Here is a 115,343-nt window from a genome sequence, read left to right as displayed (position 1 = left end):
AGCGCTTCGACCGCCACCTGGGTGAAGTGGTGGACCTGCTGGAAAGCCGCGGCGAACTGGACAACACCCTCATCATCGTGACCAGCGACAACGGCATGCCCTTCCCCCGGGCCAAGGCCAACCTCTACGATGCCGGTACGCGAATGCCCTTCGTGGCCCACTGGCCCGACCGCATTCCGGCGGGGACGGTGCGCCACTCCTACGTCAACCTCGCCTCCCTGGCCGCCACCTTCCTGGCCGCCGCGGGCGTGGAGGTCCCGGCCGCCATGACGCTCCCCAGCATCCTGCCGGAACTGTCGGACGCCACCGCCCCCGGGGCGGACCACGTCTTCCTAGAGCGGGAGCGCCACGCCCAGGTTCGGGCCGACTCCGGCAGCTACGCCGTGCGGGGCATCCGCAACGATTCCTTCCTCTACCTGCGCAACTTCTTTCCCGAGCGCTGGCCGGCCGGCGACCCCGAAGCCGTGCGGAGCGTGGGGGCCTACGGCGACGTGGACAACTCCATTACCAAGATGCTCATCCTGGCCAGCGACCGCTCCGCCCCCCGTGAGGGCACGCCCGACTACTACGGCCTCGCCTTCGGCAAACGCCCGGCCACCGAACTCTACGACCTGCGGGTGGACCCCCACCAGATCCACAACGTGGCCGAGGCGCCGGCATACGCCGGGATCAGGGAAACGCTGGACAAAAAGCTCTCCGACTGGATGCGGGAAACGGGCGATCCCCGCCACGCCGAACCCCGGACCCCACGGTGGGATACGGTGCGCTTTACGCCCTCCTACGGAAAGAATACCTACGACCGCGACGAATACATCGGCGGCTACCGCTACGCCCGCAGCCGCAACCACACCCAGTTCGACCTGCTGCCCTGCACGGAGTAGGGGCGGCCGGCTCAACAAAATCGCCGTTGGCACCTTCTTTCACATGAAGGAACCTTCATGTAAATACCGACCAATGACCATCGAGCAAATCTACACCGGCTGCCTGGCCCAGGGCGCCTACTACATCGCCAGTAATGGGGAAGCCGCTATCGTGGATCCGCTGCGCAGTCCCGCTCCCTACCTCCAGAAGGCGCAAGAAGCCGGCGACACGATCAAGTACATCTTCGAGACCCACTTCCACGCCGACTTCGTCAGCGGCCACATCGACCTGGCGAAGGAAACCGGCGCCAAGATCGTCTACGGCCCCGGGGCCAAGACCGACTACGAGAAGTACGAGGCCACCGACGGCGAAGAGTTCAAGCTCGGTGAGCTGACCATCCGCGCCCTCCATACCCCCGGCCACACCCTGGAAAGCACCACCTACCTGCTGCTCGACAAAACCGGAAAGCCCCACGCCATCTTCAGCGGCGACACCCTGTTCATCGGCGACGTGGGCCGCCCCGACCTGGCCCAAAAGAAGGGCGCCCTGACCACCGAAGACCTGGCCGGACTGCTGTACGACAGCCTCCGCCGGAAGATCATGGTCCTGCCCGACGACGTAATCGTCTACCCCGCCCACGGCGCCGGATCGGCCTGCGGCAAGAAGATGAGCCGGGAAACCACCGATACCCTCGGCAACCAGAAGGCTACCAACTATGCCCTGCGCGAAGACATGACGCGGGAGGAGTTCGTCAAGGAAGTAACCGAAGGGCTGGCCGCCCCGCCCGCCTACTTCAGCGAAAACGTGCGGCTGAACAAGGCCGGCTACGATTCCTTCGACGAGGTCATGAACCGCGGCGCGGTGGCCCTCTCCCCCGAGCAATTTGAGGAGGTGGCTAACCAGGAGATGGCCCTCATCCTCGACGTGCGCTCCAAGGAGGAGTTCGTCAAGGGCTTCATCCCCAACAGCATCTTCGTGGGCCTCGACGGCAGCTTCGCGCCCTGGGTCGGTGAGCTGGTGCCCGACCTGCAGCAGCCCATCCTGGTCGTCACCGACCCGGGACGGGAAGCCGAAACCGTGGAACGCCTCAGCCGGGTGGGGTACGACAACACCCTGGGCTACCTCGACGGCGGCATCCGGGCCTGGAAATCCTACGGGGGGGAGATCGACACCATCGAGACCATCTCCGCCGATGAGTTCGTCCCCGGGGATGCGGAGGCCATCCTCGACGTCCGCAAGGAAAGCGAGTACGCCGGCGGCCACCTGCGGGAGGCGCGCAACCTGCCCCTTTCGAAGCTCACTACCCATACCAATCAACTGGATCAGCAGCAGTGCTACCACCTTCACTGCGGCAGCGGCTACCGGTCCACCATCGCCAGCAGCATCCTGAAGGCGCGCGGCTTTGACCGGCTGGTGAACGTACAGGACAAGGTGGCCGACATCCTCTCCCGGGAGTCCGTCGACGCCTAGCGGGCATGTGGTTCCCCCGCCCGCCCGACTACGGAAGTCCCGACGTACGCCGGGACCTCGTAGCCGGCCTCACCGTAACCGTGGTACTGATTCCCCAGGCCATGGCCTACGGCCTGCTGGCCGGGGTGGACCCCGTATACGGCCTCTACGCCGCCCTGCTGCCCCTGCTGGTCTACACCCTGCTGGCCAGCTCGCCCCACGTGGCGGTCGGCCCCACGGCCCTGGCCAGTCTGCTCACCCTGAGCGGACTCACCCACCTGGCTACGCCCAACACCCCGGAATTCCTGCTACTGGCGGTGGCCCTGGCGGCGCTCACCGGACTGCTGCAGTTGCTCTTCGGACTGCTGCGCCTCGGGGGAATGGTGAGCCTGCTGAGCCGGCCGGTACTGTCGGGCTTCGTGTCGGCCGCCGCCCTGCTCATCGTAGCCTCCCAGGTGAAGTCATTCCTGGGGCTGGACATGCCCCGCACCACCTACCTCCACGATACCGCCATTCAGTTGGTGGCCCACCTCGACAGCCTCCACTGGCCTACGGCCCTGCTGGGCACCCTTACCCTGCTGGCCCTGGCGGCGGGCAAGCGGTGGTGGCCGCGGTTGCCCGTCATGCTCATCTGGGTGGTGGCGGCTACGGGGCTGGTCTACCTGCTGCGGCTCGACCAGACCGGCATCGCGGTGGTGGGGGAGGTACCGGCCGGTTTGCCGGCCTTCTCGACGCCGGCCCTCGACTGGTCGGTGGTGGGTGAGCTGCTGCCGGTAGCGGCGGTGCTGGCCCTGATCAGCTTCATCGAGACCCTCTCCATCGGTCAGGCCCTGGGGGCGCGCCACGGTTACTACCACGTGCGGCCCAACCGGGAGCTGGTGGCCCTGGGGCTTTCCAAGATTGCCGGCAGCTTCTTTTCGGCCATCCCTACTTCGGCCAGCTTCGGTCGCTCGGCGGTGCTGGAGGAGAGCGGGGGGCGCAGTCCGCTGGCCGGCCTGGTCAGCCTGGTCCTGCTGGCCATCGTGTTGCTGTTCCTCACCCCCCTGTTCTACTACCTGCCGGTGGCGGTGCTGGCGGCCATCATCATCTTTTCGGTGGGCAAGCTCCTTGACCTGGAGGAGATGCAGCGCCTCTACCGCCTGGCGCCCCGGGAGCTGGCGGTGCTGCTGGTGACCTTCCTGTTCACCCTCTTCGCCGGCCTGCAGTACGGCATCGCCGGGGGGGTGGTGCTTTCGCTCACCTTCGTCTTCCTGCGGGCGGCCCGGCCCCACCTGGCGGAGCTCGGCCGCATCCCGGGTACCAATGCCTTCCGCAACGTGAACCGCTTCGCCGCGGCGGAGGTGGACCCGGAGCTGCTCATCGTCCGCTTCGATGCGGAGCTTTACTTCGGCAACGCGGAGTACTTCGGCGACCGCATCCTGGACATGGCCGAGGAGAAAGGGGAGCCGCTGCGGGCCGTCATCCTCGACGGCCACACCATCAACGACCTGGACACTACGGGGCTCCACGCCCTGGAGCAGCTGTACGAGGGCCTCCAGAGCCGGGGGATCGACCTCTACCTCACCGGCATGATCGGGCCCGTCCGCGATTTCCTCTACCGCTCGGGGCTCATGGAGCGCATGGGGGTGGGGGCCTACTTCCTCTCCATCCAGGACGCCATCCGACATTTCAAGGGGCAGGGCGACCCCCGCGACTGGGACCGGCCGGCGGTGCAGCACGACTAGGCCGGGGCGGATACAACTATATTCAGCCCAATGCGTTATCTTTGCCAAACAAGGCCGTAAAAACGTCAACAGAGGGAACCGCGAGGTTCCCTCTTTTTTGTGCCTACTACCTGCTTTCGGGCGGGTACGCGGGTGCCGGGCCGGGGGTGAAAGCCCGCCCACAAGCTCTAACCATGGAAGAAACGATAACCAACCTGCTGGAAACCTACTTCACCACCGAAGCGGAATTTCAGGATTGCTTCGTGGTCGACGTCAACCATTCCAACAAGAAGCTGGAAGTGTTCGTCGACAGCGACTCGGGCATGACTTTTGCCAAATGTCAGCGCATAAGTCGCTATCTTGAAAGTTACCTGGACGAAGCCAAGCCCCTGGGCGAGGAATATGTCCTGGACGTGAGCAGCCCCGGCGTCGACCGCCCCCTGAAGTTCTACCGCCAGTACCTGAAGAACGTCGGTCGCACCCTCGAGGTGACCACCACCGAGGGCGAAACCTACACCGGGGTCCTGAAAGCGGCCACGCCTACCGAAGTCACCCTGGAAGCCAAGCAGCGCGTCCAGGATGGCAAACGCAAGAAAACCGTCGTTGAGGACATCAACATCGCCTCCGACGCCATTAAAAAATCCATTGTCAAAATCTCCTTCTAGCCATGATGAACCTGGTTGACACCTTCAAGGAATTCAGCTCCGGAAAGAGCATCGACAGTCCCACCATGGTGCGGGTACTGGAAGATGTGTTCCGCACCCTGATCAAGAAAAAATTCACCACCGACGAGAACTTCGACATCATCGTCAACGCCAACAAGGGCGACCTGGAACTCTGGCGCGTGCGCATGATCGTCCCCGACGGTGAGGTGACCGACGAGCTCTCCCAGATCTCCTTCTCCGAAGCCATCGCCATCGACGAGGACTACGAGGTAGGCGAAGAGTGCTACGAACAGCTCTTCCTGGAAGACTTCGGCCGCCGCAGCATCATGGCCGCCCGCCAGACCCTCATCAGCCGGATCATGGACCTGGAGAAGGATGAGATCTACCGCAGCTACACCGAGCGGGTGGGCGAACTGGTCCTCTGCGAGGTACAGCAGATCCTCAAGCGTGAGGTGCTCGTCATCGACGACGCCAACGGCCGCGAACTCGTGATGCCCCGCAACGAAACCATCCGCGGCGACTACTTCCGCAAGGGTGATATGGTCCGCGGCGTCATCAAGGAGGTGGAAATGCGCAACAACAACCCGGTCGTGATCGTGAGCCGCACCGACGAGCGCTTCCTGGCCAAACTGATGGAACAGGAAGTCCCCGAAATCGAGGACGGCCTCATCACCATCAAGGGCATCGTGCGCATCCCCGGCGAGCGGGCCAAGGTGAGCGTGGAGAGCTACGACGACCGCATCGACCCCGTCGGCGCCTGCGTCGGCATGAAGGGATCCCGCATCCACGGCATCGTCCGGGAGCTCAACCAGGAGAACATCGACGTGATCCCCTACACCAGCAACACCAACCTCTACATCCAGCGGTCGCTCACCCCGGCCCGGGTCTCCAACATCGATCTCGACATGGAGAACCGCCGCGCCAAGGTATACCTGGAACCCGACCAGGTCAGCCTGGCCATCGGCAAGGGCGGTACCAACATCAAGTTGGCCAGCCGCCTGGTCGACTTTGAAATCGACGTCTACCGCAACAACGAAGTGGAAATCGACGACGTCGACCTCGAAGAGTTCAGCGACGAGATCGAAAGCTGGGTCATCGACGCCCTCAAGGGCATCGGCCTGGACACCGCCCGCTCGGTACTCGAGATGAGCCCCGAGGACCTCGTGCGCCGCACCGACCTCGAAGAGGAAACCATCATGAACGTACTGCGGGTACTGGCCGCGGAATTCGACGACGTACGCTACGTCGAGGAATAGTCCGCCCCCGGCAACCGCCACCGAAAGCCCGCTTCGCCCTCCCGCGAAGCGGGCTTTTTACTTGGGTTCGGCCCGCAATTTGTCGGCCAGCCAACTTTCACTTTTTTCAGAAAGTTTTTTAGAACATTGATGTAGGTACAGCAGTTTTCAAGGCATATACCAGCTGCTGCAGCCCGACCGCGTCGGGGCACCGGGCCAGGATGTGAAGATGAGTCACACGAAGGCCACTCAAGCGCCTTCCGTATATAAGCTAAACTCAGAATCCCTTCAACAAAACTGGCCTTTTGCCACCCCCTGCCATGTCCCAGCCCGAGTTTTTCGTTCAATTCAACCAGCAGACGACCGTGCTTCACTCCTTCGCGTACAACCTCACGAAGAATTCGGAGGACGCCAAGGACCTCTACCAGGAAACCGCCTTCCGGGCCATTACGAACCGCGACAAGTTCCGGCAGGGCACGAACCTGAAGGCCTGGCTCTTCACCATCATGAAGAACATCTTCATCAACAACTACCGGAAGAAGGTGAAGGCCAACACCATCATGGACCACACCGACAACCAGTACTACCTGAACTCCGGGGCCCACTCCATCGAGAATTCGGCCGAGAGTGACATCCTGATCAAGGAACTTACGGAGATGATCGACGAGCTGGATTCTTCCACCCGCATCCCCTTCCTGATGCACTACCAGGGCTTCAAGTACCAGGAGATCGCCGACCAGCTGGGCCTGCCCCTGGGCACGGTGAAGAGTCGAATTTTCTTTGCCCGCAAGGACCTGAAGGCGCAGATCGCCCGGCAGTACGGCAAGCTGCGGGAGAAGTAGTCCCCGCACCCCCACCATTCAACTTTCCGGCCGCCCGACCCTTTCTGCTTCCATGGAGCAAGTGGACTGGACCTACTTCCGTCGTGGCCTCACCGACTGGTACCGACCCGACCGGCGGCCGATGCCGTGGAAGGGCGACCGCAGCCCCTACCGGATCTGGCTGAGTGAGATCATCCTGCAACAGACCCGCGTGGCCCAGGGGCTGCCCTACTTCGAGCGCTTCGTAGCGGCTTACCCAACCGTGGGCGACCTGGCCGCCGCGCCGGACGCCGAGGTGATGAAACTGTGGGAAGGCCTGGGCTACTACTCCCGCGCCCGCAACCTGCTTAAGGCGGCCCGGGTGGTGGCTAACGAACACCACGGCCGCTTCCCCGACACCTACGACGGATTATTGGCGCTTCCCGGCGTGGGCCCCTACACCGCGGCCGCCATAGCCTCCTTCGCCTTCGACCGCCCCGTGGCCGTGCTGGACGGTAACGTCTTCCGCATCCTCGCCCGCTACGCCGGCGACGCCACCCCCATCGATACCGGCCCCGGCCGGAAACACTTTCAGCAATTGGTGGATGCGGCGCTGGGCACGGCCCCGGCCGCGGCCTTCAACCAGGCCATCATGGACTTTGGCGCCCTGGTATGCACCCCCCGGGCGGCGGATTGCCCCCGCTGCCCCCTGGCCGACCACTGTCGGGCCCGGGCGGAGGGCTGGGTGTACGAGCTGCCCGTCAAGGGCAAGAAAGCGGAAAGGCGCGACCGCTACTTCCACTACCTGGTGGTGACCGACGCCGCCGGCCGCTTCCTGATCCACCGCCGGGAAGACCGGGACATCTGGCGGCAACTCTATCAGTTTCCCCTGCTGGAAGCCGGAACCCTGGACCTGCGCCCCGCCGCCCTGATGCAACGCGACGACTGGCCGGACTGGCTGCCCGCTGAGGAACTGGAATTCACCGGCCGCAGCGCCCCCTACGCCCACCAGCTGACCCACCAGCGCATAGGTACGGTATTCCACACGGCCCACTGGCCAGAGATGCGCGACGTGCCCCCCGCCTACCTGCGGATCGACCGCTGGGAACTGGAGCGCTACGCCCTGCCCCGGGTGATCACCCGCTACCTGGAAACCGACCGGCTGACGCTGGACCTATAGGCCAACATTTTGTTGAAAAAGCCGAAATAGGCGGGGGATTCCCGGTGGGGCGGTGTAGCTTTGGCCCAAACTAGCCAAAGTATGATCAACCGAGTAACTCTCGTCGGCCGTTTGGGTGCCGACCCCGAAATCCGTACCCTGAGCAGCGGCGCCATGGTAGCCAAATTCAGCATGGCCACCAGCGAAAGCTACAAGGACCGGTCCGGGGAATGGCAGGAAGAAACCCAGTGGCACGACGTGGTGGTGTGGCGCAACCTGGCCGAGCGGGCGCAGCAGTACCTGACCAAGGGCAGCCTGGTGTACTTGGACGGCAAGCTCACCCACCGCAAGTGGCAGGACAAGGAGGGCAACCCCCGCAAGACCACCGAGGTAGTCGGCGCCTTCTTCCGCATCCTCGACAGCAAGCGCGACGGCAACGACAGCGGGGATACCAGCTCCTCCGCCCCCGCGGCCGGCGGCGGAATGGAATCCGAGGAAGACCTCCCGTTCTGATTCAGGCCACGGGGTCCGCGCCACCACTTATCTTTGTAGCCGACCAACCCCGACTATTGGACCCCACCGATCCGATTTCACTTCTCTTGCCCTCCGTCCTGCTCATGAGCAACGGCCTCGAACTCGTACTGGGTTTCGCGGCGATCGGGGGTTTGCTGCTCCTTTCCGGCCTGGTGTCGGGGTCGGAGGTAGCCTTCTTCTCCCTTACCCCGAACGACTACGAGGAGATGGAGCAGGAGAACAACCCGGTGCGCGGCATCCTTTATGAGCTGCGCGAGAAGCCCCGCCTGCTGTTGGCCACCATCCTGATCGCGAACAACTTCATCAACATCGCGATCGTGCTGGTCTCGGAGATAATGCTCAGCAAGATCTTCCCCGACGCCCTGTTCGCCAACTGGGCGCGGACGGTCCACGAGAGCGTGAACTTCATGCGGCAGTTTTCGGAAGCGGAGCTGAGCAACGCCATCGGCTTTCTCATCACCGTGATCGGCGTCACATTCCTGCTGGTGCTCTTCGGTGAGGTCGCCCCGAAGGTGTACGCCAGCTACAACAAGGTGAAGCTGGCCACCCGGATGGCTGGCCCCATCAACTTCCTCATGCGGGTGCTCCACCCCATTGCCTCCAGCCTGGTGCAGGGGGCCTCTTTCATCGAGCGCCGCCTGGAGAACCACACCCTCGACGCGGCGGCCGCCAGCCAGGAGGACATCGACGAGGCCATCGACCTGACGGTGAACGCCGACGACGGGGGCGACGAGAATCAGCGGCAGGACGTCGACATCCTGAAGCGCATCGTAAAGTTCAATAACGTGACCGTCCGCCAGATCATGCGGGCCCGGGGCGACGTGGTGGCCGTGGAAAGCAAGATCGACTACCAGCAGCTCATCGCCGTGGTGCGGGAGTCGAGCTACAGCCGCATCCCGGTATTCGAGGAGGACTTCGACAAGATCAAGGGGATCCTTTACGTGAAGGACCTGCTCGGCCACCGCCACGAACCGCCCGACTTCGACTGGATCCACCTGGTGAAGGAGGACGTGCTGTTCGTACCGGAAAACAAGAAGATCAGCGACCTGCTGAAGGAGTTCCAGACCGAAAAGACCCACATGGCCATCGTCGTCGACGAATACGGCGGCACGGAAGGGATCGTCACCCTGGAAGACGTGCTCGAAGAGGTCATCGGCGACATCCAGGACGAGTTTGACGAGGAAGAAGAGATCGTGTACCAGCGCATCGACGAGCTGAACTTCGTATTCGAAGGAAAGACGATGCTCAACGACGTGTACCGCATCCTGAAGATCCCCGCCGCGAGCTTCGAGCCCGTAAAGGGGGAAGCGGAGAGCCTCGGCGGCCTGGTCCTGGAGATACTCGGCCGCATCCCCGAAGCCGGGGAGGAGATCGCCTTCGACGGCTACCGCTTCCAGGCCATGTCGGTGAACACCCGCCGCATCGAGGAGGTCCTCATCACCCTGCCCGAACCCCCGGAGAGCGATACGCCCTCCGCCCACTAAGCCCCGCCCCATGTACGGAAAAGAACAACAGCGGCAACTCTATGCCCGCTCGAAAGAATACCTCGACGGCCAGGAGCTCCCGCTGCCCGCCGCCGAGCAGCTGCCCGAGCTGCGCGAACTGCTGCGCTACCACGAGTGGCGCTACTACGTGGAGGACGACCCGGTGCTGAGCGACTACGAATACGACCAGCTCTACAAGCGGCTGGAAGCCCTGGAGGCCGAGCACCCCGAACTGGTCACCGCCGACAGCCCCACCCAGCGGGTGGGCAGCGACCTGACGGGCAACTTCGCCAGCGTACCCCACCTGGTGCCCATGCTGAGCCTCGGAAACAGCTACAACGCCGACGACCTGCGGGAATTCGACCGCCAGGTGAAGCGGATGCTCAATATGGACGAGGACAGCGACCTGGCCTACGCCGTGGAGCCGAAGTACGACGGGGGCACCATCGCCCTGGTCTACGAAAACGATCGCCTGGTGCGCGCCGCCACCCGCGGCAATGGCGTCTACGGGGAGGAGATCACCCACAACGCCCGCGTCATCCGCTCCGTGCCGCTCACCGCCGCCTTCAGCCGCTTCGGCCTGCACCGGGTGGAGGTGCGCGGGGAGGTCATCATCCGCAAGGACCGCTTCGAGGAGCTCAACGCCCGCCGCGCCGCCGCCGGGCTGCCCCTCTTCGCCAACCCCCGCAACACCGCTACGGGCGGACTGCGGATGAAATCACCCGGCGAAGCCGCCGAGCGGCAGCTGGAAGCCTTCATTTACAGCTTCGGCTACGGCACCGACGCCGAGGGCAACGACGCCGTCCAGGCCCTGGGCACCCACACCCACGCCCTGGACATCCTGACGGAGCTGGGCTTCAAGGTGCCCGCCGCCGGCGACGAGCGCACCCGCACGTCGGAGATCGGCGCCGCGGCCGACTTCTGCCGCGCTTGGGAGGAACGCCGTGCCGCCTACCCCTACGAGATCGACGGCATGGTGGTGAAGGTGGACGACCTGGCCCTGCAGGAGCGCGCCGGCTACACCAGCCACCACCCCCGATGGGCCATCGCCTACAAGTTCGCCGCCCGCCAGGCCACCACCACACTGCTCAACGTGGAGTACCAGGTAGGCAAGATCGGCACCATCACCCCCGTGGCCAAGACCGAGCCCGTGGCCCTGGCCGGCGTGATGATCAGCAGCGTGAGCCTCCACAACGAGGACTTCATCCGCGAAAAGGACCTCCGCCTCGGCGACCAGGTGCTGCTGGAGCGGGCCGGCGACGTCATCCCCTACATCGTCAAGCCCCTGGAGGAGCTCCGCGACGGCAGCGAGACCCCCATCGTCTGGCCGGTCACCTGTCCCATCAACACCACCGAAGAGGAGGTCCCCCTGGTCCGGGAAGCCGGCGAGGCCGCCTGGCGCTGCCCCGTCTGCGTCTGCGGGGCCCAGAACCTCCAGCGAATCATCTTCCACGTATCGAAGGTGGCCATGGACATCGACGGCATGGGCCGTCGCTACGTGGAGCAGTTCTACGAGCTGGGCTGGCTGCGGACCATCGTGGACGTATACCGCCTGCCCTACGACGAGATCGCCCGGCTGGAAGGCTTCGGGGAACGCTCGGCGGATAACCTGCGGCAAAGCGTGGAAGCCGCCAAGCAGAACCCACTCTGGCGGCTGCTGCACGGACTCAGCATCCACCACCTCGGCAAGAAGGCCAGCCAGCTGCTGGCGCAGCACGTCGACCACGTGCTGGACCTCGCCGGCTGGTCGGAAGAGCAGTTCCTCCACATCAAGGACATCGGCCCCACCGTGGCCAAGAACGTGGCCGCCTACTTCGCCAACCCCATCCACCTGGAGCAACTGCGCGAGCTGGAGGAACTGGGCGTCAACGTCCGCCCCACCGAGGCCGACCGCCCCGCCGCCCAGGTGACCGAGGGCCCCTTCGTGGGCAAGTCCATGCTCTTCACCGGCAGCCTCCAGCAGCTGAGCCGCAAGGAGGCCCAGGAGCGGGCCAAGGCCGCCGGCGCCCGCATCGTATCGGCCGTCAGCGGCAAGCTCGACGTGCTGGTGGTGGGCGAGAAGCCCGGCTCCAAGCTCAAGAAGGCCGAAGCCCTGGGCACGGTACGCATCCTCACCGAGGCGGAATTCCTGGCCCTGGCCGGGGGGTAGGCGAACCGCCGCCGGGGGGCCGGGGTTAAACCAAAGAAAGCCATGGCCCAAACCTCCTTCCAAGACCTCATCAACGGCGACGTACCCGTACTGATCGATTTCCACGCCACCTGGTGCGGGCCCTGCCACGCCTACTCGCCCATCCTGAAGCAACTCAAGGAAGACCTCGGCGACAAGATGCGCCTGGTCAAGATCGACGTGGACCGCAACCCCGACATCACCCAGAAGCTGGGCGTCCAGGCCATGCCCACCACCATGATCTTCCACCGCGGGGAGCTCAAATTCCGGGCCGCCGGCGTGCAGAGCCCCCAAACCCTGAAGGACGAGCTGGCGAAATTGAATTGATGTTGTTCGCCGGGGATTGCATAAATTGCGCGCTTCCCCATGAACGCATCCCTCAGCCCTTACGCCATTCTCGGCATCGTCGCCGTCTATTTCGCGGTGCTTGTGCTGGTATCCTTTCTCACCAGCCGCAAGGACAGCAATAACTCCGATTTCTTCCTCGCCGGCCGGAAATCGCCCTGGCCCCTGGTGGCCATCGGCATGGTGGGCTCCAGCCTTTCCGGGGTCACCTTCATCAGCATCCCCGGGGCCGTAGGCGCCGGTGGGGTCAACCAGGCCTTCAGCTATATGCAGGTGGTGATGGGCTATCTGCTCGGCTACCTCGTCATCGCCCTGGTGCTGCTGCCCCTCTATTACCGCATGGGGCTCACGAGCATCTACGAGTACCTGCGCAACCGCATCGGCTGGTACGGCTACAAGATCGGGGCCTTCTACTTCCTGCTATCGCGGACCATTGGTTCGGCCTTCCGCCTCTTCCTGGTGGCGGTGGTGCTGCAGCAGTTCGTGGCCGAACCCATCGGCATTCCCTTCGCCTTCACGGTGGCCTCGGCCATCCTGCTCATCTGGCTGTACACCTTCCGCGGGGGCATCAAGACCATCATCGTCACCGATACCCTGCAGACGGTCTGCATGCTGTTGGCGGCCGGCATCACGGTCTTTTACGTGGGCAATGCCCTGGAGACCGACTTCCCCGGCATGGTGCGGCTCATCCAGCAGAGCGACTACAGCCAGTGGTTCTACTTCGAGGGGGGCTGGAGCGACCCCAACAACTTCTTCAAGCAGTTCCTCAGCGGTGCCCTCATCACCATCGTCATGACCGGCCTCGACCAGGACATGATGCAGAAGAACCTGAGCATGCCCAACTTCCGGGACGCCCAGAAGAACATGCTCGCCTTCAGCATCGTCCTCGTCTTCGCCAACCTCCTCTTCCTGAGCCTGGGCGCCCTGCTCTACATCTACGCCTCTACCGTGGGGCTGACCATTCCCGGCAGTTCCGACCTGCTGTACCCCACCATTGCCCTGGTGAACCTGCCCCCCGTAGTGGGCATCCTGTTCGTGCTGGGCATCGTGGCGGCGGCCTACTCCAGTGCCGACAGCGCCCTGACGGCCCTCACCACCTCCTTCTGCGTGGACTTCCTGGGCATGGAGGAAGGAGGCGGCGGCGGCGCGCAGGAGCCGGGGTCCCTGGCGGAGCCGGTCCGCGACGACAGCCAGGACAAGCGCAAGCGACTGCTGGTCCACTCCGGCTTCTCCGCCCTGCTGTTCCTGGTCATCATGGGCTTCGAGATCATCAACAACACCGCCGTCATCAACAGCCTGTTCAAGGCGGCGGGCTACACCTACGGCCCCCTGCTGGGGCTTTTCGCCTTCGGATTGCTGACCGACTACCGCGTACGGGAGACCATCCGCGTGCGCTCGGTGCGCATTCCGGCCCTGCTGATCGTCTGCCTGCTCTCGCCCATCATCTCCATGCTGGTCGACTACTACTCGGCCGAGCTGCTGGGCGGTTTCCAGTTCGGCTTCCTCATCCTGGCCTTCAATGGGCTGCTCACCTTCATCGGACTGGTGGCGCTGAGCGAGTTCGGAGCCCCGACCGAGGACGAATTCGTGGGCGATCACCTGGCGTAATTCCCCGGCACCCGCGCCCGGCGAGCCATCAACCCCTTCTTTAGCCACCGGCAATCCCGCCGCAATGTGGGTTGTGGGGCGGCAGCGCCCTGCTTACCTTGTGGCCCCTAATCAGTTTACCCCCTTCAACCATGAGTCAACTTCGCGCCGCCATTACGGGAGTACAGGGATACGTCCCCGACTACGTACTCACCAACGATGAACTGGCCACCATCGTCGATACCAGCGACGAGTGGATCACCTCCCGCACCGGCATCAAGGAACGGCGCATCCTCAAGGGAGAAGAAAAGGGTACCTCGGTCATGGTCACCGAAGCCCTCAAGGGGTTGCTGGAGAAGACCAACACCCACCCGGATGAGGTGGAGGTGGTGATCTGCGCCACCGTTACCGGCGACAGCATCTTCCCCGACACGGCCAACGTGGCGGCCTACAAGGCCGGCATCCGCAAGGCCTTCGGCTTCGACGTCAACGCCGCCTGCAGCGGTTTCCTCTACGCCCTTACCGTGGGCGCCAAGTTCATCGAGGCCGGTCAGCACAAGAAGGTCATCGTGGTGGGGGCCGACAAGATGTCGAGCATCATCGACTACACGGACCGCACCACCTGCGTAATCTTCGGCGACGGCTGCGGCGCGGTCATGCTGGAACCCGCCGACGACGGCACCGGCTTCATCGACTACCGCCACTACGGCGACGGCAGCGGGGAGGAATACCTCTACCTCGTAGCCGGCGGTTCGCGCCGCCCGGCCACCGTGGACACCGTCATGTCGCGGGAGCATTTCGTGCGCCAGAACGGCCGCCCCGTCTTCAAGGCGGCGGTCACGGGCATGTCGGACGTGGTCACCGAGGTTATGGAGCGCAACGGCCTCACCACCGACACCGTCGACTGGCTGGTGCCCCACCAGGCCAACATCCGCATCATCCAGACGGTGAGCAAGATGGTCGACTTCCCCCTCGACAAAGTCATGGTGAACATCCACCGCTACGGCAACACCACGGCCGGCACCCTGCCGCTCTGCCTCTGGGACTACGAGCCCCAGCTCAAACGCGGCGACAACCTCATCCTCACCGCCTTCGGCGGCGGATTCACCTGGGGCGCCCTCTACCTCAAGTGGGCCTACGACGGCAGCCCCCGCTCCTGACCTTAACCTTTCCCTGCCCCCCGATTGCGGCCGGTGCGCTGAACAAGCGACCCGCCGATCAGATTAGGTAGAGGGGTAGCCGCACATTGCGCGTGCCCCGACGTTTTTTTAAACACCGTAAGTAGCACGGGGCAGTATATGAACAGGGAAGAACTAAAGCGAAGCGGACTGCTGGATCAGTATGTACTCGGGCTGTTGGGTCCGGAGCGCAACGCCGAGGTAGAGCAAATGATCGCCGAGGATCCCTTCCTCGCCCAGGAAGTGGATCGCCTGCGCACCGACCTTGACGCCTACGCGGACGCCCGGGACATCACCTCCCCCTCCGACGGGCGCACGCCGCGCACGGCCCAGGAGTTCCTCGATCTCGACCACGAGATGATCACCTCCATGATGGAGCACAACCACACCCTCAACATCTGGCGCTACGTGCTCGTGGGCATCTGCCTGCTGCTGGTGGGCGTGAGCGGCTACCTCTTCCGCCTGAAGGAAGAGCTGCGCTCCGACCTGGTGAAGGAACGCTCCCTCCACGCCCAGGACGAGGCCAGCTACCGGATGGACCTGGAGAACAACCGCGCGGCCCTGGCCGCCTACGTGAGCAACTGGGATAGCCTGGAGACCGTCACCCACCCCCTGGATACCGGCAGCGTACAGCTGCACCTGCTGCCCTGGGCGGAGGTGGTGCTGGTGGACTTGGCGGGTATGGCGCCCCCCGCGGCGGGCCACGCCTACTACGTTTTTCCGGCCGTGGGCCGGCGCGTAAAGAACAGCCCGGAAGTGATCAATGCTGACAATGTCGCTAATTTGCACGCGGTAGAAATGACGGACAAATTTGATCACATCAGAATTTACCTCTGGGAAACGGGGCGGAAAACCGAACCAAAACCCGGAGAATCGCCGATTGCGATTATTCCGTTACATTAAAATAAAGTTCACGCGATATCGGTTTGGAATTCGGGGTGCAATTGTGTTTATTGCGCCGATTATTGAGGGGGTAGCCGTCCTGCCCCCGGATACATTGTTTGTCCACTCGAATGTTCAACCTTCAAATGTCGCGTTAAATGACAATTTTGTACGTCCTCATGGCCGCCTGTGCGCTTGGCGGTGGATTAAGTCTTACTTCTGCTCTTCTCGACGGTTCGCGTCACTTCTAGACAACCAACACAGCTTCCAGCACCCGGCGCCATCCGCAACGGAGGGTGGCGCGCCGGGGTACGGTAGAAAACAACACGGTTGCCCGCACTGCAGGCAGCCGTTTTATTTTTTCCCGGGGTTACCTTTAGGACCATTGCCTTCCGTACAACAACCTTCGTGCAGCCCCTTATCCCCCCCTTTATTCAACAAAAGCTAGTCGCCGGCGACCTCCACGGGGAACTGGAGGCCTTTACCCTCAACATCGACCTTTCGGGCTTCACCCCCCTCACCGAATCGCTGATGGAGCAGGGGCTCAGCGGGGCCGAGCAGCTGTCGGTGGTACTCAACGACGTATTCCAGCCGCTGGTCTCCCTGGCGTATTCCGCGGGGGGGTTCATTCCCTACTTCGCCGGCGACGCCTTCACGGCCATCTTTCCGCTGCCGCTGGACGGCCGTCACGCCATGCACCTGCTGCGGACGGCCGAGCGCGCCCGGCAGCTGTTCCGCAACCGCGGCAAGGAGTTCGGCAACCACTACACCTTCGGCATTAAGGCGGGCATTGCCGCCGGTACGGTCAGCTACGGCATCGTGGGGAAGGGGCTGCGGGCCTTCTACTTCCGGGGGCCGGCCATCGACGGGGCCTCCAATTGCCAGAGCCTGGCCGGCGACCAGGAGATCGTAGTGAACAGCTACGTGCAGTCGCTCATCGAGGGGCGGCTGGTGTACTGCGAAGAGATCGACGCCGAGGCCTTCCGGGTACTCGGCGACGTGCCCCTGACCACCGACGTGGAGGTGGCCCCCCTTCAGCTGCCCGAGGTGGAAACCGAGATCGCCACCGCCTTTCTGCCGCCGGAGGTAGTGCGCTACGACCAGGCGGGGGAATTCCGCACGGTGGTATCCTGTTTCCTGTCCTTCGACGCCATCCGCACCCACGAGGACCTCGACCGCTTCGCCACCGTGGTCCTCGACCAAGTAAGGGACTTCGGCGGCTACTTCAAGGAAGTCGACTACGGCGACAAGGGGGCCCTGATGGTCATCTTCTTCGGGGCACCAGTATCCTACGAGAACAACGTGGCCCGGGCGGTGGAATTCGCCCTCACCGTACAGCGGGAGCTGGAGCTGCTCAGCAACCAGGACGACCTGCCCTTCCGTTTCCGCATGGGCATGACGGTGGGCACCGCGTTTACCGGCATCGTGGGGGGGCAGGAGCGCGCCCAGTACGCCTGCGTGGGCAACCGCGTCAACCTGGCCGCCCGCATCATGTCCGCCGCCGAATGGCAGGCCGTGCTGGTCGACGAGGAGATCGCCACCACCCCCCAGTTCCGCTTCCTGCCCCGGGGCGACATCCGCTACAAGGGGGTGCAGGAGCCCGTGCCCACCTACTCCCTGGAGGGCCGCCGCCAGTCGCTGGGCAAGCCCGACTACGGCGGGGAACCCATCGGCCGCGACGAGGAGGTAGCCCGGCTGCTGCAATTCGCCACCCCCCTGCTGGAGGGCAAGCCCGGGGGCATCGCCTACGTCTTCGGCGAGGCCGGCATCGGCAAGAGCCGCCTGACCCACGAGCTGCGCCACCAGCTCAACCAGCGCCGCCCCTTCAACTGGCTGCTGGGCAGCTGCGACCAGATCCTGCGCAAGCCCTTCAACCCCTTTACCTTCCTGCTGCAGCGGATGTTCCGCCAGAGCATGGACCTGAACGCCGAGCAGAACCTGCGCCGCTTCGAGGCCCGCATCGGCTGGATGCAGATCAACCTCCAGCAACGCAAGGACCCGCGGGCCGAAGTCCTGGTAGCGGAGCTGCAGCGCACCGAATCGCTGCTGGCCGCCCAGCTGGGACTGACGCTGCCCGACTCCCTCTACACCCGCCTGGACGCCCAGGGGCGGTACCAGAACACCATCGACGCCATCGTCAACCTCATCATCGCGGAGTGCCTCATCCAGCCCACGGTGCTGGAGCTGGAAGACACCCACTGGATCGACCAGGAAAGCCTGGTGGTGGTGCGGGAGCTGCTGCGGCGGGTGGGCGACCTGCCCCTGCTGGTGGTGGCCACCGCCCGCCCCGACGACGACGGGCAGTACCCCCGCCTGCTGAAGGAGGGCTTCAAGGGAGCCTCCGAACTGCCCACCCTGGAAATTGAGCTCGGTGCCCTCTCGCCGGAGTCCGTCCGCCGCTTCGCCGAAACCACCCTGGGCGGGCCCGTCTCCCAGGACACCCTGGAAACCCTGCTGCGGGCCACCAACAGCAACCCCTTCTACCTGGAGCAGATCCTGGAATACTTCCGCGAAAGCGAGCTGCTGGAGCAGCAGGAGGACGGCCTGCTCCACCTCAGCGACGAAAGCATCAAGCTGTCGACCAGCATCACCTCCATCCTGACGGCCCGCATCGACCGGCTCTCGGACATGGTGCGGGAGATCGTCAAGGCCGCCGCGGTGATCGGCCGGGAATTTGACCTCCCCGTCCTCAGCGAGGTGATGCGGGCCGACGAGGGCTTCGAGGATTCGGACAACCTGATGCAGGACCTGCGCGAACAGATCCGCGTGGCCGAGCGCGGACAAATCTGGAGCGCCATGAACGAGCTGCGCTACATCTTCAAGCACAGCCTGCTGCGGGAGGCGGTCTACGGCATGCAGCTGACCACCCGGGTGCAGCAGCTGCACCGGCAGATCGCCGCGGCCATCGAGAAGATCTACGCCGACAGCCTGGAAGAGCGGTACGTGGACCTGGCCTTCCACTACGGGCAGAGCGGCGACACCGAGAAGACCATCGAGTACCTGAACAAGGCGGCCAGCTACGCCCGGGCCAACTACCAGAACCAGCAGGCCCTGGAGCTCTACGACCGCCTGATCAAGAAGATGAACCAGCAGGCCGACCAGGAGGTGACGGTCCACATCTTCCTCAGCCAGGGCAGCGTGTATGAGATCGTGGGCCGCTGGGAAGACGCCCGCCGTGCCTACGAGGAGGCCCGCCGCCTGGCCAAGTCGAGCCGCGACGTCATCCTCCTCGGACGGGCCAACAACAGCCTGGGCCACCTGCACCTGCTGAAGGGCGACTACGAACTGGCCATGGAATACCTGAAGGTCGCCGCTGGCCTCTTCGAATCCGTCGACGACATCTTCGGCATCGCGAAGGCCTACAGCAACATGGGCAACCTCTTCTTCCGCACCAACCACTACGACCGGGCCCTGACCTACTTCCAGCGGTCGCTGGAGAGCGGACTGAGCCAGGCGGGCACCACCACCTCGGCCAGCACCATCAGCCATCTGGGCCTCACCTACATGAACCTGGGGCAGTACGAGGAAGCCATCCGGGTGATCAAGGAGCAGATCCCCCTGCACGAGGAGAGCCGCGACAGCATGGGCCTGGCCACCCTCCACACCAACCTCGGAATCGTCTACTTCGACAGCGGGGATTACCAGCGTTCGCTGGAGCACCACCACCGCGGACTGGCCCTGGCCCGCGAACTCGGCAACCGCCGGCTGCAGGCCATCGGGCTCGGCAGCCTGGGCAGCATCAACGAACGGCAGGGCAACTACGAAACCGCCCTGGAACTCTTCGAGCAGGACCTCAAGATCTGCTACGAACTTGGCGACCGCCAGGGCATCGCCGTCACCGAGGCCCTCATCGGCGACCTCTACAGCGTGATGGGCCACTTCACCAAGGCCATCAATCACCTGGACCGTAGCCTGGCCATCAGCAGCGACCTGGGCTACCGCAAGGGGGTGGCTAAGGCCGTGAATACCCTGGGCGACATCTACTACCTCCAGGGCGACTACGACCTCTCGCTCAAATACTACAACCAGGCCATTGAGATCGCCCGCGCCACCAACAACCGCCTGGTGCTGGGGGCCAGCCTCTACGAAAAGGGGCAGGTACTGCTGGCCGACGGCAAGCTGGAAGAACTGCGGGAAGTAGAACAGGAAGCCCTGGAAGTTGCCGAGGACCTCGGCAACCCCGACGTGCTCTACGGCGCCCGCCTGCTGCACGCCCGCTGCCTGGTGGCCTACGACCCCGCCAACCTGCCGGAAGCCCGGCAGATCCTCGATGAACTGCTAACCCGCGAGGTACTCACCACCGAACAGCAGGCCGAGGTTAACCTGGTCGCCTATCAGCTGAGCGGCAAACGCGACGCGGCGGCCCGCGAGGCGGCCCTTAAACTTTACCGCCAGCTGCACGCCGAAACCCCGAAGTTCGTCTACACCTTTCACCTCCAGGAGCTGGAGGCGGCGGAGCAGGACTAGTTGCCGCCGCCCAGGATGAGGGGCAGGCCCCCGTTGCCCGTACCACCTACCACGACCACCTTGCTGTTGGGCGACTTGGCGAGTTCCAGGGTGGCTTCGATGCCCTTGTCCTGGAGGATGTTGTCCGAGAGGCTCGCGGCCAGGATGCGGTTGGCGTCCGCCTTGGCCTGGGCCTCGATGAGGCGGCGCTCGGCTTCCTGCTTCTCGCGGGTCAGGATGTACTCGTACTTGAGGGAGCCCTGCTCGGCCTCCAGCTTTTCCTCGATGGCCATGCGCACCTTGTCGGGCAGCTCAATGTCGCGGATCAGGATGGCGCGCAGGTCGATGTAGTTCCGGGCGAGGGTATTGGTCAGCTCCTCGGTGATGAGGGTCTGCACCTCGTCGCGCTTGGTGGAGTAGAGCTCCTCGGGGGTGAACTTGCCGATCACCTGGCGGACACTGGAGCGCACCTCGGGCCGGATGAGCCGCTCCATATACTCGGGACCAAAGGTCTCGTGGAGGGAAGGAACGTCACCGTAATTGGGCCGGATACGGGCCGTGACGTCAACGCTGATGTTGAGGCCGTTGCTGGACAGCACCTCCATTTCCTCCTCCAGCTGGGCTTCCCGTACCTCGTAGACGTACATCGTGTTCCAGGGAGCTACCATGTGGAAACCGGGGGCAAAGACGATTTCCTTCTCCAATCCACTGAAGCGGCGGAACAGTACGCCCCGCTCGCCCGACTCGATGGTCACGAAGGTGGCGCTGCTCACCATGATGAGCACGATGAAGAGGAAGAAGCCTAGGATGCCCCAGGTCATTAGTTTTTTCTGATCCATGATGATTCTATTTTCCGCTTGATTGGGAAAGATGCCCCGCAATACAACGTCCTCCCTCCCCAATTAGATGAAACGGGGCTGTTGATCGATCAGAGGCTGGTCAGGCAGTCTCTACCGCTGGGCATTGGCCACGAAGTACATGGCCGCACCGAAGAAGATGATGTTCGGCATCCACATGCCGAGGAAGACGGGCAGGTCGGTGCCCGAGCTGATGGTGGAGGCGAAGCGGCTGAGGAAGACGAACAGGGCCCCCATGAACATGCCTAAGGCCAGCTGGATGCCCATGCCGCCCCTCACCTTGCGGCCGGCCACCGACAGGCCGATCAGGGTAAGGATGAAGATAGTGAAGGGCTCGGCCGTACGGCGGGCCAGCTCCACCTCGTACTTGCGGATGTTGCCGGCGCCCCGCTCCCGCTGCTTGCGCAGGTGCTCCAGCAGCTCGGGGGTGGTGAGGGCCGACTGCTGTTCGCGGTAGTCGACGAAGTCCTCGGGGCGGAGGTTCAGCACCGTGTCCAGGGTTTCCCGGTTGCTGGTCACGAGGGTTTCCTCCAGCCCGTCGAAGGTGCGGATTTCGTAGTTGTCGAGCCGCCACCGGCCGGGGTCGCCGTCGACGAACTTGGCCGAGCGGGCCTTGGTGAGGCTCACCAGTTCATTGTCCACGATGTGCTCGATGCGGAAATTGCGGGCCGCGCTGTCGCGCTTGCTAAAGTGGGTCATGTAGACCTTGGTATCCGGGGCGACGAAGAAGTGGACGTTGCTGGTCTTGCCCTCATCGCGGTTGCGGCTGAAGTACACCCGGTCGATCTCGGCCCGGTGGCTGTTGGCCAGGGGGATGAGGTAGTGGATGCCGGCCAGGTAGAGGACGGCCAGGAAGCCCGCCGAGATCAGGTAGGGCCGCATGAGCCGCCAGAAGCTGACGCCCGCGTTGAGGATGCTGATGATCTCCGAGTTGTCGGCCATCCGCCCGGTGAAGAAGATCACCGCGATCAGGGTGAGCATGGGCCAGAGGAAGCCCAGGATGAAAAGCAGGAAGGTGGGGAAGTACTCAAATGCAATTACCGAGGCCGGGATGTCCGTCTCGATGAAGCGTTCCACCTTCTCACTGAAATCAATGATCAGGCTGACCATCGAGAAGATGAGCACCGTAAAGAAGAAGGTGCGCAAGAACTTGCCGATGATGTACCAATCCAGTTTCTTCAACATAGCGGGGGCGCCGGGGCGGGCGGGAAAGTCCGGTTAGGCCAGCAGTCGTTTTACCGTCGCGGCGACTTGCTTGCCGTCGGCACGACCGGCCACGCGGGCGTTGGCCACGCCCATCACCTTGCCCATATCTCGCATGGAGGAGGCGCCGGTCTCGGCGATCACTTCCTTAACGATGGCCTCCAGCTTTTCGTCTGACAGCTGCTCGGGAAGGTAGCGGCTGATCACCTCGATCTCCTCCCGCTCGGGCTGGGCCAGGTCTTCGCGGCCCTGCTTCTCGTAGATCTCCAGGCTTTCCTGCCGGCTCTTGACGAGCTTCTGGAGCAGGGCGATCTCACCGGCCTCGTCGAGGGTGTCGCCGCTGCCGTCGGTCTGCTGCAGCAGGATGGCGTTCTTGATGGCCCGGATCCCGCGCAGGGCGGCCTGGTCCTTGGCACGCATGGCGGCTTTCAGGTCGGGAGTGATGCGTTCTTGTAGACTCATGGGTGAAGGAGTGAATTGGTGAAGGAGTAAATTGGTAAAGGAGTGAACTGCCTTGACAGTTTTCCCTCGCTTCGCTCGGGGGTCAGGGGGATTACTTGTGGCGTTGGCGGAGTACGTCGCGGACCTCCTCGAGGGTGTAGCCCTTGGCGGCCAGCAGCACGAGGTAGTGGTACATCAGGTCGGCGGCCTCGCCGAGGAAGAGTTCCTTGTTGTCGTCCTTGGCTTCGATGACGAGCTCCACGGCTTCCTCCCCTACCTTCTGGGCCACCTTGTTGATGCCGCGCTGGAGGAGGGAGGTGGTGTAGCTGCTTTCGCTGGGGTGGTCGCGGCGGTCCTGGATGGTGCGTTCGAGGTGGTCAAGAAATTCCCCTTCGTTGGGCTGGTCCCAGCAGGTATCGGCGCCGGTGTGGCAGGTGGGGCCGGCGGGCCGGGCCTGGATGAGGAGGGAATCGCGGTCGCAGTCGGCGTCGACGCGCACCAGGGTGAGTACGTTGCCGGAGCTTTCCCCCTTCGTCCAGAGGCGCTGCTTGCTGCGGCTGAAGAAGGTGACCTGCCCCGTTTCCAGGGTTTTGGCCAGGGCCTCGGCGTTCATGTAGCCCTGCATCAGGACTACCCGGGTGGCGCTGTCCTGGACGATGGCGGGCAGCAGGCCGCCGTCCTTGGAGAAGTCAAGTTCCCGGAGGTTGGATGGGGTTACTTGCATTGGCTTTATATTGAGATAAACGAACCCGAGATTATGCTAGAAAACAGTACACCACTCGACCGGGAATACGGCCGCGGACCGGAATTATTACCCCAGGGCGCCGCAAACCTACGGAAAGCTGGCAAGTGGGGCCGCTTTCTGGGTGTCCTCAGTATGGCAGGGATCGGCTTTTTTCTGGTGGTGATGGTCTTGTTCGGCGGCACCTTCATGGCCGTTTCCGGACTGGGCGCGGCTACGGGTGGCGGCGGCTTCATGACGGGGGTGCTGGTCATCTACGCCCTGGTCTTCCTCTTTCTGTTCTACCTGTCGTACCTCCTCTACCAGTTCGGGTCGGAGGCGGTGGCCGCGGTGGACAACGGCAGCCCCCAGTCGGTGACCGACGCCTTCGGGGCCCTGGCGCGACTGTTCAAGCTGTACGGCATCCTGGCGATCTTCTACCTGGGCTCCACGGTTCTGGCCTTCCTGTCGATGCTGTTCACCGGCGCGAGCGCCTTCCTCTAATTCACGGGCCGCACCGCTACCCCTTCGGCGGCGAGGTACTGCTTCAGGTCAGCGATCTCCACCTCCCCGAAGTGGAAGATGCTGGCGGCCAGTCCGGCGTCGGCCTTGCCGGCCTTGAACACGTCGGCGAAGTGCTCCTTGTTGCCCGCCCCGCCGCTGGCGATGATGGGGATGCTCAGGCGGTCGCTCATCTCGGCCAGGGCCGCGTTGGCGAAGCCGGCCTTGGTGCCGTCGTGGTCCATGCTGGTGAAGAGGATCTCACCGGCGCCCCGCTCCTGGGCTTCGTGAACCCAGTCGAAGAGTTTGTGCTCCGTTTTGATGCGGCCGCCATTGAGGTGGACGTACCAGTCGCCGTCGACCAGCTTGGCATCAACCGCCAGCACTACGAACTGCTTGCCGAAGGCGTAGGCCAATTCATCAATGAGTTCCGGCCGGCGCACGGCGGCGGAGTTGATGCTCACCTTGTCGGCCCCGGCGTCGAGCAGCACGTCCACGTCGGCCAGGGCCTTGATGCCACCGCCGATGGTGAAGGGGATGTTGAGGTGGCGGGCGATGTCGCGGGCCAGGTCGGCCAGGGTCTTGCGGCGCTCGTGGGTGGCGGTGATGTCCAGGAACACCAGCTCGTCGGCCCCGGCCTGGCTGTACTTGGCGCCGAGCTCCACGGGGTCGCCGGCGTCGCGCAGGTTCACGAAATTGACGCCCTTGACGGTGCGGCCGTCCTTGATGTCGAGGCAGGGGATGATGCGTTTGGCGAGCAAAGCGGAGGGGTTTAGGAGCAGGGAACGCCCCGCGGGGGGGAAGGGTTGTTCGCCAGGGGGGCGCGGCCGCGGGTTCCGTATCTTTCCGTCGATCCAATACGACACCCGATGCGCCTGACCGTACTTCTGCTCCTGATCACGACCGCCCTCTACGCCCAGTCGGCCCCCGACCCTACACGCTTCGCCGCCGAGATCGAGGCCTTCGCCACGGCCGACGCCGTGCAGCCCGTGGCCCCGGGGGTCATCCTCTTCGTGGGCAGCTCCTCGGTACGCATGTGGCACAGCCTGCAGGAGGACCTGGAGGGGCACCGGGTGCTCAACCGCGGCTTCGGCGGCAGCCAGTTTACCGACCTCATCCACTACGCCGACCGGCTGATCTATCCTTACAAGCCCCGGGCGGTGTTCGTCTACGAGGGCGACAACGACATCGCCGCCGGCGATTCGGCGCGGGACGTGCTCCGCTCCGCCAAAAAACTGCGGAAGATGATCGCCAAAAACCTGAGCAAGGACACCCCGGTGGTCTTCATCTCCCCCAAGCCGAGCGTGGCCCGCTGGGAACTCCACCGGGAGTACGAAAAGGCCAACGACCTGCTGGAAGCCTACGCCGCAAAGCAGAAACACACCTACTTCGTCGATGTCTGGACGCCCGCCCTCCTGCCCGACGGCACCGTACGCAAGGACATCTTCCTGGCCGACAACCTCCACATGACCCCGGCCGGCTACGACATCTGGGAAGCCGCCATCGAGCCGGTGGTGGAGCTGCTGGATCGGTAGGGGTGCTTTGGTGGGGGGTGCTTTGAGGTCGTTTGGCTGCGCCGGGTGGCGCTGCGAGGTGCTGGAGGGTGTTTTTTTCGAAGGGACGCTCAGAGGTCGTGCGGCTGCGCCGGGCGACGCTCCGAGGTCCTGGAGGGTGCTTTTGGTGCTTTAAGGAACTTGTGGTGGAAGCAGCGGCTGGCTCCAGCTGCTGGCGCCGGGCCATAGGCCCGACGGCCCGGCTGCTCCGTGTGCCTCGGTGGTTTGGGGGACGCTCAGAGGTCGTTCGGCTGCGTCGGGCGACGCTCTGAGGTCCTGGAGGGTGCTTTGGGGACATTGTGGAGGGAAGCACCAGCCGGCTCAAGATGAATGCGCCGGGCCACAGGCCCGACGGCCCGGCTCCCGCGCTACCTAGTGGTTTGTCGGGGGAAACCCCGCATCTACCCACCGCCCCGCCAACCAAATTGGCCGCGGGCAGTTTGGTAGCAAAAACGAACGCCGCCGCTTTTGGAATACCTGACCGCTTTACTACTGGGCCTGGCCTCCCCCCTCGGGGCGGTGATGCTGCCGGGCATGCTCAATATGTCGGTGGCCACCTGCAGCCTGGAGGCGGGCCGCTGGGCGGGGGTGCGTTTCGCGGCGGGCATTACCACGGTATTCACGGTGCAGGCGGCCATTGCCCTCATCGGGGCAAATTACCTGCGGCAGAACCCCGACATCATCGAGCTGCTGAGCTGGTGGGCCATCCCCGTGCTGGCCTTCCTGGCCGCCTATTTTTTCTTCAAGTGGTACCGGGAGCAGCACAGCGAAAAAAGCATCGAGGAGCAGCGGGAAGAGAGCCATGTGGACAGCCCCTACGCCGAGGGGGTCAGCGTCGCCCTGGTCAATTTCCTGGCTATTCCCTACTACTTCGCGATCGGCAGCTGGCTGATGGCCGACGACTACCTCGATCCCGCCATCTGGTCCAAGACGGCCTTCGTCGTGGGCGCGGGCGCGGGTGCCATGGCCATGCTGACGGCCTACGCCTGGGGCGCGCGGTGGGTGGACGCCCACGCCCACTACGTGACCCGCCACTTCCACCTCATCGTGGGATCAATATTCGTGCTGCTGGCGGGCGTGCAGGCCTTCCGGATGCTGGGCGATTAGCCGGCACCCGCGTCCCCGCCTACTTGACCCCGCGGCCGGTAGCGGCCCAGTAAATGCCGCCGTAGAGGTGCTGGAGGAAGAAGTCGTCCTGGTAGGTGTCGTCCATGTGGCCCAGGGCGGTGTAGAAGGCGCGGCCGCCGTCGTACTCGTGGTACCAAGCCAGGGGGTGGAAGTCACCCATGCCTTCGCTGGCGTTCTCTCCCCACTTCACCTTGGCGTCGTAGGTCGACTCATCCACCGTTAGGATGTAGTTGAGGCCCTCCACGGTGGCGTCCTGGAAGGTGTACCACTCGTCGGTCCACAGCATGCGCTCGGGCCAGCGCTCGAGGCCGGGGAAGTCGCGGTCGACGACCTCCAGCATGGCGGTCTGGTTGCGGGGATGGATCTTGAACATGTGGCCCACCAGGCGGGTGTACCAGGGCCATTCGTACTCGGTGTCGGAGGCCGCGTGGATGCCCACGTAGCCCTTTCCCGACTGGATGAAGCGCTCGAAGGCGGCCTGCTCCTCGTCGGTGAAGATATCACCCGTAGTGCTCAGGAAGATCACCACGTCGTAGTTCTCCAGTACCCGGTCGCTCAGCGGGATGGCCTGCTGCTGGCGGTCGAGCTGGAACTCGTGCCGCCGCGCCAGGGCCTGGAGGGCGGGAATGCCGGCGGTGATGGAGGGGTGGTGCCAGCCGGCAGTTTCGGTGACCAGCAGGGCCTTGAATTGCTGGGCCTCCAGGGCAGCGGTGGCCAGCAGCAGGAAGCAGAGCGCCAGCAGGGGCGCGGAGAAGGATCGACGTTGCATTCTGCCAAGGTAAGCCACCCGCCGCAAAAAAGAAGCGGGAGCGCAATCCATTGTTTGCGCTCCCGCCTGGGGTTTGGGGTGTGGGGCAGGACTAGTTGTAGCCGGGGTTCTGCACCAGGGCACCTTCACTGAGATCGATCTCCGTCTGGGGGATGGGGAAGAGCTCATTTTTGTTCTGGGTGAAGCTGGGCCGCAGGGGCTTCATCACCTCGAAGGAGCGGTTGGTGCGCACCAGGTCGAACCAGCGGTGCTGCTCCAGGGCCAGTTCCACGCGGCGCTCGCGCCAGATGGCCTGGCGGAGTTGGGCCTGGTCGGTAGTGGTCACGTCGGGCAATACGCTCGAGGAGGTGCCGCGGGCGCGGGCGCGCACCATGTTGAGGTAGGTCAGGGCTTCCTCCGGCCGGCCGATCTCGTTGAGGGCTTCGGCGGCGATGAGCAGCACGTCGGCGTAGCGCAGCACCCGGATGTTGCCGGGTCCGTTGCCGTTGCCGCCGGGGTGGTCGCTCACGTAGGCCTTCTGGTTGAAGCGCTCGCCCACGATGTTGGGGTCGCCCTCCACGATGCCGGAGCCGTCGGGCAGCACCTCCCCTACGTAGAGGATGGTGGCGTCGCGGCGGGGGTCGCCGGGCTCGAAGGCGGCGATGAGGTCGTCGCTGGGCCGGTTGAAGCCCCAGCCGAGATTGGGTACCCCGCGTACGCCCTGCACTTCGTTGTACTGGGTACCGCCGCCGCCGATCTCGAAGGCGGCCGCCTGTACTTCAAAGACGCTTTCGCTGCTGTTCTCCCCCTCCAGGGTGAAGATGCCGGCGAAGGTGGGATAGAGGGCGTAGCGGCCGCTGTTGATGACGGCCAGCGACAGGTCGGCCGCCTGCTGGAAGTTGCCGCGGGTCAGGGCCACCTTGGCCAGCATGGCCCGGGCGGCGCCACTGGTAGCGCGGCCTACGTCGACCCCGCTGTAGCTCGCGGGCAGGGCCTCGATGGCCGCCTGGAGGTCGGATTCGATGAGGGCGTACACCTCGGCTTTGGGCGCGCGGGCGATGGCGAAGTTATCCGGGAAGGGCTCAAGCAGCAGGGGCACGTCGCCGAACCACCGCACGAGGTTGAAGTAGAAGTAGGCCCGCAGGAACCGCGCCTCGCCCCGGAGGCGGGTGCGGACCTGCTCGTCGATCTCCGGCACCTCTGGCAGGTTCTGGATGGCCAGGTTGGCCCGGAAGATGCCGGTGTAGTAGCCGCTCCACACGCTGGCCGGGGCCACGTTGGTGGGGGTGAAGGTGAACTGGTCGATTTCCTCCAGGAAGAATCCGTCGGAGGTGAAGCTGCCCTTGTCGGAGTCGTCGCTGACGATGTCGGTCATGCCGATGAAGCTGAAGACGTGGGTTTCCCAGGACCGCAGCTGGTTGTAGACGGCGTTCACCGACTGCACCGCCTGCTCTTCGGTCCGGAAGAAGTTCTCCAGGGTGTATTCGCCCTGGGGGGTACGGTCCAGCACTTCGGTACAGGAGGTAGCGAGCAGCAGGAGGAGGCAGAGGGGTGTAAGGATCGATTTCATGGTTTGCATAGCTAGGGTCCTTTTAGAAGGTGATGTCCAGTCCGGCGGTCAGCGTCCGGGCGATGGGGTAGATGGTCCCGCGGTCAATGCCGTTGTCGAAGACGGAGCCATTGTAGATCTCGGGGTTGTAGCCGGTGTACTCCTGCCAGGTGACCAGGTTGGTGCCGCTGACGTACACGCGCAGGGACTGCATCCGGAGGCGGTCCGTCAGATCGCTGGCGAATCGGTAGCCGAGGGTGACGTTGCGCAGGCGGACGTAGGAGCCGTCCTCCACGTAACGGGAAGAGAGGGTTTCGAAGTTCTGGCCGGCGATGGTGATGCGGGGGTCGGTCAGGCTGCTGCCGGGTTCGGTGAAGCGGTCCAGGAAGCGGGCCTCGTAGTTGTAGGCGCCGAAGCGGGCCATCTGCTTGGCGTTGATGACCTCGTTGCCGAACTGTCCGGTGAGGTCGAAGGTCAGCTCCAGGCCGGAGTAGGCTACCGAGCCGTTGACGCCCAGGATCATGTCGGGGATGGCCGAGCCGAGCACCACGCGGTCCTCGGCGGCGGTAATCACCCCGTCGCCGTTCTGGTCGCGGAAGCGCAGGTCGCCCACGCGCTGGTTGCCGAGCTGGGCGAACTGGTTGAGTTCCTCCTCGCTCTGGAAGACGCCGTCGAGTTCGTAGCCGTAGAAGGAGCCGGCGGCGAAGCCTACGCGGGAGTTGGTACCGAGTTGTCCGCCTACGCCGAGTCCGCCGCCGAAGAAGTTCTCGGTGTTGCCGTCGAGCTGCAGCACTTCGTTGTGGACGAAGCTGGCGTTAGCGCCCAGGCTGTAGCGGAAGGCGTCGCTGCCGGCCCGCCAGGTGCCCGAGATGTCGAGGCCGCGGTTCAGCACCTCGGCCACGTTACGCACGGCGGGGTTGGCGCCGATGTAGTTCGGGATGGGCGCCTGGAAGAGGATGCCGCTGGTGACCTTCCGGTAGAGGTCGGCCTCGAAGAGCAGCTGGTTGTTGAAGAAGCCCACTTCCACGCCGATGTCGGTCTGGGTGGTTTCCTCCCAGGCCAGGTCGGGGTTGGCCAGGCTGGTCAGGCTGGCGCCGGGCAGCAGGATGGGATCCCGGCCGAACACGGCCCCGAGGCCGTTGGCTACGCGGGGTACGTACTGGTAGTCGCCGATGCGGTCGTTGCCGGTCTGCCCCCAGCTGGCACGCAGCTTCAGGCGGCTGATGAGGCCGTCGGCGTTCCAGAATTCTTCCTGGCTGACGTTCCAGCCCAGGCCTACCGAGGGGAAGAAGCCGTACTGGTTGTTGGCGCCGAAGCGGCTGGAGCCGTCGACCCGCCCGGAGACGGTGACCAGGTAGCGGCCGTCGTAGACGTAGTTCAGGCGGCCGAGGTAGCTCACCAGTCCCCAATCGCCGCCGGACACCCCGCCGGAGTTGGAGGCGGTGGTGACGTCGCCGCTGTTCAGGTAGTAGAAGGAGGGGTCGCTGCCCACCAGCCGCTCGCGGCTGCCGGAGATGAACTCCCCGAAGTTGTCCTGGTAGGTAAGGCCCACCACCCCGTCGAGGTGGTGTACGCCGAAGTCGTTGGCGTAGCTCAGGGTGTTCTCCCAGAGCCAGTTGCGGCGGTAGGCGTTGAAGACGCTGATGTCGCTCTCCTCGTTCTGCTGGCTGGCGCTGACGCGGAAGGCGGGCACGAAGTCGCGGTTGCGGTCGTAGTTGAAGTCCAGGCCGAAGTTGGTCCGGAAGGTAAAGTTCTCCAGGAAGGAGACGTCGGCGTAGGCGTTGCCCACGGCGCGGTAGGCCTGGCTTTCGTTGTTGCTGTAGAAGATCGAGGCCAGGGGGTTGCCGGTGTTGCCGATGGCGCTGGCGTCGCCGAAGTTGCCGTTCTCGTCCCGCGGTACGGTAATGGGGTCGGCGCGCAGGGCGGTCAGCAGGATGTTGCCGGTGCTGATGTTGTCGGAGGTGTTGTAACCCAGGCTGAGGTTACCGGCCACGTTGAGCCAGTCGGTCACCTGCCGGCTGTTGTTGAGGCGGGTGGTGAAGCGGTCGTAGGCCGAGCCGCGGATGATGCCCTCCTGGCGGTAGTAGTTGGCGCTCAGGTTGAAGGTCGAGCGGTCGCCGCCGCCCATGAAGGAGAGCTGGGCGTTGTAGATCGGCGCCTGCTGGAAGATGACGTCCTGCCAGTCGGTGCCCTCCCCGTACTGCTCGGGGTTGGGGAAGCGGGGCTGGCGGCCCTCGTTCACGTCGGCCTCGTTGATCAGGGTGGCGTACTCGGTGGCGTTGAGCACGTCGATGGTGCGCACCACTTCCTGGGTGCCGGTGTAGGCGCTGATGTTGATGGTGCCCTCACCGCCACCCTGCTTGGTGGAGATAATGATGACGCCGTTGGCCCCCCGGGCACCGTAGATGGCGGTGGCCGAGGCGTCCTTGAGTACCGAGACGCTCTGCACGTCCTGGGGGTTGAGGAAGGAGATGTCGTTCAGGATCATCCCGTCGACCACGAAGAGGGGGTTGGCGTCGTTGAGGGTGCCGATCCCCCGGATGCGGAAGATGGCGTCGGCCCCCGGCGCGCCGGATCCGGGGATGATCTGCAGTCCGGACACCTTGCCCTGCAGCGACTGCCCCAGCGACTGGGTGGGGATGTCGGTGAGCTGGTCGGACTCCACCACGCTGACGGCCCCGGTGAGGTCGTCTTTCTGCTGGATGCCGTAGCCGATGACGACCACCTGCTGGAGTACCTCACTGGCTTCGCTAAGGTTGACGTCGATGGTCGACCGCCCCTGGATGGCCACCAGGCGGGGGGTGAACCCGATGTAGGAGAAGGAGAGGGTATCGCGGCCGGCGGGCACGGTGATTTCGTAGCGGCCGTCGAGGTCGGTGATGGTACCGCTGCCGGTGCCGGGCACCTGCACGCTCACCCCGATCAGGGGCTCGGCGCCGCCGGTGACCACGCCGCTGACGGTCGTCTGGGCCACGGCCGCCGCGCAGCCGAGGAGGGTAAGGAGGGAGAAGATCAGTCTTTTCATAATAGATGGTTATTCGGGTAGGTCAGGGTTACTGCGCCAGCCAGCCGCCGGTGAAGCCGGCGCGCTCGAGTCCGCGGCGGATGTAGGGGTTCTTTTTCATCAGCTTCCACACCAGCTCCGAGCGGTGGTTCTCGATCTGGATCAGGATGGGTCCCTGGTCGATGCCCAGGTAGTCGGTGTCGTACCAGCCGTTGGCGTTGCCCTCGCCGAAGGTGTAGGTGAGGTTGAAGGCGTCCTTGAATCCGTAGGGGCCCACCAGGCTGTCGTACTGGGTGGTCCACATATGCTCCAGGGCGGCCAGGCATTCCTCGGGAGCGAAAGGCACCGAGCCGCCGGCGGCGGTGGGCGCGATGGTGCCGTCGTCGATGATGTGGTCGGCCGAGGCACCGCGGGCGCGGTAGGTGTAGAACTTCACCGGGCGGCCGTCCACCAGGGTGTCCAGGTCGGCGGGGCCGTCGCAGGCCGTCAGTCCCCACTGGTTGGGGCCGTAGCCGACGAATTTGCCGGGGTTGTCGATGGCGTAGGCGCGGTTGCTCAGGGTGCCTTTGCGGCTGTTTTCGAAGTAGTCGCTGTCGTGCTCCCGCATGTAGGCGTCCTGGATGCCGCGGAAGTCGATGTACATCTGGCTGTACTGGTGGCCGAAGAGGGGGCTGAAGTTGAGGTGGTCATACCCCTTGAATTCGGCCCATTCGTAGCCTTCCGACCAGCGCTCCCAGGCGTCGTCGGGCAGGGGGTGGGTGGGGCTGCCCAATCCGAGGACGAGCAGGATCATGGCTTCGTTGTAGCCGTTCCAGTCGGCGGGGATGAAGCCGCGGTCGGGGCGCCAGCCCATGCTCATGCGGCCCTGTTCGTTGAGGCTCCAGTCCCACTCCACGCGGCGGTAGAGGCTGTCGGCCAGCTCGCGGATGCGGCGCTCATCCGGGGTATTCCCGTCGAAGTAGCTCTGGGCGGAGAGGATGCCCGCCATGAGCAGGCCGGTATCGATGGTCGAGAGCTCCACGTCCTTGTAGCGCAGGGCCTCGTCGTTGGTCAGGAAGTGGTAGAACAGCCCCTTGTAGCCGGCCACGCCACTGGCGTCGGGGCCCTGGGGCAAAGACCACAGCTTCTCCAGCGTCAGCCGGGTGCGGGCGGCCGCTGCGGTGCGGGTCACGTAGCCGCGCTCCACGCCCACCAGGTAGGCCGTCAGCCCAAATCCGGTGGCGGCGATGCTGCTGAAGCGCTCCGTGGGCCAGCGGTCGGGGATCTGGTAGTTGTCGGGCAGGGCCGTTTCCCAGAAGTAATTGAAGGTGCGGCGCTGCAGTTCGTCCACGCTGAAGGCGCGCTGGGCTTCGGCGGTCGCGGCGGCCCCTTCGCTGCCGGCAGTGGGAGCCTGGCAGGCGGCGAGCAACAACAGCAGGGCCAGCGGTAAAAGTCTCATATTTCTTGGTTTTGAAAAACCTCCGGAGGGCAGGCCCTCCGGAGGTTGGTCACAGGCTTAGCGCTTGACGACGATGCTGCGGGCCAGGGGCAGTCCGCTGCGGTCGTGGGCGGTCAGTACGTAGGTGGCGGCGGGCAGGTCGGCCAGTGGCCACTGCACCTGCGTGCGCGCCCCCTCGACGTTGAGCTGCTTGACGGGCTGGCCGAGCATGTTGGTCAGGGTGAAGCGTACCGCGCCGTTGGGGTTCTCGATGGTCAGCTGGCTGCTGATCGGGTTGGGGAACACCCGCAGGGCGTCCAGCCGTACCGGGGTGAAGAGACCGGTGGTGTTGGCGCAGTCGCCACTGCCCACGGCGATGTCGTCGAAGTAGTGGGTCTGGGCGGCTTCGGGCACCTCGGTGCTGTTCGGGATCAGGGTGACGCGGTTGTAGCGGGCGCCGTCGGGCAGGAAGCTCATGTCGAAGGTCAGTTCCTGCCACTCACGGGGGGTGGTGTAGCTGGCCGGTACGTCGCCGCTGTTCGGGGCGCCGTCGATGCCCTGCTCGAGCTTGAAGACCACGGTGCCTTCCACGGGCATCCACACCTTCATGGTGATCATCTTCTGGCCGCTGGAGAGCACCAGGGGAGCGTCGAGATCGGCGTACATGCCGGCGAAGGTTTCACCGTTGGGGGCCTCCTCGAAGGTGCCTACGGTTTCGCTGGTGTTGATGCCGCTCTGGTCGGGGTTCTCGGAGATGATGAAGTCGTTGCCCTCGAAGTCGCCGTTGGCAAAGTATCGCCAGCCGGCCAGGGTGAAGTCGGCCGACTCAAAGGTCGAGATGCAGGAGTTCACGTAGGGCGCGCGGCGCAGCCGCAGGTTGTCGAAGTAGTAGGTATTGACCGCGGCGTTGTCGCCGCCGGCGCCGAAGAACATCACCAGGCGGGTGTAGCCCATGCCCTGGTAGGGGCTCAGGTCCACGGTGTAGGTGTTCCACTCTTCGGTGGAGGGGATGTCCTGGAAGACCTCCGCGGCCGCGGCGCTGCCGCCCTCGAGCTTGAAGAGGATCTGACCGTCGGTCGGGGCCCAAATGTCGACCAGCAGCTGGTTGTTCAGGCTCAGGTCGATGGCACCGCCGAAGTCGATGACCAGGGCGTTGAAGGCGCCGGGCTGGTCGTCGAAGGCACCCACCTTGGTGCTCTTGTTGGGGGAGTCGTTGCCGCCGTCGGGGTTGTTGACCACCGAGACCCACTCGCCGCCCACGGTGTAGTTGGCGTTGCGCTGGCACTCGAAGTCATCCAGGATGCGGGGGTCGGTTTCCACGTCGGCGCAAGCGTCCACAGTGCTCTCGCCCTGGGAGAGGTTGTCGAAGTAGTAGGTATCCGTGCCCGTGGTGTTCGGAGCGAAGATCAGGGAGATGCTCTCGAAGTCGGTGACGTCGGCGAACTCCTCGAAGTTGAAGCTCAGCGTCTGCCAGCTCTGTCCGGTAGCGGCGGTGGCGTCGGCGCTCTTGCGGCCCTCGGTGGGGCTGAAGAGCTGCATGGTCACCACGGTGTTGTCGTTGGGGGCCCATACGTCCAGGTTCAGCTGGGGGTTGCCGCTCAGGTCCAGGCCGTTGGGCAGCATGGCGTTCAGGGTGGCAAAGGGGGCCGGGCCACGGGTGTAGGAGCCCACGGTGGCGCTGCTGTTGCCCTCGGTGTCGGGGTTATCGATGGGCCCGTTGAAGGTACCGTTGTTGCCGCCGGCCGTCCAGGTCAGCTTGGCACCGTCCTCGAAGTCCTCAATGGCTTCGGCCGCCGGGGCGGGGGTGATGGTGATGTCGTCGATGTAGTAGATGTCGCCCTCGGCGTCGTCCACGCCGACGTTGAGGAAGAGCACGAGTTTCTTGTGGTTGGCGTTGGACTGGTCGCTGAAGTCAGCGCAGACCTCCGTCCAGGTTTCCGCCTCGTCTACCATGACGCGTACTTCCTTGTTCGGCGAGCTGCCGCCCTCCAGTTTGAAGAGGATCTCCCCCGTTACCGGGGCCCACACTTTCATGCAGATGTTGTTGTTGACCGACAGATCGATGGCGTCGTCGTAGTCGATCACCAGGGCGTGGAAGGCACCGGCCTGGTCGGTGTACTGCCCCACGCTGTCGCTGGTGTTGATGCCGCTCTTGTCGGGGTTGGCGATGACCATGATGTCGTTGAAGCCCGGCACGGCGTAGGTGGCGTTGCGCTGGCACTCGAAGTCGTCAATGATGGTGGCGTCCACTACGGTACCGGCGCAGGGACCGGCGGGGCTAACCTTGAAGTTGTCGAAGAGGTAGGTGTCGCCGCTTTCCTCCACCCCGTCGTCGAAGAAGAGGATGGCGCGGGTCGGCTTCTGGCTGGCGGTGCCGCTGAAGTCGAAGGTGTAGGTGCGCCAGACGTTGGCCGTGGCGATGTTTCTCTTGGCTTCGATGCTCCCGTCGGGGCCTTCCAGTTTCAGGATGAAGCTGGTGGCGGCACCGGCGTACACCTGGATGCTGAAGCGGTTGTTGGTGCTCAGGTCGAGGGGTTCGTCGAAGGTGCCGATGAAGAGGCTGTAGGAGCGGTCGTCGGCCTTGGTGTAGGAGCCCACGTTCGCGCTGGGGTTGATGCCCGTGGTGTCCTCGGGGTTTTCCACGACGCCGTTGTAGGTGCCGTCGACGGCTTCCCAGGTGACCACCGAGGTACCGTCGAAGTTTTCCAGCACGGTAGTCTGCGCATTCAGGCTCAGGGCCGTGGCGCAACAGAGAAGAAACAGTAGAAGTCTTTGCATGATGTGTTGATTTATAGAGCGAAAAAGAAGGTTAGCGGGTGATGAGCCACGGCAGGGTGAGGCTTTCGCCGTGTTGTCCGGTGACCATCAGGTAATATAAGCCCTGGGAGGGGCGCGTGCGCGGGTGCAGGGTTAATTCGTGAAGGCCGCCCGCCAGGGCGGTGGGGGTCACGAGGGTTTCCAGGGTGCGGCCGGTCACGTCCACCAGCTGTACGCTCACGGTCTGGGGGCGGGCCAGGGTGAGTTGCAGCTGGGCGGCTCCGCCGGCGGTGGCCGGATTGGGGAACACCAGCGGGCGGTCGGCGAGGAAGTCGGGCAGGGCGGCCACGGCGGTGGTGGTGTCCTCCACGAAGCCCACCGCGTCGAGGGCGGGGGCGATTTCGGGGCTCGACATGAAGAGATCCCAGAGCAGTCCGCTGCGGTAGTTCTCGATCATGACGATGATGGGCCCCTGGTCGATGGCCAGGTAGCTGTCGGCGTACCAGTTGGCGCCGATGTTGAAGGCGTCGTAGAATCCGTAGGTGCCCCAGGTGCGGTCGCCCAGCTCACGGTACATGTGCTTCAGGGCCGTCAGGCTCTTCTCCGGGGTGTAGGGCATGCTGCCCAGGGCGGCGGTGGGGGTGATGGTGCCGTTGTCCAGTGTGGGACTGTCGGGGGCGTGGGCCAGGTAGCCGTTCGGGTCGTCGCTGGCGGTGAGCCCCCACACGCCGGGCCCGTAGCCCGCCCGGTTGTAGGGGTTGGCCTGGGCGTGCTCGTAGTTGATCAGGGTGTGGTTGGTGTTGCGGACGAAGTAGTTGGTGTACTGGTCGCGCTTGCCGCGGGGGTCGAAGCCCAGGTAGCTGTAGTGGCTGAAGAAGAGCGGCCCGCCCTTACCCGAACCCACCAGCAGGGGGATGCCGTAGTAGCTGGCGTTGGTGGTGTAGTTGCCGCCGGCCCAGCCCGTGTGGTAGAGGGAGGGGGCGATGCGGTGGCCCGGGGTGGGGGCGGCCACGCCCAGCAGATAGACGATGTGGGTCTCGTTGAAGCCGCGGATGGGCAGGTTGATCTGGAAGTCGTGGTTGGGCGACCAGTGCCAATAGAGTACGTTGCCCACCTGCTTGCGGTACCAGCTCCAGTTGACCCCGGACCAGAGTTGGTTGACGTTCTCCCGCAGCCGCACCTCCTCGGGGCTGTCCCCGTCGAAGTACTGCCGGCTGGTGAGCAGCCCCTGGATCAGGAAGGCGGTCTCCACCAGGTCGCCGCCGTCGTCGAGCGGACTGAAGGGCACCACCGCCCCCGTTGCCCCGTTCATCCAGTGGGAGAAGGCCCCCTTGAAGGTGGGTACGGTGGTGAGGAAGTCCACGATCTTGTTGGTGCGTTCCAGGGCCTGTTCCCGGGTAAGGAACCCGCGCTCGGCGCCCACGATCAGGGCCATAAGTCCGAAACCGGTGCCGCCGCTGGTCACCACGCTGGTGGTGTTGCGCTCGCGGGCCATGCCGGAGACCGGGTGGCCGAATTCGTAGAAGTAGCGCAGGGTGTACTCCTGCACCATGTCCAGCAGGGCCGAGTCGCTCATCTCGTAGGTGGTGGCCGCCACCGTATCGGAGGGCTCACCCAGGCGGCCGTCGCGGGTGATGGCGCGGAGGAAGTAGCGGGTGGTGACGTCGAAGTCCCCCACGAAGTGGATGTAGCGGTTCTGCAGGCTGCCCGTCCCCAGGACGGCGAACTCACCCCCCTCCGCAGCGCCGTAGACGCGGACGCTCTCCACGGCGGGGTTGCCCGGCTGCTCCCAGTTCAGTTCCACGTGGTGGTCGTAGGCGGTGGCCTCGAGGCCGCCCACCGGTCCGGCCTGGGCGTGCAGTCCGGCCAGGGACGAAAGGAGGAAAAAACAGGCTAACCACCTCGGGGGCGCGGGTAAGAAATGCTGCATTTGCGGATCGACTAAGCGTGACTAGTGTGCAGGATATAACCCACACTTACTTCACCAAAGTTCTCTCCCAACCCCTTTAAAACCTAGAAAACGACCTCACCACGACTACGCCATGTGCACGATTTTCTCAGAAATCCTGCAAATACTGGTTGAGGTTGTCGTTGTTCTCCAGCTCCAGCTTCTTGCGCAGGCGGTAGCGTTTGTTCTCCACCCCGCGGACGGAGATGTGCAGCAGGGGGGCGATTTCCTTCGAGCTAAGGTCCATGCGCAGGTAGGCGGCCAGCCGCAGGTCGCCGGAGGTGAGCTCGGGGTGGGTGGCGCGCAGCCGCTTGAGGAACTCCTCGTGGACCTCGTTGAAGTGGGATTCGAAGATGGCCCAGTCCTCCTCGGTGTTCAGGTTGCGGTCGATGAGGTGGAGCAGCTTGTGGGCGGGCTGCCCCGTGCGGTTGCCGCCGGTCCGCGCCAGCTCCTCCTTCAGGTCCAGCAGCATCTCGTTCTTCTTGGCCAGGGTCAGGGTGGTGTTGGCCAGCTCCTGGCTCTTGCGGCGGTTTTCGGACTCCAGCTTTTCGTTGCGGGCCAGGATGCGCTGCCGCTGCAGCTGCCGCTGCCGCACCGCCTCCAGCTGCCGGGCCTGTCGCTGCAGCCGCTTGCGGTGCTCGCGGTAGAGGAGGTGCAGCAGCCCCGCCCCCAGCAGGGCGTAGGCCAGGTAGGCCCAGGCCGTGCGGTACCAGGGGGGCAGCACGGTGAAGGCCAGCTGGGCCGTGGCCCCGTACCAGTCGGCCTCCACCTCGAAGCGGTAGTCGCCCTCCTCCAGGTTGGTGAATTCCCGCTCGCCGCGGGTCGACCACTCCGACCACCCGTCGCTGAAGCCCCTGAGCCGGTAGCGGTAGCGGATGCCGCGGTCGAGCACCGGCAGGGCGTAGGCCAGGCGTACGTCGTTGTTGCGGTAATCAATACGGTCCGTGGCATCCCCGGCCAGGGTGAGCTGCAGGGGGTAGTGGGCCGGGGCGGCGTGGTCGCCCGGTCGGTAGACGGCGAAGCCGTCCTCCAGGCACAGCAGGTACTCCCCCGGGCCGAGGGCGGTCAGGTAGGGGAAGTCGCGATGCAGCCGCACGGGTACGGCCCCGAGGCGGGTGCCGTGGCGGTAGGCGGTGAGCCGGTCCGGCCCAACCACGAACCACTCCGCCGTGCCCGCCCGCCCGGGCAGCAGGTAGTGGCCGGCCGCCAGCGCCACCCCCCGGAAATGGGTCAGCGCTATAAGCGCCCCGTCGCGGTAGTGGTACACCCCTTCGTCGGTCTGCACCAGCAGGGTGTCGCCGAAGCGCGCCAGCAGGGGGCGGATCAGGTCGGGCTCCCGCAGGGTATCCACCCGCCGGATGCCCCGCCAGTCGTCGCTGAGCTCCACCCGGTAGGCGCCCCGCGAGCCGTGGAGGGCCAGTATCTCATTTTGCCGCCCCGTGGGGGCCAGGTAGCGCAGGGGGCTCAGCAGGCCTTCCAGCCGGGCCTCGGCTCCGCCCATAATATCCAGCGTACTCAGTCCGGCGTAGTTAGCCTGCAGCAGGCGGCTGCTGTCGCCGGGTACGGGGATGGTCTGCCAGCCGCCGGAGCGCTCGCTGATGCGCCGCGCCCGGTCGCCGCTGACCAGGAAGGTGCCGTCGTTGTGGCCGCAGAGCAGTCCGGCGGGGGTCTCCCGCAGCTCCCACACCTGTCCGGCGGTACCGGCCACGAGCTCGAAGCGGGCGCTCGCGGGGGAGTAGTAATACAGCCCCTGGTTGGTGCCCACGTAGAAGGTACCGTTATAGACCTTGGCCGCGTAGGCCGCGCCGATGGGCCGCCCGCCGGAGCGGTAGAAGCGCAGGGGCTCGCTGCGCACCACCAGGTCGAGGCCGCGGTCCAGCCCCGCCCAGAGGTTGCCGCTGCGGTCCTCGTAGAGGGCCAGCACCGTATTGTTCGCCAGGCCGGCCCCGAAGGAAAGCTGGTACAGCAGCCGCCCCCCGGCGTCGAAGCAGTACACCCCGCCGGCGATGGTGCCCACGGCCACCTCCCCGTTGCCCATGATCCGCAGCCGGTTGATCTGCTGTCCTGACAGCCGGGCGTCGGCCTCGGCCGACCAGGGCTCCAGCCGCCCGGCGCGGTAGCGGTATATCCGGTCCTGGGTCGCCAGCAGGGGCGCCGCGGCCGGCCCCGCCAGTCCTACAATGGCCCGCCCGCCGGGGTCGCTGCCGGGCAGCAGGGTAGCCGCGCCGTCGGGCAGGTAGCTCACTACCCCGCGCCCGGTGACGGGTAGCAGCAGGGTGTCGCCGGACGCGTGGCCCAGCATGATGGCCCCGGGCTCCTCCACGGTCGGCGCCTCCTCCCCCGCCCGCAGCCAGTACAGCCGCGAGAAGGACTGGAAGACCACCGTCCCGCCGGCCAGCACCTCAATGTTCCAGATCTCCTCCCCCTGCTCCCGCGCCGGCAGCCGGGCCGAGAGGGAAACGTAGTCGCCCAGCCCTACCCCACTCCGCGGAAAGTAGCCGAACTCCCCGTAGCCCCCCACGTACAACCGGTCGCCGCACCAGGCCACGGCCCGCACCGTAGGCCGCCCGGGCAGGGTGAGTACCCGCCAGTTCAGTCCGTCGTAACGCAACACCCCGCCGGAATTGGCTACGTAGAGCACCCCGTCGGGCGACTGGGCCACGTCCCAGTTCTGACTGCCCGCCCCGTAGTCCTCCTCGGAGAAACTGGTGGTGCGGGGGGTTAGTACCGGCAACGCATCTACCCCCTGCCCCGCCAGCGCGACGGACAGGAAGAACAGACAGCATAGAAGGACGATACGGAACACGGAAACGGCCGAGGTGAGTGAGGGGCTGCAAAACTACCGCTTGTTAATGGAGGGGAACAGAGGAATCCAGGTGTTCGTCCGTTGGTGGCAGAATGAGGAAGGGTGGTGGGGCTGCGCCAGGTTCGAGGCAGCTTTTCTACCAGGTTGTCTAAGCTGATGGACCTATAATAAAGACCTCAGGTGCATTCGCTAAATCCGGTCGGCGTTCAATTCACACCCGGATTCTTTGCGTGTACCCTTCACTGTGTGCATACCTGTCAATTTGGCCCTCGCCAATTCAAATCCGTGGCGTATTATTGGAGGGCGGGTGGTGCCTACCTGTCAATAATTGCGCCCATATTGCGTGTGGATGCGCAATGCGGGTGTGTTTATGTTGTGTGCAATAGGCCACATTTGGCGGCCATCATCAAACACTCAATTCAAAAAAAATTAATGAAACAAAATTAGATACTACGCTATTCACATCTTACGGGTATCAACTAAATTTAATATTAGAGAATGATGAGCGGGTTTACTTAAAAACCGTTTGACAATATTTATGAAATACATATAAATTAACTGTTGAGTAATGCATGACAGATCAGGTACGTGTTTGAACCCAGGTATCTGATAGAAATAGCACCTTAGGATGAACTAGTACAGGGTTGAACGATGTGTTCCCTCGCAATCATAGGGACAAATCGTCCACATAAAAAATCCTATAGATCCCTGTTCAATTGTGAAAAGTCCTTATCTTAGATGCCAATAACCTTCAAGGATACCATTATGAAGTCAACAAAATGGATGCTTTTGATTGCTGGCGCATCCGCTCTACTCTCAGGTGCAGGTTGCCCAAGAAATAGTTTGTTTGCGGACAAGTGTCCTCTGAGTTATCGTCTTGAATGGCAAATTGTTGAAGAGGGTGTTTCGGTCGATCAGCAAATTGAATTACTTTCCCAACTTAGCGCTGCGGCGAAAGCTGATGCTGACAAGCTAAATGACTTGGTTGGAAACGCCAGTGCAAAAGCTAATTTTAATACTGAATTTGAATTGGCCCGAACGGTTCAGTCGGAAGAATTTCGTAAAGCTTCGGTCAGTCAGGACGTATTTGATGAATTCGTGAAAGTTAGAACCTCTTCATGTAATCTTTGGGACGGTATACAGAATGGTTTATACGGAGAAGATGATGAAGCCATAAAAGAAGCCAGAAGATTGTTTACCAATATTCAGGAGAAATTTAGTGCTCTCGAGGAAAAAAAAAAGAGGTCGTAATTCTCCATAAGCTAGAATTAATTCAAGAAGCTGATAGGGCATTTCAAAGCGGAAATTACAATTTAGCACGACAACTGTACAATCAATTAGTTGCCGTGGAGGAAGATAACGATGAGTTTTTGATGCGACGAGGTTATTGTTTCAGAGTAGGAAGAGAATATGAAAAGGCATTGAATGATTATAATAGAGCTATCAAATTAAGTCCAAAAACTCACAATTATTATTCTAATAGAGCTGAACTGTATTATTATCTAGATCAATACAGTAATGCATTGCAAGATATTCAAAGCGCAATCACTTTATTTGGAGAAGGAAATGGCAAGTATCACTATAATAAAGGTATGATTCATCTTAAATTGGATCAGAACGAGGAGGCTTGTAGTGAATTTAAGTACGCATCCACTTTAGAATCTAGTGCAGCTACTCGACAAATAGAAATCCACTGTCAATAAAATAATGCTTCAATTAGTACACTTAATTGCTCGTAGGCGATCCTATTCAATCATTCTGTAGCACATTGATAATGTATTATAATGTAGCTGCTGATTTATTTTTGGCTTTTTCTATTGAATCTGATAGAGCTGTGATAAGGAACAACTATATGATGCACACAACACCGCCTACCACGTACAGCCGCCGGCTTAGATTTAGGGTGCTATCATTGCTTTGAATGTGGTCGGAAAGAAGGTTGACACCCGTAGTGTTTGCTGGTGGAGGCGGCCGTCGGGTAGGCCCCCGTTGGAGTGAAAGGCTACACTTCGTTTCGCCTTCCACTCCAACGTGAGCTGTCTACAGGGTGCCGGACGAAGGACATTTAAAAAAATGCCCTTCATCCACCACCTTGCCTTCGGCAACTCCAGCATTTGAAATATTTTTTGAGGCTACGCCTCAACATCATTCCAAATCCCGGAGCTGCGTGGGCAGCTCACGTTCGGCGCAACCATCCTAAGCACCCTAAGTCACAGGAAACATTTGTATAATTACGCAGATGAAGAAAATTGATATAGAAAAAATAAGGAATTGCACGCCCGCACTGACAAAGAGCTGGTCTGAGCAACGACTTGAAGCTGCTCTGTTTTGTTTAGACCACAATTCTCATAAGACTGGGGTTGAGTGTCTTGACACGAGTCAATCGTTGAAATATGAACTACGCTGGCATACCGAGATCAGTGAAGCCATGAAAAGGACGCATAATGACGTTCAAGATGCTACTGAAATGGGTGCCGAAGGGATGGCAGCTTTATTTGCCGATGAACTTACCCCGTATCAAATAATTATTCGGTCCGCAAAGAGGACAGGCATCGATTACTGGTTAGGTGATAAGCAACGGAAAATTCTCCTATATCAAAAGTCAGCACGTTTAGAGGTATCCGGCCTCATCAATGGATCAGATGCAGAGTTTGCTAGGCGCATCAAAAAGAAAAAGGAGCAAACAATGCAGTCTCGCAGTAGCAAACTACCCGCTTATGTAGCAATCACGGATTTCGGTAAACCTAGGATAGCGTTCGAAAAAGTATGACTATTTTAGATAAACATAATGAGGCTATGGATATTGCAGAACAAGCATTTGCTATTGTTCAGCAGAATCCTACCGTTGCTGCAGAATTATTTGAAAAAGCATATTATATAGAAAGATCTATTGCAGACACAATTGAAGCTGTAGAAGATAATGAACCGTCCCGCTCAATATTCTACAAGAGTGCAGCTTCGTTAGCTCTGAATGCTAAACTTTTTAGAGAAGCCGAAATTTCAGCTTGTCTCGGAATATCCGGTCGAGGAGATGATGTTGAACTTGATGAGTTAAGAGACATATTTGATCAAGTTAATTTCGAAAGGCACTTATATTTAAATGGTATAAGTTTAGAGAACAACCAATTCCAACTTTCATTTGTAGGAAATGAGGTTGGTTCAGGATATATTAAAAGTTCGGAGTTAATTGATAGGCTCAATATTATAACTGATTTAGCTAGAAAAGAAGTCGAAAAGAAAGCAAATAAAAAATTCAATAGTAGAGGCCGGCCCGGGAACGTTGTCCAGATGTATCCGCTGTATTTTAGTGCGGGTATGACAGGTAGTTACAAAATCATTATCCAAATTGGTAACTCTAAGAATGGTGATCTTTTATTTGGGGATAAGTATGCTATAGAAAACAGTATCATTACCTCGATAATAAGGAAAATCGACTATATTAATAGTAATAATTTAGAGGCACTAAAAGAGGAGTATGGGAAAGACGATCCCTACTATGACTTTTTCGTAGAATCAATTAAATCATTTGCACCTGATGGTGATAGAATTAAAATGATTGGCTTCACTACAAGCATTAATGGCGATGAAGTTCAGACTCGGTTGACTAGAAAGCGTACAGAAATCGGTGATGTATTCGAGATGGAGGAGAATCTGGAGTTCGATCTGGTAGAGGAGGGAACTATTGTTAGCGTGATTGGAGTTTTGGATTTGTCCAAAAGCAGAAAGACAACACATATATTTGAAATTATGGACGAGGAAGGTAGGTCGTATAAGTTTGAAGCATCTGAAGGAGAACTTGCTAGTATTGTGAGAGATAACTACAAGGACTTAGTTAAAGTGACTGGGAGAAGGAAAAAAGGGAAAAGAGAAGTCTATCTATTCGTGGATATTCAGAACATAGAGTAAAATGGGGAGTATTGCATAAAGTGTGTCAAGGGTAATTCTTAGGATTAAAGATTAAGAGAAAAGAAGAAGAAAGTCAAGCCCTCCCGGCCCTGGTTCTAGAACCAGGGCCGGGAAGGCTTGCGCCGCCGGCTCAGAGGTCCAGGCGCAATCGGTCGTCGTAGAGGATGGCCAGCTGGGCCAGGATCCGGTTCCAGTTGTGCATGGGCTTTTGCCACTTGGCAGTGACGTCGCGCTGTACGAGATACAGCAGCTTCATCAGCGCCGTGTCGGAAGTGAACGAGCCCTTGGTCTTGGTGACCCGCCTGAGCTGCCGGTGGAAGGCCTCGATGGCGTTCGTAGTGTAGATGACCTTGCGGATCAGCGGGCTATAGTTGAACATCAGCGTCAGGTTGTCCCAGTTGCGGCGCCAGGAGGCGATGATCTTGGGGTACTGCTTGCCCCACTTCTGTTCCAGGCGATTGAGGGCGTGCTCGGCCTTCTCGCGCGTCGTAGCGGTGTAGATCGTCTTAAGGTCCGACTTGGCTAAGCCTTTGGGGCCCCTTCCCCTAAGCCCGCTAGGTGTCCGTATAGGCCAGGTACTTCTTCGAGTTGCGGATCTGATGCACCACGCAGAGCTGGACGTCGGTCTTGGGATAGACGGCGGCGATGGCGTCCACGAAGCCCGTCAGGTTGTCCACGCAGGCGATTAGGATGTCCTCCAAGCCTCGGTTCTGCAGGTCCGTGAGCACCTGCATCCAGAACTTAGCCGACTCATTCTGACCGATGTAGAGTCCCAGCACGTCCCGGTAGCCCTCCTGGTTCACGGCGATTATTCCGTAGACCGCCTTGGTGATTACGCGGCCTTCCTCGCGGACTTTGTAGTGAATGGCGTCCATGAAAACGAAGGGGTATACGCTTTCCAGCGGGCGGTTGCGCCATTCCTCCAGCAGCGGAATGACCTTGTCGGTAACCCGCGAGATCGTCGCCGGCGATACTTCCACCCCGTACATCTCCTCGAGCCAGTCGCGGATGTCCCCCAGCGAACTGCCGCGGGCGTAGAGGGTCATGATTTGCCTTTCCAGGTCCTTGGGCAGCTGCTTTTGCCGTTTGCCGATCACTTTGGGCTGGAAGCTGCCGTTCCGATCGCGGGGTGTGGCGATGTCTATCTCGCCCAGCGAGGTGCGTACCCGCTTCTTGCCGCGACCATTTTTCCGATTAGGGACGTCTTCTTCGGCTAGGTGAGCGTCCAGCTCACCCTCCAGGGCCTGCTCCAGAAAGGACTTTAGCAGGGGCGTGAACGCTCCGTTCTCACCCAGCAGCCCTTCACCGTCCTGCAGTTTCTTGATCGCTTCCTTGCGGAAGGCTTCCACATCAAACTCGTGGTTTTCCATTTGCTTGTAGTTGTGTTACGAAAAGTATTGGTTCTTATCGTGACACACTTTTTGCAACGGTCTCCGGTCTCACGGTCTCACGGTCTCGGTACAGCCAGCCGTCACCGGCGATCACGGTAAAAGGCCATCCCCCCCCCTTATCCTTCCAACTCCCGGACCACCACGGCCAGCTCAGCTTGCGTGAAATCGGGTATCCCCCTAATTTACTGAGGCACAACCGGTCGGACCGCCATGAAAAGCCTCCTCTTTTTGCTAGCCCTACTATCGCTCGGAAAACTCGCGGGACAGGAAACAGCTGAACTTCCAGGCCCGGCAAAGGTGGTCACCCAGCACATTGATAGCGACTACATGAAGGGTGGGGTTGATTACCACGTTTACTTTCCCGACGCCTACGAGCTGGACTCAACCCTATCGTATCCGGTAATTTACTGGCTCCACGGAAGCGGTGGCTGGCCTCCCGGCGTGCTGAATATGCTGGCCGAACGGTTTCACGCGGCAATGCAAGGTGAGAAAATCCCCCCCGCCCTGGTGGTTTTTCTGGACGATGGCAAAAGGGAAAGTATGTGGGTGGACTCGAAAGATGGCTCCGTCAGGATGGAAAGTGTCATCATCCACGAACTCATTCCGCATATTGATACGTCCTTCAGAACCATTGGCCAGGCGCGGGGCCGGATGCTGGAGGGTGGCAGCATGGGAGGCTACGGCGCGGCCAGACTGGGACTGAAATACCCTGAGCTGTTTACCGCCATTTCACTGATCAATCCGGGGCCTATGCAGGAGATGCTGGACCCCGAGGAAGCCCCGGTAGCCGGAAAGGCAAAAGCACAGCAAACGTTGGACCGCGTATACGGTGGGGATACAGCGTTTTTCCGTCAGTTAAGCCCCTGGCAAATTGCCATTGATAATGCCCCCAACATTCGTGGTAACCTGGAAATCAGGATGATCCTCGGCGGTGCTGATCCCAGTCTAACTAATGTGCTGAAATTCTCTGATCACCTCGACCAACTGGACATTGAGCACTCCACCACCATCCTGGAAGGAGCGGGGCATTCGCCTAAAGAGATGTTTGCAGCCCTGGGCAACAGCTACTGGGAGTTTTTCAAGCAGAATCTTCCAACTCCAGAGCAGTAAACTAGCGGGTTCCGGTTTACAAAGTGTGCCCGTTCTACTCGCGGTTCAAAGCGGAATATGTGAAACAGGGTACCGCCTGCCTCTTACGCCCGCAAGAGGAAGCCACCGGCTCGGCGTTGAAGTTGACGAGAAACAGCGAATTATCCCCCTCCGGAAGTGGATACCCCAAATGACGTAGCGCCCCCCCAGCTGCAGAAATACCCGGCAGGGGCCAGCTGCGCCAATCCCTACAATGCGATTGGGCAGGCTTCACGTCCGACCCCGGTACCCGCGCCAGCCGCCAAACGGAAGAAAAAAAGGGGGCACCGACCCCAGGCCGGTGCCCCCTCCGGGCGGTGTGCGGTGGTGTTTAGCGCTTAATACCCCACGTTCTGGTTCAGCTCAGCATTCCGCTGCAGCTCCTGGTCGGGCAGGGGCAGCAGCAGGTGTTTCTCCTCGAAGACGGGGCCCCAGCTGCTCTTGTGGCCGATGAGGTCGACGAAATTGATGGCACCGTCGGTGGCTTCGGGGTACTTGCGGGTGCGGATCATGTCGAACCAGATTTTGAAGTTCAGGGCCAGTTCGCGGTTGCGTTCGGCCCAGACTTCCTCGACGAACTCCTGGACGGACAATCCCGACAGCGCGCCACTGATCTCGTCGGGGGACTGCCGGTAGTAGGCGCGGCTGCGCACCTGGGTGAGGTAGTCGACGGCCTCGGCGGTGACCCCCTCCGAGCGGGCGATGGCCTCGGCGGCGATCAGCAGTACTTCGGCGTAGGTGTAGGCGGCGACCTCCAGCTCGGAGTTGGCGGGGTTGGTGGTGCCGAACAGCGCCTGGTCGTCGTGCCACAGGTAGGGCTGGAAGCGGAAGGAGGTGGTGTTGCCGTCCTCGTCCGTGTAGGTGTTGTGCCAGAGCTGCTTGTTCTGGATGCGCAGGTCTTCGTCCTCGTCGTACATGGCCAGGAACTGGTCCCGCGGTTCGTAGGCCTGGTTGGTGATGCCGTAGTTGGTCTGGCTCGTCAGGGTCACCGGGTAGGTGTAGGCGGGGTAGCCGGAGCCGGCGATGCCAATGGCGAACTCGATGGGGTAGACGAACTCGGTGGCGATCACCTCCTGGCGGCGGATCTTGTTGTAGGCGCTGTTCTCGGGCACCACTTCACCGCCGGCATCGCGTCCGTTCTGGGCCAGGGCGTGGGCTCCGCTGTTGATCACCAGTCGGGCGGCGTCGGCGGCGGCGGCGTAGTTGTCGTTCTGCAGGGGGAAGCCGCTGCGGGTCAGCTGCACGTCGGCCAGCAGGGCGGCGGCGGCGGGGCGGGACACGCGGTAGCCGTTGCTGACCATGTTGGTGTTGGCCAGGCCAGCGGAATTCACGGCGAACTCCAGGTCCTGGACGATCAGGGCGTAGACCTCCGCGGAGGAGGACCGCGCCCGGTAGATATCGTTGGTCGATTCGTAGGGCTCCGTGATCAGGGGCACGTCGCCGAAGTGGCGCACCAGCATGAAGTAGGCCCAGGCGCGGAAGAAGCGGGCCTCGCCGAGGAGGCGGTCCACCTGGGCGTCATTCAGGCCGGGGGTGGTGGGGATGTACTTGATGGCGTTGTTGGCGCGGCTGATCTCGCGGTACATCTGCGACCAGTAGTCGTTCAGGATGGAGTTGGAGTTGATGGCGTTGAGCTGCAACTGCTGGGCGAAGCCGATGTAGGCGTACTGCCCTTTGTAGTTGTTCTCGAAGAAGCCCGACAGGTAGGGGCCGTACATGATGCTGCGGCCGCTGTACACCCCACCGTTCATCCACAGGGCGGGGGCACCGTCGCGGTAGAGGGCGTTGACGGCGTTCTCGGCGTGGGCGGGCTCGGTGAAGAACTGGTTCAGGCTGGCCGAGCTGCGGGGCTGCTCTTCGAGGAATTCCGAACAGGAGTACCCCACGCCGCCCAGGAGCAGCAGGATGGCTAGTTTGATAGCGTTCATGGTCATTTAGAATTTGAGGTTCAGGCCGAAGGTGAAGGAGCGGGGGCGGGGGTACTGGAAGAAGAAGATGTTCTGCCCCCACTGGTTGCCGCCCCAGGAGGTGGCCTCGGGGTCCAGGCCCTGGAACTCGTCGGAGTGGGCCACGAAGACGTTCTGGGCGTTGAGGTAGATGCGTACGCTGTTCATGTTCAGCCGGTCGAGGGCGCTGCCCGTCAGGTTGTAGCCCAGGGTGAAGGCGTTGCCCCGCAGGTAGGAGCCGTCGACCACCCAGTGGTCGTCCACCTCGCTGTTCTGCCCGGCCCAGGCCTGGTGGCGGATCTGCTGCACCATGGTGTTCTGGTTCTCGGGGGTCCAGGCTTCGGTGAGGATGGTCCGCAGGCCGCTGGCGATGCCGGAGCGGTCCTCCACGGAGTGGTAGTACTGCTGCATGATGTCGGCCCCGAGGACGAACTGCAGGTCGACGGTGAGGTCGAAGTTGCCCAGGGTGAAGTTATTGATGAAGCTGCCGGTCACGTCGGGCAGTCCGCTGCCGATGATCTCCTTTTCGGTGGTGCGCTTGGCCTCCCCGGGGATGCGGCCCACCTCGGCGGCGGCGTCGGCCTCGTCGGTGCCCCAGGTACCCAGGCGGCGGTAGCCCCAGAAGGAAGACAGCGGCTCGCCCACCCGCAGGATGGTCTGGCTGCCCGATACCCACCAGGGGCCCGACTCGATGTCCTCGTCGTTTTCCCCTAGCTTCTCGATGCGGTTCTTGTTGTAGTTGAAGTTCAGGTTGGTGCTCCAGCTGAACTGGTTAGTGGACACGTTCTGGGTGCTGAGCAACATTTCGATGCCGCGGTTCGATACCGAGCCGATGTTGTCGAAGATGGACCCGAAGCCGGTCGTCTGGGGCAGGGGGCGCGCCAGCAGCAGGTCGGTGGTGAGCTTGTAGTAGTAGTCCATCTCCAGGTTGAGCCGGTAGTTGAACAGGGCCAGGTTGAAGCCCACGTCGAACTGCTGGGTTTTCTCCCACTGCAGGTCGGGGTTGGCCAGGCCGTTGATCACGGTGCTGGTTACCCGCTGGCCGTTGATCAGGGTGGTGCCCGAGCCTACGGTGGCCAGCGACTGGTAGGAGCCGATCTCGGTGTTGCCGGTGACGCCGAAGCTGGAGCGCAGTTTGAACTGGTTGATGACGGGGTTGTCCGCGAGGAAGTCCTCCTCGGAAACCACCCAGCCCACCCCGACGGAGGGGAACCAGCCATACTTGTTGCCGGCCCCGAAGCGGGAGGAGCCGTCTACGCGGCCCGTCAGCGTGAGCAGGTAGCGGTCGTTGTAGCTGTAGCTCCCGCGCAGGAAGTAGGAGTTGAGCGTCCAGTCGCTGTAGCCCGAGCCGGGGGCGTCGGGCTGGCTGGCCGCGCCCAGGTTGTTGAAGCGGAAGAAGTCGTCGGCGAAGCCGCGGGTGCTGATGCCGAAGCTCTCATCCGTGCGCTTCTGGAAGCTGAATCCCGCCACCCCGCTGATGCTGTGGGGGCCGATGAGGCGGTTGTAGTTCAGGTAGTTCTCCTGCTGCCAGTAGCTCACCTGCTGGTTGCTCTGACGGGCGAAGCCCAGGGGGGCGGAGATGTTGATGAGGTCGCGCGGACTGTAGTCCTGGAACAGCCGGTCGTGGTTGTCAAAGCCGAACTGGGTGCGGAAGTTCAGCCCCTCGGCGAGGTTGAACACCAGGTAGGCGTTGCCGAACAGCTGGGTGCGCTTGGCGAGGCGGTCCTGGGTCTCCAGTACGTGGACCGGGTTGGCCATGGCCTCCAGGTTGAAGTTGCCGCCCAGGTCGGTGCTCTTGGAGTAGGTGCCGTCCGGGAAGCGGACCGGGAAGATGGCCGGCATCTCGATCATGGTGCGCCGGGGGGTCTGTCCGCCGCCGCCTTCCTCGAAGCTGTTCTCCTTGGTCACGTTGCTCAGCAGGTTGAAGCCGAAGGTCAGCCAGTCCTTGGGCGTGCCCTCGTAGGCCACCTTGCCGTACAGCCGGTTGAAGTAGTTGTTGAGCATGATGCCCTCCGTACCCGTGTAGTTGAGGAACACGCCGTAGGAGGAGTTGCTCGTGCGCTGCTGGATGGAGAGCTGGTGGCTGTGGGACATGGCCGTGCGTGTCACCTCGTCCTGCCAGTCGGTATCGTACAGCGGGTCGCCGTTGTCGTCGAAGAAGAGGGGATTGTCGGTGGTGAAGCCGGGATCCCGCCCGCCGGGGTATTTGGGGGCGTTCTCCATGCCGCGGCGCACGACTTCCAGCCACTCCTCGGCGTTGAGCACCTCCATTTTCTTGCGCAGGGTACCGGCCATGACGTAGCCGTCGTAGCCCACCACGATGCCGTCCTGGTTAGGACCGCGGCGGGTGGTCACCAGGATGACGCCGTTGGCCCCCCGCGCACCGTAGATGGCGGTGGAGGAGGCGTCCTTCAGTACCTCCATGCTCTTGATGTCGTTGGGGTTGAGGAACTGGATGTCCTCCATCACCACCCCGTCCACCACGTAGAGGGGGGCGGAGTTGGAGTTGATCGTCCCCAGGCCGCGGATCAGCACCCGCGGACTGCCGGTGGGGGAGCCGGAATTGAGAAAGATATTCACGCCGGCCACCTTGCCCTGCAGCCCCTGGAGGGCGTTGGTCACGGGGGCGCGGAGCAGTTCCTCGGAGGAGATGGTGCCGATGGCCCCGGTCACGTCCGACTTGCGCTGGGTACCGTAGCCCACCACGACGACCTCCGAGAGCGACTCCACGTTGGAGCCCAGGGTGATGTTCAGCACCGACTGCCCGTTGATGGGCACCTCCTTGCGCTCGTAGCCGATGGAGGAGACGATCAGGGTGGTGGCGTCGTCGGGCACCGTGAGTTCAAAGTTACCGTCGATGTCCGTTACCGTGCCCGTATTCGTGCCCTGCACCATGATGGTGGCCCCGATGAGCGGCTCGCCGGTCTCGGCGTCGGTCACCGTGCCGGACAGGGACTGTTCGGTGACATTCGATTGCACATAGGGGGGCGGGGACGCGGGTGCCGGGGAAGGGGCGAACGGCCGGGCGCTCAGTTGAGGCGCGGCGAGGACCAGTCCGGACAGGAGCAAGCCCATCCAGGTCCGCAGTTGCATGACCATAAGTGAAAAATTTTGCTGGGTTCCGGGTTGGGTTCCGGTTATTTACTCAATACAGTTTGTGTTGTGCCAATATTACCCCACCTGGGCTGAAACACCAAGCCATCCGTCGAATAGTGGGTACAAATTGCACATTTTATCCGATCAACACCGGACCCCGGTTGGGTACAACCGGTTGATTTACCGACATTAAGGGGTGGCCGGCTTACGGTTCAGCGGCCGGGGGCGAGGGGTTGGGTGAGTACGCCCAGGCATTCCTGGATGCCTTCGCGGAAGTTGCCCAGCCGGAGGTTTTCGTCGGGGGCGTGGATGCTGTTGTCGGGATTGGGGATCCGCAGCGATACGGCCGGCAGTCCGAGGAGGTTGACGAAGGGACCCATGGGCTGGGAGCCGCCGGTGGTGCGCATCCGCACGGGGTCGCGGCCGAGGCTCCTGCGCACCGCCGCCGTCAGCCAGTGATCAATGGGGGTATCCAGGTCGGTGCGGAAGGGTACCGAGCCCAGGCTCGCCGTGAAGGAGACCAGCAGGGGGTGGGTGAGCCGCTCCTCCGCGGTGGGCAGGCTGTCGACGAAGTGGTAGCCCCGCGCGGCGATGAACTGCCGCAGCAGATCGACCTGCCGCTCGCCGGGGGTTTCGGGCACGAGGCGCATGTCGATCTCGACGATCACCTCCTCCGGGATGAGGGTGCGCACCTCCTTGCCCGTCCAGCCCGCGCGCAGTCCGCGGACGTTCAGGCTAGGGTACTGCAGGGCTTCCTGGTAGGTATCCCCCAGGTCTTCCTGCTCCGCGATGCCGACCATCTGGCGGATCTCTTCGCGGGTTTCCGGCACCTTGTTCATTTCCCGCTTGTCGGCCTCGGTGAGCTCCACCCCGTCGTAGAAGCCCGGGATGAGCACCCGCCCCCGCTCGTCCTTCATGGCGGCCAGCAGGCGGGCGGCATGGAAGACCGGATTGGGGGCGAAGTTGCCGTACTGCCCGCTGTGGAGGGGGTAGGCCGGACCGAAGATGCGCAGGGTGGCGGTGGCGATGCCGCGGGCGCCGAAGGTGAGGGTGGGCTCGTTGCTCACGTGGCGGGTACCGTCCATGATCACCAGGAAATCGGCGGCGAATAGATCCCGGTGGGCCGCCACGGCGGCGGGCAGGTCATCGCTGCCGAGCTCCTCCTGGAAGTCCATGATCACCTTGACGTTATAGGCCGGGATGATCTCCTCCTCCTGCATGATGTCCAGCGCCGTGATGAACGAGATGGCGGGCCCCTTGGAGTCGGAGGCCGAGCGGGCGAAGATCCGCAGTTCGGGGTCCAGTTCTCCCTCCGGCGCCGGCACCGTGGTGTAGCTGCCGTCGGCTTCCTTGCGCTTCCATACGGCCCGGTAGGGGTCGGGCTGGTTCCAGGCGGCGGGGTCCACCGGCTGCCCGTCGATCTGCAGGTAGAACAGCACGGTGGGCAGGGCGGCGTCCACCGATTTTTCCGCGAAGAGCAGGGGCATGCCCGGGGTTTCCAGCCGCGTTACCGCGAATCCGAGTCCGGCGAACCGCTCCCGGCACCAGGCCAGGTTGGCTTCTACGTGCTCCGGGTAGTTCCCGTCGTTGGGGATGGCGAGGAAGTCGATGAGCTCGTCCACCGCGGCGGGCAGGGCGCGGTCGGTGAGGGCGGCGATCGAGTCCGTAGTCAGTGTCTGACACCGGGCGGCCATAGGCACCAGCAAGGCAAAAGAGAGGAACAGCAGAATGGGTAGTGGTTTCACCGGCAATGCGTTGTTCCCTTAAAGGTCATGACTTTCTTCGGCTTTTGGGGCGTTGGATGGAACCTGCGCGCCGGTGACTTATGGTAACGCCCGGCCTGATCGGGTAAATGGGCTGAGCGGCTCCAGGCGCGATCCTCCGTGGACCTCGGTGCCTCTGTGGTGGGAAAACCATTCGGGCCTGGAGGCCCTCAACCCGTGGTACCAGCGCAGTGAAGAATGGCCTCGCGGATATAAAGCAGCGCGATTTATTTCGTGACCGCGAGCACAGCTCACGAGCCACGCCCGGCCCTGGAAGGGACGGCTTAAATTAGCGGGGTCAATTCCAAGCACAGCGAGGAATGGGCCTCGCGGAAATAGTGACCGCGAGCACAGCCTACAAGCCACGCCCGGCCCTGGAAGGGACGGCCTCAATTAGCGGGGGTAATTCCGAGCGGAGTGAGGAATTGGCCTCGCGGAATTAGTGACCGCGAGCACAGCTCACGAGCCACGCCCGGCCCTGGAAGGGACGGCCCCAATTAGCGGGGTCAATTCCAAGCGCAGTGAGGAATGTGCCTCGCGGGTTTAGTGACCGCAAGCACAGCCCACGAACCACGCCCGGCCCTGGAAGGGACGGCCTCAATTAGCGGGGTCAATTCCGAGCGAAGTGAGGAATGGGCCTCGCGGGTTTAGTGACCGCGATCACAGCTCACGAGCCATGCCCGGCCCGGGAAGGAATGGGCCCCGCGGAATTAGTGACCGCAAGCACAGCCCACGAGCCATCTGACGACGAGCCCAGCCAAATCGTATCATTTTCACTATTTTTGAAACGATTAACCCACAAAACCGTGTCACTCTACAATTGGCAACACGAAGGTTGGCCCAACTTCCAATGGGACGCGCCGGCCATTCAGGATCGGCTGCAGCGGTACTGCCGGGACAGTGTTGCCCTGGTCGATCGTATCCGGTTGCTTCCGGAGGAAGAAGTGCACGCTTATCTGCTTGAGCGGCTGGTCGAAGAGGCCAGGAGCACCTCAAGTATCGAGGGGGAGATAATGAGCCGCCACGACCTGATGTCATCGGTGATGAACAACCTGAACCTGGGAGGTCATGCAAAAAGCGGACACGACCTGAGGGCCAAAGCAATCGGCCAGCAGATGATCCTGAACCGCGATACCTTCTCCCGCCCCCTCACGGAGAGCACCCTGAAATACTGGCACGAGTTGCTGCTGGGCTACGAAAACCGCCTGACCGCGATCGGCGAATACCGTCAGGGGCTTACCCCCATGCGCATCGTGAGTGGTCCGGACTATCGCCAGGAAATACACTTTGAGGCTCCCCCCGCGGACCGCGTGCCCTCGGAAATGCAGCCGTTTATTGACTATTGCAATACGTCCAGGCCCCAAACGGTGGCTGGAGTGACCAAAGCGGGTGTAGCACATCTCTGGTTTGAAAGCATTCATCCCTTTGAAGACGGAAACGGACGCATTGGCCGGGCCGTAATGGAGAAGATGCTTAGTCAATCCCTCGGCGTGTTCGTCCCCTTCAGCCTGTCACACGCCATCGAGCGGAGAAGAAAGGAATACTACGCCGCGCTGAATGCCTCAAGTCACAGTCTGGACATCACCCCCTGGATGGTCTACTTCAGTGAAGTGCTGCTCGAGGCACTCAACCATGCCAATCAGTTGGTCACCTTCACCTTGCGCAAGCACGAATACCTGACGGCAGTTGGCAACCAGCTGTCGGACCACGAACGCAAGGCCATCGGCAAGATGCTCGAGGCCGGCCCCAGTGGATTCCAAGGCGGGATGACCACGAAAAAGTACATGCGTATCACCCGGGTTTCTCAGCCTACCGCCGCGCGCGCGCTGAAACGGCTGAGCCTGATCGGCGCCCTCCTGCAGCGGGGCCGGGGACGCGCTACCCACTACGTGTTGCCCTTTGGCGGGGACGCGCAGTGAGGAATGGGCCTCGCGGATTTTGTGACCGCGAGCACAGCCTACGAGCCATGCCCGGCCCTGGAAGGGACGGCCTCAGTTAGCGGGGTCAATTCCGAGCGCAGTGAGGAATGGGCCTCGCGGATTTAGTGACCGCGAGCACAGCCTACGAGCCATGCCCGGCCCTGGAAGGGACGGCCTCAATTAGCGGGGTCAATTCCGAGCATAGCGAGGAATGGGCCTCGCGGATTTGGTGACCGCGAGCACAGCCTACGAGCCACGCCCGGCCCTGGAAGGGACGGCCTCAGTTAGCGGGGTCAATTCCGAGCGTAGTGAGGAATGGGCCTCGCGGGTTTGGTGACCGCGAGCACAGCTCACGAGCCATCTATCCACGGTAAAACAAGCGAAGGTGAACCCCTGAAGGCACTGAAAACCACGGCAGTTTTCTTACCACAGATTACACAGATTCTGTTTCGCGGATGAACACAGATAATTCGCCTGCGGCGGAATAGGGCCAACCACGGAGGGCACGGAAGACACTGAGATCTCGGGAAAGCGCTCCATGGATCTCTGTGCCTCTGTGGTGGAGAAAACCAATCGGGCCTGGAAGCCCTCAACCCGTGGTACCCGCGCAGTGAAGAATGGGCCCCGCGGATTTAGTGACCGCGAGCACAGCTCACGAGCCACGCCCGGCCCTGGAAGGGACGGCCTCAGTTAGCGGGGTCAATTCCGAGCGTAGTGAGGAATGGGCCCCGCGGGGTTAAGGCGGAGCAGTTGATCTCGTGAGCGCAGCTTACGAGCAATCTGATGACGGGCCGGCGGTGACGAGCGAAGCGGGCGGCAACACATATGGTAAATAGTACTTGGTACCTGGTAAATGGGCTGAGCGACTCCAGGCGCGATCCTCCGTGGACCTCTGTGCCTCTGTGGTTGGAAAAACCGAGCGAGCAGAAATCTGCGAAACCAAATCCGCGCAATCTGCGGTAAAAAACGAGCGCAGCGAGGAATGGGCCCCGCGGATTTAGTGACCACAAGCGCACCCCACGAGCCATGCCGGCCTAAACCTTATGAGTGCCCGGCAGCAAGCGCCGAATCACCCGCTCGATCGTTAGTCCCTGCACCAGGATGGAGAAGACCACCACCACATAGGTCATCACCAGGAACATCTCACGGTTCATCTCCGGGGCCAGGCTGAGGGCCAGGGCGATGGAGATGCCGCCCCGGAGTCCGCCCCAGGTCATGATCGCGTCGGTGTGGGGGACGAAGTCGAGTTTGCGCTCAAACACCTTCACGGGCAGCCACAGGGAGGCGTAGCGACAGAGCAGCACCACCGGGATGGCCAGCAGTCCGGCCAGGAGGTAACTGCCCTCGTAAGTGAGCACCAGCATTTCCATGCCGATGAGGACGAAGAGGATGGCGTTCAGGAGGATGTCGATCAGCTCCCAGAACTTGTCGACGTACTGCTCGGTGGTTTCCGACATGGCCGACTCCCGCACCCGGTCGTTGCCCACCACCAGGCCGGCGGCCACCATGGCCAGGGGGGCCGACAGGTGCAGCTGCCCGGCGATCACGGTGCCGCCCATCACGGCCGCCAGGGTGAGGATGACCTCAACACTGAAATCGTCGATCGACTTCATCAGCCGGTAGGTGATCCAGCCGATGACCAGGCCGAGCAGGAGTCCGCCAAAGACCTCCAGTCCGAACAGCTCCAGGATGGCCACCGGATCGATGTCCTCCCCGGGGGCGGAAGCGATGCTGAAGAGGGTAAGGAAGAGCACCACGCCCACCCCGTCATTGAAGAGCGACTCCCCCACGATCTTGATCTCCAGCTTCTTCGGCGCCTGGGCCTGCTTCAGGATGCCCAGTACAGCGATGGGGTCGGTGGGGGAGATGATCGCACCGAAGAGGAGACAGTAGACGTAGGTTACCGGCGCGCCGAGCAGCTGCAGCAGGTAGAAGGTGGCCGTCCCGATGAGGAAGGTCGACGAGAGCACCCCCAGGGTAGCGAAGGCGATGATGGGCCACCGCTGGGCCCGGAGCTCCTTGAAGTTGGTGTGCAGGGCTCCGGCGAAGAGCAGGAAGCTGAGCATGTAGTCCATCAGCACCATCTCGAAGTCGATCTCCCGGATCAGCCGCGCCTCCGCCCGCAGCAGGGTATCGTCGAAGAAGCTGAGTCCCAACACCCCCAGGGTATACACCAGGGTGATGAACATCAGCCCGATGGTCGTCGGCAATTTGAGGAAGCGGACGTTGAGGTAACCGAACGCCGCCGCGAGGAGGATCAGGCCGGAGATGATGGGGTAGTAGTTCATGGTTGCTGGGTTTTGGTTGGCTGGTTGCGGCCCGGTGGGCGGTGGGGCCTCCTTGTTGGTGTGAGGTTGGTTTGGTTATTTCTGGTTGCTGGGTTCTGGTTAGCTGGTTACTGGTTGCGTTTGTCGTCGGACGAATTCCCGCAGCTTGCCCCGGGTTCGTCCGACGACTGGTCTGAGGTTATCTCTGGTTGCTGGTTGCTGGTTGCGGCCGTCGTCGGACGAATTCCCGCAGCTTGCGCCGGGTTCGTCCGACGACTGGTCTGAGGTTGCTGGGTGGCTCGTCAGCGGGTTCCGGGGGAGCCTACTCGCAATATGCGAAGTTCCGGCCGTGATTCCGTAAGAGCCCCCGCCCAAAGGCATCCACTTGCTACCTTATGGGCTCCAACTGAAATGACCTTGCATGGGAGTGACCGTACTGACCTTTTTGCTTTATACCGGATTCGTGGCCTTTTACGCTACCTGGAAGCTTCGCCGGAATAATCTGGATACGCAAGACGGTTACTTCCTGGGGGGCAGATCGCTGACGGGGGTGGTGATCGCGGGCTCCCTGCTGCTGACCAACATTTCCACCGAGCACCTGGTGGGGATGAACGGCTCGGCCTACCGCAACGGGGCCATCATCATCGCGTGGGAAGTCACTTCCGCCCTGGCCCTGATCGTGGGGGCGCTCTACTTCGCGCCGAAGTACCTGAAAATGGGGCTGACCACGATTCCCGAATTTCTGGAAAAGCGATTTGACGGGCTCACCCGTACGCTCGTGGCCCTCTTGCTGATCATTTCTTTCGTGGCTACCCTGCTGCCCATCGTGCTGTACACGGGGGCGCTGAACATTGAGGCCATATTTGAAATCTCTGATCTGCTCAACATCAGTGAGCGGGAGGGCATCTGGGTCACCATCCTGATCGTGGGGATCATCGGGGCGGTGTACGCCATCTTTGGGGGACTGAAGATGGTCGCCTACACGGATACCATCAATGGTTTCGGATTGCTGGTGGCGGGATTGCTCGTTCCCGTACTGGCGCTGTTGAGCATCGGGGAGGGAAACGCCCTGGAAGGCCTCAGCCGGGTTTTCGAGAACAGTCCCGACAAGTTCAACGTCATCAGCAAGGAGCCGGGGGTCGGGGAGGGGGCCCGCACGGCCATCCTGCCCTTCGAGGTACTCTTTACCGGGCTGGTCATCAACCAGATTTATTTCTGGACCATGCACCAGTCGATCATCCAGCGGGTGCTGGGGGCCGTGAGCCTGAAAGAGGCTCAGAAGGGGCTGCTGTTCACCGGCTTGCTCAAGATCCTGGTGCCCTTGATCATCGTCTTGCCGGGCCTGATCGGCTTCTACTACTACGGGGAAAGCCTGTACGACAACCCCGACAGCGTGTACCCCCTGCTGGTTAAGCGGGTATTGCCCCTGTGGTTGACGGGCTTCTTCGTGGCGGTAATGATGGGGGCCATCTTCAGTACCTTCAACAGCACGCTGAACAGCGCGGCTACGGTGTTCAGCCTGGGGATCTACAAACGCTACATCCAGAAAGACGCCGGGGAACTCCGGTTGGTGAAAGTGGGCAAGTGGACCTCCGCGATCCTGGCCTTTTTCGCCATCGGCATCGCGCCCTTCGTGGCCAATGCTCCGGCTGGTCTGTACCAATTGCTCCAGCAATTGAACGGCATCTTCTTCATTCCGATCGCCAGCGTGATCGCGGCCGGATTTTTGTTTCCGCGGGTGTCCGCCACGGGTGCCAAGGCGGGACTGCTGTTCGGCCTGGTCTTCTACGTCTTCCTGGACTACGTGCTCGCGGTGAACCTCCACTTCGTCCACATCTGGGGCATCGAGTTCGTGCTGAACATCATCGTGATGCACGTAGTCTCCCACCTGACCCCGAAGGATCCCAAATTCATCATGTACGACGCCGGAAAGCTCAACCTGAGCCCCTGGAAGTACGCGAAGGTTTTTAGCGTGGTGCTGGTCGTTCTCACCCTGGCGTTCTATCTTTCACTCGGAAACGTTTAACCGGGCAGCTACTGCTCCAGAATCAAGGCACCATGGCAGAGGAGAAGGTCTTCAGAAATTACGACGCGCCCGACGTATCGGTGGCGGTGCGGGAGCATTACCGGAAAATGCGCAAGAACCAGACGGTGGACTACGTGCAGCGCATGCACCGCAAGTACCTGAAATTCGACAAGCCCCTGGATCTCTGGGAGGCCATGCGCCACCTGAACAGCCTCATCGACGTCAGCGACCCGGATCTCGACCTGCCCAACGTCCAGCACCTCATCCAGAGCGCCGAAGCCATCCGGGCCGACGGGCGCCCCGACTGGATGCAGCTGACCGGCCTCATCCACGACCTCGGCAAGGTGATGTTCCTCTGGGGCAGCGACGAGGACGGTACCAGCCAGGCCGAGCAATGGGGCATGGTGGGCGACGTATTCGTGGTGGGCTGTGCCCTGCCCGATTCCTGCGTCTACCCCGAGTTCAACGCCCTGAACCCCGACATGCAGGACCCCCGCTACAACACCCCCCTGGGCATCTACGAGGCGGGCTGCGGCATCGACAACGTAGACCTGGCCTGGGGCCACGACGAATACCTCTACCAGGTACTCAACAACCACTCCACCAATACCCTCCCCGAAGAGGCGATGGTCATGATCCGCTATCATTCCTTCTACCCCTGGCACTCCGGCGGCGCCTACACCGAGCTCCTCGGCGAAAAGGACAAGGCCTACCTCGAGATCATCCGCGACTTCAACCAGTACGACCTCTACACCAAGAGCCAGAAGGTGTACGACCTCGAGGACGTGATCGACTACTACCGGCCCATCGCGGAGAAGTACCTGGGCACCGGCCCGATTTACTGGTAGGTCGGGACCCTCCGGGTCGAGGGGTAAAGTGTGATAATTGTAGCCCGGGCTGGATTTACCAGTTACCATCTCCGATTGGCGTCTTTGCCCGCTGGGTTCGTACGCATGACCGGACCCGCTGTAGTGTAGTAGACAAACGCCCGGGTTGAGGGCCTCCAGGCCCGATATATCCTTCCAGCCAGGGCGTCGGTTTCAATCGACCCAGCGGTAGTCCTTCCATGTACCTACTGTCCGGTCTTCGTCAAGAAATCCCGGGAAGGACAAGATAAAGATCCGGCCGGATGACCTTTCGGACCGCCCAGAGGTTCTCACCCCCATGCTACCCCTGCAAAAAATCACCTACTCCCTGGCGCTGGCCGGCCTGTTCGTGTGCCTCATGTATTTCGGCAAGCCCCTCCTGGTTCCGGTGGTGCTGGCTTTCGTGCTGTGGTACCTGATCAATGCCGTCGACCAGCTCCTGCGCCGGATCCCCGGCCTTGGCTCCCGGAGCCCGCGCGGCGTGAGCCTCACTGTAGCGGCCGTGGTGGTGCTGGCCGCCATCGTGCTGATGGGGAGCATGGTCGGCCAGCAAATCAATGAAATGATCGCCACGGCCCCCGACTACTGGCGCAACCTGGAGCGGCAGTTCGGCCGTATTCTCGTGGCCCTGGGCTACGACGAGGCCATCACCCTGAGTGCGCTCTACGGGGAGCTGGACATCAACGAATACCTCCTGAGCCTGCTGGCGGCTTTCACCATGGCCACGCGGCAGTTCCTGCTCGTCCTGCTGTATACCCTCTTCCTGCTGGTGGAGCAGCACACCTTTCCGCAAAAGCTGGCCTCCCTGCGGCTCAAGCCCCGGCGGAGTGCCCGTCTGCAGCTGCTGCTCGGCAAGCTCAACCAGGCCATCCGGGCCTACATCGGCGTGAAGTTCGCTGCCTCCTTTGCTACCGGCTTGCTGAGCTACTTCGTCATTGAGTACGCCGGACTGGATTTCGCCATCTTCTGGGCCTTCGCCATTTTCGCCCTGAACTTCATCCCGACCATCGGGTCCATCGTCGCCACGGTGCTGCCCAGCCTGATGGCCTTCGTACAATTCGACTACCTCACCCCCTTCATCATCGTGGCGGCGGGGGTCGGCCTGATCCAACTCTTCATCGGCGGGCTCCTCGAACCTCGGCTGTACGGGAACGCGCTGAACATCAGCCCCTTCGTGATCATCTTTTCGCTCATCCTCTGGGGCCTCCTCTGGGGCGTGGTGGGCATGCTGCTTTGCGTACCGATCACTTTCGTGCTCATCACCTTCCTGGCCCAGTTCCGGTCGACCCGGCCTATTGCGGTATTGCTTTCGCGGCGGGGCCAGGTGTAAAACAGGCACCTGCGCGCCGCCGCCCGGCTTGTTGTTTGCTCGGCCTACAAGGCCTCGACCTCAGGTGCGCCGCTCCGCCACCGCCAACCCCACGCACGCCAGCCCGTAGGCGACCAGGATGCCCAGCCACGCCTGCAGCCCCCACCGCAGTCCGTAGCTGAAGAGGATGGGCGCGGCGGCCGAGCTCACGACCACGAAGAGGCGGACCGTGCTCTTGATGCTGCCCAGGAAGCGCGGGCCGTAACGCTCCGCCCACAGGGCCGGGGTGTTCACCGAATCCATGCCGCCACTCACGGCCATCAGCCCGAAAAATACGGGTACCGACCAGCTGTCTTCCACCAGCAGCAGCACGAGCAGTCCCGCCACGGCCGGCAGCAACACGAAGCGCAGCAGCCGCGTGGGCCCCACCCGGTCGATGAGATCGCCGCCGAAGAGCAGGAAGGCCACCCGCACGAGCCCGTAGGCACTCAGTCCGTAGGCCATGGTTTCGGCCGTGTAGCCACGTTGCTCGGCGATAACGGATTGGTTGAAGACCAGTCCGGTGAATACGAAGGGGATAAAGAGGATGATGGGTAATATCAGCTGGAACCGGCGGTCCTTCAGCACCTGCGTCCGCGTCCAGGAATCCTCCTCCACCGCCGCGGGCGCTTCCCGTCGCTGGGCCTCGGCCACCGTATCGGCCCGCTGGAAGTCGTCGTAGCGCCGCACCAGCAGCCACACGGCGGGCACGAAGATCAGCAGCACCGCACAGCCCGCCATGAGCCACACCGGACCGTAGCCGTAGCTCACCATGGCGTAGGTAGCCAGGGGCGGCAGCAGCACCTCGGCCACCGACAGCCCAATGATGGACAGTGCCAGCGCCCGACCGCGCCGCGCATTGAAAAAGCGGCCGATGGTGGTGGAGCCAATCAGCGGCAACACCCCCTGTCCACCCAGCCGTACCACGAAGAGGCCGGCCACTAGCAAGAGGGTTTCGTCGGCAAACGCCAGCAGCAGGGTGCCCACGATGAGGCAAAAGGCGGTGACCGTGGAGACGTAGCGCACCTTGAGCCGGTCGATCTGCCGGCCAATCAGGGGCAGGATAAAGGCCGCCACCAGGGTGACGCCGGAGTACAGGCTGGCGAAGGTGCTCTCGCCCCAGTCCATCCGCTCCGTCATTCGCGCCACGAACAGACTGATGAAGAAGGTCTGCCCCACGAAGCTGAAGAAGAAGTGGAGGAAGCCGAAGGTTAGGTACCTGGGGTTCATTGAGGGGTCAATAAGTCAAGGGGTTAAGGGGTCAATAGCAGGGCATTTACCCCTCGCTTCGCTCGGGTAGGGGAAGGTACAAGGGGTGAAGGAGTGAAGGGGTTAATAGCACGACATTCGTCCCTCGCTTCGCTCGGGTGGGGGGAGGTACAAGGGGTGAAGGAGTGAAGGGCTGAAGGGGTGAATAGCACGGCATTTATCCCTCGCTTCGCTCGGGTGGGGGAAAGAGCCAGGGGTAAAGGGGTCACGGGGAAAAGTCAGGACTTGCAAATGGAGACAAGCACTGCGGGCCCTTGACTCCTTGACCCATTCACTCCTTAGCCTCTTCGCTAGGGCCGGAGAAGATACTAGGGGTCAGGGGCAAAGCCAGGACCTGCAATAGAGGCAAGCACTGCGGGCCATTGACCCCTTGACCCATTAACTCCTTAGCCCCTTTGCTAGGACCGGAGAAGATACAAGGGGTCAGGGGCAATGCCAGAACTTGCAATGGAGGCAAGCACTGCGGGCCATTGACCCCTTGACCCATTAACTCCTTAGCCCCATTGCTAGGGCCGGAGAAGATAATAGGGGTCAGGGGCAAAGCCAGGACCTGCAATGGAGGCAAGCACTGCGGGCCATTGACCCCTTGACCCATTAACTCCTTAACCCATTGACCCATTTCACTCCTTGACCTCACCCAGCTCCCCGAACAGGCTCAAATTCGCGGCGCGCACTTCCTCCTGGAAATCGCGTAGGTCGCCGGTGAGGAAGGCGTTGACCTGGCGGACGAAGTCGTCGCCCTTCTCGGAGAATTGCTCCAGCATCAGGCGGGCCATCTGGCTGGGTTCGCCTTCGATCTGGGTGATGTAGTTGCGGGCGCCGTAGAGGTAGGCCTGGAGGTTGGTGGGGTTGCGCTGGATGCCCTTCAGGTCTTCGGGTTCGGTGACGATCTCCTCGAGGCGGTCGATGTGCTTGAGGAGCTCCTTGCGGTGGTCGGCCAGGGTGTCCTTGACGGCCTTCGGGGCGTTGCTGGCGGCGTCTTCCACCCGCTTCAGGCTCTTGCGGGCCTCCTGCAGGCGGTTCCAGGCGGCGGTTACCTGGTTTACTTCGGCTTCCAGCTCGGCGTACATCCGGTCGCGGGCGGCGTAGCGGGCGCTGCCCTGGTAGTCGTCGCGGGGATCGGCGTGGAGGGTCACCAGGGTTTCACCGGTGTGGTCGCCGTAGGTCATCAGGATGCGGTAGGTACCGGGGGTGACGGAGATGCCGTTCAGGGCGTCGGCGTCTTCCTTCCGCTCGCGGCGGCTGGGGGTTTCTACGCCGTCGCGGCGCAGGTTCCAGGAAGTCCGGTTCATGCCCCACCGCGGCTTTTCGGTGTAGGTGCGGATGGTGTCGCCGGTCTGTACGTCGATCACCTGGATCTTCACCTTTTCCTTCGGGGCGGGGATGGGGTCCACCTCGTCGTCGGGGTTGGCAAAGGCCTTCCGCAGGCTGCCGGTTTCGCGGCCGGGAATGTCCTCCTTGATCTCGGGGTCGATGATGGAGAAGCGGGTCAGCTGGCTCACGTCCACGGAGTCGGGATCCACCATTTCACCGGGGCCGCCGGGGCGTACCCAATACGTCAGCATCGCGCCGCCGGGGCGGTCCTCACCCTGGAATTGTCCCTGGGCGTAGAAGCGGGTGCCCTGGTAGGAGCGGGTTTCCCAGGCGTAGGCGTCCGGGGCCGGGAAGAGGCGGAAGGAATCCTGCAGGATCTCGGCGCCCTCACGGGCCATTTCGCGGAACGGGCGGATATCGTCCAGGATCCAGGCCGCGCGGCCGAAGGTGGCGATGATCAGGTCGTGCTCCCGGGGGTGGATCTTGAGGTCGCGGGTCGACACGTGGGGGAAGCCGGCGTCGAAGCGGGTCCAGCTGTCGCCGTAGTCGAGGCTGTACCAGAGCCCCTGGTCAGTGCCCAGGAAGAGGAGGTTTTCCTGCACGGGGTCCTGCACGATGGCCTGGGCGTGGCCGCTGACCTTGTTCTCATCTACGATGCGGGTGAAGCTCTCCCCGTAATTCGTGGTGTGGTACACCATGGGTCGGTAGTCGCCGCGGCGGTAGTCGTTCACCACTACGAAGGCTTCGCCGGGATTGATGGGGGAGGCCTCGATGTAGGGGATCCAGCTGCCGGGGTTCATGCCGGTGAGCTTGCTGGTGAGTTCCGTCCACTCCTCTCCGTCGTTGCGGCTGATGTGGAGCCGTCCGTCGTCGCTGCTCACCCACAGGGTCTGGGGTTGCATGAACTGGGGCGGGGCGGGCACGATGGCCAGCAGGGTGGTGTGATTTTCGGCTTGGGTGGCGTCGATGGTAAGTCCGCCGCTGATGTCCTGCCGCTGCTTGGTGGAGTCGTTGGTGGTCAGGTCGGGACTGATGATCTCCCAGCTCAGGCCGGCGTTGGTGCTCTTGTGGACGTACTGGCTGCCCATGTAGATGGTGTTCGGGTCGCGGGGCGACTGGGCGATGGGGGCGTTCCAGTTGAAGCGGAGGAATTCCCCTTCGGGGTGGACGGGCCGGATGAAGGTCGTCTTGCCGGTGCTGCGGTCCACCTTGCCCAGGGCACCGCCCTGGCTGGCGGCGTAGACCACGTCGGCCTCGTCGGGCTTGAAGATGATGTCGAAGCCGTCGCCGAAGTACACTTCCTGCCAGTCGGCGTCGGTGACGCCGCCGCTCTTCAGGGCCTGGCTGGGGCCTACCCAGCTGCCGTTGTCCTGCATGCCGCCCCCGATCAGGTAGGGGTAGCTCATGTCGTAGTTGATGTGGTAGAACTGGGCCAGGGGCAGGTTGGCGGCAAAGCGCCAGGTTTCCCCGCCGTCGTGGCTGAAGTTTAGTCCGCCGTCGTTGCCCTGGATGATGTGCTCGGGGTTGTCCTCATCGATCCAGAAGGCGTGGTTGTCGGGGTGGACGTTGTTGCCGTAGTTGGCGATTTCGCGGAAGGTCTTGCCGCCGTCATCCGATTTGCTGATGTAGGTAGCGATGTGGAACACCCGGTTCGGGTTCTGGGGGTCTACGTAGATCTCGGCGTAGTAGAAGGGGCGGTCGCCGACGTCCTTGGTGGTCACCAGGCTGAAGGACTGGCCGCCGTCGGTGCTTTTGTACAGTCCGTTTTCCTTGGCTTCCACCAGGGCGTAGACGATGTCGGGGTTGCTGGCGGCGATGGCCAGTCCGATGCGGCCGAGGTTGCCCTTGGGCAGGCCATGCTTGGCGGTGCGGCGCTCCCAGTTGTCGCCGCCGTCCTTGGAGATCCAGATGCCGGAGCCCGGTCCGCCGGAGTTGAAGAACCAGGGGTCGCGGTCGAAGGTCCAGGTGGCGGCGATCAGCTTGTCGGGGTTGGAGGGGTCCATCACGAAGTCAGCGATGCCGGTGCCCTCGTCGACGTACAGGACGCGCTCCCAGTTCTTGCCGCCGTCGGTGGTTCGGTAGACGCCGCGCTCGGGGTTCGGTCCCCACATGCTGCCCATGGCACCTACGTAGACGGTGTTCGGGTCGGTGGGGTGGGTGAGGATGCGGTGGATGTGGCGGGTATCTTCCAGTCCCATCATCTCCCAGGTGGCTCCGCCGTCGAGGCTGCGGTAGATGCCGCCGCCGTAGTTGGCCGAGTTGCGGGGGTTGCCTTCGCCGGTGCCGGCCCAGATGATGCTGGGGTTGGCGTCGCTGACGGCCACCGCTCCGATGCTGAGGTACTTCTGGTCGTCAAAAATGGGCGCGAAGCTCGTGCCGCCGTTGGTGCTTTTCCAGAGTCCGCCAGAAGCCGTGGCTACGTAGATCAGGTCGCGGTCCTGGGGGTGGACGTCGATGCCCGTTACCCGCCCGGACATCCCGGCCGGGCCGAGGGAGCGGGGCGCGAGGGCTTTCCAGTAGGTTTCGTTGAGGTCCTGGGCCAGGAGCAGGGCGGGGGCGCAGGTGCAAAGGAGAAGGGTGAGGAGCTGGGTGATTCTGGTCATGGATTGGAGCTAAAGCTGGCAAGATAGCCTGCGGCTGGCAGACATCGGATGTTGTCCGCACGCCAAGCTGTCAGACATCGGATGTCTGACAAAATGTCAATCCTATGTTTTGCTGGGGTTTCCGAATGTGCCCAATTGATATTTCTCAGAAATCGGGTAAAAACATGACCCACAGCCCTGTCAGACATCGGATGTCTGACAAGATGACACCCCTCCAACATCCGATGTCTGGCCAAACAAACCCTACCCCCCCACCAGGTGTATACAATAGCGTGCTACGCCGCCTCGCCATACTCCCGATCCGTTTCTACCAGGTGGCCCTGTCGCCCCTGATTGGGCCGCGGTGCCGCTACGATCCTACCTGCAGCCACTACGCAGTGGGCGCCATCCAGGAATGGGGCGTCCTGAAGGGCAGCTGGCTGGCCCTCAAGCGCATCGGCCGCTGTCACCCCTGGGGCGCCTTCGGACCGGACCCGGTGCCCAAAAAGCCCCGCCGGGAGGAGTAACTTCGGAGGCCGGCTTGCATCCCCTAACACCTCGCTTATGATCCGACTACTCGCCCTGCTCCTGGTTTCCTCGGCCCTATCCGCCCAGGGCATCCAATTCTTTGAGGGCAGCTGGGACGAAGCCCTCGCCAAGGCCGCGGCCGAGGACAAGCTCATCTTCGTCGACGCCTACGCCGAGTGGTGCGGCCCCTGCAAGGTGATGGCCGCCAACGTGTTTCCGGACGCGGAGGTAGGCACCTTCTTCAACGCCAACTTCGTCAACGTTCAGTACGACATGGAGAAGCCGGAGTCCGCCGCTTTCCGCGAATTCCACCGTGCCCCGGCCTTCCCCACCCTGCTGTTCATCGACGCGAACAACGAGCCCGTCCACCGGGTCATCGGCGCCCGCCGCGCCCCCCAGCTGCTCGACGATGCCCGCACGGCCCTGGAACGGGTCGATAACCTGGACGCCCTGCAAAAAGATTACGACGCCGGCCAACCCGGCGCGGCGCTCAAACTGGTCCGCGCCCTGGTCCGCCGCGGCGAACCCCACCTCAAGATCGCCAACGACTACCTGCGCCGGCCCGACCTGGATTTCACGGAACCCGCGAACCTCCGCCTCATCTTCGTCGCCACGACGGAGGCCGACAGCAGGCTGTTCGACCTGCTACTGGAGCACCGTGACGCCATCATTGGCCTGGAAGGACGGGAAGCCTACGACGACAAGGTGGCCGCCGCCCTGCGCGCCTCCTTCGACAAGGCCCTGGAATTCAACAGTGAACGGCTGATGGCCGCCGTGGTCGACAAGGCCGCGCTGTTCGACAAGGACGAAGCCCGCCGCCTGGAATCCGAAGGTGAATTCGCCTTCTCCCTGCGCGGATCCGACGTCCAGAAGGTGTATAAAGCCGCCCGCAACTACCTTAAACGCGGGGCCGCGGGCGACGAAACCCGCTTGCGCAACCTCTTCGGGGCCCTGGAGAATTCCAACTTCATCGACCACACGGTCATCATCGATCTGGCAGCCGAAGCCCTGGGCGAAGCCGCCGGACTCGCCGCCGAAGGGTGGCGCGACTACTACAACCTGGGCCGCTTCCTCCAGAAACGCCAGCGCTACGATCAGGCCCTCGAGGCCGCCGAGCAATCGCTGACCGCCCTGGGGCCCAATGGCCGCGACAACTACCGCCGCGCCATCCAGGACCTGGCCGACCAGCTCCGGGCCCAGACCAAATAGCGGCGTAGCTTTGCGGGCATGTACCCGGATCTCAGTTACCTGCTTCACGACCTCATCGGCACGGCCCGCGACAATGCCTTCAGCATCGTCAAGACCTTCGGGCTGTTCCTGCTGCTCGCCTTCCTCGTCGCGGCCCGACTGCTCAAGTGGGAACTCCAACGGCGCGAGCGCCTCGGGCAGCTGCCCCCGGAACCGACACTGCAGATTCCCGGGCAGACGGTCACCATGGCCGACTACATCAGCAACGCCATTATCGGCTTCCTGCTGGGTTTCAAACTGCCCTACGTGGCGGCTAACTTCACCGCCTTCCAGCAGGATCCCGCCGGAACGCTGCTCTCCACTGAGGGCTACTTCCTGGGCGGACTGCTCGGGGCAGCCCTCCTCTTCGGCTACTACTATAACATCGGGCGGAAGCAGAAAAACCTCCCCGTCCCCCAGCCGGTGAACGTCTACCCCAGCGACCGCGTCGGTCCCATCACCATGGTGGCCGCGGTGGGCGGACTGCTCGGCGCCAAGCTGTTCGCCGTGATCGAATACTGGGACCGCTTCCTGGAGAATCCGCTGCGGGAGCTCTTCAGCGGCGGCGGACTGGCCATTTACGGGGGCCTCATTGGCGGCGGACTGGCGGTGTACTACTACCTGCGGCGGCACCGCATCCCGGTGGTCCCCATCCTGGACGCGGTGGCTCCGGCCCTCATCGTCGCCTACGGGGTGGGGCGCATCGGCTGTCAGCTGAGCGGCGACGGCGACTGGGGCACGGCCATCGGCGCCATCCCCGAGGGGTGGTTCCTGCCCGATTGGCTCTACGGCTACGATTACCCCCACAACGTGCTCAACCGCGGGGTACCCATCCCCGGCTGTACGGTCGACTACTGCAGCGTGCTACCCGAACTGCACTACCCCACGCCGGTGTACGAGACGCTGATGGCCTTCGCGATCGGGGGCATCCTCTGGGCAGTGCGCAAGCTCCTCACCATCTGGCCGGGTGCCCTGTTCTGCATCTACCTTTTCCTGAACGGGGTGGAGCGCTTCTTCATCGAGTACGTGCGGCTCAATGACCTTTACGACGTGCTCGGCCTGCAGCTTACCCAGGCCCAGATCATCGCCATCGGCTTCATGTTGACCGGAATAATCGGGGGAATAGTAGTACGCCGCCGGGGTCGGGTGACAACATCGGATGTCTGACTTTTTGGCGGGGGCGCGGGTGCCTGATTCCGGGGTATATTGCCGGTAAAATCGATGATTCGGGCGCGAAAAACCGTATTTTCGTGAGAAAACGCCAAAATTGACCGCCTCCCCCCAACAACATCGGATGTCTACGACATCCGATGTCTGACAAAGTGACACAACCGCAACGACGCCGCCCAGAACCAAGCATAAAACATAATTTTCAAAAATTGGTCAACCAAAATTTGGTTAACCAATTCCAGTCCTTATATTTGTTCGGCCCGCCGGTTAGTCCGCGGTACAATCAAGCTCCCATGTTAGAGAACTTCAGTGAAATAAAGGTCGAGAGTCCGGTAGACGTCATCATCCGGCAGGTGAGGGCCCTTATCACTTCGGGACAGCTGGCGCCCGGCGACAAACTGCCCGCCGAACGCAAGATGGCCGAGCGCCTCGGCGTCAGCCGCGGCCACGTCCGGGACGCCCTGCAGAAACTGGAGTTCTACGGCATCCTGCGCACCCTGCCCCAGAGCGGGACGGTGGTGGCCGGCATGGGCATCGCCGCCCTGGAAGGCCTGATCACCGACGTACTCCAGCTCGAGGAAAGCGACTTCGCCTCCCTGGTGGAAACCCGGGTGATGCTGGAAGTACAGTGTGTTAAGCTCGCCGCCCAACGCCGCACGGCCGACGACCTGGTGCAAATGGAACTGGCGCTCGCCGCCTACGAGAAAAAGATCCGCGCCGGAGAGCCCGCCGTGGAAGAAGACCTGCTGTACCACCTCAGCATCGCCGACGCCAGCAAGAACGGCGTACTGAAGTCGCTGATGATGATCATCACCCCCGACATCATCAACAACTACGTGAAGTACCGCATCTGCGACGACCATACCGAGCTCAAAGCCCATCACGAACACGAAGAAATACTCCGCCACATCCGCAACCAGGACCCCGTGGCGGTTGCCGAAGCCATGCGCCGGCACCTGGGAGACGTATCCCGGTTCAGCCAGACTATGCGCGACAATACTGAATTAAGTTTCCGACCATCGATAGACCGGTAACCCCGGCCTCCGAACCAGTCCATTACGGCTTTCCCTGAACCCGGCTCCTGAGGAGCTGACCGTCACCGGTTTGTTCAGCCCTGACCGCCCGCCCCGGGCGGAACGGGACCGGATTGCCCTTGCACTTCTAGTCATCATGCAAATTCTTTACCCATGACATCTTATCCGAACGGCGCGCACCGCCGCCGCGCCTGGCTGATGTTGCTGTCCGCGCTGCGGCCCGTCCTCCTCGCCGCAACTCCGGCCGCCTTCCAGCGGGTGGTGGGCGTGATCCCCGTGAAGGGGCAGGTGGCCAGCCTTAGAATCCAACCGACCAACATGAGGCTGTGGTAAACTTTACCCAACAGATCCTCAATCCGGGATTCAACGAGCCAGGGGAAGACACCCACCGCGACCGGATCGGAGAAAACGACAACAACGCCCCACCCACGATGAAAAACTACTGGCGAAAGGGGAAAGTGCGGCTGAAGAGCAAGAACCATAAGTATCCGGAGCCCAGCCACGTGGAGATGTTCCACACCACCGCCTTGGGCGATGACCAGAGCTACATCTTCCCGGAAAAAGTGGGCACCGAACCCTCCACCCTGGAGATCGTCGCCGACGCGGCCGGGATGCGGGTCACCCTGAACGACCGGGAGACGCGCACCTATGCCGGCTTCGACATGGAGAAGTGGGGGGGCTTCGAAAACTATTTCAAGGCAGGTAACTACCTGCAGGCCAAGGAACCCGACGCTTTCGCCCGCGTCAAATTTTACGAACCAACGGCAACCCAATAACCCTATGCCACTGCATTACCTCCCCACCCTGGCACCTGCACCCCGCTGGCTGAGCCGCTGCCTTGTACTGCTCCTGCTGTACGGATGCGGCGCGCCCGCGGAGGCCCAGGAAGCCACCGATGCCCTGGTCCGGGCCATCCGCGACGCCCAACCCGGCGCCACCATCGTCGTCCCCAACGGCAGCTACCAGGACCTGGCCCTGGAATTCACGGGGCGGGGAACGGCCGAAGCCCCCATCCGGCTCGTGGCCGAGGAGAAGGGGAAGGTGTTCCTGGAAGGACAGTCCTACCTGCGGCTCTCCGGTGAGCACCTCGTGGTGGAAGGCCTCGTCTTCCGCAACGGCTACACCCCCACCAGCGAAGTCATCTCCTTCCGCACCGCCGACGACGAGCTCTGCAACTACTGCCGGGTGACGGAGTGCGTGATCGACAACTACAACCCGCCCGAGCGCTACGAAAGCGACTACTGGGTGGGCCTCTACGGCCGCAACAACCGCTTCGACCACAACTACCTCACCGGCAAGCGCAACCAGGGCGTGACCCTGGCCGTACGCCTCAACAGCGAGGAAAGCCGGGAGAACGGCCACCGCATCGACCACAACTACTTCGGCGAGCGGCCCATCCTGGGCTCCAACGGAGGGGAAACCCTCCGCATCGGCACCAGCCACTACTCCTTAACTAACTCCAATACGGTGGTGGAGTCCAACTACTTCGACCGCTGCAACGGGGAGCACGAGATCATCTCCAACAAATCGGGGGGCAACATTTTCCGCGGCAACACCTTCCACGAGTGCCAGGGGACGCTGACGATGCGCCACGGCAACAACACCACGGTCGACGGCAACTTCTTCTTCGGCAACGGCAAGCCCAATACCGGCGGCATCCGCATCATCAACGAGCGGCAAACGGTGACCAACAACTACCTGGCCGGACTGACCGGCTACCGCTTCCGCGGCGCCCTGGTGATCATGAACGGGGTGCCCAACTCCCCCATCAACCGCTACCACCAGGTGAAGGACTCGGAAGCCAGCAACAATGTCTTCGTCGACTGCGACCACATCCAGCTCGGCGCCGGCAGCGACGAGGAGCGCAGTGCCGTACCCGAAAGCACGGTGGTGGCCGACAACGTCTTCGTGAACCGCAACCGCGATTCCCTCTTCACCGTCTACGACGACATCAGCGGCATCACCTTCCGCAACAACCTGCTGGACAAGAACCTGGTACCCCTCCAGGACGAGGGCTTCGAACGGCGCCCCCTGAAGCTGACCGACGCCGGCCACGGCGTCATGCTGCCCGCGGGCACCCCGGCCGCCGACAGCATCCGCGCCCGCATCCCGACCATGGCCACCCCGGAGAATACGGGCGTGAACTGGTACCCCCGCCGGGAAGAGGCCCAGCACTTCGGTACCGGGCAAACCATCGAGATCGGCCCCGGCGAGAACACCCTGTCGGAAGCCGTAGCCCGCTCCGCCGCCGGCGACATCATCCGCCTGGCGCCCGGTGAGTACCTCCAGACCATGACCATCGACCTGCGCCACCCCATCACCATTGAGGCGGCCGGGTCGGAGAAACCCCTGCTGGTCTTCCGCAAGACCTCCCTGCTCAACATCGAGAACGGCGGGGCCCTTACCCTGCGTGGCGTGCACGTCGACGGCCGCGAGTGCCTCGACCAGCCGCTGAACAGCGTGATCCGCACCAGCCGCTACTCCATGGTCAACAACTACAAGCTGTTCATCGAGGACTGCGATTTCACCAACCTGGACGTGAACCACTCCTTCAACGTGCTGCGGGTGTACAAGCACACCTTCGCCGACTCCATCGTGGTGCGCAACTCCAGCTTCCGCAACGTCAGCGGCAGCGTGCTGCCCCTCGACCAGGAGAACGACGACATCGGCATCTACAACGCCGAGAACGTGGTGCTGGAGAACTGCTTCTTCGACAAGATCGGCCAGGCCGCCCTCCACCTCCACCGCGGGGGCAGCGACGAAAGCACCTTCGGCCCCATGCTCACCATCGACCGCTGCACCTTCGACGAGGTGGGCACCGATGAGAAGTGGAACCGCTCGGAAAGCTCCGTCAGCCTCCACGGCACCCAGTACGTCCACATCACCAACAGCGTCTTCGACGACTCCGCCCCCGTCCGCCTCCACCTCGTGGTAGGCGAGCCCGTGGTCCTCATCGAGAATTCCGTCTTCTCCGGCGGCACCGAACTGCTGGACAATGGCGAGCCCTACCGCACCCAGAACCTCCACCTCAACCTGGAAGAGCCCGTCACCACCTTGCCCGACGGCACCCCCGTGGGCACTCAACTCAGCGAATAACCGTGCGCAACCTGATTCTCATCCTTCTCTCCGCCCTGTCGCTGTCCGCCTTCGCTCAGACGGATTACCCCCCGCTCTTCGCCGCTACCCTGGCGGGGACGCAGGTGCAGGTGGACGCCGCGATGCAGCAGGACTTCCTGGTCCCCACCCCCAAGGATATGGCGGGGGGCTACACCCACGAGGTCCACAAGCAGAACTGGAAAACCCTCCGCGACGCCGCGGCCCTCTACCGGCTGACCGGGGAGGAAAAGTACGCCGCCTTCGTCCGCGATGGCCTGCTCGCGTACGCCGAGGTCTACCGTGGCTGGCCTACCCACCCGACGGACCGCTCCTACGCCAACGGCAAGATCTTTTGGCAGGCCCTTAACGACGCCAACTGGCTGGTGTACGTAAGCCAGGCCTATGGCGACATCTACGACTGGCTGGACCCCGCGGTACGGGAGCGCCTGAACCGGGAGCTGTTCCGCCCGATGGCGGACTTCCTTTCCGTTGAGAACCCCCAGTTTTTCAATCGAATCCACAACCACTCCACCTGGGGCAACGCGGCCGTGGGCATGATCGGGCTGGTCATGGACGACGAGGAACTGGTGCAGCGCGCCCTCTACGGCATCCCGGCGGAACAGCTGCCGAAGGACCTGCGCGACGACGACAGCGGGCGGATCGTTTCGGAGAGTGGCCGGGCGGGCTTCCTGGCCCAGCTGGACCTTTCCTTCTCCCCCGACGGCTACTTCACCGAAGGCCCCTACTACCTGCGCTACGCCCTTTCCCCCTTCCTGCTCTTCGGACTGGCGCTGGCCGAAGAACGTCCGGAACTGAATATCGTGGCCTACCGCGACAGCATCCTCGGAAAAGCCATCGACGCCCTCCTGCTGGAGGCCGATCCCCAGGGCAACTTCTTCCCCCTCAACGATTCCCAGAAGGGGATGTCGCTCTACGCGCCGGAGGTGGTCAAGGTTGTTGACTACGGCTACGCCCTCTACGGACAGAACCCCGGCCTGCTTTCCCTGGCCCGGGAGCAGGGTTCCGTGACCCTGGACGAGGCCGGACTGGCCGTTGCCACCGCGCTCCACGCCGGAAAGGCCAAGTCCTTCCGCCCCCGCTCCATCGCCTTCACCGATGGCCCCGAGGGCGACGAGGGGGGCGTGGGCATCCTGCGCGCCTACGGCGCGGGAGACGAGCAGACCACCCTGGTGATGAAGTACTCCGCCCAGGGCATGGGCCACGGCCACTTCGACAAGCTGTCCTACTCCCTTTACGACCTTACCGGCGAGGTGGTCCAGGACTACGGGGCCGCGCGCTGGGTCAACATCGACCAGAAGGGGGGCGGCCGCTACCTCCCCGAAAACCAGACCTGGGCCAAGCAATCGGTGGCCCACAACACCCTGGTGATCGACCGCACCTCCCACTACAACGGCGACATCCGCATCGGGGAAAAGCACCACCCGGATCAGTACGCCTTCCGTGCGGAGGACACCAGTTTACAGATGGTCAGCGCCATCGCAGAAAACGCCTATCCCGGCCGCAAGCTGCACCGCACCCAGTGGCTGCTGCAGGATTCGGCCTTCGAGCACCCCCTGCTCATCGACCTCTTCCGCGCCACCGGCGACCAACCGGCCGTGCACGAACTGCCTACCTGGTACATGGGGCAGCTCATGACCACCGATTTCGACTATTCTATCCCAAAAACCCTCCAACCCCTCGATTCCGCCCACGGCTACCAGCACCTGTTCCTGGAAGCCCGTGGGCGGACCGCCGGGGAAAACGCTACCATCCAGTGGATCGGCAACGGGCGCTTCTACACCCAGACCATGCTGACGGAGCCGGAGGACGAAGTTCTGATGGTACGGCCCGGAGCCAACGATCCGGAATTCAACCTCCGCCGCGACCCCGGCTTCCTGCTGCGGCGCGAAGGGGTGAGCAACGCCACCTTCGTTTCCGTCCTGGAATCCCACGGTGGCTACAACCCCCGGGTGGAGGTGGCCAGCAACCCCTACGGCAACATTACCGACCTGAAGCTGCTGACCGACAACGAAAGCTACACCGCCCTGCAGTTCAGCCACAAGAACGGCGGGAACTGGCTGCTGCTACTGTCCAACGCGACGGCCGATCCGGCGCAAGAACATTCATTAACCCTTAACGGGCAGCCCTACCAGTGGCGGGGCGTCCATCACCTCATAAAGTACACCAATGCAAGCGAGTAAAGAATTCATCTTCGGCAAAGACCTCGAATGGGAAGAAGTCGGTCCCGGCCTCAAGCGACAGATCATGGGCTACGACGACAAGATCATGCTCGTCAAGGTCGATTTCCAGCCCGGCGCCGTCGGTCAACTCCACGAACACCACCACAGCCAGGTTACCTACGTGGAAAGCGGGGTGTTCGAGATGACCATCGGCGATGAGGTGAAGACCATCCGCGGCGGCGACTCCTACTACATCCCGCCCCACGTCCGCCATGGCTGCGTCTGCAAGGAGGCCGGGGTATTGATCGACGTATTTTCTCCGGTCCGTGAGGACTTTCTCCCCTCAGTACAATCCTCATGAAGCTCTTCGGACTCCGGTGGTGGGTGGTTACCATGATCGCCCTCGCTACCGTCATCAACTACATTGACCGCCAGTCGCTCAACGTACTCTGGCCAGAGATCTCGGTCGACCTCTACCCCGAGAAGACCGACGACGAGCGCAAGGAGATCTACGCCTTCATTTCCGTGGTGTTCGTCTTTTCCTACGCCTTCGGGCAGGCGCTGTTCGGCAAGATCTTCGACTGGGTGGGTACCCGCCTGGGCTTCGTGCTCTCGATCGGCGTCTGGTCGCTGGCTACGGCCCTCCACGCCGTGGCGCGGGGGGTGGCAAGCTTCGCCATCTTCCGCTCCATCCTCGGCATCGCCGAGGCCGGCAACTGGCCCGGGGCGACCAAGGGCAATGCGGAGTGGTTCCCGACCAAGGAACGCGCCCTGGCTCAGGGGATCTTCAATTCCGGAGCGGCCATCGGGGGCATCATCTCCATTCCCCTCATCGCCCTACTGTCGATCTACTTCAGCTGGCAGGTCATCTTCATTCTGGTGGGGCTGACCGGACTGCTGTGGCTGATCCCCTGGGTCGTACTGGTGAAGGCCCCGCCGAAGTCCCACCCCTGGATCACGGACGAGGAAAGGGAGTACATCCTTACCGGCCAGCAGAACCAGGACAAGGACCAGGACGGCAACTACGACGAAGGCTACAACCCCGGTATGCTTCGGATGCTGGGCCACAAGGAAAGCTGGGGGGTCATCATCGCCTCGGCGGTCATCGATCCGATCTGGTGGCTGTTCGTCTTCTGGATTCCCATCTACCTCTCGGAGGTCTACGGCATGGACGTCAAGACCATCGGCATCTACGGCTGGGTACCCTACGTGGGGGCCATGTTCGGGGCCTGGTTCGGCGGACTCCTGGCCCAGAACCGCCTGAAGGCGGGCTGGACGGTCGACGGTACCCGCAAGCTGGTCATCACCCTGGGCTGCCTCATCATGCTGCCGGCCCTGCTGGCCATGTCCAACCCGGGCGCCCCCGCCACCGCGGTGCTGCTGATGGCCGTGATCCTCTTCGGCTTCCAGACCGCCATCGGCAACGTACAGACCCTGCCGAGCGACCTCTTCGGTGGCAAGACGGTGGGTACCCTGGCCGGCCTCTCGGGCATGGCTGCCAAGCTGGCAGTAGCCGGGCTTACCGCCCTGGTACCCTGGCTGACGGCCGGCGGCAACTACACCCCGGCCTTCGTCATCGGGGCCGCCCTGGCCATCATTGCCGTAGCGAGCGTGTGGCTGCTGTGCCCGCGCATCGAACCCTTACAACCTACCAAAGCGTAAGCATGAACGCTTCCGCAAAGACCGCCGGCGGTACCGGCGGATCCCGCTACATCGGGCTGGCCATTCTCCTTCGGCTTACCGGACGGGGAGTGGCCAGCCATGGGCGACTGGCCTTCTACTCCTAAGCGCGCGCAGTTCATGAAGAAATTACTCTCTTTCCTGCTGGCCTTCGGGCCGGGGATCTTCGCCATCGGCTACACCATCGGTACCGGCAGCGTAACCTCCATGATCGTGGCGGGGAATTCCTTCGGGATGGGCCTGCTTTGGGTGCTGTTCTTCAGCTGCCTTTTTTCGGGGGTGCTGATCTACGTTTCCGGGAGCTACTACCTGGCCACCGGGGAGACGGCCCTCTTCGCGGTGCGCAGGCACCTGCCATGGGGCAAGTTCCTGGCCATTGCCATCATCGTGGCGGTGGGGATCGGACAGTGGAATTCCCTGATCGGCATCCTGGGCATCACCTCCAACGTCGTCTACGAGATCCTGGCCCTGAACTTCCCAGGGCTGCAGGGTTCCAAGTACTGGGTGGTCCTGGGGTTGGCCATACTCATCATCGGCATCTTCTACCTCCTGCTGCTGAAGGGCAAGTACTCCATCTTCGAGAAGGTGCTGGCCCTCTTCGTTTCCCTGATGGGCTTATCGTTCGTCTTCACCCTGCTCTTCGTTTTCCCCCAGCCGGCGGAGGTGGTCGCGGGCCTCATCCCGAAGATCCCCGACGTACCGGGGGCCGGCATCCTCATCGCGGCCTTCGTGGGCACCACCATGGCGGCGGCCACCTTCCTGTCGCGGCCCCTCTTCATCCAGGGTAAGGGCTGGACACAGGCAGACTTCCGGACGCAGCGCAACGACTCCATCATCGCCGGCCTGCTGATCTTCACCATCAGCGGGGCGATCATGGCCGTGGCCAGCGGCAGCCTGTACGGCAGCGGAACGGAAATCAACAACGTACTGGACATGTCCGGTGCCCTGGAGCCTTCGGTGGGCAAATTTGCCGTCAGCGTATTCTTTGCCGGCACCCTGAGCGCGGGCCTCAGTTCAATCTTTCCCTGCCTGATGATCGTGCCGCTGATGCTGGGCGACTATTCGGCGGGCAAACTGGACGTCAACTCCGCCCGCTTCAAGGTAATCACCGGGGTGGCCAGCGTCGTGGCGCTGAGCGTACCGGTGTTCGGCTTCAACCCGGTGCAGGGGCAGATCTTCACCCAGGTATTCAACGTCTTCGCCCTCCCCCTGGTGATCGCCAGCCTCCTCTACCTCTGGAACCGCAAGGGGGCAGGGCTGCCCGCGGGTCGGTGGTTGACGAACGGGGTGATGGCAGCTGCCTTTATCTTCTCCCTGATCATTTCCTGGAACGGGTTGGCGGATATATTCGGGTAGAGGGGAGTCGTATATTCCGGATAGTTCTCGGTGCAGTAAGCCCATAGTTGGCCATAACGGTACCACCGCCCTTGTCGGGCGCGAACGCAAAGACTATATCAGCAACATCATGAATTATTCAGTAGTACTTCCGGGCGGGATCGCGGGGCTCTTTTTAACCCTGGCGGTCTGTGTGTCCTCCTGCCAGGACGCCACGGAGATCGTCGTCCAGGATTTACAGATGGAGATTCCGGCGGACAGCCGGACCTTTAGCGAAACGGTACTGCCCGGTGAAATTGCCGACACGAGAATCGAGCATCTGGCCTATGCGGGCCCGGCCTCCCCAGTCATCGATTTGGAAGCTGGCCATGTAACTATGTTCATTTTTCTTGCCGGCACCGGGGTGCTTCACGCCGATACTTTTGTACGTCACCTCACGCCGGAATCCATTGCTATTCCGATGGACGACATCGGTAGCGTCCGTTTGGAAGTCCCGGCGGGCGAGGAACTGCACTTCCTGCAGTTCACCAAAAAGCTCACAGATGAGGATAATGAAGACCTGGCCAGCTTCCCCGCCGACAACAAGTACAGCCTCTACTTTACCCGCTTCGTGGACACGGAGCCCTACACCGAAAAGATCAAGAGCCCGAATACCGTCAGCCGCACCGTGCTACCAGCCGACATCATTCCCCGGGTTTCCTTGGGGACGGTCGAGGCCCCGGGGCCGGATCGGGTCGGGGCCCACGAGCACCCCATGCTGGACCAGCTTTTCCTGGGGCTGACCGATAACGATATCGTCGTACACGCCGATAATGCCTCGGCCGAGCTGGGGGAGTTTTCCGTCCTCCACATCCCCATCGGCTCAAGTCACTCGGTCACGGTCGGGGAGAACAAGAAGATGTACTACCTGTGGATGGATTTCTTCCTGAACAGGGAGGGGCAGGAATGGCTCAAAACGCACAAGCCGGTCAGTACCGACGAAACAGCAGTCCAGGATAAGGATCCTACCTGAATTCATTGTCCTGACCCTGCTTACCGCCGTATCCTCTTCGCCGTCGCAATCCCTATTGGTGAAAGACTCCGCAGATTGGGACGTTCACGGAGACGCCCCCTGGACATTCTACGATGGCACGCCAACCCAATAGCACGCTCCATTCTAGGGTATTCGTCCGCTGAGGGGTAGGAAGACATCAATCCCACCGACTGCTACGAGTTGAACATTTGGGATATCCATAGGCCCCAATGAGGCATTGCATGCAAGCGGTTTCGCTCCTCGCCTACCGTTAAATTGTACCAGCATCCACCATGATTTCAAACTTGGCAGAGCGCTAGAAGACCTAAGAGCTTGTTTGGGCTTTTACATTCGCCCTGCAAATGGCCCCTTTGCTACTGTCCTTCTTTGCCTAAAGTAGCTTTAGCTTCACCGCAGGGGCCCTGCCCCGCGCTTCGCATTGCTACGATCCACTTTAGGCGCCTCAGTCACCACCAAAGTGGCTCATTTTCGGCCAGAAGGCCAAAGCCCAAACAAGCTCTAACGTTTTATCAATTTTGAAATGTGCTGCTTATTGTTACCTGAGAGCTTGATCAGGTAGATACCGGCAGAGAGCCTGCTCAAGTCCAGCGTGGCCGAGGAAGAAAGATTCTTGCGCAAAACCAGCCTTCCTGATTGGTCATAGATAGAAGCGCTATGAAATTGTTCCGTAGCACTAATGGTGACTATCGACCCGGTGGGATTGGGGTAGAGCAGAATATCACTATCAGCTAGGTCGTTCGAGGTGGAAACCGGCTCGCGCTCCCCTTCACCAAACACTCTCAGTTCGGTTAAGCTTACCCAGGCCCCGGTATAGACATCAGCGCCCGATACGGTAATTCTGACAAACCGGGCTTCGACGCTGTCCACCAAGTCAACAATAGGCGTGGCGGGCGTACCCGGGCTAGTGTTGTTCGAACGATCAACGATGGTCGTGTACGGGCCATCCATGGTCGCCGCGCCTTCGATGATAAACTGGTACGCTCTGCCTTCATAGCTCGTAACTTCCGTACGGGTGATTGTAATATCTCCTCCTAAATCAATCGTGGCGGACTGTGGCATACCTTCCACCGACCAGCGGGTGTCGGTGTCGTCGTCTACGAGATTAGTCACTACGTTAGATCCGTCGGGTGTTCCGGTGCCAACAACCGGCTGGAAACGTGCCCAGTTAAATTTATCGGAGGGAGCAACTACGTTAACGACAACCGCGTCGGTAAATCCACCCTCTTCCGTAGTTACCGTAACCGTAGTAGACCCTTCGGATATTCCCCTCACGAGTCCGTCCGGACTCACCGTAGCGACGGTTGCATCATCTGATACAAACGTCAGATTTTGGTTGGTCGCCGAAGCGGGAAAAACAGATGCTTCCAGTTGCACTTCGGCTCCAACGGCAATCGTTCCGATGTCCGTCAGTTCTACTCCGGTTACGCTTACCACTTCCCCCACGGTAATATTAACACTCAGGGAAGTTTTGGCGGCACCTTCGTCATCGATCGCCCGGGCCGTGAGGGTGTAGCTGCCTTCGGCTACGTCAGTCCATACGAAGGTATAGGGCGCGCTCAGTACCTCACCTATCTTGTTGCTGCCACCTTCGAAAAATTCTACTTTGGCTAATTCTCCGTCGGAGTCCTCTGCATCCACCATAATGGTGATATCGCTACCCGGGAGAAAGTTGGTGTTGCTCTCCGGCGAGGTAATACTGATCGAGGGAGCAAAGTTTTGCGGTGACCCATCACCTTCAAAGAGGTGGTCGAAGTGTGCAGTTGCTACTCCGTCGTCCTGGAGGTAAACCCCTGCTTTCCAGTAACTGGGGTAGGTCCAGAAAGAGACATCCATGTTTACTTTTTCCTCGCCTTGGAAGTCGATAATCATATTACCATCTACCAGTCGGATATCACAGTTGAAGACCCCCCCGGGGTCTTCACCGAGATCCACGTGAGTGGTGGCACTACCGCCGTCGTCCGTCTTTATAGCCGCCCAAATGTGGTTAGTGGGTGTTCTGCCATTGTGCTTGTAGATTCTCAGCAGTGGCTTATTTGGTCCGTCGCCCGCGTTGGCGTCGTCGTGAATTTGCATTACGGTGACCTGGTCGCAGGTCTGTTCTACGATATCGAGTCGGCCGTGCAGGGATCGGTTGGCTTGCGTAAGGTCCCAATTGGTCAGGTGACGAAGCTCCGTCCGCCGGCTGTCGCCGCTCTGGCTGAAAAGGATCTTGTCGCCGTCAACTACGTGGAAATACTCCGGGTGGGTGTAACCGCTGTTGAGCCGGTCCACACTGGCCAGGGTGGAGCTGGTAGGTCCCTGCAGTTTGGATTCCGCCAGGATGGGTTTGAACCTTGGTATATCGGACGGGGCGAGGTACTCTGACGGCGGAGTGGGTTCGAAGTGAGTAACGTCCAGTGCGAAGAAGGAAACCTGCGCGTATTCATCCGGGTCGCCGGCATTGTTCTGGTTGTAGTTTCCTGCTTTGAAGTACATCCAGTCATTAGCAAAACCGCTGTCCGTCATGTCTACTTCCTGAGAAACATCGGGCTTGCCCTCCCGCATGATGGTTACGGTCAGGGTATTGCCAATTGCCTTGATTTCGTAGCTGAATTTTTCACCAAGGGCGACGCCGTCGGCCGGGTCGTCTATTCCGTTGCTTCTGCTGCCGATCAATTCGTACCACTGCTCAGGACCGGTAGTAGGTTCGTGGGCAAAGTAAATCGAGCCCCGGGTGTTTTCGGGCAACTTGCGGTAGTACAACCTACAGGGTTCGTCGTCGGAGGCATGAATCTGCCCGACGATAACTCTACCGATCTTGAAGGTTTCGTCGGAAGTCTCGGACACGTGATCGACGGCCACGGTGGCGGTCAATATGCCATCCACTCCCCCGGCGGCTTCCTGGTTGGCCAGGGTAGACGAGGAGAACACCCAGTTGTTCTTATTAATGCCCTGGGTTCCTATCCTGGTGTCTCCGCGACGAAGCATTTCTCTTAGCTCGGTCCGCGGATAGGAACTACCGCCCGTCTTGCCGTCGTTGGGGGTTACAAACACCATGGCGCCGGTTGCGGGGTCGGTATAAAACTCACCGGGTATCGTAGTGCCGCTGGTCAGCGCATCTTCATCCAATTCCTGCTGGTTCGGGCGGGTCAGTTTCCAGTAGGAGAGATCAAAATTCCCGCTCGGCGGCAGGGTAGGGTCTAAATCCTGCGCGACGATGGTATTATTCAAGAGAATCAAGATCAACAGCAACGTCAGGCTGGAGAGACGAGTCGGTATTTCGGCAAATTCAATTTGCGCGAACCCTTGGATTCTACGGGTAGCCCTCATGATTAGTTTTTTACAGTAAATAAGAAGCGGAGGATGGGAATCAAAAATTCGAGTGATATGTCAAATTTGAAATTGAGGTTATCTGCTGGCAAAGTTTGGCGGAGCGCTCAAACCTGAGTTCAGCCACCACGGGGCGTAGGGAGGAGCTCCACGGTGTACAAGGGATTCGAGCAAAGAAGCATAGCGCCAAAAGAGGCCGCAGATAACCTTTAAATTTTAACTTGACACTCTAATGAGTGATATTGGAATTGTCCCCTCATTAAGCCCCAGGAAGCGCGCTTCCTGGGATCGGGCGGTGAAGCATTTCCGAACTCCCTGATTAGTAACCAGGATTCTGCGTCAGGTTAGGATTGTTGGTAATTTCCAAGGGAGGAATCGGTAGCAGATAGTCCCGGGTGGGATCAAATGCCCGCGCTCCCGGAAGGTCGGCTTCAAGCCCGTTTGGCCCAAATACTTCGGGGCCCAGACGTCTTCTGACGATGTCGTACCATCTCTTGTGCTCGAAGGCCAGTTCCAAACGTCTTTCCTCCAAGACGTCCGCTACGGTAGCTCCCGAAATGTCGGCTGGCACGGCGCTAGGATCACCGTCGCCGTTACCGTTTCTTGCCCTTTCCCGCACGATGTTGACGTAAGTATCGGCCTGATCTTTTAAACCAAGTTCGACGGCGGCCTCGGCCGCAATCAGGTAGACCTCAGCGAAACGCATCATATAGTAGTTGGATTCCGAATCTCTTCCGCTCGTGTTGGCCTGGGGCAGGGAACCCGCCATCGCCGTGTACTTGGCGATGTGGGGGCGGTTGGCGTTGCGGCCATCCAGGCTGGAGAAATTAGGATAAGAAATCACTTCGCCACTGTTGGTGATGGCGGTGTCGTCAAAGGAAACTTCCTTGCGGTAGTCACCGTCTTGCCAGGTGTCGAAGACATCCTGAGCGGGTACCATGACGGACCATCCTCCGGAAGGGTAGTAAGTTGCCTGGCCAAAGAAGCCCGTGAAGGCCGCGAGGTAATCTCTCGATTCGTCGTTGATATTGGTACCAACGAAATCAATCACAAAGATGGGCTCTTTGGAAAGGTCGGTCAGTTCCGCGTCGAAAAGATCAGCGAAGTCTGGCTCCAATGCCAGGTCGTACGTAGCTGAGTTGTTGATGATTTCGGTTGACTCATCGTAAGCCTGCTGGTACATTCCCCTCGTAAGGTATACGCTGGCCAGGTACGCGCCAGCTGATGCCTTGCTCGGAAGGGCCCTGTTCGCTCGGGAATTCGGTAACCATTCCTTCGCGTATTTAAAGTCCGCAATGATATTGTCGTAGACGATGTCTACGGAGGTTCTTTCCATTACGGAAGCTTCGATGGTAGTAGTCGTCTCGTCCAGGTAGGGGATCTCTCCGAAGAGCCGGACCAGGTGATAGTAAGAGAAGCCTCTGATAAAGCGCGCTCGCGCGGCTAGCTCTTCGGTCACCCCAGGAGGCTGTTCTTCGAGTACTTCTATTTCCCGCAGCGTCTCATTGGCGCCCCTGACCATCTGATAGAGCCGGGGCCAGAAACTTCTTTCCGGGTTAGAAGGATTCAAAATCAGTGGATTGGTCGTAGAGACGGTGAACTGATCGTGCTCAATTCTCTCGGCCGCAGTGGAAGGATTTCCGATTGCAACCATGTCTGATCGCAGCATCAGGGTCAAGCCCAAGGCACGGGACAAGAACGCTCTTGCCGCCAGATTGCTATAGGCACCTGCGACGGTAGTCTCTACCGTTGCAAGATCGACCACGCGCTCGTCTGGCTCAAGAAGGCTTATCGCATCTTCTTCTAAATCCGAACACGCTATTATTGACAACCCAAATAGGAGGGCAAGTAAGTAGTTTAACTTTTTCATTTTCGACGTTTGCAAATGGTCTAGAATTTCAGGTTGAGCGAAACGGTAGCTGACCTCAGGTTGGGGTAGTTACCAAAATCGTGTCCCCGAATTACGTTATCATCCCCACTACTTTCTCCACCGCTGCCGAAGTAGCTCACTTCCGGATCCAACCCGGAATAATTGGTGAAGGTCAGTAGGTTCTGTGCACTGAAGGATAGCCTTAATGCACTTATACTTGCTCTTTGCAAGAAATTGTTGATCGGGAAACTGTACCCCAGCGCCACGTTCTTTAGTCTCAGGTAACTACCGTCCTCCACAAAGCGAGAAGAACGCTCACGGCCTCTAATGGCGGCCCGTGGAATGTCGGTGTTCGTATTGTCCGGCGTCCAGGAGTTCAGTACATCCGTAAGGCCATTACTGTCACCGTTGTAAAGCTGAACGGCCGTCAGGTTGTAGATGTCGCCACCTGCTGATCCCTGAAAGAAAATACTCAAATCGAGGTTCTTGTATGTAAAGGTGTTCGAGAGGCCATACGTGAAGTCAGGATTTGGGTCACCGATAATCTGTCGGTCGTTATCATCGATTACGCCATCTAGATTTCCCTCGGCATCCGGCACTTCAGCGAAGAGGGGCTCCCCCGGAATCGGGTTGCCGTCTCCATCCAGCGACACTTCCTTCAAAGCGGTACCCGCCGGAACCTCACCACCCTGGTATACTCCCCGGTAATCCAGGCCCCAAAAGAGGCCAAGCGGCTCCCCCTCGCGGAGGGTGTAAGTGTTACCACCCGCGAAATATCCCGGGGCACCACTACCCAGAATTTCCGATCCGCCAGACAGTTCTATAATCTCGCTTCTGTTCCGGGCGATATTAAAGTTGGAAGACCACTTAAAGTTGCCCTTGTTGATATTGGTAGAGTTCAGGCTAAATTCTACCCCACGGTTATTGATCGAGCCAACGTTTCTGAGTACATCCAGATCAGAAGTTCCCAGGTAGAAATTGGAAGCTCTGTCAATGGCCAGAAGGTCTTTCGTATCAATGTTGTAGTAGTCAATGCTGAACGAGATTCTATCTCTATACAATCCGACGTCAATCCCCGCATTCGTCTGATAGGAGGTTTCCCATTTCAGATCTGGGTTCGCTTCGCGGGCCAGATCAACGGCGAAGGCACCTCCGACCACCGTGGGAGCCTGAACGCGGTACGTAGCAAGTGATGCGTAAGGGCCGATGGCTTGGTTACCCGTCAATCCATAACTAAGTCTCAGTTTAAGATTGGACAGGGTGGGGTTATCAATCAAGAAATCTTCCTGGGACACCTTCCAGCCAATTGCCACGGAGGGGAATGTCGCGTACTTGTTGTTCGCCGCGAAGTTGGAGGCTCCGTCCCTACGGACGGTAGCCGTGATGAGGTACTTGTTCGCCCATTCCAGATTTACCCGGCCGAAAACGGATTCTATTTCCGACTCGGAGAAGCGGGAATCAACGGTGCGCTGGTCGATCAGTCCGGCCTCCAGGTTATAAAAGGAAAAGGCATCGGTTAGTAAGCCTCTGGCGCCTGCTTCCATCCCCTCGGTAGTGAACTTCTGGTAGGAGTGGCCGACCGTCGCCGTCACATTACCGTTTCCGATCTGCCTGGCATAGGTCAGGTAATTTTCGTTTAGCAGGTTTGTTCTTTTCACTGACTCCAAATACCCGCCACCCGCGGATAGGACGAACGTCTGTGGCTTAAAGTAGCCTTCCGTACCATTCTGGGTCCTGTAGCCCAGGGTAGTTTTGAAATTCAAGCCTTCCAGGATCATGAAATCCGCGTAGATATTGGTCCTGGAATTATCTGTTTTGGTTACGTTGGTGATCTGTGTAGCTACGGCCCAGGGATTTTCAATATCGTCACCTACGGTATTTTGGGAAAAGTTCCCATTTTCATCGAATCGGCCTACGTCGGGAGCGAATCGGAAAGCCAGAGAGACCACGTCGTCTCCCCCACCGTTTACGGAACCAATGTTGTCACTACCCGTCGACTGGGTGGAGACACCGTCTTGCTCACTACGGCTTGTAATGGTGTTGATCCCAACATTTAGTCTGCTACCGATCCTCGCATCTACGTTGGCCAGGAACTGAATTTTCTCGAACTCGGAGTTGACAATGATACCCTCCTGGTCGAAGTAAGTGCCGGAGAAGTAGTAGTTCACGTTGTCACTACCCCCGGAAACGGACAACTGCTGGTTCATTGTGCTACCCGTACGGTAGATCTCGTCTTGCCAGTCCGTGTCAACGAGTCCCTGGGAGTAGGGTGCGTCACCAGCATTCGTACGGATCATATTCTGGTACTGCGCAAACCCGTTCGCGTCTAGCAGATCGAGGCGATTGGTCGTGCGTTGGTCGGAGTAAGTAGAGTTAAACTCAATGGTTGCTTTACCCGATCTACCCTTCTTGGTAGTCACTAGGATTACTCCTCCGGAACCTCTTGAACCGTAAATCGCAGTGGCGGATGCATCCTTCAGTATTTCGATAGAAGCAATGTCATTTTGCTGTGGAAAGGCAGCGCCGACGAAACCATCAACGACCACCAGCGGGTTGCTGCTGGCGTTGAGGGAAGAGCTACCACGGACCCGGATAGAAATATCCGCGCCGGGCTCCCCGCCGTTCGTGGTCTGAACAGATACACCAGCAGCACGTCCCTGCAGTGCCTGGCCGGCGTTCAACACCGGGAAAGCCTGAATTTCCTCCGTTCCCACGGAAGACACAGCGCCGGTGACGTCACTCTTTTTAACGGTTCCGTATCCGATTACTACGACTTCATCTAGTATCTCCGCGCTTCCACCCAGGGAGATGTCTACCTTGGTCCGCCCATTCAAGGGGATGGTTTGCGTTTCATACCCGATGTAGGAAACTTCCAGTACGGCATCGGTGGCGGCGGTTAGGCTGAAATTGCCATCCACATCGGTCGTCGTGCCAGAATTCGTACCCTGGACAAGGACGGAGACGCCGATGAGTGGGTCCCCGGTCTCGTCAGTGACCTTACCGCTAATAAGCTCCTGCGCATACGCATTCAGTGGGCCAAGGCAACAGAACAAAGCAATGAGCCACGTCGCGCCTTTGCCCTGTTTTGTGATTGTATATAAAAAATGCATCATCGACTGTTTTTAAAAATTTTACCTGATTATTAATTCATATACACTTCGGCAGAACCAGTAGAAATATTGGCAGGGTATGATTTAAGTATGGACAATCCTTTACCGGTACAGACCTGTCTTAGCTAACGGGATCAGCGGCTAACCTGAACCACGACAAGCTAAATTGGATGTCTCTACATACTATCCTTGCATGTGCTATACTCCGGAATTGGTATATACCACTAAGGTTATTTGTGTATTCGGTCGCTTTCCCCGGCCAAAAACAATTTACGAATTTTACTACCGTATCCCAATCGATTTGGAGCTAAACTCACTTTATTTGTTCAATACCTAACAGATATCAGAACACCCGGTCGGGCAGGTACTTCTATTGGAACAAATCAGGCTACCAACGGCCTCCGGCCAAAACTACGAGAGTGGAGTGCTACTTATGCAACTCCACTCTCGTGAGTAAAGGAACAAAGAACATATTGGGGTCCTGGGCTTTGCCGCCGCAGTACTTCGTGCTCGTCGGTCGGAAGCTGAAATACCACCAAGCTGGGGCCCAAACCTACAAGCAGTCCGATACCGAGTGTTTACTCATCTTCGCCTACCGTGGCATCCGTAGTATTTTCGTGGTAGGGAGAATCGGGGTTAACTTCCGGATTCAGGTCGTCACCAGCGGTTCTGCCCTGGAAGTCGTCTTCAAATACAATCGTTTCGGTTCCTGAATCAGAGGAGTAGATCACGATGTCATCGACGTGGTACATCCCGTCGCTGACGGTGGAGTTACTGGCGTACTTCCACTGGAAGTTAGCGGCACCATCCTTGGTAGCTTCGAGGTGACCGTCTACGTCGCCGGCACCACCGTTGGTGGTACTTACTGCGTCGGTGATGATGGTCTCATCGCCGATCTTGAGACTGTAGGTTGGCGCGTTGACCCCATCGGCAGCCCAGCTGATTTCAACGGGGATCCAGACGTCGGCCATGCCTTCGGGAAAACTGGAAGCAGCGATGGTCGCGTCGGAAGCACCTTCCCGGTATTCATGCGGAGCGTTGTCCTTGAATCGCACTTCTAGGATTGCGAAATCACCGGTGGTAGATGTGCCGGCAACGTTAATGAAAGCATCCTGGATATCCATGTCAACAGGGCCTTCCGCGACGCGGTAGTTAAAGGTAAGCCGTCCCGTGCGGATAGAATCCGCTGGCGAAAATCTTAACTCACCGGTGTCATCGTCTGCGTCATCGGTAATACTGGCGTACCGGTTCTTAGGGGCAGTTACTTCGATGGTTTCGGATACCATGCCGGTTACACCATCGGAAGCAGTCACGGTTAGGGTTACGACGTAAGTGCCCTCGTCCGAAAAGGTATACGTCGGATTCTTCTCGGTGGAGGTACCGTCACCACCAAAATCCCAGGAGGAGGTGAATGAGCGATCGGTTATGCCGTTCACTACGGAATTGTTGGTGAAGGTGTAGGTAAGGGAGTTGTCCGCGTCAACCTGGGAGGTGAAAGCAGCAACAACGCTGGAGGGGTTAGGTGTCGTAATACCGCCGTCATCCTCTTCACAGGAGGAGACCATAGTTATTGACATGAACAGAGCAGCCATCACCAGGATGTTGCTGCTTGATGTGCAAAACATGTTTCTCATTGTTAGCATTTTAAGGTACTTTTTGAACTCGGTTCTGCCAGGACATCAACATGAAGCTGGCATAACCCTGAAATGGTGTCAATAAATATAAACCGACCAATTTTTGATACCTAGTATTTTGATTGCTAGCGGTTTACAAATTCGACGATGGTTAAGAAAATTTGTTTTTTACAAGTATGTACAAGCGTACATGGTTAAATGATTGTACAGTCTGCGCCGGCGGACCATCGGGTCATATCAAGCAGGTAAGCGTCAGTAATCCACTTGAAGCGTGAGGGAAACGCTGTACGCCCCCACCCGCAGACCATTAGCTAAATGCCAGTCCGCCGTTGATGTCCAGGTTACCTCCGGTGATGAAGGAAGCCTCGTCAGAAGCCAGGTAGGCCACCAGGTCGGCGACTTCCTCGGCCGCGCCCTCCCGCTGCAGGGGTGTTTTGGCGGCCACCGCCGTGCGGACTTCCTGTTGGGTGAAGTCGTCGTGGAATTTGGTGCCGATCAGCCCCGGGCAGACCGCGTTCACCCGGATGCCTTTCGGACCAAGCTCCTTGGCCATGGCGCGGGAAAAGGTGGTCACGGCCCCCTTCGAGGCGCTGTAGAGGGCGGAGCCTCCACCCCCGCCGTCGCGGGCGGCCTGGGAAGACAGGTTGACGATGGCGCCACCGCGGCCCATCAGGGATTCGAAGGCCTGGCTGACGAAGACGGTGGATTTGAAGTTGACGTTCATGACCAGGTCGAAGAACGCCTCGTCGAATTCGGAGAGGGTTTTGCGGGCGAAGAGTCCCCCGGCGTTGTTCACCAAGATATCGACCCGGTCCCCGAAGGCCGCGACGGTTTCCGCCTTTAGCCGATCGATCTCTTCCAGCTTTGATACGTCGGCCCGCACGGCGATGGCCCGCTGGCCACCAGCCTCGATTTCCCGTACGGTTTCCCGGGCACCGGCCTCGGAACTGAAGTAGTTAACGACTACGCTGGCGCCTTCGCGGGCCAGTTTGAGGGAAATGGCCCGGCCTATGTCCCGGGAGCCGCCGGTTACGACGGCGACTTTTCCTTTGAGTTTCTGCATTGGGTATGGATTTTGGGGGTCAGATGCCGAGGGCCTGTCCGCCGCCGATCTGGATGGTTTCTGCCGTGATGAAGCCCGCGTCCTCACTGGCCAGGAAGGCCACTACGGCCGCTACGTCGCGGGGCTGGCCGAGACGACCGAGCATGATGTTGTTTTTCCAGGAAGCGAAGACCTCGGGTTTGGTAGACTTGATCTGGGCGTGGAAGGGAGTATCGATGGTGCCCGGGGAAACGGCGTTGACGCGGATGCCGTACTCGGCCAAGTCCTTGGCCAGGGCCCGGGTGATGGCGTGTACGCCGGCCTTGGAAGTTCCGTATATGCCCGCTCCCGGCCCGCCGGCGTTCCAGGCGGCGTTGGAGGTGAAGTTGATGATGGTGGGGTGGTCGCCGGCCTTCAGGTAGGGAATGGCCGCCCGGGAAACGAAGAATACCGAGTCGAGGTTGAGGGCCATCACCTTGCGGTAGAAGTCGGTGGTCATCTCCTCGAAGCGTGACCTGCCGCCCAGTCCGCCGGCATTGTTCACCACGATATCGAGCTTGCCGTGCTTGTCGCCGATGGCCCGGAGATTCTGGTTCACCGCCTCCTCGTCCGTGACGTCGAAGGTGTAGTACTCGGCGGTGATGCCCGCGTCCTCCAGGGTTTTGAGCCGGTCGGCCCCGCTTTCATCGTCGATTCCGTTGAGGATGACCGTGCAGCCCTGCTGTCCGAGCTGTTGGGCGATTTCGAAGCCGATGCCTCCGGTCGCTCCGGTAACGAGGGCTGTCTTTCCAGTAAATTTCATAGGTAGGATATTTATAATGCCTGTAAACGTTATGGTAAAGTTTGCCGGGGCAGGCAGCCCTCCCGGCGGCGATAAAAGCCCATCCACCGGCCGGATCCGTCCGCGTTATCGGATCGGACCACCGGTGGATGGGTACAAATCGATCAATAACCGTTATTCTGAGTAATCACGCCGAAGCTGGCCAGCACCTCCGAGACCGGGATGGGGAAGAGGTAGAAGTCCGGATTAACGGACTGTCCCATTTCCTCGCTTACCGTGCCGGTCCTGACCAGGTCGAACCACCGCTGCCCCTCGAAGGCCAGTTCCAGCCTTCTTTCATCCTGGATGGCCTGGCGCACCAGGGCCTGGGTATTGAGTACGGTGTGGTCGAGGGGATCCAGCCCGGCACGGGTCCGGATCGGATCCAGCAGGTCGAGCACTTCTTCGGGGGAGGCGCCGAGTTCGTTCAGCGTTTCGGCGTAGAGCAGGATGACGTCCGCCAGGCGGATTTCGATCCAGTCGTGGTCGGGGCCGCCCGTCTGGGGGTACTTGGCCGAGGAGGTCAGGGTGGAGGTGTCGATCACTACGGGGAAGCGGAGGTCCGGGGTATTCACCCCACCGAAGGCCTCGATCAGGTCGGGGTCGAGTGGCTGGAGCGACTTGGTGTCCAGGCCACCGTACCACGACCAGAATTCCGAGAAGCCGTATTCGTCGGTGATCGAGCTGGAGATCTGGGTGGCGAAGATTACTTCCGAGTTCAGGTCGTTGTCGACGCCGAAGATGTCGGCGTAGTCGGCCTGCAGGGCTACGCCCGCTTCAGCCGCTCCATTGATGGCGTTGGCCAGGGGCGCTTCGGCGCTCTGGTAGTCGCCGAGCTGGACGTAGACTTTGCCGAGCAGGGCCTGGGCGGCGAGCTGGGAGGCGCGGCCGACGTTCAGCCGGGAATTGTCCAGGGCGGCGATGGCGTCTTCCAGGTCAGGAATGATCACGTTGTCGTAGATCGCCGCGGCCGGCTGCCGGACCAGGATGGATTCGTCCGTTACGCTGGGGGAGGCGGTGAGGACCACGGGCACGTCGCCGAACACCCGGACGAGCTTGAAGTAGGACAGGGCCCGCAGGAATTTGGCTTCGCCAACCTGATTTTCGCTGTCGGAATTCTCGATCACGTTATTCGCGCTCAGGATCGACTTGTACAGGGCCGTATAGAAGGGGCCGAAGAACTGGTCTTCCATGGACGTCAGGTTCGGGCCGAAGAGGTCGAACTCGGTGTAAGGGGGCTCCAGCATGATGGCGTTGTCGGCCCGGAAGTCGCCCATTACGGCCATGGGCGTGACGGAGCCCAGCTGGTAGTAATAGGCCGCGTTCAGCACGCCCGCAAAATCCGTCAGGGAGTTTGAGCTGGCGATGTTCGGGGGAGCCTGATCCAGCTTCTCGCAGGCCGACGTCAACAACAGGGCGGCCAGAATTGCATACAGTGGTTTCATGATGATATTCTTTAGAAGTTGAGGTTCAGGCCCAGGGTGAAGCTTCTGGCCACCGGGCTGGCGCCGACCTGGACGCCGTAGGTGGTGGGGCCCAGGTAATCACTTTGGGTGGTCTCGACGCCTTCGGGGTTAAGGGAGGTGTAGCTGTCCGACATCAGGTACAGCAGGTTGGTGCTGGCTAGGTAGACCCGCAGGGAATTCACCCGGCTGCCGATTCCCCCTTGGGGGCTGAAGGTGTAGCCGATGGTGGCGTTGCGCAGGGCCAGGTAGGAGGCGTCCTGCACCTGGGCGTCGAGCTGGTTTCTCGACTGGGTGTAGTGGAGGCCGTTGTGGTCGGCAATACCGTCGTTGTCGGCGTCGAAGCTGGACATCAGTCTTCCCCCGAATTCGGAGCGCCAGTAGATCTGGTCGATGTTGAAGACTTCCCCGCCCTGGGCACCCTGGAACTGCAGCGACACGTCAAAGTTGTTGATGGTCATCTGGCTGTTCAGGCCGTAGTAGAAATCGGGGGTGTTCTGACCGATCTTGACCAGGTCGCCGCCCTCTTCGACGGTGCGGTTGCGGTCAATGACGCCGTCGCCGTTCTGGTCGACCACGTAATACTCCGAGCTGTTGAGGCCGATGGCGCGGGTGGGGTCCGCGATATACTCGGATTCCACGATTCCGATGGTTTCCAGTCCCCACATTTCACCGATCTCCCCGCCGACGTAGTTGCGGAATACGGGCCCGCGGCCGGACTGGCCGTAGATGACCCGGGGCAGTTCGTCGAGTCCGCCGAGGTCGGTGATTTCGGAGTTCACCGTCGAAAGGTTACCGCTGACGTTCCAGCGGAAGCCGGGCTTGTTCACCAGGGCCGCACCCAGTTCGAGTTCCACCCCGGAGCTGCGTACGTCGCCGGAGTTGATCGCGATGGAGGTGGTGCCCAGGACTTCGGATACGCTCTGGTTGATGAGGATGTCCTCAATGTCGGAGGTGTAGTAGTCCACGCTCAGGCGGAAGCGGTTGTCCAGGAAGCCCATATTCAGGCCGTAGTTGGTTTCCGTATTCGTCTGCCAGGTCAGGTCGGGGTTGGCCACGTCCGAGGGGATGAGGAAGCCGGTGCCGAAGATCGTGGCCTGGGGGTTCAGCAGGCTCAGGGAGTTGTAGGCCCCCAGGAAGGAGGTGGTGCCCAGGGAGCCGATGCTGTACCGCAGTTTCAGGTCGGTCAGCAGGGCGGAGTTGTAGAACTCCTCGTTGTGGACGTTCCAGCCCAACGAAAGGGCGGGAAAGGTTTCAAAGCGGTTGTTGGCGCCGAAGCGGGAGTCGCCGTCCCGCCGGACGGACACCGAAGCCAGGTAGCGGTTGTCGTAGGCGTAGTTCACCCGGCCGAAGACGCTGCGGCGGGCAATGGTCTCGTCGCGCTCCGATACGGAAATGTCCGCCGGGTTCAGCAGGGCAAAGTTCTGCGGCTGGCCGAAGGGTACGTTCGTACCGTTCAGGGAGATGCCGTCGAGGTAAAAGTTCTGGAATTCCAGACCGGCAACGGCGGATACGTCGTGCTGGCCAATCACCCGGGCGAAGTTCAGGGTGGTTTCGCTCAGTACGGACGAGCGGGCCACGTCGGTCTGATCCAGGGCGGTCTGGTTGGAGCGGGCGCGGGAGTCGAACTCCAGTCCGCGCCAGAAGTAATCGCGGGTATCGCGGCGGTCCGCCCCTACGACGGTGCGGATGTTGAGCCCCTCTATGATGGAGTACTCGAGGTAGGAGCTGATGTTGCCGAACAGCGTTCTTTCGTAGCGGTCGGTGTTGTCGAGCTTGGTGGCGGGCCCCGCGTCCCCGGATCCGCCAATGCCGTTATTGCTCCGGCCGTAGTGCCAGTCCTGGGCCGTCATACCCGGTTCCAGCGTATAGATGCTGTTGTTGAAGGGGGCGTCGCCGCCGCGGTAGCCGGAGTCGAAGGAAGCGAGGCCCAGGGCCTGGGCTTGCTGGTCCAGCTGCTGGACGAACGCGATGGACGCTTCCGTATGGTAGATGGGGTGGATGCTGTAGGCCCGCAGGAGGTCCCGCATGTCGTGGCCCACGATGTCGCGGTCGCCGAGGTAGCCGTTGAAATTCAGTCCGGTCTTGAAGCGGTCGTTCAGTTTGGCGTCGACGTTCAGGCGGGCATTATACCGCTCGAAGCCCTGGGTGATCACGATGCCCTGGGTATTGAGGTAACCCAGCGAGGCGTAGTAGTTCACGTTCTCGGTGCCGCCGCTGATGCTGAAGTCGTGGCTGGTGCTGTAGCCGCTGCGGAACAGCCAGTCCTCCACGGCAACGACGTCGGGGGCATTCTCGTAGGCGTTCAGCATGTAGTTGAGGTAGTCGGGTTCCACCTCCGCCACGTTGTAGGTGCCGTTGGCGATGCCGGCCCGCAGCTCGCTGGCCCACTCCCCGGAGGTCTTGAGTTGCTCCACGTCGCTGACGTAGCGGTTCGAGGTGCTCGCGTAGGCATTGTAGCTGATGGTCGGCGGGCCCGTCCGTCCACTCTTGGTGGTGACCAGGATGACGCCGTTCGCGCCCCGGGAGCCGTAGATGGCGGCCGAGGCCGCGTCCTTCAGTACTTCCAGGCTCTCGATATCGTTGGGGTTGACCGTGGCCAGGCTGCCGGAGATTGGGTAGCCGTCCACAACGATCAGGGGGTCGGAATCGCCCGAAATCGAGGAGGCGGCCCGGATCTGAATCTTCGGATCCGCGCCGGGAGCGCCGTCCTGGTTCTGGATGAGTACGCCCGACAGCTTGCCCGCCAGGGCTTCGTCCACCCGGCTGGCCTGGATGGCGGCTACGTCCGCCCCGCCCACCTGGGCAATGGCGCCGGTGTTGTGCGACTTCTTGCGGGTACCGTAGCCGACGACGACGATCTCCTCCAGCATCTCCGTATTGGGCTGCATGACCACGTCGTAGGTCGTAGCGGCGCCCACCGTGACCTGCTGGGTCTGGAAACCCGTGTAGCTGAAGGTGAGCACGGTACCCTCCTCGACGTTCAGGGTGAACTGGCCGTCCAGGTCGGTGATGGTACCGCTGGTGGTTCCCTGTACGGTGATGGATACCCCGATAAGGGGCAGGTTGTCCTCCGCGGAGGTGACCGTGCCGGTGATTTCCTTCACGGCCTCCACTGGACGCGCTTCCGCGGGGGTAGGTGTAGCGGCCCCTGCGCCAATGGGGGCCATAGCCAGGGACAAGAGCAGGAGAAGGGGGAAGAGCAGGACGCTGCCCCGGCCTGTATGGCGTAAGGGTAAGTTTCTTGTGTACATGATCGACAATTAGATGGATGAAGGCGCGGACTTCCCTGGGGGGAGTCGCTGGTGCCCGCAAATGCCGGATGGCGGCTCTATGGGGGCGAGGTACCGGTGTTCCGGCTCAACTCAAATTCCGATGTGAAGTATAGCGTTATGAGTTATCGGGAAGCCCGTCCGTGACTTACCCGGGTGCTGCAGTTACCATCGTCTGCCGGCGTCGACGCACCTTGTATACCGCTTCCCGGGCACTAGACTGGCCCGACGTGAACGCACGCCTTTGGAGGAACGGACTTAAGGTTAAAATTGGTCGACCATGAATTGGTCAACCAATAATTGGTCAACCAAATATACATCCTTTTTTCGTCCCGCCAAATGTTATTGAATTTTTTTCCGTGGAGATGGGGCTTTTGTTCCAGTAAGAGATGGGTCGGCAACAATTCTTCCTGACTAGCAGAATGATGTCCGCTGTCGAGTGGGCGGAGGCCAGGACGTCCTTTATTACCTCCACTAAGTTTTTGGCACCCGCCATAAAATTGGTTGACCAATAATTGGTAAACCAATTTTCCCTACCTTGTTGCTCGTTAACCGACGATCATGCCTCCCAAACCCCGTTCCCTGCCCCTTACGAACTGTACGTTTCCGGTGCCCCCGGCGGTGTAGCTGCGGACAAACCGCCCGTCCCGGCTATATTCGTTGCCGTGGGACCCGCGGCCCCGCCAGCAGACAAGCCTCACTTCACCCTGCCCCATTGGGGGATCCAGAACTTTTTTGCGCGAACGCGGGTGCCAGGTTGAGCGGAAATGCCGGCATTCACTGAACACAATACCCTTTCCCCATGCGAGTAGTCACCTTCGGCGAGATCATGTTGCGCCTCAGCACGCCGCGGCACCAGCGGTTCCGTCAGGCCAGTACCATGGAAATCGAATACGGCGGGGGAGAGAGCAACGTGGCTGTCTCCCTGGCCAATTACGGACAGGATGTAAGCTTTGTCTCTCGGCTGCCGGACAACGACCTGGGGGAATGCGCCCTGCGGTCGCTGCGCGCCGCGGGCATCGACACCACCCACATCGTAAGGGGCGGCAAGCGGCTGGGGCTGTATTTCCTGGAGACGGGCGCGGTACAGCGGCCTTCGAAGGTGCTGTATGACCGGGAGGACAGCTCCATGGCCACCGTCTCTCCGGGCGACATCGACTGGGATAGGGCGTTTGAGGGGGCATCCTGGTTTCACTGGTCGGGCATCACCCCGGCGGTAAGTGCCTCGGCGGCGGAGGTCTGCCGGGAAGCCTGTCGCGCCGCCGCGGAGCGGGGCATCACCATCAGCGTAGACCTGAACCACCGCAGCAAGCTGTGGCAGTACGGCAAGTCGCCGGCCGAAGTGATGCCGGAGCTGGTCGACTACTGCGACGTCATCGTGGGCGGGAGCTTCGAGGCGGCCCACTATTTCGGCGTCAGGGTAGAGGACGACAGCGACTTTCTTTCTCTGGCCAAGGCCTTGGGACAGCGGTTCCCCAAGGCCACCCGGATCGTCACTACCCTGCGGGATTCCATCTCCGCCAGCCACAACACCTACAGCGCCCTGCTTTGGGATGGCACGGAACTCCACAGCAGCCCCACTTACCAGCTCACCCACATCGTGGACCGGGTGGGCGGCGGCGACAGCTTCATGGGGGGCCTCATTCACGGCCTGCTTTCCTGGCCGGGCGACCTGACCTACGCACTGCGCTTCGCGGTGGCTGCCGCGGCGCTGAAGCACACCATCCCCGGCGACGTCAACCTGGTCACCGCCGAGGAGGTCATTTCCCTGATGCAGGGAGACGGCAGCGGACGGGTGCGGCGGTAATTGGCTCTGCCAAACAGTCAGACATCGGATGCTGTCCTCATGCCACCCTGTCAGACATCGGATGTCTGACAAATTGGCATCGCCCGGTTTTCTCATATGCCGGCAATAAACCCTACCCCCGCGGCACAAAAACCTGCTACAAGTCTTCCCATCATCCAATCCTGTGAAAAACTGCTTTATTCCGCCCCCGACAACATCCGATGTCTGACAAGATGGCACCCAACCGACATCCGATGTCTCACCAACTCCCCGTTCACTATCTTTGCCCCCTAAATTCAAGGAGATGAAATTCGGCGTAATCGTTTTCCCCGGCAGCAACTGCGACGACGACATGGTCCACGTGCTCGGCACCGTCCTGGGCCGGGAGACCGTCAAGCTGTGGCACAAGGAAGAAAGCCTCGGTGACCTCACTACCGACGACTGCATCATCGTGCCGGGCGGCTTCAGCTACGGCGATTACGTACGCGCCGGTGCCGTGGCCCGCTTTTCGCCCATCATGAAGTCGGTCATCGACTTCGCCAACCGGGGCGGCTACGTGTTCGGCATTTGCAACGGCTTCCAGATCCTGTGCGAAGCCGGCCTGCTGCCCGGCGCTCTGCTGCGCAACCGGGAGCAGAAATTCATCGCCAAGAACGTCTACATCCGCGCCGAGACCGACAACGCCCCCACCAACCGGCAGCTGTCGCCCGGACAGGTGCTCCGCATCCCGGTGGCCCACGCCGAAGGCCGCTACTACGCGGATGAGGACACGATCTTCCGCCTGAACCAGAACGACCAGATCCTCTTCCGCTACTGCGACGGCGCCGGAGAGGTGAACCTGGAAAGCAACTACAACGGCTCCATCGGCAACATTGCCGGCATTTGCAACGAGAACCGCAACGTCATCGGCATGATGCCCCACCCGGAACGCGCCAGCGAGGAACTGCTCGGCAACCGGGACGGGCTGATCATCTTCCAGAGCTTGGCCAAGGCGGTGGCCGCCGCCAACTAGAGGACTAACGGACAAACAGTCTAAAGCCCCCCCTAAATCTCCACGCCCCGTTCCCGGAGTTCGCGGCGCAACTGCTCCGGATTTTCGAAGCGGATGGTGTCCAGCCCTTCCCGGCGGGCCGCTTCCACGTTGCGGAGGCTGTCGTCGATGAAGACGCAGCCGCCGTAGCCCTGGAGGTCGAACCGCTCGTGCAGCAGGCGGTAGATGGCCGGATCCGGCTTCTGGAGCTTCACTTCCCCACTGACCATGATTTCCTCGAAGAGGTCCAGGAAGTCGAAGGTCTCCCGCGCCCAGGGGAAGAGCTCGTGCGACCAGTTGGTCAGGGCCAGGAGGCGGTACTTGCCCGAGGCCTTGAGCTGCTTCAGGATCTCGACGCTGCCCTCGATGGGGCCGGTGATGGTTTCCGTCCAACGGTCGTAGTAGATGCGGATCTCCCGCTCAAACTCGGGGTGCCGCTCGATCAGCTCCCGGGTACCCTCCTCGATGCTCCTGCCGGCGTCCTGCTTCTCGTTCCACTCCAGGGTAGCTACGTTCGCCAGGAAGTAGTCCACCTCTTCGCGGGTCTCGAATACCTGCTCAAAGAGGGCGCGGGGTTGCCAGCCGATGAGGACGTTGCCTAGGTCGAAGATTATGGTGTGGAGCATGGTCAAGGGGTGAAGGGGTGAAGGACTGAAGGACTGAATGGGTGTTGCATTTGCCCCTCGCTTCGCTTGGGATGGTAAAGGGGCCACGGGGTCAAGGACTGAATGGGTGTTGCTTTTGCCCCTCGCTTCGCTCGGGTGAAGGAAATGCATCTCTCCCTTGCTGCGCTCGGGCCGGGGTGCTGCCATGATCCCTCGCTTTGCTCGGGTGGGGGCGTTGCCTGGCTTTCTCCCGATTTATGGCACCTGCGACCGCGCCGGAAAGTTAGGCGGTTGGCGCTTTTTGCCGGGCGCGGAAGTAAAGAAACAGGCCGAGGATTACCAGGGGGAGGCTGAGCCATTGTCCGGTGGTGAGGGCCTGGCCGAAGCCGCCCTGGTCGCTCTTGAAGTACTCCCAGAGGAAGCGGAAGCCGAAGATGAGCACGAACCACAGGCCGGTGAGCAGGCCGGGTTTGTTGCGGGCATCGGTCTTCCAGTAGAGGGTGATGAGGATGGCGAAGGTGAGCAGGTAGCTGAGGCTCTCGTAGATCTGTACCGGGTGGCGGGGCACGTCGGCCAGGCTCGGGGGCATGGCGTTCACGAAGAGGAAGGCCCAGGGGGCGTCGCTGGGGGTGCCGACGATCTCGCTGTTCATCAGGTTGCCGAAGCGGATCATGGCCCCCACCAGGGCGATCGGGGCGGCTACCTTGTCGCTGATCCAGAAGAAGGACTTCTTGCTGATGTACCTGCTGAAGAGCCACAGGGCGGTGACTACGCCGATAACGCCGCCGTGGCTGGCCAAACCGCCCTCCCAGATCTTGAGAATGTCACCTGGGTGCTGGCTGTAGTAATCCCACTGGTAGAACAGGATGTGGCCCAGGCGGGCGCCCAGGATGGTGCCGGCGATGAGGAAGTAGAAACAGTAGTCGAGCCACGCCTCCGGGGCCCCTTCCCGCAGGAACATCCGGCGCACCATCATGAAGCCCAGCAGGAATCCGATGGCGAACATCATGCCGTACCACCGCAGGGTGAGGGGGCCGATGGAGAATATTTCGGGGGACGCGTCCCAGGTGATGTATAACAGCATATCGTGGTTCAACACCCTAGGAGGACATGGGGTAGGCCCGCTCGAGGTGTTCCTCGATCAGGCAGAAGCCCGCCCCGGTAGGGTTGATGGATTTGGCGCTCCGGAATAGCGCGGTAGAAAAGTGGTAAAGGTTCTGGGTGCCCCGTACGCGGAAGTCGCGGTCGACGGGCGCGCGCTCGTCCTCGCCCATGCGGATGAATCCTACGGGGTGGTAGGTGTCTTCCAGTTTCTCGTATTCGTGGATGTCGGTAAAGAGTTCTTCGTAGCGGTGGCCCTCGGCGTCGAGCACCTGCTTGACCTTCTTCTTGGCTTCGGCGATGGCCGCGCGGTCGCTGCGGCTGACCTTCCACTTGACGTGAATGCCGGGCTCGCCGAACCGGTCGGTTTCCTGGGAGATCAACACCTCGTTGTCGGTTTCGTCACCCTGCTCAATGTCGAGCTGCAGGCTCCAGTCGTTGCGGTGGATGTGCAGCTTGCGCCGGAATACCAGTTTGCTGCCAAACAGGGCCAGAAACTTGAAGCTTTGGACCACTTCTTTTAAACTGGCGCCACCCTCCTGCCGCCCGAACATGGCTTTTTTGAGGACGGTGAAGGCCGCAACGTCCTTGTTCGGCACCACGTGGGCAAAGTTGACCCTTCCGCCCTGGGTATTGACCAGCAGCCGTTTGGTGAACAGGGAGGATCCGATGAAACGGGGGGTAAAATCCACGCCGTGCAGTACGGGCGGGGAATTCTTCACCCGGAAGAGTTCGACGCTGACGTGGTCGCCGAGGTTCTTGCCGAGGTCCGTCCGGGCCAGGGTACCATTGTCGAGCTTGCGCAGCAGGCGGCAGCTTTCCAGGGCACCGGAGGTGAGGTAGAAGCGATCCGCCTCGACCACGGAATCGGTACCGTCGACCGCCCGGATTTCCACCCCACTGATCGTCCCGTCGGGGGCGGCGTTAAAGCCGGTTACCCGGCTGTTCTTGAGCCAGCGTACGGCCGCCTTGTCTTTCTTCCCCAGCCGCTTGAACAGGTTCCGCTTGAAGTAGCCCAGCCAGATGCCGTTCTTGACCCGGGGGTCTTCCTTTTCCCGCAACTTCTTCTTCCTGCCCAGGAGCTCCCGGAGCACCCGCCCCCGGTGGCGGTTATTGAGTTCCACTACGTAGTTCCAGTCCGGATCGTCCGTCTGAATGTCCCGTTCATCGAAGAAGAGGATTTGTCCGCCCCAGCGGGCCGAGGTACCGCCGAGGCCGAAATACCTTCCGAAGCGCGACACCTTGCTCGTATCCGAGCTGGTAGCCAGGCCGATTTCCTCGGAACTCCTAGTGGTTTCGTTGCCGACCTCCACGACCGTGATGTCCAGGGCGTCACCGTGGCGCTCCCGGAGTTGCCGCAACAGGTAAGATCCGTAGGTGCCGCAGCCGATAATACATACACTAGGTCGGTCCATAAGAACTATACCTTGACGGGTTGCAAAAGGAATTCCCGAAACCGGGAAATGACGTGGGGGGGAAGCGGCCGGTCCGACCGCCAAAGCCGCACGACCTCCCGGATGTTTTCGTTGCGGGAGGAGGAAAATAGGGTAGTCCCGAAGTCCTTGTCCTCCTTGTAGTAGGCGAGACAAAGTTCCGCGGCGGAGATGTCGGGCTCGTTGTACTCGCGGAGGAAGTCTGCGGCCTTTCCCATAATGGAAAAGACCCCGAACCGGAAATAGTGCCGCCCGGGCAGGTCATCAGTGATGGTTTCCCGGAACCGTTTGCCGAGGTCGTCGCCGAACTGGATGGCGGTATACGCTTCCCGCAAGGGCTCACTGCCGTAGGCATCGTCGAAGCTGCCGGCCAGCCCCAGGTGGCGCACCTTGCCCGCCGCCTGCAAGCTGAGCAGCCGGTCTACCACATCATCCTGGTTGGCCAGGGGAGAGGCAATGCGGTGGAGCATGAAGTAGTCGACGTAGTCCGTCCCCAGTTCCTTGAGGCTGTGGTGGAGGCTGTCCTCCAGCCGCTGGGGGTCGATGGTCGTTGTGTAAGAGAAAGCGTGGTGGTGCTGGCTGCCCGAAACCTTTACCGCCGTCGAGAGCAATCGCTTCAGCGGGGTGCGTACCAGGTTGAAGGCCGGCATCAGGGCGAAGGGTATCCGCCGGGGGGTGATGCCGAACTTGGTGGTGACGGTCACCGCGTCGCGGCGGTCACGGATGAACTTGCCGAGCAGCATCTCCGCGTGCCCGAAGCAGTAGGCCGGGGCGGTATCGAAGTGGGTCACGCCCTGGTCGAAGGCGGTTTCCAGGTTGCGGACGGCCCCGCGTACGGTGTAGTTCCTCCCCAGGGAAGAAGTTCCAAATCCCAAATTGACTCGATCGGCGTTGCGCATAAGGAGAGCTAAGCTAGTCAACGCAGCCCAAGGCCGGTTAATTTTTCGGGGCCGCGGGTGCCTGGGGCTTCATCTGGGGGAAGAAAAGCACCTCCTGGATGCTCTTCTGGCCAGTCAGCAGCATCACCAGGCGGTCGATCCCAATGCCGATGCCGGCGGTGGGGGGCATGCCGTACTCCAGGGCGCGGAGGAAGTCCTCGTCGGTGGCCATCGCCTCGTCGTCGCCGCGCTCGGCGAGCTGGAGCTGGTCCTCGAAGCGTTCCCGCTGGTCGATGGGGTCGTTGAGCTCGGAGTAGGCGTTGGCGATCTCCTTGCCGTTCACCATGAGCTCAAAGCGCTCCACCAGCCCTTCCTTGCTGCGGTGCTTCTTGGTCAGGGGCGACATCTCCACCGGGTAATCGGTGATGAAGGTGGGCTGGATCAGGTGGCCTTCTACCTTCTCGCCGAAGATCTCGTCGATGAGCTTGCCACGGCCCATGGTCTTGTCCACGTGCACGTGCAGTCGCTTGGCAATGGCCCGCAGCTCCTCCTCGTCGGCCCCATCGATGTTCTCCCCGGTGTATTCGCGGATGGCGTCGGCCATGGTCAGGCGGCGGTAGGGGCCCTTGAAGTCGATCTCGTGCTCCCCGGCCTTGACGGTGGTGGTTCCGTTGACGGACTGCACGGCGTGCTCCAGCAACTGCTCACAGGTCTCCATCATCCAGTTGTAGTCCTTGTAGGCTACGTAGAACTCCACGGCCGTGAATTCCGGGTTGTGGGTGCGGTCCATGCCCTCGTTGCGGAACATCTTGGCGAACTCGTACACCCCGTCGAAGCCGGCCACGATGAGCCGCTTCAGGTACAGCTCGTTGGCGATGCGCAGGTACATCGGTACGTCCAGGGTGTTGTGGTGGGTCTTGAAGGGGCGGGCCGCCGCGCCGCCGTGGATGGGCTGCAGGATGGGGGTTTCCACCTCCATCAGGCCGAGGTCGTCAAGGAACTGCCGCATGGAAGTGATCAGGCGGCTGCGCTTGCGGAAGATCTCCTTGTACTGGGGGTTGACGGTGAGGTCGACGTACCGCATGCGGTAGCGCAGTTCGGGATCCTTGAATTCGTCGTACACCCGACCTTCTTCGTCCCGCTTCGGGGTGGGTAGGGGGCGCAGCGACTTGCCCAGGAAGGTGAGTTCCTTGACGTGGACGGAGATCTCGCCGGTGCGGGTCTTGAACACGAAGCCCTTCACGCCGATGAAGTCGCCCAGGTCGAGCAGCTTCTTGAACAGGGTGTTGTAGAGGGTCTTGTCTTCCCCGGGGGCGATGTCGTCGCGGCTCACGTAGAGTTGGATGCGGCCGCTGCTGTCCTGCAGGTTGGCGAAGGCGGCCTTGCCCATGATGCGCTGCGACATGATGCGACCGGCCAGGGTGACCTCCTGGAGGTTGGTGACGTTGCCTTCGGCGTCGGTTTCCACCTGCTGGGGGATGTCGGCGGCCAGGTGGGTTACCGGGAACGTGGCGGCGGGGAAGGGGTCGATGCCGAGTTCGCGGATCTTGGCGAGGTTTTCGCGCCGGATTTTTTCCTGGTCGGTGAGTTCCATGGGGCTAGATTAAGTTGCGGCGGGCAAAGGTAAGGCAGCCCGGCGGCTGCGGCCGTGGGTACCAACAAAAAAGCTCCTCCACCCCGCAGGATGGAGAAGCTTTTCCGACCGGAAAGGGACCGGTGGTCTAGTCGTTGTCGCGGGTAATGAAAGACTCCTCTTTCTGGCGGCGGGCTTCACGTTCGCGGAGCTCACGCAGTTCGCGGGCGTCTTTTTCGCGTTGTTCTTCTTCCTTCATTCCCTCCTTGAGTTCCTGTTCGAGGGAGCCCTTGGCGGTATTGAATTCACGGATACCCTTGCCGATGCCGCGCATGAGTTCGGGGATTTTCTTACCGCCGAAGAGCAGCAGAATTGCAAAGAAGACCAGGATCATCTCCGGGCCGATGGCGTTGAGGAAAAGCAGCGTGGTATTCATCATCATCGTAGTTGAAAGCGTCACCAAAGATAACGCAAGTTAGAGGATAACGTGTCGGTGGCCCTTTGAGTTGTTCCCCCGCATCGTTAGTTCCGCAATCGGGGGGCTTCGCCCCGGCGACCTATGAGTACAACTTACGGGCTCCGGGGGTTGACGGATTCAGGGTAGGCGGCGGCGCGCGGGTGCCGGAAATACCCTATTTTAAGAAACGCCCTCCCTACCTCAGGATGATGGCGTGCCGTCAATGGACGTGTGCCCATCTAAAATGTCCTTCCGATGCCCCTATACATGGATATCCACATAATCGACAGTGAGCAGTTGCTCGCTGAGGAAGTAGCCCGGGCTCATGTGCAAGACCTGAAAGTGGAAAAAAGGCATGGCGTCAGGCAGCTGAAATATTGGGTGGACACCACCAACAAGAAGGTGTTCTGCCTGCTGCGCGGTCCAAGTGCGGCGGCCTGTCACGCCGTTCACGAGGAAGCCCATGGCATGACCGCATGTAATATTGTTGAACTCACCGAAGATGGTTCGGGGGGCCTGCTGTTTGGTGACCGCCTCGACGACCTGGCCTACACCGGGGCGGATCCAGGCCTCGATTCCGGATTTCGCACACTGCTACGACTCGACACCTTCAGGTGCGACAATGGCACGAAGAATGCTTTGGCCCAGGACATCGTGCAAAGGGGCGGACACCTCTTACCCCGGTCCGGCGATCATTACCTGGCCTGGTTTACGAGTTGCGCCGACGCCCTGCGTTGTGCCCAAGCGATCAAAAACGCATTCACCGCTTCCCCGACCAGCGGGGAATACCAGATAGGCCTGCGTACGGGGCGGTTCCTCGATCGGCACAGCAATTACCAGTATGAAGCCGCCAGTAGAACCCTGCAATGCCTGGCACTGCTGGGTATGCCGGATCGTACCTTTATGGACAAAGAAACCTTCCTTTTCTTCCGCAGGCAAGCGGGGGATACTGCTACGGAAGCCCTTACCGCTACATCCCTCTCGGAGGATGATTTCAAGTTTCTCGCCCGGGCACTTTCCACCGTCGAGCGCGAAGTGGTGTTTCCTTCCCTTACCGTTGACCGCTTCAACCGCCTTCTGGGCATGAGCAAGGCATCAGTGTACCGTGCGGTCAAGTCGCTGGTGGGTATATCCCCGGGTCGACTGATCAAATTCATACGGCTTCGCCGCGCCCTCCAACTCTTGACCGAAGACTACCTCACCATATCGGAGGTGGCCTACGCGGTAGGCTTCAGCAGCCCCTCCTATTTCAGCCGGGCTTTCAAGGCACGGTACGGACATTCTCCCAGTACGTTCAGCGTAACCCACCAATGACGTAACGGCCATTCAATATCCGAAATGACCGACTGCGGGTCGGACCGGTTTGGCCTGAACCCTGTGTGCCAGCCTTTGAACCACCTGTTACAATCGCGGTGATCTCCCAGGAATACCTTGAAACAATGGCCCCCGCAGCTGGAATACCAGCCTGGAGCCGGCCATTTCATTCTCCTTCACCTGCTAACACCTCACCGTATGACACCTTTAACCATCTCCGACCTGAATTACGAGACCCTCCAAGCACAACTCCGGGGCCGACTCGTATTCCCCACCGACGAGGACTACAACGAAAGGCGAAAAGTATTCAACGCCATGATTGACAAGCGGCCCGCGCTCCTCGTCCTTTGCGTGGATGTTGCCGACGTGATCGCCGCCGTTAACTTCGGTCGGGAGAACGATATACCCATCGCCGTGCGGGGCGGCGGGCACAACGGGGGTGGCCTCGGAATATGTGAAGGAGGGATGGTCATCGACCTGGCAGGTATAAAATTTACTCGCGTCAACACGAACGACAACACCGTCCGCGTCGGCGGGGGCAACCTGTGGGGTGAAGTCGACCACGCCCTCCACCCCTTCGGCCTGGCTGTTCCGGCTGGCATCATCTCCACCACCGGGGTTGGCGGCCTGACCCTCGGCGGCGGAGTGGGGTACCTGTCCCGGAAATACGGTCTCACCATCGACAACCTCCTGGAAACGGACATGGTCCTGGCTGACGGATCCTTCGTCACGGTGAACAAGGATTCCTACCCCGACCTCTTCTGGGCCAACCGCGGGGGCGGGGGTAACTTCGGCATCGTTACCGCCTTTAAATTCCAGGCCCACCCTGTGCATACCGTCATCGGCGGTCCTACCCTTTGGCCCATATCCCGCACGGAAGAGATCATGGCCTGGTTTGACGGCTTCATCCATGCGGCACCTGAAGACCTTAACGGATTTCTGACCACCCTGGTGATTCCCGGCCCGCCTTTCCCCGAGCATATGCATAACAAGCCCTATTGCGGGGTGGTATGGTGTTACACCGGAGAACCCGAAAACTTTGAATCGCTTTTCGAGCCGGTCCGGAAGCTGGAACCCCTCTTTGAGCACGTAGGCGAAATGCCGTACCCAAGCATACAAACCCTTTTCGACGGCTTGTTCCCGCCCGGTATGCAGTGGTACTGGCGCGGCGACTTCTTCGACAAGATTCCCCCCGAAGCCGCTGCCCAACACCGGAAGTTTGGCAGCAATATCCCAACGCCTCTTTCCCAAATGCACCTTTATCCCCTCAGCGGTGCCGCAGCGCGCGTAGGCGCCGAGGAAACCGCCTGGGCCTACCGGGATGCCAAGTATGCCGGCGTCATTGTCGGTGTGGATCCCGACCCAGAAAATGCCGGAAAGATTACGGATTGGTGCAAGGGATACCACGACGCCTTGCACCCCACCTCGCTGGGCGGGGCGTATTCCAATTTTATGATGAACGACGAAGGGTCGGATCGGGTCCGGGCCAGCTACCGCCATAATTATGAACGGTTGGTTGAGGTCAAACGGCAGTACGATCCCGAAAACCTGTTCCGCATCAACCAGAACATCGTCCCGTAAGGCATCCCCGCGGGAGCGTTGCCCGGGCACCTCCTATCTCCTTCGGGGGCCCGAACACTTAAGGTGGAGGGTGAACCGCTCAGTGGCAACACTGGGCCGCCACCCCTTCCTCTGCGGTGCAGTAGCGCCCCCGGGATTCGGCAAACCACCGGCAGCCCCGGCGGTGGCGTTTGCGGCTGTTCGTGGAAAGCCAATACTGCTGATCGGTCGCCTCGCCGGGCGGGGGTGCCGCGGCCCTGGTCCCGGGCCCGATCTCTGGAAAATCGTTGGGGTAGACCCAGGTTCGGATCTTACCCTCCAGTCCACCGTGGGCGAGGGCGGAATTCAGCTGGAGGAAATATTTATAGTCCCCCGCATCGCGGAGGATGAGGATGATGCCGGCCCGCCGGTTCGACTGCAGCCCGTACCACAGCGCCTGCCCGACGCTTTCCTTCCACTTGGGGGCCCAGTCCACTTCGATGGCGTAGTCGTCGGTGAGGATATCCACCCGTCCGCTGGTGACCGCCACCTCGGTGCGGCCACCCAGGGACTGGGCCAGGGCCCGGACGTAGTCGGCTTCGGACTGCCCCACCAGCCACGCCGGCACGAGGATCAATAACAGGAGAAAATAACGCAAGGAGGAGATGGAAATTCAGGAGTAACGTGCCCCCAAGGTAGAACCCGCCGTCCATTCGGGGCCACCCATTTCCCCCTAACTTACCGGTACGCCCCCGATTTCCGGGCGGCAAACCAGCAAACGTACCCCATGGCAGTTTCCGAAGACTACATAACCTACCTCCGCGACCAGCTCGCCGACCTCGGCGAAATCACGGGAAAGAAGATGTTTGGCGGCTACGGCTTCTTCCACGAGGGGAAGATGTTCGCCATGGTCGGCCACGGGGCGTTCCGCCTGAAAGTAGACGATACGAACCGCCAGGATTTCGTGGACCGCGGCATGGAACCCTTCCACTCGGGGGGCAAGAAAAAGGGGATGCCCTACTGGGAGGTACCGGTAGAGGTGATCGAGGACCGGGCTGAACTGACGCGGTGGGCCAGGAAATCGGTAGCGATCGCGCATTCCGCCTGAGTCCGGCACCCGCGCCGCGGCGACAACCGGCTCCGCAGCCAAGCTGATTTTATATTTATATTTCAGCGTGGGCCTTGCCCCCCTTACCCTGAAATCATCTCCCCCCGGTGGCCCTGCCCTCCTTTTTCAGTTTGAAGGCTTCCCTGTGCCTGACCCTCCTGGTCTGTCTGCTAGGTCCGTCCGTCCTCGGCGCCCAGAAGCGGCAGATGCTCCACGAGGACCAGGAGGGTATCCGCTACCAGAACCAGTGGCCCCTGGCCGCAAGGTGGACGCTGGTATCCGACCTTGGCTTTCGCTGGCGCACCGGGTTCCGGGAATCGAACCTTTACCAGATCCGCACAGCGGCTACTTTCGCCCCCCGCCCCGGCGTGCGGCTGACGTCCGGGCTGGGGTATACGGGCTACTACCGTTCCGGGGAGGTCAGCTCGGTGGAATTCCGTCCCTTCCAGGAGGTAAGCGTCGCCCAGCGGCTGTGGGGACTGGCCTTCCGCCACCGGCTCCGCCTGGAAGAGCGGTTCTTCCGCATTGAGGCCAACGACGCGGTGGGGGAGCGCGAAACCCCCGCTTACCTGCGGCCCCGCTACGCCCTGCAACTGAAACTGCGGCTGCTGCGCCTCTCCGCCGATCACCCGGAGCGCCAACTGACGCTGACCCTGGGCGACGAACTCCTCCTCCAATTGGGCGGCGGCCCCGATTTTAAGGCCACTTTGCGCAATCGGTTGCTCTTTGGTCCGGCCCTGGAGTGGAGCAACCGCTTCGGCCTTTCCCTCACCTTTACCCAGCAGACCGCGCCTACGGCCACCCCCGGGGTGTTCCGGAGTTCCGAGGTCATTTGGCTGGTGGTGCGCCACCGGGTGGGTGGTGAGGCGGCGCCGGAGGGTTGAGGCCGGCGTTTCCCGCCTTATCTTCCCGGTCCCTACCGCCGTTCCATCATCATGCCCTACCGTCGCCTGGCCGAGGTCAGCAACCTCCAGACCCTCACCCTCCTCAAGCTTTCCCTCAACCGGGAGGAGATCGACTACCGGGTGCATTTCGAGCACAGCCTGTACGTGGGGTCTTACCTGCTGGGGCAGCGGGGTGCGGTACTGGAAGTGGCTTCCCAGGATTACCCCGCCGCGGCCGCCGTACTTACCGAGTTGGGCATTGAGGCGCGGCGTGCCGCGCCGCCGAGCGACTTCGGCCGCCTGCAGGAGTGGGAGGCCATCACCGAGAGCCTGCCTCTCATTGGCCACTGGACGCCTACCCCCCGCCTGCTGGCCCTGGCCCTCCTGCTGGCCACCCTGGTAGCGATCAGCATTTACTACCTGACGCTGTACGGGTAAAGGGCAGCGAATCGGGCATGTGTGACCGAAGTCACAGAAGATTTCCGCTTCATTCCTGACTTTTGCCCCATGGAGTACTACTTCGACCTGGCGCTGCGCAGCTACTACGAGTACGCCGACTACCTCTGGCGGGACATCGCCAACCCCCGGTGGTCGTCCTACTTCTACGTGCTCATCTTCGTATCGGTAGTGTTTTTCGTCCTGGAGGTGGTGATGCCGTGGCGGCGCAACCAGCGGATTTTGCGGCGGGATTTCTTCCTGGACGTGTTCTACATGTTCTTCAACTTCTTCCTGTTCTCCCTCATCGTCTACAACGCCGCCTCCACCGTGGTGGTGACCCTGCTCAACGACGGGATCAAGGCGGCCTTCAACGGCTTTGACCTGCAGTCTTTCAACCCCATCAACGGCTGGCCCCTGTGGGCGGTGCTGCTGCTGGGCTTCCTGGTACGCGACTTCGTACAGTGGTGGATCCACCGCCTGCTGCACCGGGTGGACTGGCTGTGGGAATTCCACCAGGTCCACCACTCGGTACGGGAAATGGGTTTCGCGGCCCACCTGCGCTTCCACTGGATGGAGACCGTGGTTTACCGCAGCCTGGAGTACCTGCCCCTGGCGCTGCTGGGCATCGGCCTCTATGACTTCTTCATCATCCACCTGTTCGGACTGGCCTGGGGCCACTACAACCACGCCAACTTCCGCCTGCCGCACCGGGCCACGGGCGCCATCGTGGGCGCGCTGGTCGGACTGGCCATCGGCAGCGGCAGCTTCGAGATCACCCTGCTGGCGGCCCCCGACCTGACCACCACCCTGGCGGGGGGTGCCCTCGGGGCCGGAGCCGGGGCCCTGCTGCTTGCGCCCCTGATGCCCTACCTGTTCAACGGACCAGAAATGCACCTCTGGCACCACGCCAAGACCCTGCCCGAAGAACGTCGCCACGGGGTAAATTTCGGACTTACCCTGGCCGTGTGGGACTACCTCTTCGGCACCGAATACCAGCCCTACCACGACGGGGAGCTGGAGCTAGGGTTCCAGGGGGTGGAGGAATTCCCCGATGACTTCCTCCGGCAAAGCACCACCGGCTTGCGAAAGCGAGAAAAGTCTGCCGTCTAGGCGGTAATTTGGTGGGCATGAATTCCGCCAACCCCCGCAAGGTCATTCTCTACATCAGCATGAGCCTGGATGGCTACCTGGCCACCCACGACGACGACCTCTCCTGGCTCTTCGCCATTGAGCGCCCGGGGGAGGACTATGGCTACGCCGACTTCACCCGCCAGGTCGATACCTACCTGGTAGGCCGCAGAACCTACGACGTGATACGCGGGCTGATGAACGGCAACTTTCCCCAGGCGCGGCAGTTCGACTGCTACGTCCTCACCCGCCAGCAGGACCTCCCGGACGCCGACGGAGTGACCTTCTACAACGGACCCGTCAGGGCCCTCGTCGAACGCCTGAAAGGGGAGGACGGCGGCCACATCTACTGCGACGGCGGCGCGGAGATCGTGCGGCTGCTCATGGCCGAGGACCTGATCGACGAGTACATCATCTCGGTCGTCCCCATCCTGCTGGGCGATGGCAAGCGGCTGTTTATAGGGGGTACGCCGCCGATCAACTTGCAGGCCCAATCGTGCGTCCGCTACGACAGCGGATTGATCCAGCTGCGGTATACACGCTAGCTTTCTCCGACGGCGAAACGTGTACTATTGGCCCACCCATGCACAGGCCGGACACCCGTTAACCGAGAGCCGAAGCTGATCGTGACCTTCGTACTTTGTACCTCGCCCTTCCTACTTCGTCCTTTTTATCCGCTCCATGACCTTCGACCTAACCCCCGACCAACGGCAGCAACTCCTCAATGACCTGCTGTCCCGCCTCGAAGACTACTATACCCACACCCGCGACCACCGCGTGGCTCCCGACCTGGATCCGGAGCAGGTCCGAGACGCGGTGGCCCAATACGACTTCTCCCGCCCCCTGCCGGCCGACGAGGCCATCGGCGCGGTGGTGGACAACCTCCTGCAGCATCAGGTGCACGTGCCCCACCCGCGGTACTACGGACTGTACAATCCGCGCGCGAACTTCCCCTCCATCCTGGCCGACCTCATCGCGGCTTATTTCAATCCCCAGCTGGCGGCCTGGAGCCACTCACCCTACGCCGCGGAGGTCGAAACTCACCTGATCCAGGAGTACGGCAAGCGGTTTGGCTACCCCGGCGATGTGATCGACGGCACCTTCACCACCGGCGGGGCGGAGGCCAACCTTACCGGCATCCTCTGCGCCCTGAACCATCGCTTTCCGGACTACGCCAACCGGGGCTTCCGAGCCTTCGGCGGAGAGCCGGTGATTTACTGCTCGGACCAGGCCCACCACTCCGTCGTAAAGGCCGCCCGGGTAGTGGGCCTGGGACTGGACTCGGTGGTGCAGATTCCCGTGGATGAGCAGCTGCGGATGGAGGCTTCGGCCCTGAAGGAACAACTGGCCAGGGATCGGGCGAACGGGAAAATTGCCGTCATGGTCATCGCCACGGCCGGCACCACGGGTACGGCCACCCTCGATCCGCTGCCGGAGATCGCGGACGTCTGCCAGCAAGCCGGCGTGTGGCTCCACGTCGACGCCGCCTTCGGCGGGGCGGCCGTACTCCACCCCGACTACCGCCCCCTGCTGCGGGGCATCGAGGTGGCCGACTCCATCACCACCGACATCCACAAGTGGCTCTCCGTACCCATGGGCACCGGGATGTTCCTGACGCGCCACCCCGACATCCTCAGCAAGACCTTCCGTACCACGGCGGAATACATGCCCCGGGAGGGCGGCTCCCTCTCGGTGGTCGACCCCTACACCCACACCATCCAGTGGTCGAGGCGCTTCCTGGGACTGCGGATGTACCTCTCGCTGCTCGTTTTCGGCTGGGAGGGCTACGCCGAGACCATCCGCCACCACGTCGAAATGGGCGACTACCTGCGGCAGCAACTCACCGCCCGGGGGTGGATGATCGCAGTGGATACGCCCCTGCCGGTCGTCTGCTTCACCTGGCCCGGACAAGCTGATCCGGGGGCTTTCGCCCGCGACCTCTGCGCGCGGGTAGTAGCTTCCGGGGAGGCCTGGATCAGCGTTTACCCCATCCGCGGCGTGGACGTGTTGCGGGCCTGCATCACTAATTATGCCACTACCCGGGAGGACATTGACGCCCTGGTCGGGCTGCTGGACCGCCTGAGACGGAAGTTGGGCACCAGCGCTCCGCCGCCCAACTTTACAGTATGAATCCCGAGCAAAAGCCAGGCATTCATCGTAGCGGATTCGCTCGACCTTTTCATTAGTAATTACCTTCAGCCGGCACACCCCGTACCCATGTATCACACCATTTTCCTTCTCTTCCTCATCTTCTTTTGTCCATTCGTACTGCCGGCGCAATCGGCCCTCATCGGCGCCATCGACAACCCCGTGGACT

At 61.5% G+C, this 115,343-nt stretch carries 84 protein-coding genes and 1 pseudogene (2 of these 85 cut by a window edge); 51 read left to right on the top strand and 34 right to left on the bottom strand.

The window, feature by feature from the left end; translation table 11 throughout:
* From CGL56_RS16585 to CGL56_RS16515, 15 genes are all read left to right on the top strand, one after another.
* Positions 1 to 881: the 3' portion of a sulfatase family protein gene (locus CGL56_RS16585; protein WP_099107701.1), read on the top strand. The gene continues 643 nt to the left of window position 1, outside the view; 881 of the gene's 1,524 nt are visible here — the last part of the coding sequence; its start codon lies beyond the left edge, outside the window; it ends in the stop codon at positions 879 to 881.
* A 73-nt stretch (positions 882 to 954) separates the two neighbouring features.
* Positions 955 to 2,331 (top strand): MBL fold metallo-hydrolase, encoded by a 1,377-nt coding sequence (locus CGL56_RS16580; RefSeq protein WP_099107700.1) that lies wholly within the window; start codon positions 955 to 957, stop codon positions 2,329 to 2,331.
* Between the two features lie 5 nt (positions 2,332 to 2,336).
* A complete protein-coding gene (locus CGL56_RS16575; protein ID WP_099107699.1) occupies positions 2,337 to 4,034 on the top strand; it encodes a SulP family inorganic anion transporter in 1,698 nt (565 codons plus the stop codon).
* 173 nt (positions 4,035 to 4,207) lie between these two features.
* Positions 4,208 to 4,678: a ribosome maturation factor RimP gene (locus CGL56_RS16570; protein ID WP_099107698.1), complete on the top strand. Its 471-nt coding sequence runs from the start codon at positions 4,208 to 4,210 to the stop codon at positions 4,676 to 4,678.
* Positions 4,679 to 4,683: 5 nt separating this feature from the next.
* Positions 4,684 to 5,934, top strand: a complete 1,251-nt coding sequence (gene nusA, locus CGL56_RS16565) for a transcription termination factor NusA (protein ID WP_099107717.1) — start codon at positions 4,684 to 4,686, stop codon at positions 5,932 to 5,934.
* Positions 5,935 to 6,233: 299 nt separating this feature from the next.
* Complete coding sequence (locus tag CGL56_RS16560; protein WP_099107697.1) at positions 6,234 to 6,755, top strand: RNA polymerase sigma factor; 522 nt, start codon at positions 6,234 to 6,236, stop codon at positions 6,753 to 6,755.
* Positions 6,756 to 6,807: 52 nt separating this feature from the next.
* A complete protein-coding gene (gene mutY, locus CGL56_RS16555; protein ID WP_099107696.1) occupies positions 6,808 to 7,893 on the top strand; it encodes an A/G-specific adenine glycosylase in 1,086 nt (361 codons plus the stop codon).
* A gap of 81 nt (positions 7,894 to 7,974) precedes the next feature.
* Positions 7,975 to 8,385 (top strand): single-stranded DNA-binding protein, encoded by a 411-nt coding sequence (locus CGL56_RS16550; protein ID WP_099107695.1) that lies wholly within the window; start codon positions 7,975 to 7,977, stop codon positions 8,383 to 8,385.
* 86 nt (positions 8,386 to 8,471) lie between these two features.
* Positions 8,472 to 9,890 carry a gliding motility-associated protein GldE gene (gldE, locus tag CGL56_RS16545; protein ID WP_245184186.1) on the top strand — a complete coding sequence of 473 codons (1,419 nt, stop codon included), beginning with the start codon at positions 8,472 to 8,474 and terminating at the stop codon, positions 9,888 to 9,890.
* A gap of 10 nt (positions 9,891 to 9,900) precedes the next feature.
* Positions 9,901 to 12,039: an NAD-dependent DNA ligase LigA gene (gene ligA / locus CGL56_RS16540; RefSeq protein WP_099107693.1), complete on the top strand. Its 2,139-nt coding sequence runs from the start codon at positions 9,901 to 9,903 to the stop codon at positions 12,037 to 12,039.
* 42 nt (positions 12,040 to 12,081) lie between these two features.
* Positions 12,082 to 12,384 (top strand): thioredoxin, encoded by a 303-nt coding sequence (gene trxA, locus CGL56_RS16535; RefSeq protein ID WP_099107692.1) that lies wholly within the window; start codon positions 12,082 to 12,084, stop codon positions 12,382 to 12,384.
* A 39-nt stretch (positions 12,385 to 12,423) separates the two neighbouring features.
* Positions 12,424 to 14,010, top strand: a complete 1,587-nt coding sequence (locus CGL56_RS16530) for a sodium:solute symporter (protein ID WP_099107691.1) — start codon at positions 12,424 to 12,426, stop codon at positions 14,008 to 14,010.
* Positions 14,011 to 14,141: 131 nt separating this feature from the next.
* Entirely contained in the window at positions 14,142 to 15,149 is a 1,008-nt protein-coding gene (locus CGL56_RS16525; RefSeq protein ID WP_099107690.1) for a beta-ketoacyl-ACP synthase III, read from the top strand.
* A 138-nt stretch (positions 15,150 to 15,287) separates the two neighbouring features.
* A complete protein-coding gene (locus tag CGL56_RS16520; protein WP_099107689.1) occupies positions 15,288 to 16,070 on the top strand; it encodes a hypothetical protein in 783 nt (260 codons plus the stop codon).
* A 387-nt stretch (positions 16,071 to 16,457) separates the two neighbouring features.
* Positions 16,458 to 20,516 carry a tetratricopeptide repeat protein gene (locus CGL56_RS16515; protein WP_099107688.1) on the top strand — a complete coding sequence of 1,353 codons (4,059 nt, stop codon included), beginning with the start codon at positions 16,458 to 16,460 and terminating at the stop codon, positions 20,514 to 20,516.
* On the opposite strand, the gene CGL56_RS16510 is transcribed toward CGL56_RS16515, so the two are convergent.
* The 4 genes from CGL56_RS16510 to hisIE form a co-directional block, all read right to left on the bottom strand.
* Entirely contained in the window at positions 20,513 to 21,334 is an 822-nt protein-coding gene (locus CGL56_RS16510; protein ID WP_099107716.1) for a prohibitin family protein, read from the bottom strand. The genes CGL56_RS16515 and CGL56_RS16510 overlap by 4 nt on opposite strands.
* 111 nt (positions 21,335 to 21,445) lie before the next feature.
* A complete protein-coding gene (locus CGL56_RS16505) occupies positions 21,446 to 22,537 on the bottom strand; it encodes an LptF/LptG family permease (RefSeq protein WP_099107687.1) in 1,092 nt (363 codons plus the stop codon).
* A 33-nt stretch (positions 22,538 to 22,570) separates the two neighbouring features.
* Complete coding sequence (locus CGL56_RS16500; RefSeq protein WP_099107686.1) at positions 22,571 to 23,017, bottom strand: GatB/YqeY domain-containing protein; 447 nt, start codon at positions 23,015 to 23,017, stop codon at positions 22,571 to 22,573.
* Positions 23,018 to 23,108: 91 nt separating this feature from the next.
* Positions 23,109 to 23,720 carry a bifunctional phosphoribosyl-AMP cyclohydrolase/phosphoribosyl-ATP diphosphatase HisIE gene (gene hisIE, locus CGL56_RS16495; RefSeq protein ID WP_099107685.1) on the bottom strand — a complete coding sequence of 204 codons (612 nt, stop codon included), beginning with the start codon at positions 23,718 to 23,720 and terminating at the stop codon, positions 23,109 to 23,111.
* 33 nt (positions 23,721 to 23,753) lie between these two features.
* Here hisIE and CGL56_RS16490 point away from each other — a divergent pair, with 33 nt between their 5' ends.
* Positions 23,754 to 24,221, top strand: a complete 468-nt coding sequence (locus CGL56_RS16490) for a hypothetical protein (RefSeq protein ID WP_099107684.1) — start codon at positions 23,754 to 23,756, stop codon at positions 24,219 to 24,221.
* On the opposite strand, the gene hisF is transcribed toward CGL56_RS16490, so the two are convergent.
* A complete protein-coding gene (hisF, locus tag CGL56_RS16485; protein WP_099107683.1) occupies positions 24,218 to 24,979 on the bottom strand; it encodes an imidazole glycerol phosphate synthase subunit HisF in 762 nt (253 codons plus the stop codon). The genes CGL56_RS16490 and hisF overlap by 4 nt on opposite strands.
* A 108-nt stretch (positions 24,980 to 25,087) precedes the next feature.
* Between hisF and CGL56_RS16480 the strand changes: the two genes are divergently transcribed.
* Positions 25,088 to 25,753, top strand: a complete 666-nt coding sequence (locus CGL56_RS16480) for a GDSL-type esterase/lipase family protein (RefSeq protein WP_099107682.1) — start codon at positions 25,088 to 25,090, stop codon at positions 25,751 to 25,753.
* A gap of 486 nt (positions 25,754 to 26,239) precedes the next feature.
* The gene (locus CGL56_RS16475; protein WP_099107681.1) at positions 26,240 to 26,878 is read left to right on the top strand and encodes a LysE family translocator; all 639 of its coding nucleotides are present in this window, start codon (positions 26,240 to 26,242) and stop codon (positions 26,876 to 26,878) included.
* A 19-nt stretch (positions 26,879 to 26,897) separates the two neighbouring features.
* On the opposite strand, the gene CGL56_RS16470 is transcribed toward CGL56_RS16475, so the two are convergent.
* The 7 genes from CGL56_RS16470 to CGL56_RS16440 all read right to left on the bottom strand — a co-directional run bounded on the left by CGL56_RS16470 (position 26,898) and on the right by CGL56_RS16440 (position 41,128).
* Positions 26,898 to 27,668, bottom strand: a complete 771-nt coding sequence (locus tag CGL56_RS16470; protein WP_099107680.1) for a ThuA domain-containing protein — start codon at positions 27,666 to 27,668, stop codon at positions 26,898 to 26,900.
* Positions 27,669 to 27,759: 91 nt separating this feature from the next.
* Positions 27,760 to 29,217 carry a RagB/SusD family nutrient uptake outer membrane protein gene (locus CGL56_RS16465; protein ID WP_245184188.1) on the bottom strand — a complete coding sequence of 486 codons (1,458 nt, stop codon included), beginning with the start codon at positions 29,215 to 29,217 and terminating at the stop codon, positions 27,760 to 27,762.
* Positions 29,218 to 29,239: 22 nt separating this feature from the next.
* On the bottom strand, positions 29,240 to 32,221 hold the full coding sequence (locus CGL56_RS16460; RefSeq protein WP_099107678.1) for a SusC/RagA family TonB-linked outer membrane protein: 2,982 nt from the start codon (positions 32,219 to 32,221) through the stop codon (positions 29,240 to 29,242).
* A 28-nt stretch (positions 32,222 to 32,249) separates the two neighbouring features.
* Positions 32,250 to 33,638: a glucoamylase family protein gene (locus CGL56_RS16455; protein ID WP_099107677.1), complete on the bottom strand. Its 1,389-nt coding sequence runs from the start codon at positions 33,636 to 33,638 to the stop codon at positions 32,250 to 32,252.
* Between the two features lie 57 nt (positions 33,639 to 33,695).
* On the bottom strand, positions 33,696 to 36,395 hold the full coding sequence (locus CGL56_RS16450) for a T9SS type A sorting domain-containing protein (RefSeq protein WP_099107676.1): 2,700 nt from the start codon (positions 36,393 to 36,395) through the stop codon (positions 33,696 to 33,698).
* Between the two features lie 31 nt (positions 36,396 to 36,426).
* Positions 36,427 to 38,304 carry a glucoamylase family protein gene (locus tag CGL56_RS16445; RefSeq protein ID WP_099107675.1) on the bottom strand — a complete coding sequence of 626 codons (1,878 nt, stop codon included), beginning with the start codon at positions 38,302 to 38,304 and terminating at the stop codon, positions 36,427 to 36,429.
* Positions 38,305 to 38,431: 127 nt separating this feature from the next.
* Positions 38,432 to 41,128: a helix-turn-helix and ligand-binding sensor domain-containing protein gene (locus tag CGL56_RS16440; protein ID WP_143470765.1), complete on the bottom strand. Its 2,697-nt coding sequence runs from the start codon at positions 41,126 to 41,128 to the stop codon at positions 38,432 to 38,434.
* Positions 41,129 to 41,866: 738 nt separating this feature from the next.
* Here CGL56_RS16440 and CGL56_RS18125 point away from each other — a divergent pair.
* From CGL56_RS18125 to CGL56_RS18120, 4 genes are all read left to right on the top strand, one after another.
* Positions 41,867 to 42,379, top strand: a complete 513-nt coding sequence (locus CGL56_RS18125) for a hypothetical protein (protein ID WP_143470764.1) — start codon at positions 41,867 to 41,869, stop codon at positions 42,377 to 42,379.
* Positions 42,379 to 42,831 (top strand): tetratricopeptide repeat protein, encoded by a 453-nt coding sequence (locus CGL56_RS16435; protein ID WP_099107673.1) that lies wholly within the window; start codon positions 42,379 to 42,381, stop codon positions 42,829 to 42,831. Before CGL56_RS18125 ends, CGL56_RS16435 begins: the two co-directional genes overlap by 1 nt.
* Before the next feature lie 536 nt (positions 42,832 to 43,367).
* Positions 43,368 to 43,898, top strand: a complete 531-nt coding sequence (locus CGL56_RS16430; RefSeq protein WP_099107672.1) for a hypothetical protein — start codon at positions 43,368 to 43,370, stop codon at positions 43,896 to 43,898.
* Positions 43,899 to 43,924: 26 nt separating this feature from the next.
* The gene (locus CGL56_RS18120) at positions 43,925 to 45,034 is read left to right on the top strand and encodes a hypothetical protein (RefSeq protein ID WP_143470762.1); all 1,110 of its coding nucleotides are present in this window, start codon (positions 43,925 to 43,927) and stop codon (positions 45,032 to 45,034) included.
* A 130-nt stretch (positions 45,035 to 45,164) separates the two neighbouring features.
* Here CGL56_RS18120 and CGL56_RS16420 read toward each other — a convergent pair.
* Positions 45,165 to 46,404: pseudogene (locus tag CGL56_RS16420) on the bottom strand (IS256 family transposase).
* Between the two features lie 231 nt (positions 46,405 to 46,635).
* Between CGL56_RS16420 and CGL56_RS16415 the strand changes: the two are divergent.
* Positions 46,636 to 47,535, top strand: a complete 900-nt coding sequence (locus CGL56_RS16415) for an alpha/beta hydrolase (protein ID WP_099107670.1) — start codon at positions 46,636 to 46,638, stop codon at positions 47,533 to 47,535.
* A gap of 356 nt (positions 47,536 to 47,891) precedes the next feature.
* Here CGL56_RS16415 and CGL56_RS16410 read toward each other — a convergent pair whose 3' ends face one another.
* The 3 genes from CGL56_RS16410 to CGL56_RS16400 all read right to left on the bottom strand — a co-directional run bounded on the left by CGL56_RS16410 (position 47,892) and on the right by CGL56_RS16400 (position 54,340).
* Positions 47,892 to 49,481 carry a RagB/SusD family nutrient uptake outer membrane protein gene (locus CGL56_RS16410; RefSeq protein WP_209280361.1) on the bottom strand — a complete coding sequence of 530 codons (1,590 nt, stop codon included), beginning with the start codon at positions 49,479 to 49,481 and terminating at the stop codon, positions 47,892 to 47,894.
* Between the two features lie 6 nt (positions 49,482 to 49,487).
* Positions 49,488 to 52,598, bottom strand: a complete 3,111-nt coding sequence (locus CGL56_RS16405; protein WP_099107669.1) for a SusC/RagA family TonB-linked outer membrane protein — start codon at positions 52,596 to 52,598, stop codon at positions 49,488 to 49,490.
* Between the two features lie 209 nt (positions 52,599 to 52,807).
* Positions 52,808 to 54,340, bottom strand: coding sequence for a M20/M25/M40 family metallo-hydrolase (locus CGL56_RS16400; protein ID WP_143470761.1), 1,533 nt, complete (start codon positions 54,338 to 54,340; stop codon positions 52,808 to 52,810).
* An 824-nt stretch (positions 54,341 to 55,164) separates the two neighbouring features.
* Between CGL56_RS16400 and CGL56_RS16395 the strand changes: the two genes are divergently transcribed.
* Complete coding sequence (locus CGL56_RS16395; RefSeq protein WP_167641657.1) at positions 55,165 to 56,277, top strand: Fic family protein; 1,113 nt, start codon at positions 55,165 to 55,167, stop codon at positions 56,275 to 56,277.
* A gap of 1,034 nt (positions 56,278 to 57,311) precedes the next feature.
* Here CGL56_RS16395 and CGL56_RS16390 read toward each other — a convergent pair.
* On the bottom strand, positions 57,312 to 58,565 hold the full coding sequence (locus tag CGL56_RS16390; RefSeq protein ID WP_099107666.1) for a cation:proton antiporter: 1,254 nt from the start codon (positions 58,563 to 58,565) through the stop codon (positions 57,312 to 57,314).
* Positions 58,566 to 58,965: 400 nt separating this feature from the next.
* Here CGL56_RS16390 and CGL56_RS16385 point away from each other — a divergent pair, with 400 nt between their 5' ends.
* From CGL56_RS16385 to CGL56_RS16375, 3 genes are all read left to right on the top strand, one after another.
* Positions 58,966 to 60,570, top strand: a complete 1,605-nt coding sequence (locus CGL56_RS16385; RefSeq protein ID WP_099107665.1) for a solute:sodium symporter family transporter — start codon at positions 58,966 to 58,968, stop codon at positions 60,568 to 60,570.
* Positions 60,571 to 60,602: 32 nt separating this feature from the next.
* The gene (locus tag CGL56_RS16380) at positions 60,603 to 61,418 is read left to right on the top strand and encodes an inositol oxygenase family protein (protein ID WP_099107664.1); all 816 of its coding nucleotides are present in this window, start codon (positions 60,603 to 60,605) and stop codon (positions 61,416 to 61,418) included.
* A gap of 316 nt (positions 61,419 to 61,734) precedes the next feature.
* Entirely contained in the window at positions 61,735 to 62,766 is a 1,032-nt protein-coding gene (locus CGL56_RS16375) for an AI-2E family transporter (RefSeq protein WP_099107663.1), read from the top strand.
* Positions 62,767 to 62,826: 60 nt separating this feature from the next.
* On the opposite strand, the gene CGL56_RS16370 is transcribed toward CGL56_RS16375, so the two are convergent.
* Complete coding sequence (locus CGL56_RS16370; protein ID WP_099107662.1) at positions 62,827 to 64,014, bottom strand: MFS transporter; 1,188 nt, start codon at positions 64,012 to 64,014, stop codon at positions 62,827 to 62,829.
* A 659-nt stretch (positions 64,015 to 64,673) separates the two neighbouring features.
* The gene (locus CGL56_RS16360) at positions 64,674 to 67,970 is read right to left on the bottom strand and encodes a VPS10 domain-containing protein (RefSeq protein ID WP_099107660.1); all 3,297 of its coding nucleotides are present in this window, start codon (positions 67,968 to 67,970) and stop codon (positions 64,674 to 64,676) included.
* Between the two features lie 224 nt (positions 67,971 to 68,194).
* Between CGL56_RS16360 and yidD the strand changes: the two genes are divergently transcribed.
* From yidD to CGL56_RS16300, 13 genes are all read left to right on the top strand, one after another.
* Positions 68,195 to 68,476, top strand: a complete 282-nt coding sequence (gene yidD / locus CGL56_RS16355) for a membrane protein insertion efficiency factor YidD (RefSeq protein ID WP_099107659.1) — start codon at positions 68,195 to 68,197, stop codon at positions 68,474 to 68,476.
* A 37-nt stretch (positions 68,477 to 68,513) separates the two neighbouring features.
* Positions 68,514 to 69,686 (top strand): thioredoxin family protein, encoded by a 1,173-nt coding sequence (locus CGL56_RS16350; RefSeq protein WP_099107658.1) that lies wholly within the window; start codon positions 68,514 to 68,516, stop codon positions 69,684 to 69,686.
* An 18-nt stretch (positions 69,687 to 69,704) separates the two neighbouring features.
* Positions 69,705 to 70,871 (top strand): prolipoprotein diacylglyceryl transferase, encoded by a 1,167-nt coding sequence (locus CGL56_RS16345; protein ID WP_099107657.1) that lies wholly within the window; start codon positions 69,705 to 69,707, stop codon positions 70,869 to 70,871.
* 296 nt (positions 70,872 to 71,167) lie between these two features.
* Positions 71,168 to 71,908, top strand: coding sequence for a FadR/GntR family transcriptional regulator (locus tag CGL56_RS16340; protein WP_099107656.1), 741 nt, complete (start codon positions 71,168 to 71,170; stop codon positions 71,906 to 71,908).
* Between the two features lie 153 nt (positions 71,909 to 72,061).
* Positions 72,062 to 72,241, top strand: coding sequence for a hypothetical protein (locus tag CGL56_RS16335; RefSeq protein ID WP_099107655.1), 180 nt, complete (start codon positions 72,062 to 72,064; stop codon positions 72,239 to 72,241).
* Positions 72,235 to 72,684 (top strand): polysaccharide lyase family 7 protein, encoded by a 450-nt coding sequence (locus CGL56_RS16330; protein ID WP_099107654.1) that lies wholly within the window; start codon positions 72,235 to 72,237, stop codon positions 72,682 to 72,684. Before CGL56_RS16335 ends, CGL56_RS16330 begins: the two co-directional genes overlap by 7 nt.
* Before the next feature lie 4 nt (positions 72,685 to 72,688).
* On the top strand, positions 72,689 to 75,004 hold the full coding sequence (locus CGL56_RS16325; RefSeq protein WP_099107653.1) for a polysaccharide lyase 6 family protein: 2,316 nt from the start codon (positions 72,689 to 72,691) through the stop codon (positions 75,002 to 75,004).
* 2 nt (positions 75,005 to 75,006) lie between these two features.
* Complete coding sequence (locus CGL56_RS16320; protein ID WP_245851998.1) at positions 75,007 to 77,205, top strand: heparinase II/III domain-containing protein; 2,199 nt, start codon at positions 75,007 to 75,009, stop codon at positions 77,203 to 77,205.
* Entirely contained in the window at positions 77,192 to 77,545 is a 354-nt protein-coding gene (locus tag CGL56_RS16315; RefSeq protein ID WP_099107652.1) for a cupin domain-containing protein, read from the top strand. The genes CGL56_RS16320 and CGL56_RS16315 overlap by 14 nt, the downstream gene beginning before the upstream one ends.
* Entirely contained in the window at positions 77,542 to 78,846 is a 1,305-nt protein-coding gene (locus tag CGL56_RS16310) for an MFS transporter (protein ID WP_099107651.1), read from the top strand. Before CGL56_RS16315 ends, CGL56_RS16310 begins: the two co-directional genes overlap by 4 nt.
* Before the next feature lie 2 nt (positions 78,847 to 78,848).
* Positions 78,849 to 78,971, top strand: coding sequence for a hypothetical protein (locus tag CGL56_RS18555; protein WP_262490635.1), 123 nt, complete (start codon positions 78,849 to 78,851; stop codon positions 78,969 to 78,971).
* A gap of 13 nt (positions 78,972 to 78,984) precedes the next feature.
* Positions 78,985 to 80,220 carry an Nramp family divalent metal transporter gene (locus CGL56_RS16305; RefSeq protein WP_099107650.1) on the top strand — a complete coding sequence of 412 codons (1,236 nt, stop codon included), beginning with the start codon at positions 78,985 to 78,987 and terminating at the stop codon, positions 80,218 to 80,220.
* 109 nt (positions 80,221 to 80,329) lie between these two features.
* Positions 80,330 to 81,211: a hypothetical protein gene (locus tag CGL56_RS16300; protein ID WP_099107649.1), complete on the top strand. Its 882-nt coding sequence runs from the start codon at positions 80,330 to 80,332 to the stop codon at positions 81,209 to 81,211.
* Positions 81,212 to 81,730: 519 nt separating this feature from the next.
* Here the strand turns inward: CGL56_RS16300 and CGL56_RS16295 are convergent.
* From CGL56_RS16295 to CGL56_RS16260, 8 genes are all read right to left on the bottom strand, one after another.
* Positions 81,731 to 84,541 (bottom strand): polysaccharide lyase family 7 protein, encoded by a 2,811-nt coding sequence (locus CGL56_RS16295; protein ID WP_099107648.1) that lies wholly within the window; start codon positions 84,539 to 84,541, stop codon positions 81,731 to 81,733.
* Between the two features lie 319 nt (positions 84,542 to 84,860).
* Positions 84,861 to 86,411: a RagB/SusD family nutrient uptake outer membrane protein gene (locus tag CGL56_RS16290; protein ID WP_099107647.1), complete on the bottom strand. Its 1,551-nt coding sequence runs from the start codon at positions 86,409 to 86,411 to the stop codon at positions 84,861 to 84,863.
* Between the two features lie 20 nt (positions 86,412 to 86,431).
* Positions 86,432 to 89,524, bottom strand: coding sequence for a SusC/RagA family TonB-linked outer membrane protein (locus tag CGL56_RS16285; RefSeq protein WP_099107646.1), 3,093 nt, complete (start codon positions 89,522 to 89,524; stop codon positions 86,432 to 86,434).
* 575 nt (positions 89,525 to 90,099) lie between these two features.
* Complete coding sequence (locus CGL56_RS16280; protein WP_245851996.1) at positions 90,100 to 91,113, bottom strand: PKD domain-containing protein; 1,014 nt, start codon at positions 91,111 to 91,113, stop codon at positions 90,100 to 90,102.
* Between the two features lie 349 nt (positions 91,114 to 91,462).
* Positions 91,463 to 92,218: an SDR family NAD(P)-dependent oxidoreductase gene (locus CGL56_RS16275; protein ID WP_099107644.1), complete on the bottom strand. Its 756-nt coding sequence runs from the start codon at positions 92,216 to 92,218 to the stop codon at positions 91,463 to 91,465.
* 19 nt (positions 92,219 to 92,237) lie between these two features.
* Positions 92,238 to 92,999 (bottom strand): SDR family NAD(P)-dependent oxidoreductase, encoded by a 762-nt coding sequence (locus tag CGL56_RS16270; protein WP_099107643.1) that lies wholly within the window; start codon positions 92,997 to 92,999, stop codon positions 92,238 to 92,240.
* A 143-nt stretch (positions 93,000 to 93,142) separates the two neighbouring features.
* Positions 93,143 to 94,462: a RagB/SusD family nutrient uptake outer membrane protein gene (locus CGL56_RS16265; RefSeq protein ID WP_099107642.1), complete on the bottom strand. Its 1,320-nt coding sequence runs from the start codon at positions 94,460 to 94,462 to the stop codon at positions 93,143 to 93,145.
* 11 nt (positions 94,463 to 94,473) lie between these two features.
* A complete protein-coding gene (locus CGL56_RS16260) occupies positions 94,474 to 97,734 on the bottom strand; it encodes a SusC/RagA family TonB-linked outer membrane protein (protein ID WP_245184192.1) in 3,261 nt (1,086 codons plus the stop codon).
* 820 nt (positions 97,735 to 98,554) lie between these two features.
* Here CGL56_RS16260 and CGL56_RS16255 point away from each other — a divergent pair.
* Together CGL56_RS16255 and purQ are read left to right on the top strand one after the other, a co-directional pair.
* Positions 98,555 to 99,559, top strand: coding sequence for a sugar kinase (locus CGL56_RS16255; RefSeq protein ID WP_099107640.1), 1,005 nt, complete (start codon positions 98,555 to 98,557; stop codon positions 99,557 to 99,559).
* 283 nt (positions 99,560 to 99,842) lie between these two features.
* Positions 99,843 to 100,550, top strand: a complete 708-nt coding sequence (gene purQ / locus CGL56_RS16250) for a phosphoribosylformylglycinamidine synthase subunit PurQ (RefSeq protein WP_099107639.1) — start codon at positions 99,843 to 99,845, stop codon at positions 100,548 to 100,550.
* Positions 100,551 to 100,582: 32 nt separating this feature from the next.
* Here purQ and CGL56_RS16245 read toward each other — a convergent pair whose 3' ends face one another.
* From CGL56_RS16245 to CGL56_RS16220, 6 genes are all read right to left on the bottom strand, one after another.
* The gene (locus CGL56_RS16245; protein WP_099107638.1) at positions 100,583 to 101,194 is read right to left on the bottom strand and encodes an HAD family hydrolase; all 612 of its coding nucleotides are present in this window, start codon (positions 101,192 to 101,194) and stop codon (positions 100,583 to 100,585) included.
* 262 nt (positions 101,195 to 101,456) lie between these two features.
* Positions 101,457 to 102,257 (bottom strand): prolipoprotein diacylglyceryl transferase, encoded by an 801-nt coding sequence (lgt, locus tag CGL56_RS16240; protein WP_099107637.1) that lies wholly within the window; start codon positions 102,255 to 102,257, stop codon positions 101,457 to 101,459.
* A 16-nt stretch (positions 102,258 to 102,273) separates the two neighbouring features.
* Entirely contained in the window at positions 102,274 to 103,689 is a 1,416-nt protein-coding gene (locus CGL56_RS16235) for a GMC oxidoreductase (RefSeq protein WP_099107636.1), read from the bottom strand.
* Between the two features lie 5 nt (positions 103,690 to 103,694).
* Positions 103,695 to 104,606 carry an aldo/keto reductase gene (locus CGL56_RS16230; RefSeq protein WP_099107635.1) on the bottom strand — a complete coding sequence of 304 codons (912 nt, stop codon included), beginning with the start codon at positions 104,604 to 104,606 and terminating at the stop codon, positions 103,695 to 103,697.
* A gap of 37 nt (positions 104,607 to 104,643) precedes the next feature.
* Entirely contained in the window at positions 104,644 to 106,179 is a 1,536-nt protein-coding gene (gene lysS, locus CGL56_RS16225; protein ID WP_099107634.1) for a lysine--tRNA ligase, read from the bottom strand.
* Positions 106,180 to 106,306: 127 nt separating this feature from the next.
* Positions 106,307 to 106,594 carry a Sec-independent protein translocase subunit TatA/TatB gene (locus CGL56_RS16220; protein ID WP_099107713.1) on the bottom strand — a complete coding sequence of 96 codons (288 nt, stop codon included), beginning with the start codon at positions 106,592 to 106,594 and terminating at the stop codon, positions 106,307 to 106,309.
* 288 nt (positions 106,595 to 106,882) lie between these two features.
* On the opposite strand from CGL56_RS16220, the gene CGL56_RS16215 reads away from it, so the two are divergent.
* Positions 106,883 to 107,929, top strand: a complete 1,047-nt coding sequence (locus tag CGL56_RS16215) for a nickel-binding protein (RefSeq protein ID WP_167641658.1) — start codon at positions 106,883 to 106,885, stop codon at positions 107,927 to 107,929.
* 198 nt (positions 107,930 to 108,127) lie between these two features.
* On the top strand, positions 108,128 to 109,510 hold the full coding sequence (locus tag CGL56_RS16210; protein ID WP_099107632.1) for an FAD-binding oxidoreductase: 1,383 nt from the start codon (positions 108,128 to 108,130) through the stop codon (positions 109,508 to 109,510).
* Between the two features lie 79 nt (positions 109,511 to 109,589).
* Here CGL56_RS16210 and CGL56_RS16205 read toward each other — a convergent pair whose 3' ends face one another.
* Entirely contained in the window at positions 109,590 to 110,126 is a 537-nt protein-coding gene (locus CGL56_RS16205; RefSeq protein WP_143470760.1) for a hypothetical protein, read from the bottom strand.
* 129 nt (positions 110,127 to 110,255) lie between these two features.
* Between CGL56_RS16205 and CGL56_RS16200 the strand changes: the two genes are divergently transcribed.
* The 7 genes from CGL56_RS16200 to CGL56_RS16170 all read left to right on the top strand — a co-directional run.
* The gene (locus tag CGL56_RS16200; RefSeq protein ID WP_099107630.1) at positions 110,256 to 110,576 is read left to right on the top strand and encodes a TfoX/Sxy family protein; all 321 of its coding nucleotides are present in this window, start codon (positions 110,256 to 110,258) and stop codon (positions 110,574 to 110,576) included.
* A gap of 131 nt (positions 110,577 to 110,707) precedes the next feature.
* Positions 110,708 to 111,460 carry a DUF2490 domain-containing protein gene (locus CGL56_RS16195; RefSeq protein WP_143470759.1) on the top strand — a complete coding sequence of 251 codons (753 nt, stop codon included), beginning with the start codon at positions 110,708 to 110,710 and terminating at the stop codon, positions 111,458 to 111,460.
* Between the two features lie 51 nt (positions 111,461 to 111,511).
* Entirely contained in the window at positions 111,512 to 111,898 is a 387-nt protein-coding gene (locus CGL56_RS16190; RefSeq protein WP_099107628.1) for a hypothetical protein, read from the top strand.
* A 21-nt stretch (positions 111,899 to 111,919) separates the two neighbouring features.
* Positions 111,920 to 113,008 (top strand): sterol desaturase family protein, encoded by a 1,089-nt coding sequence (locus tag CGL56_RS16185; protein ID WP_245851995.1) that lies wholly within the window; start codon positions 111,920 to 111,922, stop codon positions 113,006 to 113,008.
* A 17-nt stretch (positions 113,009 to 113,025) separates the two neighbouring features.
* A complete protein-coding gene (locus tag CGL56_RS16180) occupies positions 113,026 to 113,571 on the top strand; it encodes a dihydrofolate reductase family protein (RefSeq protein ID WP_099107626.1) in 546 nt (181 codons plus the stop codon).
* 136 nt (positions 113,572 to 113,707) lie between these two features.
* Entirely contained in the window at positions 113,708 to 115,156 is a 1,449-nt protein-coding gene (locus CGL56_RS16175; protein ID WP_099107625.1) for a pyridoxal phosphate-dependent decarboxylase family protein, read from the top strand.
* A gap of 87 nt (positions 115,157 to 115,243) precedes the next feature.
* On the top strand, positions 115,244 to 115,343 hold the 5' portion of the coding sequence (locus CGL56_RS16170; protein ID WP_099107624.1) for a GH92 family glycosyl hydrolase. It continues 2,195 nt past the right edge of the window; 100 of the gene's 2,295 nt are visible here — the first part of the coding sequence; the start codon lies at positions 115,244 to 115,246; the stop codon falls past the right edge of the window.

This window comes from Neolewinella marina, from assembly GCF_002631205.1.
Classification (GTDB): Bacteria; Bacteroidota; Bacteroidia; order Chitinophagales; family Saprospiraceae; genus Neolewinella; species Neolewinella marina.
This window is presented reverse-complemented; position numbering and strand designations above follow the sequence as displayed.

Excerpts from the sequence above, each read along its gene's own strand:
- CGL56_RS16510 (WP_099107716.1), bottom strand. The coding sequence starts at position 21,334 with ATGGATCAGAAAAAACTAATGACCTGGGGCATCCTAGGCTTCTTCCTC.
- CGL56_RS16175 (WP_099107625.1), top strand. The coding sequence starts at position 113,708 with ATGACCTTCGACCTAACCCCCGACCAACGGCAGCAACTCCTCAATGAC.
- CGL56_RS16575 (WP_099107699.1), top strand. The coding sequence starts at position 2,337 with ATGTGGTTCCCCCGCCCGCCCGACTACGGAAGTCCCGACGTACGCCGG.
- CGL56_RS16235 (WP_099107636.1), bottom strand. The coding sequence starts at position 103,689 with ATGGACCGACCTAGTGTATGTATTATCGGCTGCGGCACCTACGGATCT.
- CGL56_RS16335 (WP_099107655.1), top strand. The coding sequence starts at position 72,062 with ATGACATCTTATCCGAACGGCGCGCACCGCCGCCGCGCCTGGCTGATG.
- trxA (WP_099107692.1), top strand. The coding sequence starts at position 12,082 with ATGGCCCAAACCTCCTTCCAAGACCTCATCAACGGCGACGTACCCGTA.
- CGL56_RS16550 (WP_099107695.1), top strand. The coding sequence starts at position 7,975 with ATGATCAACCGAGTAACTCTCGTCGGCCGTTTGGGTGCCGACCCCGAA.
- CGL56_RS16190 (WP_099107628.1), top strand. The coding sequence starts at position 111,512 with ATGCCCTACCGTCGCCTGGCCGAGGTCAGCAACCTCCAGACCCTCACC.
- CGL56_RS18125 (WP_143470764.1), top strand. The coding sequence starts at position 41,867 with ATGCCAATAACCTTCAAGGATACCATTATGAAGTCAACAAAATGGATG.
- CGL56_RS16295 (WP_099107648.1), bottom strand. The coding sequence starts at position 84,541 with ATGAGGGCTACCCGTAGAATCCAAGGGTTCGCGCAAATTGAATTTGCC.
- ligA (WP_099107693.1), top strand. The coding sequence starts at position 9,901 with ATGTACGGAAAAGAACAACAGCGGCAACTCTATGCCCGCTCGAAAGAA.
- CGL56_RS16430 (WP_099107672.1), top strand. The coding sequence starts at position 43,368 with ATGAAGAAAATTGATATAGAAAAAATAAGGAATTGCACGCCCGCACTG.
- CGL56_RS16405 (WP_099107669.1), bottom strand. The coding sequence starts at position 52,598 with ATGGTCATGCAACTGCGGACCTGGATGGGCTTGCTCCTGTCCGGACTG.
- CGL56_RS16360 (WP_099107660.1), bottom strand. The coding sequence starts at position 67,970 with ATGACCAGAATCACCCAGCTCCTCACCCTTCTCCTTTGCACCTGCGCC.
- CGL56_RS16505 (WP_099107687.1), bottom strand. The coding sequence starts at position 22,537 with ATGTTGAAGAAACTGGATTGGTACATCATCGGCAAGTTCTTGCGCACC.
- CGL56_RS16450 (WP_099107676.1), bottom strand. The coding sequence starts at position 36,395 with ATGCAAAGACTTCTACTGTTTCTTCTCTGTTGCGCCACGGCCCTGAGC.
- CGL56_RS16415 (WP_099107670.1), top strand. The coding sequence starts at position 46,636 with ATGAAAAGCCTCCTCTTTTTGCTAGCCCTACTATCGCTCGGAAAACTC.
- CGL56_RS16455 (WP_099107677.1), bottom strand. The coding sequence starts at position 33,638 with ATGAGACTTTTACCGCTGGCCCTGCTGTTGTTGCTCGCCGCCTGCCAG.
- CGL56_RS16255 (WP_099107640.1), top strand. The coding sequence starts at position 98,555 with ATGCGAGTAGTCACCTTCGGCGAGATCATGTTGCGCCTCAGCACGCCG.
- CGL56_RS16310 (WP_099107651.1), top strand. The coding sequence starts at position 77,542 with ATGAAGCTCTTCGGACTCCGGTGGTGGGTGGTTACCATGATCGCCCTC.
- CGL56_RS16500 (WP_099107686.1), bottom strand. The coding sequence starts at position 23,017 with ATGAGTCTACAAGAACGCATCACTCCCGACCTGAAAGCCGCCATGCGT.
- nusA (WP_099107717.1), top strand. The coding sequence starts at position 4,684 with ATGAACCTGGTTGACACCTTCAAGGAATTCAGCTCCGGAAAGAGCATC.
- yidD (WP_099107659.1), top strand. The coding sequence starts at position 68,195 with ATGTCTGGCCAAACAAACCCTACCCCCCCACCAGGTGTATACAATAGC.
- CGL56_RS16300 (WP_099107649.1), top strand. The coding sequence starts at position 80,330 with ATGAATTATTCAGTAGTACTTCCGGGCGGGATCGCGGGGCTCTTTTTA.
- purQ (WP_099107639.1), top strand. The coding sequence starts at position 99,843 with ATGAAATTCGGCGTAATCGTTTTCCCCGGCAGCAACTGCGACGACGAC.
- CGL56_RS16490 (WP_099107684.1), top strand. The coding sequence starts at position 23,754 with ATGCTAGAAAACAGTACACCACTCGACCGGGAATACGGCCGCGGACCG.
- CGL56_RS16370 (WP_099107662.1), bottom strand. The coding sequence starts at position 64,014 with ATGAACCCCAGGTACCTAACCTTCGGCTTCCTCCACTTCTTCTTCAGC.
- CGL56_RS16560 (WP_099107697.1), top strand. The coding sequence starts at position 6,234 with ATGTCCCAGCCCGAGTTTTTCGTTCAATTCAACCAGCAGACGACCGTG.
- CGL56_RS16260 (WP_245184192.1), bottom strand. The coding sequence starts at position 97,734 with ATGTACACAAGAAACTTACCCTTACGCCATACAGGCCGGGGCAGCGTC.
- CGL56_RS16390 (WP_099107666.1), bottom strand. The coding sequence starts at position 58,565 with ATGAACTACTACCCCATCATCTCCGGCCTGATCCTCCTCGCGGCGGCG.
- CGL56_RS16570 (WP_099107698.1), top strand. The coding sequence starts at position 4,208 with ATGGAAGAAACGATAACCAACCTGCTGGAAACCTACTTCACCACCGAA.
- CGL56_RS16385 (WP_099107665.1), top strand. The coding sequence starts at position 58,966 with ATGGGAGTGACCGTACTGACCTTTTTGCTTTATACCGGATTCGTGGCC.
- CGL56_RS16375 (WP_099107663.1), top strand. The coding sequence starts at position 61,735 with ATGCTACCCCTGCAAAAAATCACCTACTCCCTGGCGCTGGCCGGCCTG.
- CGL56_RS16340 (WP_099107656.1), top strand. The coding sequence starts at position 71,168 with ATGTTAGAGAACTTCAGTGAAATAAAGGTCGAGAGTCCGGTAGACGTC.
- CGL56_RS16520 (WP_099107689.1), top strand. The coding sequence starts at position 15,288 with ATGAACAGGGAAGAACTAAAGCGAAGCGGACTGCTGGATCAGTATGTA.
- lgt (WP_099107637.1), bottom strand. The coding sequence starts at position 102,257 with ATGCTGTTATACATCACCTGGGACGCGTCCCCCGAAATATTCTCCATC.
- CGL56_RS16290 (WP_099107647.1), bottom strand. The coding sequence starts at position 86,411 with ATGAAAAAGTTAAACTACTTACTTGCCCTCCTATTTGGGTTGTCAATA.
- CGL56_RS16470 (WP_099107680.1), bottom strand. The coding sequence starts at position 27,668 with ATGCAACGTCGATCCTTCTCCGCGCCCCTGCTGGCGCTCTGCTTCCTG.
- CGL56_RS16215 (WP_167641658.1), top strand. The coding sequence starts at position 106,883 with ATGGATATCCACATAATCGACAGTGAGCAGTTGCTCGCTGAGGAAGTA.
- CGL56_RS16265 (WP_099107642.1), bottom strand. The coding sequence starts at position 94,462 with ATGAAACCACTGTATGCAATTCTGGCCGCCCTGTTGTTGACGTCGGCC.
- mutY (WP_099107696.1), top strand. The coding sequence starts at position 6,808 with ATGGAGCAAGTGGACTGGACCTACTTCCGTCGTGGCCTCACCGACTGG.
- CGL56_RS16345 (WP_099107657.1), top strand. The coding sequence starts at position 69,705 with ATGTACCCGGATCTCAGTTACCTGCTTCACGACCTCATCGGCACGGCC.
- CGL56_RS16445 (WP_099107675.1), bottom strand. The coding sequence starts at position 38,304 with ATGCAGCATTTCTTACCCGCGCCCCCGAGGTGGTTAGCCTGTTTTTTC.
- CGL56_RS16325 (WP_099107653.1), top strand. The coding sequence starts at position 72,689 with ATGCCACTGCATTACCTCCCCACCCTGGCACCTGCACCCCGCTGGCTG.
- CGL56_RS18120 (WP_143470762.1), top strand. The coding sequence starts at position 43,925 with ATGGATATTGCAGAACAAGCATTTGCTATTGTTCAGCAGAATCCTACC.
- CGL56_RS16245 (WP_099107638.1), bottom strand. The coding sequence starts at position 101,194 with ATGCTCCACACCATAATCTTCGACCTAGGCAACGTCCTCATCGGCTGG.
- CGL56_RS16350 (WP_099107658.1), top strand. The coding sequence starts at position 68,514 with ATGATCCGACTACTCGCCCTGCTCCTGGTTTCCTCGGCCCTATCCGCC.
- CGL56_RS16580 (WP_099107700.1), top strand. The coding sequence starts at position 955 with ATGACCATCGAGCAAATCTACACCGGCTGCCTGGCCCAGGGCGCCTAC.
- CGL56_RS16285 (WP_099107646.1), bottom strand. The coding sequence starts at position 89,524 with ATGATGCATTTTTTATATACAATCACAAAACAGGGCAAAGGCGCGACG.
- CGL56_RS16275 (WP_099107644.1), bottom strand. The coding sequence starts at position 92,218 with ATGCAGAAACTCAAAGGAAAAGTCGCCGTCGTAACCGGCGGCTCCCGG.
- CGL56_RS18555 (WP_262490635.1), top strand. The coding sequence starts at position 78,849 with ATGAACGCTTCCGCAAAGACCGCCGGCGGTACCGGCGGATCCCGCTAC.
- hisIE (WP_099107685.1), bottom strand. The coding sequence starts at position 23,720 with ATGCAAGTAACCCCATCCAACCTCCGGGAACTTGACTTCTCCAAGGAC.
- CGL56_RS16530 (WP_099107691.1), top strand. The coding sequence starts at position 12,424 with ATGAACGCATCCCTCAGCCCTTACGCCATTCTCGGCATCGTCGCCGTC.
- CGL56_RS16270 (WP_099107643.1), bottom strand. The coding sequence starts at position 92,999 with ATGAAATTTACTGGAAAGACAGCCCTCGTTACCGGAGCGACCGGAGGC.
- CGL56_RS16460 (WP_099107678.1), bottom strand. The coding sequence starts at position 32,221 with ATGAAAAGACTGATCTTCTCCCTCCTTACCCTCCTCGGCTGCGCGGCG.
- CGL56_RS16465 (WP_245184188.1), bottom strand. The coding sequence starts at position 29,217 with ATGAAATCGATCCTTACACCCCTCTGCCTCCTCCTGCTGCTCGCTACC.
- CGL56_RS16200 (WP_099107630.1), top strand. The coding sequence starts at position 110,256 with ATGGCAGTTTCCGAAGACTACATAACCTACCTCCGCGACCAGCTCGCC.
- CGL56_RS16210 (WP_099107632.1), top strand. The coding sequence starts at position 108,128 with ATGACACCTTTAACCATCTCCGACCTGAATTACGAGACCCTCCAAGCA.
- CGL56_RS16315 (WP_099107652.1), top strand. The coding sequence starts at position 77,192 with ATGCAAGCGAGTAAAGAATTCATCTTCGGCAAAGACCTCGAATGGGAA.
- CGL56_RS16480 (WP_099107682.1), top strand. The coding sequence starts at position 25,088 with ATGCGCCTGACCGTACTTCTGCTCCTGATCACGACCGCCCTCTACGCC.
- CGL56_RS16230 (WP_099107635.1), bottom strand. The coding sequence starts at position 104,606 with ATGCGCAACGCCGATCGAGTCAATTTGGGATTTGGAACTTCTTCCCTG.
- CGL56_RS16410 (WP_209280361.1), bottom strand. The coding sequence starts at position 49,481 with ATGAACGCTATCAAACTAGCCATCCTGCTGCTCCTGGGCGGCGTGGGG.
- CGL56_RS16280 (WP_245851996.1), bottom strand. The coding sequence starts at position 91,113 with ATGGCTGCTCTGTTCATGTCAATAACTATGGTCTCCTCCTGTGAAGAG.
- CGL56_RS16305 (WP_099107650.1), top strand. The coding sequence starts at position 78,985 with ATGAAGAAATTACTCTCTTTCCTGCTGGCCTTCGGGCCGGGGATCTTC.
- lysS (WP_099107634.1), bottom strand. The coding sequence starts at position 106,179 with ATGGAACTCACCGACCAGGAAAAAATCCGGCGCGAAAACCTCGCCAAG.
- CGL56_RS16380 (WP_099107664.1), top strand. The coding sequence starts at position 60,603 with ATGGCAGAGGAGAAGGTCTTCAGAAATTACGACGCGCCCGACGTATCG.
- CGL56_RS16180 (WP_099107626.1), top strand. The coding sequence starts at position 113,026 with ATGAATTCCGCCAACCCCCGCAAGGTCATTCTCTACATCAGCATGAGC.
- CGL56_RS16525 (WP_099107690.1), top strand. The coding sequence starts at position 14,142 with ATGAGTCAACTTCGCGCCGCCATTACGGGAGTACAGGGATACGTCCCC.
- CGL56_RS16220 (WP_099107713.1), bottom strand. The coding sequence starts at position 106,594 with ATGAATACCACGCTGCTTTTCCTCAACGCCATCGGCCCGGAGATGATC.